Consider the following 115,343-nt stretch of genomic DNA (forward strand, 5'->3'; position numbering starts at 1 on the left):
GACCTTAAGGTGGTTATTGCGGCGGGGCTCACCTCTTCCCATCCCGAACAGAGTAGTTAAGCCCGCCTGCGCAGATGGTACTGCAGTTATGTGGGAGAGTATGTCGTCGCCTTTCTTTAAAAACCCTTCATCTATCGATGAAGGGTTTTTTGTTTTATATCAAATCCCCATTTTAATCTTCTATTTGTAATTAAAATATTGAGCCTGTTTTAATTATTATTAAAATTTATTTATTAATGAATAAATTAACTAATTAAAGTGATTTTTTAATTATAAATTTTAAAAATTACTAAATATAAACTAGATTTGATTAATTGTTTAAATTATTAATATAGTCTATATTTTATTTATGAAAAGAAGAGCTTTTTTAACTACCGCTACTTTAGCATCAGCAGGTTTATCTACATTTTTAATTTCTGGATGTGAAAATAAAAATAAAGATAATAACACGGATAATATATTTCAATCATACGAACCTTTTGAGTTAGATGAAGAAACAATAAGTAGTTTAACAGAAAAGTTGAGTTCTGGTACATATAGTTCTGAACAATTAGTTAAGTTGTATTTGCAACGTATTGAAGGTATTGACAATAAAGGAGCCAAATTAAATTCTGTAATTGAATTGAATCCTGATGCATTATCTATTGCAAAAACTATGGATTCAGAATTGAAATCTAATAAAAAAAGAGGTCCTTTACACGGTATTCCAGTTTTAATTAAAGATAATATTGATACAGCTGATAAAATGCAAACTACAGCGGGATCATTAGCTTTAGTAGGAAATATTGCTTCAAAAGATGCTTTTATTGTTACTAAGTTGCGAGAAGCTGGAGCTATAATACTAGGAAAAACTAACTTAAGTGAATGGGCTAATTTTCGTTCCACAAAGTCTTGTTCAGGGTGGAGTAGTAGAGGTGGTCAAACTAAAAATCCATATTTTTTAGATCATAATCCTTGTGGTTCAAGTGCAGGTTCAGGAGCAGCTGTATCTGCAAATTTGTGTGTAGTTTCAGTAGGAACTGAAACAGACGGTTCTATTGTTTGTCCTGCTTCTGTAAACGGTGTTGTAGGTATTAAACCAACTGTTGGTTTAGTGAGTAGAACGGGAATAATACCTATTTCTAAAACACAAGATACGGCAGGTCCTATGGCTAGAACGGTTCATGATGCCGCCATTTTATTAGGAGTATTAGCAGCTATAGATTCAAATGATACAGTTACCGAAGAGAGCAGAGGGAAAAGTTTTACCGATTACACTAAATTTTTAGATATAAATGCTTTAAATGGAAAGAGAATTGGGGTAGAGAAAAAAAAACAAGGAACTAACAAATATGTTAACGCTCTTTTTGAAGAGACTTTAGAACTTTTAAAAAAACAAGGTGCTTTAATAATTGAAATTGATTATTTAGATGAAATTAATTCTTTAAGCAATTCTGAATTTGAGGTTTTACAATTTGAATTTAAGGAGGGATTAAATGGTTATTTAGCTTCTGCAAATTCAAAAGTAAAAAATTTGAATGATGTCATTAAGTTTAATAATGATAATGAAGATAAAGCAATGCCATATTTTAAACAAGAATTATTAGAAAGTTCAAATGCGAAAACTGATTTGGATGATAAAAAATATTTAGAAGCTTTAGAAAAAAGTCATTATACTAGTAAAAATATTTTAAATGCTATTTTTAGAGAGAAAAAATTAGATGCTATTTGTGGTATAACCATGGGGCCAACTTGTAGCATAGATACTATTTACGGAGATCGCTGGGGAGAGTATTCATTAACTACACCAGCTGCAATTAGTGGTTTTCCTCATATTACCGTTCCTTGCGGTACTGTTTATAATTTACCAGTAGGTCTCTCTTTTTTTGGAACACCCTATACTGAAAATACATTAATAGCAATTGGTTACGCTTATGAACAAGCTTCTAAAAAAAGAGTAAAACCAGAATTTAAATCTTCTTTTATATAAGAGGATTTATTTTAGAATTTAAGCTTAGGCCTATTTGTTACTTTATAATTTTTGAATAATAAAGACAAATTTCCTTAATTGGGCATTCTATACATTTGGGTATTGGTCTACAAATTTCTCTTCCGAGGAAAGAAATAGCCATCCCAATTTTGCCCCAAATTTCTTGTGGAAGCACTTGCATTAATTGTTTCTCAGCTTTAATGCCATCTTTGGTTTCTGTTATTAATCCAATTCTGGGTGCAACTCGTATTACGTGTAAATCAGCTATGACACCTACTGCTGGCATTTTTGCTTCTCTCATAATAACATTGGCTGATTTTCTTCCAATCCCTTTTAGCGCGATCAAACCATCCATTGTTAGAGGAATATTGCTGTCTTTCTTAATTATTTTTGAAATTTCTATTAACCAACGCGCATTATTTCCAAAATTTTTAACTTTCGATATATACGAAATTATCGCTTCTACATTGGAAATAGCTAAACTTTCCATATTAGGGTAAACTTTAAATAATGGAGGAGCGATGGTGTTTATATTTGCATCAGAATCTTGAGCAGATAACACTACCATCACCACTAACTGATATAAATTTTGATACTCTAATGGATGCTTTTTGCCTTTATATTTTTTTAGAATAGGTTCTAGCTTTTCTGCCCAATCATTTGATTTTCCAAATAAATCCATAATTATTCTTCTTTAAAATCAACTGATAGAGAGTTTACACAATAACGTTGTCCGGTTTTTGTAGGTCCATCATCAAAAACATGACCTAAATGGCTTCCGCAATTTGCACATAGTATTTCGGTGCGTTTCATGCCATGAGTTACATCAGAAATGTATTCTACTTTTTCAGCAATTGATTCGTCATATGAAGGCCATCCACAATGCGCATCAAACTTAGTATTACTTTCAAATAAAGGTTCTCCACATGCTCCACAGCAGTAAGTTCCTTTTTCAAAGTTTAAATTATATTTTCCTGTATGTGGATATTCAGTTCCTTTTTTACGAAGAATTCTATAGCGTTCTTCTCCAAGTTCTGATTTCCATTCATCTTCTGATTTTTCAATTTGATATTTCATCTTTTTTGCGTTAAAGTTTTTTAATTATAATCTTCATGAATTAATAAACTGAATTGTTTTTTCAATTACAGCTGTATTTCCAAGAATTTTTCGGTGACCTAATCCTTCTGTAAGCATTAATTCTCCATTTTTTAAATTTTCATGAATATGAATTCCAGCTTTTACTGGTACTTCAGGGTCATTTTGATCATGGATTACTAAAACTGGAATGTCAGTTTTAGCAGCAGCTAAATATGCCGAATAACTATTCATTTCAATGCCATATTTATTTTCAAAATGCAATTGTATCAATTTACTTATTTTCGGATTTAACTCTAATTTAGCCACAAAATCATCCATTATATCTTCTACAATATCTCCACTACCAATTACAACTGCATGATTTACTTTCAATCCTTTTTTTATTGCGTTAAGAACTGACATTCCTCCTAAAGAGTGACCAATTGCGGCTTCAAAATGGCCTAATTGATTATCGATTTCTAAAATTGTTTCTATAAAATCAGTCATTATGGTCATTTTCCCAGGAGATTTTCCATGTGCTGGAGCATCAAAACTAACAGTAGAATAACCAACTTTTTGCAGTTCATCAGCAATTTTAAATAATTGAGTACCACGGCCTGACCATCCATGTACTAATAAAACTTTTTTTTGACTTTCTCCATATTGATACAAAACAACTTCTTTGTTAATTGATGGTATTAAAATTGTTTTTTGATGACTTTTAAGCTCCATTTCTAATTCTCTCTTTGGCACTTTATGTTTTATAGGAGAAGTAAAGAGTCTTGCTGCAAATAGTGTAATTAGTTTGGGTGATATAGAAGCGATTATTTTACTGGTTACTAAAATTATTTTGGGAATTTTTAAAGCTTGAGTATGAACGGAAGATTTCTTTGTCATAAGATTTATTTATGCGATTTTATATTTTTATAATTCTTAAAAAATATAAAAGTACTGTTTTTATCAGTTTTTCTAATCATTCTTAACATTTTACCAGAAAAATAAAATTTAATCTAAATGATTATTTACAAAATATATTTTGAGTTTTTATCCGAAATTATATTTTAAAGTACAAATAATATTATTAATTGAATTTGCAATTTAACAGATATAAGTTACTTAGATTCTTACTTTAGAATTTTATTTATTATTAATTTTACTCAAAATAAATACTCATTTTAACTATATGATTATAAAATACTAATCATTTAAAAAAATGATTACTAAAAATTTTTTTATCTAGATTGTTTTTATTAGTTCTATTAAAGTACTTTATAATGTTCTCTTTCACTCTTAAAATAACTATAATTTTGAAATTTTATTTTTTAATTATGTAAATAATTAAATTTATAATACTTGTATATTTGCTTTAATAATAAAAATTAGATTATGAAAAAAAATATATTTTTAGGGATACTGATGCTAGTCTTAGTGTATTCTTGCGCAACTAACCCTATTACAGGTAAAAAAGTTTTAAATTTAGTTTCCAATAGTGAGCTGTTTCCGTCTGCTTTTCAACAATATGGAACTTTTTTGAAAGAAAATAAAGTTATTAGTGGTACTGCTGACGCTAAAAAAGTGGAAGTTGTTGGAATGAAAATTAAAGCAGCAGCTGAAAAATATTTGAAATATTTAGGTCAAGGTGAATATTTAAAAGACTATCGTTGGGAATATAAATTAATTGATAGTAAGGAAGTAAATGCTTGGTGTATGCCAGGAGGAAAAATTGTGGTGTATTCAGGGATTTTGCCTGTGACTAAGAATGATGCTGGTTTAGCAACTGTAATGGGACATGAGGTTTCTCACGCATTGGCAAACCACGGAGCACAACGTATGAGTGCTTCACAATTACAAGAAATTGTTGGAGCTGGAGTTTCAGTTGCAACTTCTGGAAAAAGTCAACAAACACAACAAATTTGGAGTCAAGCTTATGGTATTGGTTCTCAAGTTGGAGTGATGTTACCCTTTAGTAGAAATCATGAAACAGAAGCAGACAAAATAGGTTTAACTTTAATGGCTATTGCAGGATACAACCCAGAGGAATCAATTACTTTTTGGTCTAGAATGGCAGCACAGTCTTCAGGTCAAGCTCCACCAGAATTTATGAGTACTCACCCATCAGATGCGACCAGAATTGCAAACTTACAAGCATTAATTCCAGAAGCAAAAGCAACTGCGGCTAAGGTTGGAATTATAAAATAATATTCTGTATAAAAATTTTAAAAGGCTATTCTCAAATGAGAGTAGCCTTTTTTATTTAAAGTAAATAATATTAGAAAGAATTTGTTAATACTTAAAAATTAGTTTTTTAAATAATATTGGATAAATTCGCAAAAAAAATAATGATATGGCAGATTTACCAAAAGGGAATAAGAAATTATTAAATGCTTGGGCTTTTTACGATTGGGCAAATTCAGTTTATACACTGACAATTGTTTCAGCAGTTTTTCCTATTTTTTATGAAGCTCTTTTTTCTGATAGAAGTCATTATATCACTGTATTGGGTTTTAGTTTAAAGAATTCTGCTTTAATTAGCTTTGTTACTGCCGTTGCATTTTTGCTTGTAGCTTTTCTATCTCCACTATTATCTGGTATTGCAGATTATGTGGGTAATAAAAAAGCTTTTATGAAATTCTTCTGTTATTTAGGAGCTTTATCCTGTATGGGATTATATTGGTTTGATTTAGATAATATTTATGTTGGACTAGTATTTTATTTTTTTGGTTTAATTGGCTATTGGGGAAGTTTAGTTTTTTATAATTCTTATTTGCCAGATATTGCTTTTGTTGAACAGCAGGATAAAATTAGCGCCAAAGGTTATTCTATGGGATATATTGGAAGTGTCATTTTATTAGTTATTAATTTAGCAATGATAATGAAACCAAAACTTTTTAATATAACAGGTACTGATGGTGAAGCTGCTATGAAGGCGATGCGCTATTCGTTTGTAATGGTGGGAGTGTGGTGGATTCTTTTTAGCCAATATTCTTACTATTTTTTGCCTAAAGGGAATAAAAATAAGAATCAAAAAGTGACTCATCATGTTATCTTTAATGGGTTTAAAGAATTAAAAAAAGTATGGTCTATTTTGAAAGCTAATCTTGTTTTAAAGCGTTATTTAGGAAGCTTTTTTGTGTCGAGTATGGCTGTACAAACGGCTATGTTAGTAGCTACTTATTTTGGAGCTCAAGAAATTGCTTGGTCCTCTAAAGAAGAAAGTACCATAGGATTAATAATATGTATTTTATTAATTCAATTAGTAGCTATTATTGGAGCTTTGGTTACTTCAAAAGCTTCAGAAAAATTTGGAAACATACCTACTTTGATATTTATAAATGGATTTTGGGTATTAATTTGTGTGGGAGCATTCTTTATAAGCCAACCGCTAGAATTTTATGTTATGGCAACAATTGTTGGTTTTGTTATGGGAGGAATACAATCGCTATCTCGTTCTACCTATTCGAAATTGTTACCTGAGACAGAAGATACCGCTTCCTTTTTTAGTTTTTATGATGTAGCTGAAAAGATTGGAATTGTAATAGGAATGTTGGTTTATGGTATAATTGATCAAACAACAGGAAGTCCAAGATTTGGAATAGCGTCTTTAGCTGTGTTTTTTGTAATTGCTGTAGTTTTACTAAATAGAGTACCAAAAAAAGGTGTTTTAAATTAATAAAACACCTTTTTTAAAATCTCCATTCTAATTTATATTTATACTTTTTTTATGCTTCCAGAACCACTTACTTTAGTGTCCTTGTTTTGTGGATCTCCTATATATTTGATATCACCTGATCCATTTACTCTAGCATGAATACTTTCTGAACAAGAAACTGAACTATCACCTGAACCAGAAACTGTAACTTTAGCATTCTTTGCTGATAGACTACTTGCTTTGATATCTCCAGATCCGTTTAAGTTGCTAGTTATATTTTCTGTCTTACCATTGAGTACAATGTCGCCTGATCCAGTAAGATTTAGGTCGACGTTTTGTGATTCAACGCTTAATTTTATATCACCTGAGCCGGTTAATATAATAACAAACGAGTCTGATTTTATAAGTTTTTTTGATGTAATATCACCAGAGCCAGTCAATGAAACTTGATTCATAGTTTCTATAGGAACTTTTATCTCAATTTTTTTTCCTTTACTTGTATTGATGTTCTTGTTTTTCTCTGTGGTAATTTTTAACTCTTGATTTACTACTTCAATTATAATGTGCGGTAGCAAATTTTCTTCTCCCTTTATTGTAATGTCTCCTTCTTTTCCAGAAACTAATTCGACATCAAAAAAACCTATTACAGAAATTTTATCGTAAGAGGAAGTGGTTCTCTTTTCAGAAATAACATTTCCATTTCCTTTAATTCCTTGATTTGACTTCCATTGAGCTTGAACCATTGTTGTTGCTAAAAGTGTACATGCAACTAGTAAATAAATTGATTTTTTCATGATTTTGTGATTATTGATTAATGATTATTTGTTAATGATACGTTCCCATAATCGGAGATTATAGTAATATTATTGATTCCTTTTTTCTTGTAAAATCCCATATATTTTTTTGAATTAGAAATTTCTTCTTTTGAATTAATTTCTAGTTCATTACTATGATTAAAATTTGCATATTTTAAATCGATAGTAAAATCAAAAGCAAAATTGCTATCATATCCTATATCTATTCCTGTATATCCAGAAATAATATTTATGCTATTTGCTTTATCATTTATAGTTTCAATTTTTAAAGAGCTGTATTTTGTGTTTAATTTTAATTGATTAAATACTTCTCCTATTCTAATTGTCAAATAATTTCCGGAGGCATCTAATGATTGCACATTTTTAATTTTAATTTTACCATATTTACTGTTGTATTTTACAACATCACTTTCAATTATTTCAATATCGGTATAGTCTGAAATCAAATCTATTTTTCCAACTTGATTAATTTTCAAATTAGAATATTTTGCATTTATCGTACCATATTTAAAAAAATCAATACTAGAATTAGAACAATAATCAATTTGTATTGCACTAGTACTGAATAATTTTCCTAAATTTATTTTGCCATATTTACAATTAATTTCTGATAAGGAGTATAGATCAGTAGTACTTATATTTCCGTATTTATTATTGAGTTTTACACTTGCGTTTTTAGGGATTTTCAATGTGTAGTTAATTTCAAAACTATTATTTCTACCTTTATTTTTCGCACTAGAATTTCCTAGTATAGTTTTGGCTGAAATCATACCTTTTAATGCATTTATATCAATATTTATATCATTTATGCGCTGGTTTACCCAATTTTCATTATCACCACTTACTTTAATACTAATGTCAAGTTCTATTATATTTTCGTTCCAAGTTGTAACAGAAATATTACCATAGGAATTATCGATATATAGTGTAGCACCTGAGTTTACATAATAAGCTTTGTTAATATTTTTTTGTTTTGAATAGTTAAAATCATTTTCTGTAGAAAATGCAACAAAAGGAAACATGATAAACAAGAGCAGTATTTTATATTGTTTTTTCATCATGAATTTGTTTAGATTGTTCATTTTCTTCAATATGTTGTAAAACTGTTTGCAAGAAGGAAATTCTTGTTTGAAGATTGCTAATCATGGCATAAATAATTTGCTTACTTTCTCCATTGGTTTTTAATTCTTGAAGTATTTTATCATAATCCTGATCTAAAACCTTCATTTGTTTTAATGCATCAGTAATGATTTTTTTATTTTCAGGAGATTTTTTTTTTTTTATTTTATCTAATTCTTTTTGTATGATTACACTAAAAATAGAATCGGTCTGTCTTGTTTCTTTTGATGCAAATTGAAACTCTTTAGATTTTACTTCGCTTGTGTAGAAAACAAATATTCCTAATAAAACGGCTATTGAAGCAGCAATTGTAAGTGGAAAAAAATATTTTTTTGATTGTTTTTTAGTGTTTAATTTATTTAAAAATCTCTCGCCATGATCTTTCTCTAGTTCTGCGATATCCCATTGATGCTCCAGTTTTTGAAATAAGTTGTCTATTTTTTTATTTTCCTTTTTCATATCTCACCTAATTTTTTTCTTAAACAATCTTTTGCTCTACTTAATGTAGTTCGACAATTGGCATAGCTAATATTTAATATTTCACTAATTTCTTCAGAATCATATCCTTCTATGTAAAACAGTGTCAAAATCATTCTGTAACTGTATTTTAATGAATTAATAGTTTCTAAAATCTGTTGTACTTTTAAATTATTGAAGGAATCATCATCTGAAATATCAATTTCATTTTCTTCTTTTTTATAAAGGGCAGTATCAAAATCTTCCGTTTTAAATTGATTATTTTTTTTATAAAAATCAATACTCGAGTTAACAATAATTCTTTTCAGCCATGCGCCAAAACTAACCTCTTGTTTAAAATCGCTTATTTTATTAAAAGCTTTTAAAAAACCTTCTTGCATTACATCTTCAGCAAAATGGGCATCTTTTACAATTCTATAGGAAACATTGTACATAGCCTTAGCATAGCGATTATAAACTTCGCATTGTGCTTTTTGGCTTTTTTGCTTACAAAGCAAAATCAGTTTTTCGATATTCTCTTGTTCTAAACTCAAACAGTTAGTTGTAATTTATTATAAAGACGCACTTTTTTATTGTTTGTTACAGTTTATAAAATTAAACTTTTAATTTTCTTTTATCAGATTTTCAAGGGATTAATATATTTACTTGATGCTAACATTAATAATTGTTTGTACTATTTTAAATAGTTGATAAGGACAATATTTTGGCATAGAGATTGTCTCTTTTAGCCATTAGCAAATAATGAGTGTTAAACTAAGATTTTATTATATTAGACTACTTTGAAATCTTATATTTGCTTAAAGATTGATTTTTTTTAATGACAAAAAGACTTAAAACAATATATGTCAAATCATAAAATACTTACTATTGACAATCTGTCACTTCAAGAATTTGATTCGGAAGCAGATTTAATTCCACTATTAACTCCAGAAGACGAGGAGGAAATGAATAACGAAGCTTTACCTGAATTGTTGGCTATTTTACCACTGCGTAATATGGTTTTATTTCCTGGAGTAGTTATTCCAATTACAGCAGGACGTGATAAATCAATTAAATTGATAAACGATGCAAATGCAGCAGGTAAAACGATTGGTGTTGTTGCTCAAATTAATGAGGAAGACGAAGACCCAACAAAAAATGATATTCATAGAATAGGAACAGTTGCTCGTATTTTGAGAGTTCTAAAAATGCCTGACGGAAATGTTACGGTGATACTTCAAGGGAAAAAACGATTTGAAATCGAATCTGTTGTTGAAGAATTACCCTATCTCACTGCCAAAATTAAGGAAGTTCCAGAAAAAAGACCTAAGAAAAATGATACTGAATTTATAGCAATACTCGACTCTGTCAAAGAATTAGCAATTCAGATTATTAAAGAAAGTCCTAACATTCCAAGCGAAGCAACTTTTGCAATCAAGAATATTGAGAGTCAATCTTTTTTGATCAATTTTGTTACTTCAAACATGAATTTGTCTGTTAAAGAAAAACAGGAGTTATTAGCAATAAATCATCTTAAGGATAGGGCGCTAGAAACTTTAAGACATATGAATATTGAGTTGCAAAAATTGGAACTTAAAAACGATATTCAATCTAAAGTGCGTTTTGATTTAGACCAACAACAACGCGAATATTTTCTTCACCAACAAATGAAAACCATCCAAGAAGAATTAGGTGGTGTATCTCAGGATGAGGAAATGGACGAAATGTTGCAGAAGTCATTGTCTAAGAAATGGGATGAGAAAACGAAAAAGCATTTTGAAAAGGAATTGTCAAAAATGCGTCGTATGAATCCGCAGGCACCAGATTTTGGGATTCAAAGAAATTATTTAGAATTATTTTTAGAGTTGCCATGGAATGAATTTTCTAAAGATAATTTTGATTTAAAAAGAGCTCAAAAAATTCTAGACAAAGATCATTTTGGTCTCGAAGATGTGAAGAAAAGAATGATTGAACATTTGGCCGTTTTAAAACTGCGAAATGATATGAAATCACCAATTATTTGCTTGACAGGACCTCCAGGTGTTGGTAAAACTTCAATTGGTCGTTCTATTGCTGAAGCCTTAGGAAGAGAATATGTTCGTATTTCTCTAGGTGGTTTGCGCGATGAGTCGGAGATTAGAGGTCATAGAAAGACTTATATTGGGGCAATGCCTGGAAGAATAATACAAAGTTTGAAAAAAGCGGGAACATCAAATCCGGTTTTTGTTTTAGATGAAATCGATAAATTATCAAATAGTCACAGTGGTGATCCATCATCGGCATTACTTGAAGTTTTAGACCCCGAGCAAAACAATTCTTTTTATGACAATTTCCTAGAAATGGGTTATGATTTATCTAAAGTAATGTTTATTGCCACTTCTAATAATATGGCAGCCATTCAGCCTGCTTTGCAAGACAGAATGGAAATCATTAGAATGTCTGGTTATACCATTGAAGAAAAAGTAGAAATTGCGCGTCAGCATTTGTTTCCAAGACAATTGAAAGAACACGGAATGACTTTAAAAGATTTAACTATTGGAAAAAAACAATTAGAAAAAATCGTTGAAGGTTATACTCGGGAATCGGGTGTTCGTGGTCTTGAAGCTAAAATTGCACAAGTGATCCGAAATGCTGCCAAATCTCTTGCAATGGAAGAAGAGTATAATAAAAAAGTTACTGATGAAGATATCTTAAAAGTATTAGGAGTTCCAAGATTAGGAAGGGATAAATACGAAAGTAATGATGTTGCTGGTGTTGTGACTGGATTGGCATGGACTTCAGTTGGTGGGGATATACTTTTTATAGAATCACTACTTTCGCCAGGAAAAGGTACGATGACAATTACAGGGAATTTAGGAAATGTAATGAAAGAATCGGCCACTATTGCTCTAGAATATATCAAAGCAAACACGAAACTTTTAGGACTAGATTCAGAAAAAATTGCTAAGTATAACATTCACCTGCATGTTCCAGAAGGAGCCACTCCAAAAGATGGACCAAGCGCCGGAATTGCGATGTTAACATCTCTTGTTTCTCTTTTTACTCAAAAAAGAGTAAAGAAAAACTTAGCTATGACGGGCGAAATTACTTTACGTGGAAAGGTTTTACCTGTTGGTGGTATTAAAGAAAAAATCTTAGCTGCTAAGAGAGCAAATATTAAAGAAATTATTTTGTGTCATGAAAATAAAAGTGATATTGATGAAATAAAAGCAGAATATCTTGAAGGATTAACTTTTCATTATGTAAAGGAAATGAGCGAAGTATTACAGTTTGCGCTAACCGATCAGAATGTAAAAAATGCTAAAGATTTATAGCTAAAGTAATCTTAATTAACAAACTCTAAATTCCAAACTTAATTTTAAGGATTGGAATTTAGAGTTTTTTTTTGATTTAGTTTAGATTTATAATTTTATCTTCGCAAATGCGTTTTCCTATCCTAAAATGCTCCTTTTAAAGCATGCTAAAAAAAACTTTATTATACGTTTTACTTTTTATTTGTACTGTTTCTTACAGTCAAATAGGAGGTAAGTATACTTATCAGTTTTTGAATTTAATTACCTCGCCAAGACAAGCTTCATTGGGAGGTAAAGTAATTACCATCTATGATGAAGATGTAAATCAAGCACAGTTTAATCCGGCAACTATAAATACAGAAATGCATAATCATTTGGCCTTAAATTACGGAAGCTATTTTAAGGAAGTTACTTATGGTACAGCGTCTTATGCCTATACTTACGATCAGCATTTACAAACTTTTCAGGCAGGTATAAATTATGTAAATTATGGTAGTTTTGATGGGTATGATGAAAATGGGCTGTATACAAATTCATTTACAGGAAGTGAAATAGCAGTTTCTTTTGGTTATGCTTATAATATTCCTTTTACAGCTATTCATCTTGGAGCGAGTGCTAAATTGATTTCCTCTAATTTAGAAACCTATCACTCTTTTGGTGGAGCACTAGATATTGGCGCTTTGTATGTTGATGAAGCAAATGACATAAATTGGGCTTTAGCTATCCGAAATATTGGAACACAATTTTCTACTTATAATGATGTCAATGAAAAACTACCACTGGAAATTATTGCAGGTGTATCTCAGGAATTAGAAAATGTGCCTATTCGATGGCATCTCACATTGGAAAATTTGCAACAATGGAAAATTGCTTTTGCAAATCCAGAAAGAGCAGAAGCCGCAATTGACGGAAAAGTAACACCTGAAAAAGTGTCATTTTTTAATAACGCATTACGTCATGTAATTATGGGGATTGAACTTTTTCCTAAAAAAACATTTAATTTGCGTCTTGGATATAATTTTAGAAGAGCTGAAGAATTGCGTATTTTAGAGCAGCGTAACTTTTCTGGAGTATCATTGGGATTTGGACTTAAATTGAATAAGCTTAAATTTAATTATTCCTATTCTAAGTATACAATAGCTGGAAATACAAGTCTTTTTGGATTGACCATTAATTTTCAATAAATATTCTCTTATAACATAAAACTTTAAAATTTAAATTTTGGATAAAAAAATCACTATCGCTATTGATGGATTTTCATCAACTGGAAAAAGTACTTTAGCAAAGCAACTGGCTAATTACTTAGGATATGTTTATGTAGATACAGGAGCGATGTATCGTGCTGTAGCTTTTTTTGCTATGCAAAATGAATTAATCAGTACTGAATTTTTCGATAAAGAATCCTTGATAAAAAGCTTACCATCTATTAAATTACAATTCAAATTTAACGCTGATTTAGGTTTTGCCGAAATGTATTTGAATGACGTAAATGTTGAAACTGAAATCAGAACGATAGAAGTTTCTCGTTTTGTGAGTAAAGTAGCCGAAGTTTCTGAGGTTCGTGCTAAACTAGTCGAACAGCAAAAAGAAATGGGAAAAGACAAAGCGATTGTTATGGATGGAAGAGATATTGGTACGGTAGTTTTTCCTGAGGCAGAGCTTAAAATATTCATGACATCGAGCGCAATAACCAGAGCAAAAAGACGTTACGATGAACTTGTTGCAAAAGGAGATGATGTTACATTTGAAGAAGTGCTAAAAAATGTAGAAGAGCGTGATTATATCGATACCAATCGTGAAGATTCTCCTTTGGTAATGGCTAATGATGCTGTAGAGATTGATAATTCCTATCTGAATCGTAAAGAGCAATTTGATGTTGTTTTAGAATTGGTAAATGATACCACTAAATCGATATAAATAGTTGTAAATTTCATTTTAAATAGTAGATTTACGCCCTGTTATTTTTTTAAAATAAAAAACAATTCATCACATGGGAATTAAAAATAGATTGATAATAATGAGTTTTCTTCAGTTTTTTGTTTGGGGAGCTTGGTTGATTACAATTGCAAATTATTGGTTTGGTACTAAGAATTGGGACGGAACACAATTTGGCCTTGTGTTTGGAACAATGGGAATTGCTTCTTTATTCATGCCAACCTTAACAGGAATAATGGCTGATAGATGGATCAATGCCGAGAAATTATACGGTATTCTTCATGTTTTATATGGGGTAGTTCTATTTTACATACCGCAAGTTTCAACTCCAGAGACTTTTATTTACATTATGCTTTTGGCTATGTGTTTTTATATGCCAACGATTGCTTTAAGTAATTCTATTTCTTATACTGCACTCAAGCTCAATAACAAAGATATTGTCAGTAATTTTCCTCCTATAAGAGTCTGGGGAACAATAGGATTTATAGCTGCGATGTGGATAACCAATTTAAGTGGTAATAAAGCTACTGAGTACCAGTTTTATATTGCTGGATTAGCCGCATTTATTTTAGGTATTTATTCCTTTACATTACCAAAATGTAAACCACAAAAATTATCTAAAGAAAATGCTTCGCTAATGGAAACATTAGGGTTAGAATCATTTAAGTTTTTTGCCGATTATAAAATGGCGTTGTTTTTTGTTTTCTCTATGTTTTTAGGAGGAGCCTTGCAATTGACGAATGCTTATGGTGATGTTTTCTTGGATGAATTTAAGCATTTTCCTAAATATGCAGATTCCTTTGTTGTTACTTATTCCACAATTATCATGTCTATCTCTCAGGTTTCTGAGACCTTATTTATATTGGCAATTCCTTTCTTTTTAAGACGATTCGGAATTAAACAAGTTATGTTAATCAGTATGTTGGCTTGGGTATTGCGTTTCGGATTATTTGCTTATGGAAACCCAACAACTGGTTTATGGATGATCGTTATGTCGTGTGTGGTTTATGGAATGGCGTTTGACTTTTTTAATATCTCCGGATCTTTATTTGTAGAAAGTAATACTGATGCAAAAAACCGTTCTTCGGCTCAAGGATTATTTATGATGATGACCAATGGAGTAGGAGCTATTTTTGGTAGTTTAACCTCTGGATGGGCTATTGATAAATTTTTCACAAAATCATTTACTAACACTACAGACTTAGCCAGTTTTCTTCAGACCGAAACTACTAATCCCAAAATGGTAGAGTTTATAAAAAGCCAAGGAAATGCAATTACTACTGATGGACTACTAAGCAAAGAAATTTTCATGAAAGATTGGCACACGATATGGTTGACTTTTGCTATTTATGCTTTGATTATCGCCATTGCGTTTGCCGTTTTGTTCAAACATAAACACGATCCAAAAGCGCTGGAAGGTTTTACACATTAAAAATTTAAAAAACCGATAACTACTTTAAGTTATCGGTTTTTTTATGTCTTAATGATGCGTATTACAAGAACCAACCAGCCTTTTGAAGCCTAGAAGCGTTCTATTATAATATCTAATTGAGGAATTTTTCAAAACATAGAATAATAAAACCTGATTTAGCCCCGATTGAAACGGCATCCTTTTTTCTTGTTTACAGCCTTTCGAGGGCTGGAAACTAGAAAAAAGATACAGTGAAAAGCGGGAATTTTAAGACCTGAAAAAGCCTCGATAATTCGCTTCTAATTCTTTTTATATTTAGTATTGATAGTCAATGAGTTAAATTTTGATTTCTTGTAAATTATGATTGATTAAATATTTTGCAGATAAATATAAAAGTGTTACTTTTGCAAACCTTTTGGTGAATAAGAGTTTCCTTTAGGGTTCAACTAATTATACAAACAACTTCTGCTGTTTTCTAACGCTTTAAGAAACTCGAGAGAATACAGAATACAAATTTTTAATCAGCATGTCTGAACAAGTAAAATCACAAGAAGAGTTTTTAGCAAATTTTAACTGGCACAATTTCGAAGAAGGTATTGATGCTGTTGATGAGAAAAACTTATTAGAATTCGAAGAACTAGTTTCAAAAACTTTTATCGCTACTGATCAAGAAGAAGTGGTAGATGGTACAGTTGTTAGAATTACAGATAGAGACGTTATCGTTGATATCAACGCAAAATCGGAAGGTGTTATTTCATTAAACGAATTCCGTTACAACCCAGCATTAAAAGTAGGTGATACTGTTGAAGTATTAATCGACATCCGTGAAGACAAAACTGGTCAATTAGTTTTATCTCATAGAAAAGCACGTACTATCAAATCTTGGGATAGAGTTATTTCGGCTAACGAAACAGGAGAAATCGTTAATGGTTTTGTAAAATGCAGAACTAAAGGTGGTATGATCGTTGACGTTTTCGGAATTGAAGCGTTTTTACCAGGATCTCAAATTGATGTTAAACCAATTAGAGATTATGATGTATACGTAAACAAAATGATGGAATTTAAAGTTGTGAAAATCAACCACGAATTCAAAAACGTTGTTGTTTCACATAAAGCGCTTATTGAAGCGGATATCGAAATTCAGAAAAAAGAAATCATAGGTCAATTACAAAAAGGTCAAGTATTAGAAGGTGTTGTTAAAAACATTACTTCTTACGGTGTCTTTATTGACTTAGGTGGAGTTGATGGATTGATTCACATTACTGACCTTTCTTGGTCAAGAATCAACCACCCATCTGAAGTTCTTGAATTAGATCAAAAATTAAACGTTGTAATCCTTGATTTCGATGATGAGAAAACAAGAATTCAATTAGGATTGAAACAATTAAACGCTCACCCTTGGGATGCTCTAGATGCTAAATTAGCAATTGGAGATAAAGTAAAAGGTAAAGTAGTTGTAATCGCTGATTACGGTGCATTTATCGAAGTTGCTGAAGGTGTTGAAGGTTTGATCCACGTTTCTGAAATGTCATGGTCTACTCATTTACGTTCTGCTCAAGATTTCGTAAAAGTTGGTGATGTTGTTGAGGCTGTTATCTTAACTTTAGATAGAGATGACCGTAAAATGTCATTAGGTATCAAACAATTGACTCAAGATCCTTGGACTGACATTACTTCTAAATACCCAGTAGGTTCTAAACATACAGGTATCGTTAGAAACTTTACAAACTTTGGTATTTTCGTAGAATTAGAAGAAGGAATTGATGGATTAATTTACATCTCTGACTTATCTTGGACTAAGAAAATCAAACACCCATCTGAATTTGTAAATGTTGGTGAAAAACTTGATGTAGTAGTATTAGAATTAGATGTTGACGGACGTAAATTATCTTTAGGTCACAAACAAACTACTGCTAATCCTTGGGATCAGTATGAAGATTCATTCGCTGTTGGAACTATCCACAACGGAGAGATCTCTGAAATTGTTGACAAAGGAGCTACTGTAGAATTCGGAGATGATATCGTTGCTTTCATTCCTACTCGTCACCTTGAAAAAGAAGATGGTAAGAAATTGAAAAAAGGTGATTCAGCTGATTTCAAAGTAATCGAATTCAACAAAGAATTCAAAAGAGTAGTTGCCTCTCACACTGCTATCTTCCGTGAAGAAGAAGAGAAAAATGTGAAAACAGCTACTGAAAATACTTCTTCTGCATCTTCATCTACAAATGCACCAGCTGCAACTTTAGGTGATAACAATGATGTATTAGCAGCATTGAAAGCTAAAATGGAAAAATCAGAGAAAAAATAATTTCTTGAAATTTTTTGAATATAGAAAGCCTCACAGCAATGTGAGGCTTTTTTTGTTTATTTAATTTTTTTTATTTTAACAAAAAATTAATATAAAAGTAATATTAAACGTATAATTAAATAAAAAAAGTATATTTTTGAGTAAATAATAACAAATTATGACTCGAAAATTACTTTTCTCTTCAAAATTTAATGGCTTTTTAACACTTTTGTTTCTATTACTGTTTTCCATAAATACAACTGCACAATGTGCTGGTGATTATGGAGTACTAAGTGATGTTTGTGATATAGCCAATCCCAGTAGTAAAACAATTAATCTTTTTGCTGGTTTGGGAGGTAGTCCTCTTACTGGTGGTATCTGGACTGATACTAATAAATCAGGAGGTCTGGATAAGAACACCGGAATCTTAAACGCACAACTAATAAAGAAAAGCGGTATTTATAATTACACCTATACAGTGAGTGGTGTACCAGGTTGTGCTGATAATACTGCTGTTGTAACCGTAACAATTGGTGGATATACAGGAGTAGCAGGACCTAACGTTTCTATTTGTACAACTAAATCTGCCTATAATTTATTTGAAGCTTTTAATGGAAATTTTTTAGAACCTCAAAGAGGCGGTACTTGGTTTGGAAATACTACTAATACTGGATTGAGCGGTAATTTATTGAATGCAATAAACTTGAGTGATGGAGTAACTTACGAATATACCTATTCTATAAGTGCCATTGGTTCATGTCCAGCTACACCAGATGTAAAAGTATATATTACCGTTTTTAGATCTCCGCAATCTGGTATTCCTAATGATTTATTGGTATGTTCTAATCAATTAAGTGCCTACACTAATTTAAATTTAAACGATAGATTACAAGGAGAAGATGCTGGAGGAATGTGGACAGAAAATACAACGAATGAAATTGATAATACTGATCCGAATGATTCTTTTATTGATGTACAAAATATTTACAATACTAGAGGACCTGGAACCTATCGATTTACTTATACCGCCTTCACAGATAATAATGTATGTCAAAATCAAACTTCAAATGTCGATATTACAATTGAGCGATTATTAGATTATACAGGAGCTGTTTTAACCGTCAACTCTTCAATTTGCGAAAGTGATATAGGTAGAACATTAGTTCAGGCACGTATTAGTGATGTTGTCAATATCCCAGATGGTCGCTATACAATAACCTATACGGTATCAGGAGCAGCAAATTCAATGACAACGACACAAGATTTTGTAAATAATGTTTTAATTTTTCCAATTGCTCCTAATAATTTTTCATCAGTTGGAGATTATACCATAACTGTTACTAATATTGTTAGTGCAAATACTCTAGGTATTTGTAACAATATTATTCCTAATTTTTCAGCAATTATTAAGATCACTCCGATTCCAAAAATAGATAACGCAACATTAACACTTGCTCCAATTTGTCAAGATAATGAAGCTATAGTTCAATTCTCTGGAACATCAAATCTTTCTGATGGATTGTATGATATTGTTTATAACCTAAGTGGAAGTAATATTTTAAACGGAGTACCTGCAACCATAGATGTTGTTGGAGGAATTTCTTCCTTTGTTATTCCTGCTGCATTTATAGGTAAAAGTGGGACAACAAAAATTACAATTTCTAAAATAATAAACACAACTACTGGTTGTATTAACACAGCTACTCTTAATGGTGATCTTATTATAAATCCTCGTTTAGATCTACCTAGTTTAAATATTACAGTTGAAAATGTTTGTATAAATCAAGAAACAGAAGTAAATGTAACTGGTTTAGGAAATTTAACTTCTGTTATCGTTAGTTATGATTTGTCAGGAAGCAATATTGCCGGAACTACGCTGGTGACTTTTCCTGTAGCTTTAGGAAAAGGTACATTTTCAATTCCTTCAAGTAAAATTTCTTTATCAGGTGATACTACTTTTACTATTCTAAGTGTAACTAATGCAATCACAGGTTGTATGATTAGTTTAAATAAAATAAAAATCTTTACTGTTTATGCTCTTCCAGATCCTACAACTACTGATTTGAAATTTTGTGAATCTGAAAATGCAACTGTTGCTCAATTAATACCTCAAGGTAACCAATATCAGTGGTTTGATTCTAATACAAGCACTACACCTTTACCTAATACTACCGTATTAAATACAGGGACTTATTTTGTAAAAGAAAAAAATCTAACAACTAGTTGTGAATCAGTTTTAAAACCAGCAAACGTACAAGTTTATATATCACCAGAAATTAACAATGCAGTATTAAGAATTGACGCTGTTTGTCCTTCTTCAGATGTAATTGTAAACTTTGAAGGTCCTTCAAACTTAGCAGATGGTGATTATAACATTCTTTACAGTTTGAATGGTACAAACACGGCTAGTGGAATTTCAGATTTGCTTCGCATTACAAATGGAGTAGGTTTCTTTAAAATTCCTTCTACTCTTATTGCTAATTCTGGCTCTACAACATTGGTAATTAATAGAATTACTAATGCTGTTACTAACTGTTTTACTGCACCCATATTAAGTCAATTTTTTGATGTAAAACCTTTACCAGATGCATTAAATTTGGTTGTAATTATTAAAGATGTATGTCTTGGACAAGGTGCTACTATAGAATTAGAAGGTTTGCAATCATTAAATAAAATTGATCTTAGTTATACTATTACAGGTAAAAATACTGTTAATCTTCAAACGATTTCTTTGGATGTTGTAAACGGAAAGGTAAATTTTACTATTTCACCAACCAATCTTACTACTGCTGGTGTAAGTAATTTTACTATTTCTGCAATCACTAATAGCATAAGTGGTTGTACACTTTTAATGAATAAAATAACCAATTTTACTGTTAATGATACTCCAGATATCTCTTCACTGAGATTTGTAGTAAAAGATGTTTGTCCAAATCAACCTATGATTGTAGAAGTTTCTGGATTAGGGCTTTTGACAAAAGTTTTGTTTGATTATACACTTTTGTCTCCTTCTAAATCTACTAATTTTCAAACGCAATCGTTAAATGTAGTTGGAGGAAATACTACTTTTGCTATATTAGGATCTGAACTAAGCACTACGGGTGCCTATACTTTAACTCTAAATGATATTACAAATGGAGTAACAAATTGTTCTAAAACAACAATTTCTTTGAGTCAAAACTTTAATGTACTGCCTATTCCTGCTACTCCAACAGCTTTAGATCAAGCGTTTTGTAAGGAAAACTTAAATACTGTTGCTAATTTGGTACCTAATGGATTACAGTATAAATGGTATAATTCTGCCACTAGTACCCAATCATTATTACCAACAACTCCTTTAGTAACGGGTACTTATTTTTTAAGAGAATTAAATGGTATTACAGGTTGTCAATCAAACGCTACCTCAATTAATGTACTAATAAATAGCGTGCCTATACCAATTTTAAATTCAGATGGTCAGTTGTTTTGTGGAGCTGACAAACCTACGATTCAAAATTTGACCGACAATACCAATTTCACTGGAACATTAACTTGGTATAATTCTTCCAATAAAGTTAATGCTTTAAGCAACACTGATTTGCTTGTAGAAGGAGTAACTTATTATGGTATAGATTATAACAATACTACAAAATGCGTTTCACTTCCTTTAGAAGTAACTGTTTCTCTAAGCTCTTGTAATATAACTCCTGATGGATTAATTATTCCTGATGGATTTTCTCCAAATGGAGATGGTATTAATGATACTTTTGAAATTAGAGATATCGAATATTTATTTCCTAATTTCTCCTTAGAAATTTATAATAGATATGGTAATGTGCTATTCAAAGGGAATAGTAGTAAACCTGCGTGGGATGGAAAAAACTCTAATTCAAGTTTTATAAATGGCGATGCACCAACAGGAGTCTATTTTTATATTATTAATTATAATAAAGACAACTTATCTCCTAGACAAGGTCAACTTTATTTAAATCGATAATCCTTTATTTTTAAAATCTATTCTAATGAAGAAAACAATATTTTTTGTATTTTTTTTCCTTACTATTTTTAAGGCAAACGCACAACAGGATCCTCATTTTACACAATATATGAATAATATGAGTGTGATAAATCCTGCCTATTCGACGGCTACTCCTCTAATTCTTAATTTAGGAAGTATGTACAGATACCAATGGTCAGGTATAAAGGGAGCACCAAAAACTTTTAGTTTATTTGCTCACACTCCTCTAAATGATAAGATAGAAGGTGGCTTTTCATTAATTTCAGATGATATAGGTGATGGCGCTAAGAAAGAAACCAATTTTTTTTCTGATTTTGCTTATTCAATTCGACTAAGTAAAAAGGAAAAACTTTCATTTGGTTTGAAAGCAGGATTCAGAACGATAAGTACCAATTTTAATGGTTTTGTTTTAAATAGTGGTGATGTATCTACTGACCTTGCATTTATGAATAATGTTAATGAAACACTACCAAATATCGGTGCTGGAGCTTTTTATTTTACTGATAATTATTATCTAGGAATATCAGCGCCTAATTTACTTTCCTCAAAAGATATAAAATCAACTAAAGCTATTAATTCTTTCGGTCCAGAAGAAATTCATACTTATTTTACTGGAGGTTATGTTTTTGATATTAATCAAGACTTTAAATTTAAACCAGCATTCATGGCAATATTTGTAAAAGGTGCGCCAGTATCAATTGATTTGACAGCAAACATATTGTATAATGAGAAGTTTGAGCTTGGTGCAGCATACCGATTTAATGACGCTGTAAGTGTGTTAATGAATGTTAATGTAACTCGTAATCTAAGAATTGGTTATTCTTATGATTACACGGTTTCTAATTTAAGTCAATTTAATTCTGGTTCTCATGAAATTGTACTATTGTATAATTTAGATTTTCTAGGAAAAGGCTACGACAAATCACCAAGATTTTTTTAAAATTATATACTTATGTGTTTATTAAACCAATAATAAAACACCAGTAACTTTCTTAACAAACAAGTCTCTTCATATGAAAACAATATATATACTTCTAATCCTATTTTCAATGCAATTTATGCAGGCGCAACAACAGGATCTGCAAAGGGCAAATCGTTTGTTCGAAAAAACATATTATAGCGATGCAATTCCTATTTATGAAAAATTGAGTTTAAAAAATAATAATGCTACACTAATCAAAAATTTAGGAGACTGTTATTATTATACAAATCAATACGATAAAGCATTCACACAATATTCTCTTTTAAGCAACAAAAAAGATTTAGACGAAGATTTTTATTTCCGATATGCGCAAACCTTAAAAGCAAAAGGAAAATACACAGAAGCAAACACTGTCCTAAGAAATTTCTATTTAGAATCTAACAATACAAAAGCGATAGAGAAATTAGATAAAGAAATCATAACATTAAAAAATGTTTTAGCAATTGGCGATCGGTTTGAAATTAAGAATATGACCTTTAATACAATTAATTCAGAATTTGGAGCTGTTATTTATGGAGATCATTTAGTATTTGCTGCTGTAAAAATGAATCCAAATTTATTTAATAAAACCTACAAGTGGAACAATGAATCTTATTTAAATTTAGTTAGTATTCCTCTAAAAAATAGTGTCGTTACAGATTCAATTGTTACAAATTTTTCGAATGATTTGAAATCTGGAATGCATGAGTCAAATGCTATTTTTACAAAAGATGGTAAAACAATGTATTTTACCAGAAACAATTCAAACAATGGCAGAAGAGCTAAAAATGAAGATAAAATTTCAACAATTCAAATTTTTAAAGCTGAATTAGTTAATAGCAAATGGACAAATATCGTTTCATTGCCATTTAATAACGCTAATTATTCAGTAGAACATCCTGCGTTAAGCACAGATGAAAAAACATTATATTTCGCTTCAGATATGCCGGGAACTTTGGGATCATTTGATATTTTTAGCGTTTCTATAAATGGATCAAATTATGGAAAACCAATCAATTTAGGAGATCAAATAAACACTTCAAAAAGAGAACAATTTCCTTTTATTTCCAAAGACAACAAATTATATTTCTCATCAAATGGACATGAGGGTTTTGGTGCATTGGATATTTTTGTTTCGAAATTGGAAGATGGAACTTATTCTAAACCAGAAAACGTCGGATTACCTGTAAATTCAGGTTTTGATGATTTTGCATTTTATATAGACTCTGATTCTAAACTAGGTTATTTCTCATCTGATAGAATAGGAGGCAAGGGTAAAGATGATATTTATTCGTTGAAAGAAATTAAAGATTTAATAATTGAAGATTGTAAACAATATATTGCTGGTACAATAACAGATGTTGATTCAAATTTAGTTTTAGAGAATGCTATCCTTATTTTGAAAAATGATTTAAATCAAGAGATTGATAAAATGGTTACTTCATTAGATGGTAAATTTAGTTTTAATGTTCCCTGTGATGCAAAGTATTCTTTATTTGTTAGCAAAGAAAATTATACTGACAATAGTAAGAAATTACAAATCAATTCCGAAAGAGATCAATTGAATGATGGTTCTATGCGAATTCGATCTTTGGAAATTATTAAAAAAGAGCAAGAATTAGCGGATGAACAGCAAAAAGCTAAAGATTTATTAGTAGCACAACAATTAAAAGAAGCTGAATTAATTGCTATTGAACAAAAAAGGAAATCTGATGCTATTGAAATTCAACAAAGAAAAAAAGAAGAAAGTATTGCTTTAACTCAAAAGAAAAAAGAGGATGCTATTGCACTTAAATCTAAAAAAATGGCAGATGTTTTGGCTGCACAACAACTAAAAACCGAAAAAATAATTGCAGATAAGAAAGCATCAGAGCTTGAAATTTCTAACAAAAAAGAAAAGACAGCTTCTATTATGGCGGCAGAAAATGATGTTATTAAAGATAAAAATAGATTGATTATTAAAACGGATCCTATTTATTTTGATTACAATATGTGGTACATTCGTAAAGAATCAAAAAGAATTTTGAATCGCATTGTAGAGTTGATGAATAAATATCCAGATATGGTTGTAGAAATTGGTTCTCATACAGATAATAGAGGAAATGCAAAATTTAATGCAGATCTCTCTCAAAAAAGAGCCGATGCAACTAAAAATTATATATTAGAGCAAGGAATTAAAAAAAATAGACTAATATCTAAAGGTTATGGAGAATCTGTTCCTATAATTAAGTGCATTCCAGAAAATTCATGTGACGAAGAACAACATGAATTGAATAGAAGAAGTGAGTTTGTAATTAAGGATTTATAGTTTTTTAAATAACAACTAAAATTTTGAGATAGTAAGCAATAGAGTTTTAAACTTTATTGCTTTTTTTTATTTTAAGTTAAAATGCTGATTATAAGTTTAATATGTTTTTTACAAAAACAAAATTAAAATAAAATTCTCTTTTTTAAAACCAAAACGAATTGATCTGCGTAAATGACTTTATATAACTTAAAAAAATAGATTTTATGAAAACTAGAAAAATTTTATCAATTGCATTTATCGCATTAGTATTTGGAGCTACCTCATTCGCACAAAAAACAGTTATGGTTGGTGGAGCAGCTATGTATCCAACTAAAAATATTGTTGAAAATGCAGTAAACTCAAAAGATCACACTACACTTGTTGCAGCAGTTAAAGCAGCAGGATTAGTTGAAACATTACAAAGTAAAGGACCATTCACCGTTTTTGCCCCAACAAATGCAGCGTTTAATAAATTACCAAAAGGTACTGTGGAGACATTATTGAAGCCAGAGAATCTTAAAATGCTACAAACAATTTTAACCTATCATGTTGTTGCAGGAAAAATGAATTCTTCTGATATAGCTAAAGCTATTAAAATGGGTAATGGAAAAGCTACTCTTAAAACAGTGAGTGGTGGTACACTAACTGCTTGGATGAAAGGAAAAAACTTGTACATAACAGATGAAAATGGAAAAAGTGCTAAAGTAACAATTGCAGATGTAGATCAATCAAATGGTGTAATTCACGTAGTTGATGCTGTTGTTTTGCCAAAAAGTTAATTTTTGATAATAGGTTTGTTTTTTGTTTAGGAAAAAGGTTCTGCATTTTGCAGAACCTTTTTTATATAAAAAAATCCCATTTATCGAAACAAATGGGATTTCAAAAAAAAAAAATTATCTTAAGCTTGCACCAAGTTCAGTTTCAAAAGCGGTTTGTAATTTGCTCATGATTTTATCAATTTGTACATCTGTCAAAGTCTTCGCATTATCTTGTATCGTAAATCTTAGTGCGTATGACTTTTTACCTTCTGGTAGATTTTCTCCTTCATAAACGTCAAATAAATTTATGTCTTTCAATAAAACTTTTTCAGTTTGTTTTGCTAATGAATAAATAGTTTGATAATTTATACTTTGATCAATTAGTAACGCTAAATCACGACGAACTTCAGGGTATTTCGGAATTTCAGTATACTTTATTTTTGTAGAAATTAATTTTAAAATTAACGCCCAGTTAAAATCTGCATAAAAAACTTCTTGTTTGATTCCAAAATGTTTTAGTATTGATTTTTTTACCACTCCTAATTCAACAATCGTATCGTTACCATAAGCAATTGCAATTCCTTCAGAAAAAACGTCTGAAGTTGGAGGAACATTTTGAGATTTAGTCAATCCTAATCTAGAGAGAATTAAGCTCACATACCCTTTGAATAAAAAGAAATCAGATGGTTTATTTGTCTGAGTCCAATTTTCTTGATTTCTATTTCCAGTTTGAAATAAACTTAAATGCTTTTTTTCTTCATAACCTGCAAGGTAGTTATGATAGGTTTTTCCGAATTCAAATAATTTTAAATCAGCATTTTTACGATTAATATTATAAGATACTGCTTCAAGACCAGAAAACAATAATGATTGTCTCATTGTAGCTAAATCGGCACTTAAAGGATTTAACATGGTCACATTATGAGAAGCTTTCAGTTCTTCTGAAAGTTCAACATAAGAGGCCGTTGTTAATGAATTAGCCATCATTTCATTAAAACCTTGTGAATTTAATTGAGTAGCTATTATATTTTGAATTTTATAATCTTCATTTCTTGGAGAATTCGCTACAGTTGCATTAACTTTTTCAGAAAAATTGATGTTGTTGTAGCCATAAACTCTTAAAATTTCTTCTATTACATCAATCTCTCTTTGAACATCAACTCGATAGGAAGGAATTGTTAATCCTAATCCTGCATCAGAAACACTATTAACTTTAATATCTAGAGAAACTAATATTTTTTTTATAGTATCGTTTGGTAAAACTTCACCAATAATTTTCGCTACTTTACTAAAGTTTAAAAAAACTGTAAAATCTTCAATTTTCTTTGGATAAACATTAATTACATCTGATGTTATTTCTCCACCAGCAACCTCTTGTATTAATAAAGCGGCTCTTTTTAAGGCATATTCAGTTATAGTTGGATCAATACCTCTCTCAAATCTAAAAGAAGCATCAGTATTCAATTGGTGTCTTTTAGCTGATTTTCTAACACTTACTGGATTAAAGTAAGCACTTTCTAAGAAAATAGAAGTAGTTGTCTCCGAAACTCCAGATTTTTTTCCACCAAAAACACCTGCAATACATAAAGGACCTTTCTCATCACAAATCATTAAATCTTCTTCGTGTAAAGTTCTTTCGATATCATCTAAAGTAATAAACTTAGTTCCTGTGGGAAGAGTTTGTACTATAATTTTTCCATTAATTTTTGAAGCATCAAAAGCATGTAATGGTTGGCCTAATTCGTGTAGAACATAGTTGGTAACATCAACAATATTATTTTTTGGATTCAAACCGATTGCTTTTAATCTATTTTGCAACCAAGCAGGTGATGGTTTCACCTCGATACCAGAAATAGTTACTCCACAATATCTTGGAGCAAGTTTTGGATCTTTTACATCAATATCAATTTTTAAAGTTCTTTTATCAACTCTAAAATTACTTACAGATGGCGTAATCAATTCTACATTGATTCCTTTTTGCAACATACCAGCTCTTAAATCACGTGCAGTTCCTAAATGACTCATGGCATCAGCGCGATTGGGTGTTAAACCAATTTCAAAAACTTCATCATTTTCAATTTTAAAAACAGTTGCTGCTGGAGTTCCTGGAATTAATTCATCATCAAGAACCATTATTCCATCATGACTTTCACCTAATCCTAGTTCATCTTCTGCGCAAATCATTCCGTGACTTTCCTGACCACGAATTTTTCCTTTTTTTATGGTAAAAGCAACACCTTCTTTATCATATAAAACCGTCCCGATAGTAGCAACGGGTACTTTTTGTCCAGCTGCAACATTGCTGGCACCGCATACAATTTGTACTGGAGTTCCAGTACCTAAATCTACTGTTGTTATTTTTAAACGGTCTGCATCTGGATGTTGAATACAAGTAAGAACATGTCCTATAACAATCCCTTCTAATCCCCCTTTAACCGATTGGTATTTTTCAACAATCTCTACTTCAAGACCTAAATCTGTTAGTAAAGCTGCTGTTTCTTCAGAATTAGAATCTACTTTAATAAATTGTTTTAACCAGTTGTACGATATTTTCATCTGTCAATTTTAATGAGATTGCAAATATAAGGATTGCAGACTGTAGAAAGAAACAAAATTTTTTGTTTTTTCTAACTCTTTTCAAACAATAGCTATAGATGCTATAATAGAATTGAAACAAAAATCGAGTTTTTAAAAAAGATATTAATGAGATATAAAATTCAATATCTGTTATTTATGGAAAAGTCAATTTATTATCAGAAGGGCATGAGATAAAAATTAATTAAAAAATTATCTAATAATGGGAAAACATTGCTGATGTAAGAGTTTTAAAAGCAGAAATAATTCCTGTAATTGTTTCTATTTCTTTTCAATTGCAATAATTTAAAAAATCGTAATCCAACAACGATACCCACTTAGGAGTACGTAGTGACGAGATTAGTTCTTCAATAAGCATCACTAGTTGACCTTTTATTGAATTACGATTTTCAGGATATATTTGCTTGGATAGAAATAGTGTACTAAAAATATAGATTTTATAAGGTGACAAAACTATAGTTACAATGCTATAGTTCCTGCTAATTCTTTTAATGCAATTTCAGATAATTTAGCCTGAAATTGAGCATTACTATAGCGCACTTTAGCATTTACATAATTTAATTGTGCTGTTCTAAATTCGAGAGTAGTAATGGTACCAATTCTGAATTTATCTAAAGTAATATTCAAGTTTTGGTTAGCGATAGCTTCATTTTTTTCTTCTAAATCAATCAGTTCTAAGTTGGTTAAATACGTTTGATACGATGTTGCTAATTGCGAATACAATTGCTGATTTTGTTGATCGAATTCTAATTTTGAGTTTTCAATTTGAATTTTAGCAATTTGTTCATTTCTGTTTTGTGCAAATCCGTCAAATAAATTTAGTGAAGCACTAAAACCATAATTTAAACCTCTGGCTGACGATTGAGTTGTAAAACCAAGACCAGACTGACTATCAGAAAAATTATATCCCGTATTTAGTTTTACAGTAGGGTAGCGGGTACCTTTAATTTGTTTTAATTGTAGCTCAGCAACCCTTTTATTGATAATTTGAGATTCTAATTGCGGATTTTGTTTTTCTGCCAACTCAGTAAGTTCAGGAAGCAGTAATTGCGAATCTACTGTTATTGAATCTACCACAATAAAATCTGTTTTAGCATCTCTTGCTAAAATTTGATTAAGTACAATCTTGGTATTAGCATATAATTCTTTTTGTCTTAAAAGAGCAACTTTGTCAGTGTTTAAATCTACTTGAGCGTTCAATACTTCTAATTTAGATGCTTTTCCAATTGAAAATCGGTTTTGAGCCAAATTCAATCGTTGGTTTGATATTACAATCGTGGTGTCTAAAGCGGCTAATTGCTGTTGCTGTTGTACTAAATCAAAATAGGTATTATTAACATCACTAATTTTTGTAATTATAGTAAGCTTTAGTTGGGCTTCTCCTAATTTTTGCAATTCTTTTAATTGATCCAACTTTGCGAACATTTTAAACCCGTCAAAAATGGTCCAGTCTAAACCAACTCCATAATTTAAATTGCTACTTTTAGCATTGTTCAGTTTCGTAACTGTTCCGTCAGAACGTGTTTGCGAAAGGTTTTGAATACCATTATTATCTACTATAGTAGCGGTTGCTTTAGGTAACATTCCTGCATTACCAGCAGTAGCATTTGCTTTATTGACTAAAGAATTATTGGATGCAATCTTGATTTCATAATTATTTTCTAATGCAATTTTAACTGCATTTTCAATAGTTAATACCTCTTGAGCATTGGTTTTGATTACACAAAAAAGTAACAAAATCAAACTTCGAAACAGTATTTTAGTATTTATCATAATTGTATTTTTAGAAAACGAATAAATTTTTCTGACTACTATCAAGTTAATTTACTCGCATTGGCTGTTTTATTACTAATGTTTAACTTCTTTTTCATATTCTTCAATACGATCAAATTCCGGATAATGTTTTCTAGCTTTAGACCACATTAAATACATGGCTGGAATAACAAATAATGTTAAAACCAAAGAGAAAATAGTACCTCCAACAATCACCACACCCATTCCCATTCTACTAGTAGAAGCAGCTCCAAATGACATAGCAATAGGTAATGCACCTAATGAAATGGCTAAACTGGTCATCAAAATAGGACGTAATCTGGCTTCTGAAGCTTCTAAAATGGCTTCTAGTTTTGGTTTACCTTGTTCCCGCAATTGATTGGCAAATTCTACAATTAGAATTCCATTTTTGGTTACCAAACCAATAAGCATTACCGTTCCAATTTGGCTAAAAATATTCCATGTTTGATTGAATAACCATAAGGAGAATAAAGCTCCAGCAACCGCCATTGGAACTGTAAGTATAATTATAAAAGGATCAATAAAACTTTCAAATTGAGCAGAAAGAATTAAGAAAATTAATAATAAAGCCAATCCAAATGCAAAAGCGGTATTCGAGCTACTTTCGACAAAATCTCTAGATTCACCGCCTAAATCAGTGGTAAATGTATCGTCTAGCACTTTAGCTTTAATTTCGTTCATCGCATCAATTCCGTCACTGATACTTTTTCCAGGAGCTAAACCAGCAGATACTGTAGCAGACAAATATCTATTATTGTGATACAACTGCGGTGGATTACTTTGTTCTTCTACGTTTACAACATTATCCATTTGTATCAGTTCTCCTTTATTATTTTTAACAAACATCGACGTTAAGTCCAAAGGTTTAGAACGATCTTTTTGATCAAATTGTCCAATTACTTGATATTGTTTTCCGTTTCTCATAAAGTAACCAAAACGCTGTCCACTTAAAGAAAGCTGTAATGTTTGAGCAATATCAATTACTGAAATTCCTAAACTCTCAGCTTTTTCACGGTCTATTGTTACGTTAATCTCAGGTTTGTTAAATTTAAGATTCACATCAGTAATAGAAAAGGTTTCGTTTTTTGCCGCTTCATCCATAAAAACAGGAATTTTTTCTCGCAGTTTTTCAAAATTGGGTGCCTGAATAATGTATTGAATCGGCAAACCACCTCGTCTATTTACAGCAATAGTAGGCTGCTCGATAATAGATGTTTTAGCTTCTGGATAACGCTTGGTCCACTTTGTCAATTTCTCAGCAATTTCTTTCTGTGATTCTGTTCTTTCTCCGGGTTCTACTAATGAAACTCGAATAAAACCACTATTGACAGAAGAAGAACCAAAACCAGGTGATGTGATAACCAAACTCACTTTTTTACCAGGAATTGAATCATCAACTAGTTTTGAAATCTCTTGCATGAAACGATCTGTATACTCATAAGAGGAACCTTCGGGAGTAGTCATTCGCATCACAAAACTACTTCGATCATCATAAGGTGCAGTCTCTTTTTGCAATAAATTAAAGAATAAATAGATCAACCCAAAACAAGCGAATAAAATAGGAAAACTAAGCCATTTTCTTTTCATGAAATTGGTTAGTGCATCCGCATATCCTTTATTTAATTTTTGAAAATAAGGTTCTGTTTTTAAATAAAAGTTAGATTTTTTTTGTTCACCACCTTTCATCAAATAGGCGTTAAGCATTGGAGTTAATGTCAAGGATACAAAAGCAGAAATTAGAACTGCCGCACCAATAACGACTCCAAATTCCCGAAACAGTCGACCGACAAATCCTTCTAAAAATATTACTGGCAAAAATACAGCCGCTAGAGTTATAGAGATAGAAATTACAGCAAAAAAGATTTCATTAGATCCTTTGATTGCTGCTTCAATAGGCGTCATTCCTTCCTCTACTTTCTTAAAAATATTCTCGGTAACTACAATTCCATCATCCACAACAAGCCCTGTTGCCAATACAATTGCAAGCAAAGTCAATACATTTATAGAAAATCCAAAAAGCCACATAATAAAGAAAGTAGCAATCAAGGATACCGGAATATCAATTAAAGGTCTAAAGGCAATTGCCCAATCCCTAAAAAATAAAAAGATAATTAAGATTACTAAAACAATAGAAATTCCTAGCGTTTCCGCTACTTCAATAACCGATTTCTTAACGAAAATGGTATTGTCGATTGCTATGTTTAACTTAATGTCTTTTGGTAAATCTTTTTTTAAGGCTTCAAAAACTTTATAAAATTCTTTAGAAATATCTAAGTAATTAGCACCCGGCAATGGAACAATTGCTACACCAACAAGCGGTGTTCCAGATTGTGTCATTTTGGTTTCTAAATTTTCCGGTCCTATGCTCGCAATTCCAATATCACTTAATCGAACTATTTTTTCTCCATCGGAACGTATAATAATATTATTAAATTCTTCGGCAGTAGAAAGATTTCCTACTGTTTTTACTGTTAGTTCAGTATTAGCGCCTGTAAGTTTACCTGATGGTAATTCTACATTTTGTTTGTTTAATGCATTTCTAACTTCAGCAACTGTACAACCATACGATGCTAATTTTATAGGATCAATCCACAAACGCATTGCGTATCTTTTTTGTCCCCAAATCTGAACGCCACTTACGCCAGGAATAGTTTCTAGTCGTTGCGAAATTACGTTTTCAGCATAATCGCTTAGTTCTAATGCACTTCTGGTATCACTTTGAACAGTCATCGAAATAATAGCATCACCATTAGCATCTGCTTTCGATACAACCGGAGGAGAATCTATATCTTGTGGAAGGTTTCTTACGGCTTGCGAAACTTTGTCACGAACATCATTTGCAGCATCTTCTAAATTTTTATCTAAGTTAAATTCTATTGTAATGTTACTACTTCCCTGAGCACTAGAAGAGGTTACATTACGAATACCATCAATAGAGTTTATTGCTTTTTCTAAAGGTTCTGTAATTTGTGATTCAATAATATCAGCATTTGCTCCAGCATAATTAGTTCTGATAGAGACTTGTGCCGGATCAATTGATGGAAATTCTCGAACTCCCAGGAATGTGTACCCTATTAATCCGAATAACACAATGGCCAAGTTCATCACTATGGTCATTACGGGTCTTCTTATACTTGTAGTTGATAAACTCATTTTGTTATAATATAAATTAGGAGTTATGAATTAGTAAAGCCGAATTATAAGTTTGATAAAGTACCAAATAACTATAATTCACAACGTATTATTTTACTTTTACAATAACGGGATCGTCATTCTTTAGAGCCATTACACCATTAGTAATAACGGTATCGCCTTCTTTTAATCCAGAAAGTACCAAAACAGAAGTTTCTGTTCTTGTAGCAGTTTCTATCATCAATTCTTTTGCTAAACCATTACTAGAAATAAAAATTTTCTTTCCGTTTTGTACTGGTACAATAGCTTCGGTAGGAACTACAATAGCATTTTTTATAATATCAAGCGGCAATTCTACGTCAGCAAAAGTTCCTGGTAACAATTTCCCGTCTTTATTTTCAGCGATGGCACGAACCTGTAATGTTCTTGTAGCAACTGCTATTTCTGGCTCGATTGCATATACTTTAGCCGTATAACGATCTTCAGAACCAGCCACTTTGAAGGTTAATGTAGTATTAGATTTGACTTGATTAGCATATTTTTCAGGAATTGAAAAAGTAATTTTTAATTTTCCTGTATTCACTAATTTTGTGACTAAGATTGCTGGAGTAATATAAGTTCCTGGAGAAATAGAGCGCAAACCAATTTTCCCAGAAAACGGAGCTCTTACGGATGTTTTTGCAATTTGCGCTTGAATCAATTGACTTTGTGCTTGTGCTGATTTTAAATCAGCTCTTGCTAAATCATATTCTTCTTGACTAATAGCTTCTTTTTGTAACAATAACTTGGCTCTTCTTTCATTTTCAGAAGCCAATCCTTCTTTAGTTGAAGTTTGTCTCAATTGCGCTCTTAATTCAATATCATTTACCTTAAAAAGTACTTGTCCTTTGGTAACATTGCTTCCTTCTTGAAAATAAATTCCTTCTACAATACCCGAAACTTCGCTACGAATTTCTACTTGTTCATTGGCTTCAATAGAACCAGAAAGAGATAAATTATTGTCAAAAGTTTGATATTTAACAACAATTCCGCTTACAGTTAGTGATTTTCCTTTTGCTTTTGGATCTTTAGAATCTCCTTTTTTTGCACTGTTAGAATTAATTCTATATCCTATAAATCCAATTAATCCAATGGCTAAAAGGGCGTAAACGAGGTGTTTTATTTTCATTTTTTAAAGTATAAATCAGTTTTTGGTATCAAAAATATTAGTCGGAAACAAATTTAGGTTTTAGAATTCAAAATAATCAATATGTTAAATATTATTTAACGTTTGTATATACAAATATTAATACTATCATAAAAATAATTGTTTTAGAATAGACTAAAGCTAATTATACAAGACTCTACAATAGATTAAAGGTTTAATCAAAGATTTAAAAAAAAAGAAAATTTTATTTTAACTAATATAATTCCAAATATTTTTCTTTTTGGTCATTTCGATGTAAACGGCTCGTAATGAGTGATGTTCTGGTTTTTCCATCGCTGGATCTTCTTTTAGTAATTTCATGGCGTAATTTCTGGCTAGAGCCAAAGTATCTCGATCCCGAACTAAATCAGCAATCTGTAAGTTAAGCACACCGCTTTGTTGGGTTCCCATTAAATTACCAGGACCACGAAGTTTTAAATCTACTTCGGCAATTTCAAAACCATCATTAGTACGTACCATAGTTTCCATTCGGGTTTTACTATCAGCACTCATTTTATGGCTTGTCATTAGTATGCAATAACTTTGTTCTGCACCTCGTCCTACGCGACCTCGAAGCTGGTGGAGTTGTGATAATCCAAAACGCTCGGCACTTTCAATAATCATTACACTCGCATTGGGAACATTTACACCCACTTCAATGACAGTTGTTGCAACCATTATATTTGTTTTCCCTTCAGAAAAGCGTTTCATTTCAGCATCTTTGTCCGCTGGTTTCATTTTTCCGTGCAAAATAGAAATAGAATATTGTGGTAACGGAAAATCTCTTGAAATACTTTCGTAACCATCCATTAAATCCTTATAATCCATTTTTTCCGATTCTTGAATCAAAGGATAAACAATATAGATTTGGCGACCTAAAGCAATTTCATCTCTAAGAAACTTCCAAACTTTTAAACGATTGCTGTCAAAACGATGTACTGTCTGGATGGGTTTTCTTCCCGGAGGCAATTCGTCTATCACAGAAATGTCTAAATCACCATATAAACTCATTGCTAAAGTTCTGGGAATAGGAGTGGCGGTCATGACTAAAACATGTGGTGGAATCGTGTTTTTCTTCCACAATTTAGAACGCTGTTCTACTCCAAAACGGTGTTGCTCGTCAATTACGGCAAGACCTAAGTTTTTAAACTTTACTTTATCTTCTATTAAAGCGTGAGTGCCAATAAGAATATCTAAAGTTCCGTTTTCTAATTCTTCATGAATTATTCGGCGTTGTGCAATTCTAGTCGAGCCCGTAAGAATTCGAATATTAATATTCACCGTTGATGCCAATTCAGATAAACCCATAAAATGCTGATTGGCCAAGATTTCTGTGGGAGCCATTAAGCACGCTTGAAAACCATTATCTAGCGCCAAAAGCATACTCATAAATGCCACAATAGTTTTACCAGATCCTACATCTCCTTGTAACAATCGGTTCATTTGAGCATTGCTGCCCATGTCATTTCTTATTTCCTTGACAACCCTTTTTTGCGCATTGGTAAGTTCAAAAGGTAAATGATTCTGATAAAAATCATTAAAATAGTCACCTACTTTGGTAAAAGGATGTCCTTTTATTTTGTGTTTTTGAATGAGGTTTTTTGTAATTAATTGCAATTGTATAAAAAACAATTCTTCAAAAACTAACCGGAATTTTGCTTTCGCTAAAGCTTCGGTACTTTTGGGGAAGTGAATATTGAATAAAGCTTCTTTTTTAGAAATCAGTTTTAATTCAGCAATCAAATATTCAGGCAATGTTTCGGTAAATAAATTTTGTGTTTCTACAAACAATTGTTGCATCATTTTATTGATGACTTTATTTGAAACACCTCGATTCGTTAAGGTTTCTGTAGATGGATACACGGGTTGCATAGCAGAACGAAGACTTTGTTTATGCTCTGTCATTAATTCAATTTCCGGATGTGCCATATTAAAGGTATTCCCAAAAGAAGTACATTTTCCAAAAATCACGCAAACTTCATTCACTTTTAAGCTTTCGCGAATCCATTTATGCCCTTGAAACCAAACGAGTTCCATTTGTCCCGTATCATCAACAAAGGTTGCAACAAGGCGTTTTTGGTTTTTACCAAATTCAACCGTTTTAATGTTTATTATTTTTCCAATAATCTGTACTTCGGCACCATTATTTTGAAGTTCATTTATTTTATAATAGCGCGTTCGATCTATATATCTATTGGGAAAAAAATTAACCAAATCCAAATACTTATGAATTCCCAACTCTTTACGCAGCAATTCGGCCCGATTAGGTCCAACACCTTTTAAGAATTCAATGGGAGTAAGTAGTAAATTTTGTTGCATTGTGCGAAGATAGTTTTTTGTTCGGAAACTTAAAAATGCACCAATCAATATGTATTGAGCAATTTGTTTCGCAAACAGATTGAAATTCAATTAAATTTTAAATCTAAAAAGCACTATTTTTTACAAGAAGCTGTTCTCGCTATTCGTTACAAGCTTTTCGGGCTCAAACCTTTTTTCTATGTTGCGGTAGGAGCTTCCTGCGGTCGCTCTACTACAACTAGAAAAAAATGGTTATCACCTCGTAAAGGCTTTCCACTGCTATCAAGGCTAAAAAAAATAGAGTAGTACAGAAAATTAAATATTTAAGTCTCTTGATGAAATATAATAACAGTTAAATTAATATTAATTTTACACAATTAAATTGTACACAACTTAATTATATTTACCTTTGTCACTTCAAATTGAATCCATGACAAATCAACTTAATATTAGCGAGCAAGTTTGTTTTCCAGTTTATTTGTTTGCAAAGGAAATAATCAATCAGTATCGACCTTTTTTAGAGGAACTAGAATTAACCTATCCGCAATACCTAGTAATGCTTGTTTTGTGGGAGCAGGAAACTCAAACAGTGAATCAGCTTGGCGAAAAGCTAAAACTAGACAGTGGTACACTTACTCCATTATTAAAACGAATGGAACATAAGGCATTTATAACCCGAATTAGAAGCACAGTAGATCAGAGAATTGTCAATATCACATTGACCAAAAAAGGTAAATTGCTTAAAGAAAAAGCAACTTGTATTCCCGAAAAGTTAATGCAAGCTATGAATGTAACAGTAGAGGAATTAGCAGTTTTAAAAAATATAATTACTAAAATATTAGATAAATAAGCATGAAAACAATGTACACCACAAAAGCTACCGCAACAGGAGGTAGAAACGGCCAAGTAAGGAGCGAAAATGGAGTTTTAGCTATTGATGTGAGACATCCAAAAGCTCTAGGCGGAGCTAATGAAGATTATGCAAATCCAGAAATGCTATTTGCAGCAGGCTATTCTGCTTGTTTTGATAGTGCTTTGAATTTGGTTATAAAAAAAGAAAATATCCAAACGGGCGAAACAACGGTAACAGCAAAAGTGAGTATCGGACAAAATGATGCTGGAGGATTCGGATTAGCAGCTGAACTACATGCTAATATTCCTGGAGTAACTATTGAGGTTGCACAATCTTTGATCGAAAAAGCACATCAAGTTTGTCCCTATTCAAATGCTACGAGAGGAAACATGCCAGTAGAATTGACGGTTTCAAACAATTAATATAATTATATAAAAAGATAGATAAAAAATGGCTTTATTAGAAGATTTAAATTGGAGACATGCTGTAAAAGCATACGATGCAACTAAAAAAGTAAGTAAAGAAAATATTGATAAAATTGTAGAAGCGGCCCGTTTGGCTCCCACTTCATCAGGTTTACAACCTTTTAAAGTACTTGTAGTTGAAAATCAAGAATTAAAAGAGAAATTAGTAAAAGGCGCTTTAAATCCAGAATGTATGAGAGATTGTTCTCATGTAGTGATTTTCGCTGCTTGGGACCGATATACCGAAGATCGCATTGATAATGTTTATGATTACACAACAGATCAGCGTGGTCTAGAAAGAGGTCGTTTTGGTAGTTATACTGATATGTTGAAAAAAATCTATCTAAATCAACCTGCTGAAGAAAATTTTGCTCACATTGCAAGACAAACTTATATTGCTTTGGGACTTGCTTTGGCTCAAGCTGCAGAATTAAAAGTCGACAGTACACCTGTAGAGGGATTTGATAACAATGTGATTGATGAAATATTAGAATTAGAAAAATTAGGATTAAAAAGTGTTTCTTTAATGTATGTAGGTTATGCCAATACACCATTGGATTGGATTGCTCCTATGAAAAAAGTAAGAACACCAAAAGAAGATTTTTTAATAGAGTTCAAATAATCTTTAAATATTAATATAACATTTTAATTTTGTTATATCCTACTTCAAAAAGCCTAGATCAAACACAGTTTTGGTTTAGGCTTTTTTTATTTTCTGTCCTAATAGTTATGAAGTATTGCAATTAGCCTAATTGATTTTCATAAAAATTATGATACATAAAAGAACTTCGGAATTGTTATGACATATAATTAAGAAAATTTTCGTTAAAATTTTTTTAGTTAGAATATTTAAAATAATTTTACTCAGTTATTATCTAAAGTAATGAATTATAGAAATACCGATAAAATTTCAATGATTCCAAAATATTAAATTTATAACATTACTCTTTTATGAAAGTTTCGAAAAAAATCTATTTAATTCTAGCTATTCTATTTCTAATCTCTTTTATTTTTTCCTTATTTAATACAGAAACAACTCATAAAATACTATTTTGGGAAACGAATATTTGGGCCTATCGTATTTTTAGATTGGTAATTGCCGTAGTATTTATGAAATCTTATTTGGATAGTAGAAAATAGGATCAACCAAATGAATAAGAATGCTTTACTACAATTAAAATAATTCAGAAATAGAAGATGAAAATTAAAAAAAAGACCATTTACTTTATTTGTGCAGCACTATTGTTTGTAAACAGTAATTCCTTTGCTCAAAAAACTAACGATTATATTTCATCAATTGACAGCTTAATTAAAACGACTAACATTCGAAAGTTTAATGGAGTAATTGTGATTGCAGAGAATGGCGTTGCAAAATATACAAAAGCCTATGGTTTTGCTAATTTCGAAAAAAAAACACCTTTGCAAGCTCAAGATTATTTTAAAATTATGTCTAATTCGAAACAAATTACAGCTGCATTGTTGTTGCGAGAAGTAGATAAAGGAAAAATTGATTTACGATCACCCATAAAAAAATACTTACCTTTTTTGACGGAATCTTGGGCAGATTCGGTTACGGTTCATCAATTATTAAATCATACCCATGGTATTTTGGCTTTAGATAAACCATTATTATTTAAACCAGGAACTAATTTTAAATATGGGAATATTTCTAATGTGCTTTTAGGTAAAATCATCGAATTTTCTAGCAAAAAGACATACAATCAAATGGCGGATTCCCTTTTTGCGTCATTAAAAATGAAACATACTTTTGCTTATGCAAAAGATAATAAAAGAGCAATTGTTAGCGGTTATACCAATAAGGAAGGTGTTTTTAAAGCTGTAAAAACTTTACAAATTACAACTGATTCAACACCAGCGGATGGTATAATTACTACTGCAAGCGATTTAGTCATTTGGAATTCTAATTTGCATAAAGGAAAAATTCTAAAGCCAGAAACGTATAATTTGATGGTATCTGAAACAGTTTTAGCTCAGCACGATTCCTTTGGAAAAGAAAAATGTGGCTATGGTTATGGGATCCGTATTAACAATAATGGCAAAACAAAATATATAGGTCACACAGGTTTAGGTGATGGTTTTGCTTCTTTAAATGTTTATTTTCCTAAAAGTAAAATTAGCGTGATTGTATTAGAGAATCAAATGAATGATAAAATTGAATTGGCATATTATTTCGGAAATGAAATAAAAAACATTATTTTAAAACAAGAGAATTCTAAATAAATATGAAAATAAAAATTAGTAAACTTATTATTTTTATGCTTTTAAGTACAATTGCAATTGGACAAACCATCAAAAATGAACTTAAAATAACACAAGTTACTCCTAATTTTTATGTTTATAGTAGTTATAAAATGTTTGGAACAAAGAAACAAGATGCAAATGCAATGTACGTAGTGACTTCCAAAGGTGTCGTTATTTTTGATTCTCCTTGGGATGATTTTTCATATCAATCGTTGTTGGACAGTATTGAATTGCGACATCATAAAAAAGTAATTCTGGCAATTGCAACACATTCTCATGAAGACAGAACTTCTGGATTTGATTTTTATAAACAAAACGGAATTAAAACTTACACAACCAAATTAACTGATAAGATTTCAATAAAGAAAAAGCAACCGAGAGCTCAATTTTTAATGAGTAAAGACACCATTTTTAATGTTGGTGATACAAGTTTCGAAACCTATTTTGCTGGTGCAGGACATACAAAGGACAACATTGTGATTTGGTTTAATAAAGAGAAAATTTTGTACGGTGGGTGCTTAGTCAAAAGTATTGACGCTCCCGATTTAGAATATGTAGGCGAAGCTAATATTAAAGAATGGCCCAAAACGATTCGCAAGGTACAGTCGAAATTTCAAAATCCGAACTACATTATCACTGGGCACCATGATTGGACAAGTTTAAGAGTTTTAGATCATACCTTAGATTTGTTAAAACTGTATAACAACAAAAGTAAATAAATTTCATAATTCCTATTTTTTAAAACAAGAGAATTCTAAATAAATATTAAAATAGCACTTAGAATTGCTTAGTAATTTGCCAAGAAACACAATATCTTTGCAGCAATAAAATTTATAAAATGAAAACTCATCTGGCTTTACTTCGTGGTATCAATGTTTCTGGTCACAGTATGATAAAAATGGAAGCATTAAAAACAACTTTAGAAGCTATTGGTTTTCAGAATGTAGCTACCTATATTCAGTCTGGAAATGTTTTTGTAGATACCGAAGAGGAAAATTCTGCCGCAGTTGGATTTAAAATAAAGCAAGAAATTTTCAAAATTTTCGGTCATGAAGTTCCAGTTGTTGTTATTGGTAAAGAAGATTTGGAAGCTTGTTTTAAAAATAATATTTTCTTGAAAGAGAAAGATTTAGATCCTAAAAAATTATATGTGGCTTTTATTTCGACTACTTTGTCTAGTACTAGTATAAATGATTTGAGAATTAGTCAATTTAAACCCGATGAAGCCAGTATTGATGGCAATAAAATTTTTATTAAATATGCTGTTGGAGCAGGTAAGACACGTTTTGATCAGAAATACATCGAGAAAAAGTTAAATGTAATCGCTACGATTCGAAATTGGAATACGGTTACACAGTTGCTTAAAATGTATGAGGAGAGATAAAACTTTTTTTTCTTTTATGATACTTTGTCACACTGGAAGCATATCAATTACGTTGCTCTAGAATGTTGGTACGCTACAAGCGTGAAAAAGTAGCAATGAAAAGTTTTAAAATTATTGACACCGCATAATTTAAACTTATTTTGGAATTAAATCACAATACCAAAATCCATAATCAAAAGCATCAGATTTATTGGTATCGCAAGCTGTATTTGAAGAATCTTGTTGTTTTGGTTTTTCATATTTGCGATATACAATTTCTCCAATCTCAAAATTAATTGGTTTAGAAAAAATAGGTCCATCAAAAGTAAAGGTATGAAACTCTCCATTTTCGCCACAGACATCTACATTTTCTGGTAAATCATTAATGAAATCCTGATCAATCACACGACCCACAAAACTTTTATCTAAATAACGTTCGTTCACACAAACAACAATAGTTTTAAAATTTAATGCAATAAATTCTTGAATTAAGGTGGTTGTAGGAATTTGCCAAAGCGGAAAAAGAGCCTCAAAACCTATTTTGGCTAACTGATCTTCTCTGTATTTGCGTAAATCTTCTAACAAAATATCTCCAAAAATGGAATGTGTGACCCCTTGGTTTTTTAACTTGGTTAATGTTTCAGTCATTACATTTTCATACACTTCCATTGTCGGCATTTCTGGAATTTGCATAATTTCTAGCGGTAATTCTAGACTTTCTGCTTGTTGTTTTAGCAGTTCAACACGCACACCATGCATAGAAATACGCTGAAACTCTTGGTTGACACTTGTGAGTAAACAAGTGATTTCAAATTCAGAATTTTGTAGTACTTTGTACAATGCTAAAGCAGAATCTTTTCCGCTACTCCAATTAAATACAGCTTTTGTTTTCAATATAAATGTATTGTGGTTTTTTGATTGGTAAACTTACGTTATTCCATTTATTATTTAATTAAATCATTGTAACTTTGATTTTTTAGTATAAAATTACCTTTATGAAATACTTTTTTCTTCTCTTCACTTCTTTTATTTTTTCGCAACAAACTCAATTTGTTGATTTTAAATCGGTTTTAGGAAAAATTCACATAAATCCAACAGAGAGAATTGTTTTAGGGGAAGTGCAATATGATTTTGTAGTATTAAAAACAATTGATACTATTAAAATTGATGCACAAAACATGACTTTTTCTAATTTAAAACTCAATGGAAAAGAAGTTAATTTTAGAAATACTCAAAAGGAATTACAAATTATTTTCCCATTTAAAAAAGGAAAAAATAGCTTAAATTTTACGTATTCGGCAATGCCAAAGCAAACGCTCTATTTTGTTGGATCGACAGATAAAGACAATCTGCAAATTTGGACACAAGGTCAAGGAAAGTATACCAGTCATTGGTTTCCTAGTTTTGATGATGTGAATGAAAAAGTGATTTTTAATTTGAATATTGTATTTAGAAATGATTATCAAGTGATTTCTAATGGAGAATTAGAAGCTAGGGAGAGATCAATGGAAAATACTATTTGGAAATATCGAATGGAAAAACCAATGAGTTCTTATTTGTTGATGCTGGCTATCGGAAAATATGAAAAACAAATACAATTTTCTAATTCTGGAATACCTTTAGAAATGTACTACGAACCTGCAGATAAATCTAAATTTGAACCTACTTATCGTCATTCTAAAACGATGTTTGATTTCCTTGAAAAAGAAATAGGAGTTAAGTATCCTTGGAAAATTTACAAGCAGACTCCGGTTCGAGATTTTTTATATGCAGGAATGGAAAATACATCAGCTACTTTGTTTTCGACGCGTTATGTAGTCGATTCGATAGGTTTTGAAGATCGAAGTTATACCAATGTAAATGCACATGAATTGGCGCATCAATGGTTTGGTGATTTGGTTACGGCAGAAAGTAGTAAGCAACATTGGCTACAAGAAGGTTTTGCGACTTATTATGCTTTATTAGCAGAGAAAGAAGTTTATGGCGATGATTATTTTTATTGCAAATTATACGAATCTGCTCAACAACTTAAATTTGCTTCTCGTACCGATACCATTCCAGTTTTGAATGCCAAAGCAAGTTCCTTAACTTTCTATGAAAAGGGCGCTTGGGCATTATTTGTTTTGAAAGAATCCATCGGTGAAAAAAACTTTAAAAAAGCTGTTAAAGCCTATTTGAAAAAGCACTCTTTTAAATCTGTAAATACGGAAGATTTTTTTGCTGAAATAAAAAAAGTATCGTCTTTTGATTTAAATAATTTTAGTAAAGTTTGGCTTGAATCAAGTACTTTTAATACGCTTGAAGCCAATGCTTTATTAGAAAAAAATAAGGCAGCTAAATTATTTTTACAAGTCGATCAGTTAAGAAGTAAATCTCTAGCAGAAAAAAATGATTTCTTTGTTCAAGTTATGCAATCGGACGTTTATTTTGCAGTAAAAGAAGCTATTTTAAACCAAATTAAAAATGAAAATTTTGATGCTAAAAAGCAATTGCTTCAGTTGGCTTTACAGTCTAATATTGTACAAATTCGTCAAGCAGTAGCGGTTAATTTAAATAAAATTCCAGAACATTTCAGACAAGAATATGAAAGTTTACTAACTGATAAATCCTATCAAACTCAGGAAATTGCATTATTCAGATTATGGAATAATTTTCCGGAACAGCGTTTTAAATATTTAGATCTATCAAAAGATTGGGTTGGATTTAATGATTACAATTTAAGAAATTTGTGGTTGTCTTTGGCACTAACAACTCCAAATTATCTTTCGAATAAAGAAGAATTAATTAAGGAATTAATAGGATATTCATCTCTGAACTTTGAGGCTACTACTCGACAAAATGCATTACAAAATCTGATCGCTTTCAATTTAGTAAATGATACCGTTTTGCAAAATTTAGTAAATGCAACCACACATCACATGTGGCAATTTTCTAAATTTGGACGTGATACTATTAGAAAATTATTAAAGAATAAAGAAATGAGGCTCTCTTTTGAAAGAATTCTACCCAATTTAAACGAAAGTGAAAAATTTCAGTTGAAAAGATTGTTAATTGAGTAGTAACAAATAGGATTGGTTATAAAATTTAATTTATGAGAGCATTAGTGATTTCAGGAGGCGGAAGTAAAGGTGCATTTGCAGGTGGAGTGGCGCAATATCTATTAGAAATAGAAAAAAATAAATATGATATTTTTATAGGAACGTCTACTGGAAGTTTACTAATTCCGCACTTAGCATTGGGAAATATTGATAAAATTCATCGGATTTATACCAATGTTGATATGAAGAAAATCTTTAATGTAAATCCATTTGTAATAAAAAGGAAAAAGGGCAAAGACATTGTTACCATCAATCATTTTAATGTCATTTGGCAATATCTTAAGGGGAAGCGAACCTTTGGTGAAAGCAAAAGGTTGTTGGGTTATATAAAGAAAAATTTCAGTGTTTCAGATTTTAACGAATTAAAGCTTTTGAAAACAGATGTTGTAATAACTGTTACTAATCTTTCTAAAAATGCTGCGGAATACAAATCAATTCAGGAATGTACTTATGAGGAGTTTTGTGAATGGGTTTGGATTTCTAGCAATTACATTCCTTTTATGAGTTTGGTTACTAAGAATAATGATGAATATGGAGATGGTGGTTTTTCAAGTTTAGTACCTATTCGAGAAGCTATTAATCGCGGTGCTACAGAAATTGATGTAGTAATTCTAGAAACTGAAATTAATTTAGAAAAAGCAATTGTTGGTAAAAATCCGTTTTCATTGATGATCGACTTATTTAGAATTGCTTTAGACCAAGTAGAAAAACATGATATAGCAATAGGAAAACTGATGGCAAACAATAATAATGTAAAACTTAATTTATATTATACTCCAATTAAACTAACCAACAATGCGCTTATTTTTAATAAAAAAGTTATGAAAGAGTGGTGGAATCAAGGGTATGAATACGCACAAAACAAGTCGCAATTAATGAGCGATAATAGATAATAATATTTACATCAATTAGGATTTAATATTTTATGTAAAGAGATAATTTTAATTAAATTAATCTATTATGTTTTCAATAAAAAAATATATTTCTTATGTTTTTATACTTTTAGTAAGCAGTTGTTCTACCAAGAAAAACGCTTTGCAAATTGCATTAGCATCTGAAAATCCAAAAATAAAAACTGTTATGAATAATCCAGAACCACATGAAATTCAGATTATTTATACCGAAATTTTGAGGGATAAAGAAGGTAAAGTTTCTTTTAAGGATTTTAGCTATAATTTAAATTCCAAAAATTATTTTTATCCGGCTAGTACTGTCAAATTTCCTATTGCCGTATTAGCTTTAGAAAAACTGAATACAATTCCAAATACTGATCTTAATACAACTTATACTATTGAAGGAAGTGCTGAAAAATTACAATTTTCTGAAGAGATATCGAAAGTTTTTGCCGTGAGTGATAATGTGGCAAGTACCAATCTCCTTGATTTTCTAGGTTTTGATTATGTAAATTTAAAAATGAAAGAAAAAGGATTATACCCATTTAGTCTTAGCCATCGGCTTTCTGGTACAGATCCTACTAATCCTGAGTTTCCTGCAATAACACTATATAAATCGGATAATACAGTAGTTAACATTCCTTCAAAACGGAATCAAATTCCTGATGCACTATCGCTACATAGCATTCAGAAAGGAAACGCATATCGAGATTCTAAAAATAAACTAATAAACGAACCTTTTGATTTTTCTAAAAAAAACTATTACCCATTAGAAACTTTACATAATACGTTAAAAAGGATTGTTTTTCCAGAAGTATTTAAAAAAGAGGAACGCTTTATAATATCTGAAAAAGACAGGCAATTTATTCTTTATTCCATGCAAAATTTGCCAAAAAATGCAGGATTTGATCCTAATGAATTCTTTGATGGATATTACAAATTTTTTATGTTTGGTGATACAAAAGAAAATATTCCTTCCTCAATAAAAATTTATAATAAAGTAGGCAATGCCTATGGAACTATGATTGATTGTGCTTATATTGTAGATTCAGAAAACAAGGTCGAATTTATGTTATCTGCCACAATTTTAGCCAATAAAAATGGTATTTATAATGATAATATTTATGAATATGATAGTATTAGTTTGCCTTTTTTAGCTGAGTTAGGCCGCCAATTGTATGCTATAAATAAACATTAATTTTTATAATTAAATGATTTTCTAATATTTACCAAAGCTGACTTACTTCATTTTTTAAGAATGATAGTGCTGTAGTACTTGGAGCATGTTTTTCCATTAGATCACCAATAACCATTTCTCTTAAAGTATCTGCATTTGTTACTTTTTCATTTTTTGTAGTCAACCGAATCATTTGTATTGTGGCATTTTTTGCTGTAATTACAATAGACCAACATTCTTCAGATACATAAATCTGTTGGGATAAATTATGCTCAAATTCTTGTTCAATTTGCGCTATAACAAAATTTTGATAATCTGTTTTATCTTCAGAAATTGGATTGATTCTGACCATTAATTGAGAAGGGTTTATGCGTTCCATAAGTAAAGTTAACCTTTCATAAGCTTGTAATCTTAGCGGTAAAATTGATGGTTGATTGTCTTTTTGTAACAGCCATCGTTTGGTGTTTTGTTGTTCTTTAAAATATGAATTTAATAAAAAATACGCTACAGCACCTGTTATTATTGATGGTAAAGAATAGGCGATTATTTCAATGATTTTTGTAGAATCCATGCTTTTATAATTTTAAGGAGCAAAAATATACTTTTTAGATTATAAATCAAGTTGATTTAATTAGCAATAAATGAATTCGAATAGTAATTTTACGTTTTGTATTAAAAAATAATAATATTTACTATCTAAATGGAAACTTACGTATTGGTTTTACTGTGTTTAGCCGCTTTTGCTGCTGGTTTTATAGATGCGATAGTTGGCGGAGGCGGACTCATACAAACTCCAATGGGATTAATTTTGTTGCCTAATCTTCCTGTATCTACTGTAATTGGAACTTTAAAAATTCCGGCTTTTAGCGGAACTTCAGTTGCTGCTTATCAATATTTGAAAAAGGTCGATATGAATTGGAAATTACTGAGTATTATGATGATTTTAGCATTTCCATCAGCATTTTTAGGATCTACTTTATTAACGTATGTGAGCAATGATTTCATGAAACCATTACTATTAATTGTGCTGTCATTTTTGGTGATTTATACTTATGCAAAAAAGAACTTTGGTCAACATGTAGAAAAGCATCACACGCCTAGAACACAAATCTTTAATGCAGTCGCAATTAGTTTTATAGTTGGTTTGTATGATGGTTTTATTGGCCCAGGAACGGGTAGTTTTCTTGTAGTTGCTTTTATCGCTATCATGGGATTTGACTTTTTACATGCTTCAGCAAATGCTAAAATGGTTAATTTATCGACCAATTTTGGTTCTATTTGTCTTTTTATCTTAAAAGGAAAAATTATTTGGTTTATTGCTTTACCCATGGCTGCAAGTAATGCAGTAGGAGGTTGGATTGGAGCAAAATTAGCTATAAACAAAGGCAACAGTTTTATCCGAATTTTCTTTTTAGTAGTTGTAATTGGTACTTTAATTCGTTTTGCCTACGATGTCTTTTTTAAATAATTAGTAAGAAATATTTCTTTTAAAGTAGTGAAATTTTGTAAGGAGTCATTGTTCCTTTTTGATACTTAAAACCTCAATCAAAATCGCTATTTTTGTACAACAAAATTAAAATTTCACATGCATAAATATATCGATCAACTTAACGAAGCACAACGTGAACCCGTTTTACAAAAAGACGGTCCTATGATAATTATTGCAGGAGCAGGTTCTGGAAAAACTCGAGTGTTGACAATTAGAATTGCTTATTTAATGCATCAAGGCATAGATGCTTTTAGTATTTTATCGCTAACATTTACCAATAAGGCGGCACGAGAAATGAAAAAGCGTATCTCTGATATTGTTGGTGCAAGCGAGGCTAAAAATTTGTGGATGGGTACATTTCACTCTGTTTTTGCTCGAATACTTCGTTCAGAAGCAGAACATTTAGGCTATCCTTCCAATTTTACTATCTATGACTCACAAGATTCTCTGCGTGCTATTTCTGGTATTATCAAAGAAATGCAGCTGGATAGAGATGTGTATAAACCCAAACAAGTTTTAAGCAGAATCTCTAATTTTAAAAATAGTTTGATTACTGTAAAGGCTTATTTTAACGATCCAGAATTGCAAGAAGCCGATGCGATGTCTAAAAAACCTCGTATGGGCGAAATTTATCAGAATTATGTAGACCGTTGTTTTAAATCGGGCGCTATGGATTTTGATGATTTATTAATGAAAACGAACGAATTACTAACTCGATTTCCAGAAGTTTTAGCCAAATATCAAAACCGTTTCCGCTATATATTAGTTGATGAGTACCAAGATACGAATCATTCTCAATACCTTATAGTTCGTGCTTTATCTGATAAATTTCAGAATATATGCGTGGTAGGAGATGATGCGCAAAGTATTTATGCTTTTCGTGGCGCCAATATTAATAACATATTGAATTTCCAAAAAGATTATGAAGGCGTACAAACCTATAGATTAGAACAAAATTATCGTTCTACAAAAAATATAGTAGAAGCAGCGAATACAATTATTGATAAAAATAAAGTCAAACTGGATAAAATTGTTTGGACAGCCAATGATTTTGGACCAAAAATAAAAGTTCATCGCAGTTTAACCGATAATGAAGAAGGACGTTTTGTAGCTAGCACCATTTGGGAACAAAAAATGCAAAATCAATTGCATAATGGTGCTTTTGCTATTTTATATCGTACCAATGCTCAATCGCGAGCTATGGAAGATGCCTTAAGGAAAAGAGATATTCCTTATCGAATTTACGGTGGACTTTCTTTTTATCAAAGAAAAGAAGTAAAAGATGTCTTGTGCTATTTAAGGCTAGTCATTAATCCGAAAGATGAGGAAGCTTTAATGCGTGTGATCAATTATCCAGCACGTGGAATTGGAAATACAACGATCGAAAAATTGACCATTGCCGCTAATCACTACAAACGATCTATGTTTGAAGTAATGCAAAATATCGAACGAATTGATTTAAAATTAAACTCAGGAACCAAGCAAAAATTATTGGATTTTGTAACCATGATTCAGAGTTTTCAGGCCATTAATGAAAATCAAGATGCTTTTTATCTAGCCGATCATGTAGCTAAGAAAACAGGTTTGGTTCAAGAATTAAAAAAGGATGCAACTCCTGAGGGAATGGCAAAGATTCAAAACATTGAAGAATTACTAAATGGAATAAAGGACTTTACAGAAGGTCAAATCGAAGTGGATGGTGCAAGAGGAGCCTTGTCAGAGTTTATGGAAGATGTGGCTTTAGCTACTGATTTAGATAAAGATACTAGCGATGAAGATCGTGTGGCATTAATGACTATTCACTTGGCTAAAGGTTTAGAATTTCCTCATGTTTTTGTTGTAGGCATGGAGGAAGATTTGTTTCCTAGTGCGATGAGTATGAGTACAAGAAGCGAATTAGAAGAAGAGCGTAGATTATTTTACGTGGCATTGACTCGTGCTGAACATCAAGCCTATTTAACCTATTCACAATCGCGTTACCGCTGGGGAAAACTAACGGATAGTGAGCCGTCTCGTTTTATCGAAGAAATTGACAGTCAATATTTAGAATACATGACGCCTCCTGAAAATAATTATCGATACAAGCCGATGATTGATAGTGATATTTTTGGAGACGTAGATAAGTCTAAATTGCGTTTAGCAAAACCAATCGGAGGGACACCACCAAAGGCACCTACAAGTATTGAGCAAAAATCAGAAATAAATGTACGCAAGTTAAAGCCTGTTTCAAGTAATGCTGCAGCTGGAAGTGCTAATTTATTTGACAATAAATTGGTTGCAGGTAATATTGTTATGCACGAGCGATTTGGCAAAGGCCAAGTTGTGAATTTGGAAGGAGTAGGAGCAGATAAAAAAGCAGAAATTAAATTTGAAGTGGGAGGTATCAAAAAATTGTTGTTGCGTTTTGCAAAGTTAGATATTATTGGATAAAAATCAGTTTTGTTATAACCTCTCAAGCTTCTTAAATAGAATAATTTGAATGGTAAATAAAACATTAAAGAAAAAATAAAATGGCAGAATTTATAAAAATATACGAAAACAAACCCAATGAAGCGGCTATAGCCAAAGTAGTTAAGGTTTTAAAAGATGGTGGTTTAATTATTTATCCAACCGATACAGTATATGGTTTAGGGTGTGATATTACAAATACTAAAGCATTAGAGCGCATTGCTAAAATCAAAGGAATTAAACTAGAGAAGGCAAATTTCTCTTTTATTTGTCACGATCTTAGTAATTTATCTGATTATGTAAGGCAAATTGATACTGCTACTTTTAAGATATTAAAAAGAGCTTTGCCAGGACCTTACACGTTTATTTTACCAGGGAATAATAATTTACCTAAAGAATTTAAAAAGAAGACTACTGTTGGTATCAGGGTTCCAAATAATTCAATAGCGCTAGAGATCGTTAAGTTGTTAGGAAATCCGATTGTTTCTACATCAATACGTGATGAGGATGATGTAATAGAATACACCACTGATCCTGAGCTTATATTTGAAAAATGGCAGAATCTTGTAGATCTTGTCATTGATGGTGGTTATGGAGATAATGTAGGATCTACCATAATTGATCTGTCAGGTGATGAGCCAATTGTAGTGAGAGAAGGTAAAGGAGATTTAGACGTTTTATAAATAGCATTATTTGGCAAATAAACTATTAAAATCAACTAAGATTTAGTATGTTTACCAATAAATATTTACTTAGTAAGTTAAAAATAGTAGTATCTTATTCTTAATTGTATTTAATTGGTTGTTAAAGAAAAATTAAGAATAGGTAAAAGCAGGTCATTTGACCTGCTTTTTTTGTTTCTCCCTGAGTATAGAGTCATATATTTTCTTAACCAAAAAGGATAAAATTCATAGATAAAAAAAAACGCCTCAAATATGAGGCGTTTTTTTATCTATATCCGAAGATTATTTTTGTTGTTTTTTCATTTCTTTTTCAATCATATCGTAAAATTGATCGATTTTAGGTAATACAACAATACGAGTTCTTCTGTTACGTGCTCTGTTTTCTGCAGTGTCATTAGATACTAAAGGAATGTAAGAACTTCTTCCAGCTGCAATTAATTGTTCTGGTTTAACACCTAATTGATTCGTTAATACACGAATAATAGAAGTAGAACGTTTTACACTTAAATCCCAGTTGTCTAATAAAATTCCTGATCCATTGTAAGGAACATTATCCGTATGTCCTTCAACCATACATTCAAAATCAGGTTTGTCATTTACTACTTTTGCAACTTTTGCTAAAACAGCTTTTGCTTTATCTGTTACATCATAACTTCCTGTTTTAAAAAGTAATTTGTCAGCAATTGAGATAAAAACAACTCCTTTTTCAACATTAATTTCGATATCTGGATCCGAAATACCTACTGAGCTTTTTAAACTTGTAACTAAGGCAAGAGTAACACTATCTTTTTTAGTTAATGCGTCTTGCATTCTACTAATTTTTAAATCTTTCTCTTTGATAGATTCTAAAGCTTTTTCAATATTTTCAGCACCTTTAGTAGTTAAGATAGTCATATCTTTAGAAGTACTAATTAAGGTTTGATTTTGTTCTTTCAATCCATCAACTCTAGCTGCAAGACCTGCTTTTTCTTCTAAGCAAGAATTTAATTTTACAGTAGCTGTATTAAGTAAGTCTTGAGTTTCTTTATTTCTAGCTTCTAAATCAGTATATTTCTTCTTGGAAACACACGAAGTTAAAAGAGCCATAACTGATAAGGCGATTACGATTTTTTTCATAAATTTAGTTTATAGTGTTAATTACAAAGTTACTTTTTTATATTCTATTTAATTCTAAATAAATCGTTAAATGAAATAACTTTCCTAATGTAATAAGAGTAAACGATACTTTTCACTTTATAGTATTGCTGTTGTTGAAAATTATTTCTTTTTTTATAATAGACAGCAAAAAAACCATAAAAAGACCAATGCGCTTTTAGTATTGCCCATAAATGTTTTGGTTTTCCTTTGCATAAAAATTGCAAGCCTGCAACTCCGTCTAACAGCATACGTACTAATAAAATGGTATATAATTTCTCTTTTGGAAGGTTTTTTGTCAGCATTAGTAAGGAATTCCTAAAGTTCAAAAAAGTCTTCATCGGGTTTCCTTGTTGTAATGTAGCACCTCCAACGTGATAAACGACAGATTCTGAATTGTATTTTATTTTATACCCTTCATTTATAGCACGCCAGCATAAATCTATTTCTTCTTGATGTGCAAAAAACTCACCATCAAAACCATTTAATTTTTTATAAACTTGACTTCTAATAAAAAAACAGGCTCCAGAAGCCCAGAAAATCTCACAATTGTCATCGTATTGTCCGTTGTCTTTTTCTAAAGTATCAAAAATTCTACCACGGCAAAAAGGATATCCATATTGATCAATAAAACCACCTGCTGCTCCTGCATATTCAAAATATTCTTTACTTTTATAATCAAGAATTTTAGGCTGAATTATAGCCGTATTCAATTCGGCTTCAAAAGTTTTAATAATGGGATCAAGCCAGTTTTTAGTTACTTCAATATCAGAGTTTACTAAAGCATAAACATCTGCATCAATACATTTTAATGCTTCATTATAACCACTGGCAAAGCCTAAGTTGCTTTCGTTTTTTACAATTTTAATCGAGGGATAAAAAGCTTTTACATAAGAATTAGAATCATCAGTAGAGGCATTGTCAACCACGTATATTGTTGCTTCAGGAGAATATTCAACTATGGATGGAAGAAATTTTTCCAGCAACAACATTCCATTCCAATTTAGTATAACAACTGCTATTTTCATTTCAAAATTTGATTATTGGATTTGATAAATTGGTAATTCAGTAAGAAACTGATATTTTTCATTTTCAAAATCCATTTGACAAAAGTAATGATTCAATCCGTTAGTCACCATCAAAAACTGAGCTTTCATTGTCATGTTATAGCGAGCAATTTGGTCAAAAGTAGCCTGAGCAATTTTAATTTCTGGCGCTTTACATTCAATTAAAATGAAAATAGAACCATCAGAATTAAAAACCACAACATCGTATCTTTTGCGTAAGCCATTGACCTTTAAAACCTTCTCGACATTGATGAGCGATTTTGGATATTTTTTCTCCTCCAATAAAAATTGGATTACATGCTGACGTACCCATTCTTCGGGAGTGAGTATGATAAATTTTTTCCTGATTTCATCAAAAATAGACACTTTATTTTCGCTATTTTTGAAACGAAATTTATAACTGGAAAAATTTAACTGCTGCATTAAGCAAAAGTATAAAATAAGATTTAAAGATTAAAGTTTAATCTTTGCCAAGGTTCAAAGCAGATGAAAATTGGAAATTGAAAGCAAAAAAAATGGATGAAGTACTAAAAATTGTAAATGATATAAAAAGTGGGAACATCAAGCCCATTTATTTCTTAATGGGAGAAGAGCCCTATTATATTGATAAATTATCTGATTATATCGAGGAAAAAGTACTTACTGAAGAAGAAAAAGGCTTTAATCAAACTGTTTTGTACGGACGAGATGTATCAATAGAAGATATTATTTCGACAGCCAAACGCTATCCAATGATGGCCGAGAGACAAGTAGTAATTGTCAAAGAAGCGCAGGATTTAATTAGAACTATTGACAAGCTAGAAGCTTATGCCGAAAATCCTATGGCATCAACAGTTTTAGTATTTTGCTACAAATATAAGACCTTAGATAAGAGAAAAAAATTAACTAAGGTTTTAGCCAAAACAGGTGTTGTTTTTGAAAGTAAAAAGCTCTATGAAAATCAAGTAGGAGATTGGATCAAACGTGTTTTGTCAAGCAAAAAATACGCCATTGAGCCTAAAGCAACTGCAATGTTAGTAGAGTTCTTAGGAACAGATTTAAGTAAAATAAATAATGAACTTCAAAAACTACAAATTATTTTGCCAGTCGGAAGTACTATTTCTCCAAAGGATATAGAAGAGAACATTGGCTTTAGTAAGGATTTTAATGTTTTTGAATTACGCAAAGCTTTAGGAGAAAAAAACCAACTAAAAGCGTATACCATAGCTGAAAATTTTGCTCAAAATCCAAAAGATAATCCATTGGTAGTCACAACCAGTTTAGTTTTTGGATTTTTTATTCAACTGCTAAAGTACCATGGATTAAAAGATCGAAATCCCAAGAATGTAGCGGCTGTAATTGGTGTTAATCCCTTTTTTTTAAAAGAATATGATGTGGCTTTAAAGAATTATCCAATGAAAAAAGTTAGCCAGATTGTAACTGCATTGAGAGATATCGACATAAAGAGTAAAGGAGTAGGTGCTAACGCATTGTCTCAATCTGATTTATTAAGAGAAATGCTTTATAAAATATTTAATTAAAGGGTAAAAATTACCGATATTTGCAAATCCGTTTCGAAGTATCGAAATTTGGATAAAATTAAAATACCACATTTATGGGAATGAATAAGAATACGATATTAGGTTGGGCAACCTTAATAATGATTTTAATGGGATTACTATTAATTGGTTTAGGAGCTTTTCGCTACAGGGAAGTTTCTGGATGGGGATTTGTGGCCGTAGGAGTTGGCTTTTTAGCTAATGCTTGGGTTTTTAGTTCTCTTAAAGGAAGACTTTAGTACAGATTTGTTTCCTTGTCTAAATTGAGGTAACTTTAAAAATAAACAAAAAAAACTTTAAATAAGAATTATGGCAGACGATAAAAAAGTGATATTCTCAATGTCAAAATTGAGTAAAACCTATCAAGGTGCAGATAAACCTGTACTAAAAAACATCTACTTGAGTTTCTTTTATGGAGCTAAGATTGGTATTTTAGGTTTAAATGGTTCTGGAAAATCTTCTTTACTAAAAATTATTGCTGGTGTTGACAAAAATTATCAAGGTGATGTTGTTTTTGCACCAGGATATACAGTAGGATATTTAGAGCAAGAGCCAATTTTAGATGATACTAAAACGGTTATAGAGATTGTACGTGAAGGAGTTGCTGAAACTATGGCAGTTCTGGATGAGTTCAACAAAATAAATGACAGTTTTGGTTTGCCAGAAGTGTATGAAGATGCTGATAAAATGGAGCAGTTGATGGATCGTCAGGCACTTTTGCAAGATAAAATTGATGCATTAGGAGCTTGGGAAATCGATACTAAATTAGAAATTGCTATGGATGCGTTACGTACTCCAGAAGGTGATACTCCAATTAAAAATTTATCAGGTGGTGAGCGCCGTCGTGTCGCTTTATGTCGTTTGTTATTGCAACAACCTGATGTATTGCTTTTAGATGAGCCTACGAATCACTTGGATGCAGAAAGTGTACTTTGGTTAGAGCAACACTTAGCACAATATGCGGGAACTGTAATCGCTGTAACGCACGATAGATACTTCTTGGATAATGTTGCTGGTTGGATTTTAGAGTTAGACAGAGGTGAAGGAATTCCGTGGAAAGGGAATTATAGCTCTTGGTTAGACCAAAAATCGAGCAGAATGGCGCTTGAAGAAAAAGTAGCTTCAAAACGTAGAAAAAATTTGGAACGCGAGTTGGATTGGGTACGCCAAGGAGCTAAAGGACGTCAAATCAAACAAAAAGCGCGTTTACAGAACTACGATAAATTACTAAACGAAGATCAAAAACAATTGGATGAAAATCTTGAGATTTACATTCCAAATGGTCCACGTTTAGGAACAAATGTAATTGAAGCTAAAAATGTTGCTAAAGGTTTTGGTGAAAAATTATTATATGATAATTTGAATTTTACTTTACCACAGGCTGGAATTGTTGGAATTATTGGACCAAATGGTGCTGGTAAATCGACTATTTTCAAAATGATTATGGGTGAAGAAAAACCAGATTCTGGTGAATTCTTGATTGGTGATACAGTGAAAATTGCTTATGTAGATCAAGCGCACTCTAACATTAATCCTGACAAATCAATTTGGGAGAATTTTGCAGATGGTCAGGAATTGATTATGATGGGAGGCAAACAAGTGAATTCTAGAGCATATTTATCTCGTTTTAATTTTGGTGGTGGAGAACAAAACAAGAAAGTCTCTATGTTATCTGGTGGAGAACGCAACCGTTTGCATCTTGCCATGACTTTAAAAGAGGAAGGAAACGTATTGTTACTAGATGAGCCTACGAATGACTTGGATATTAATACGCTTCGTGCATTAGAAGAAGGTTTAGAGAGTTTTGCTGGTTGTGCAGTAGTTATTTCTCACGACAGATGGTTCTTAGATAGAATATGTACTCATATTTTAGCTTTTGAAGGAAACTCTGAAGTGTATTGTTTTGAAGGTGGTTTCTCTGAATATGAAGAGAATAAGAAAAAACGTCTTGGTGGTGATTTAACTCCAAAACGATTGAAATATAGAAAATTGATTAGAAGCTAAAATTCAATCATTTTCGAACAGCAAAGAGGATGTCTTAATAGGCATCCTCTTTTTTTATGCTGTTATTTTTTTTTGTCAGAATTCATCATAATTAAAACTGCCGCAACCAGTCCTACTATAACTAAACCAAATACGACAATCATTATAAATGTTCCGTTATCCCAAGTAAAAAGTGAAGTGTCTTTCATGTGTAAGTGAATTTAAAGATTGGTCAAATATATACTACTTAAAATATAAAAGTAATGATATTTATCATAAATTCATTTATTACAAAAATTTTGACTTTAACGATGGAGTTGGAATCATACAAGCCTCTTTTTTTCCATACAATTTATAACGATTTTTTGCAACATAATCGTATAAAGAATCAGTAAGTGATGTGGGTAAAAAAGAAAATATTGGGATTATAGAAAATAGTCCACCCAATTCTTTTGCAATTTCAAAAACAGCTTGTGATTTATGGTAATAGGCATATCCTGGTTGGTATAATATAATGCTACTTAACTTTTCACTACTAATTCCGAGATAATTACTTATTTCTTTTCCCGTATCAGATTGCAGTGATACAAATCTAAATACATCCTTCTTATCGTGCTTAATAATAAACTGTACCGCTGAGTCACAAAGATTGCAAACGCCATCAAAGAGAATGATTTTTTTATTTTGAGGAAGGTTTTGCATTTGATTTATAATTTAAATTTTGCACCGCTTGTGTAACATCAGCACCGCCCCATTCTACAAGAGTAAAACCCTTGCGCTGCGTTTTTACAAGTTTTTGTTCTGGAATCTCAGTCTTATTTTCTACAGCATAAAATTCCATAAAAACCCTAATAGAAGTTTCTGGTTTTGGATTTACAGCATTGGTTGAAAAAACATCATAATCTGAATTGCTGTAAAAATGAACAAAATTAGTTTCATTTTTTTCTAAAATAGGCAACCAATACTGGACAAAATCGTTTGTTTCGTAAGTATTCAAACCTAAAATTTCCAATTTTTCTATTAAAAAATTTGTCAAATCTTTTTTTGAAACTGTAAATCCAGTTTTATACTTATAATGTTCCTCAGAAAAAGTTTGTTTACCATCCCAAAAGAGAGAAGAATAAAAACGATTTGTTTTTTTATCGAAAATTTTTCCATCTGGATAAGCCGTTAATTGCCAATTTGATTCATATTTTGGAAAAGTAGTTGATAAAATACCATTAAAATTAAATGAAAAGGTAATATCTGTTTTTGCAGTAGGATAAAGATAAACAACTGGTTTCTTAATCATTATTTCAGAATTAGTATTGACTTTCTTTAAAACTACATTCTGAATTGTTTGATTGTTAACAATAATTTGTTGAGATTCATAACCTGTTAAAGAAAAATTCAAAACGTCTTCATTTGATGATCTTATTGAGTAATTCCCATTACTATCTGAATAGTAAGCTTCCTTTTTGGTAAGATTTGAAATCACTACAGTTGCCAAGGGATTGACATCTTTATCAGAAATCAAACCAGAAATTATAATTTTATAATTATTTTTTTCAAATTTAATTGCGCTATTCTTTTTAATCAATTGTTCAAGTTTCTTATTATCAGAATTTTTAAGAGTTATTTCTACAATTCCATTTTCACCTTTTTGTCCATATTTTTGAATCTCGGATTGTTTTTTAAGCACTACAATACCTTCTATGTCTTCAGGTTTGATAGATGAAATCACAGCGTAATCCTCTATGGTAATTCCATTTACAATATATAGAGGATTTTTTTCTTTTTCTTTCAATTTAGAAAATAGAATCTTTGCATTATTTGTAACTTCCTCTAATTTGTTGTTTTGTGCATTTGTAATACCAATACAGAGTAATAATAGAATATTTATAATTTTCATAAAATAATTTGGTTTAAAATCTCAAAGCTAAATTAATATAAAATACGTAATAAAAATCTTATTTTAAATTGTTTCTGATTTAAAATAAATACATATCATCAATTTAAATTTCTTTCTAATTTAAATTACTTTTTAACCGCTTCAACTAATTCTAAATCATCTAAACTTACTTTAGACATAAACATTCCGTAATTTACGTTTGCTTTATTTTTCTCGATAGTTTCAATACTTCCAACTGCTTTACCATCTAGCATACGTACTCGATCACCAACTTTTAAAATGTGTATAATTTTCTCAATGACAGGTTTAAGTTTCTTTTCTTTTTTTTCTTTTCTAATTTCTTCTACATGAACAGTCACTTCCTCAATAACTTCCTTTTTCTTGGCAACAATAGCTTTGGCCTCTTTAGGAGTTGCTTTTTTCCTTTTGGAATTTTCTATTTCGATAATTTTTAAAAATTCAGCGATGAGATCTTTTTTATTTTTGTTATTAAAATACTTCTCCGCTATATCTTCTATTTTATTACCAATGTAAATTGTTTTTTGGTTGCTGTCATACAACTCCTGATAACTTTCCAGTTTTTGTTTGATTTTGACATTAATAGTTTCCATTTTCTTGCCTTCTTCACGTGCTTTTGTTTCTTCTTCCTTTAGCGTTTGCGAAGTTTTTTCCATTTTAGAACGCTCTTTTTGTAAAGTAGCAATGGTTTTGTCAAAACGCACTTTTCCTACTTCTATCTTCTTTTTGGCGCGATTTATTAAGCCAAAAGGAATTCCGTTTTTCAGAGCTACTTCAAATGTAAATGAGCTTCCCGCTTGTCCTAATGCAAGTTTGTACATCGGTTCTAATGACTTTTCATCAAAAAGCATGTTGGCATTTGTGGCAAAAGGCAATTCGTTTGCTAAAATTTTTAGATTAGAATAATGGGTCGTTATAATCCCAAAAGCTTCTCTGTGATAAAACTCTTCTAAGAAAATTTCGGCTAATGCGCCTCCTAATTCTGGGTCAGAACCCGTACCAAATTCATCAATTAGGAACATTGTTTTTCTATTGCACTTCTTTAAGAAGTAGTTCATGTTCTTTAATCGATAACTATAGGTACTTAAATGATTTTCAATAGATTGATTGTCTCCAATATCTGTTAATATTCTATCAAACAAGAATGTTTCACTGCGTTCGTGAACCGGAATTAGCATTCCCGATTGCAACATCAATTGCAGCAATCCAACCGTTTTTAGCGATATCGTTTTTCCACCAGCATTAGGTCCAGAAATAACTATGATTCTATTTTCCTGAGCCAATTCAATAGTTTGCGGATGGGTAATTTCGTTTTTTTGTTTGTTATTCAAATACAAAATAGGATGGAAGGCTTCTCTGAAATACAAACGTCTATTATCGGTGATGTTGGGCAGGATTCCATTAATGCGATTTGCATATTTAGCTTTCGCAGCAATTACATCAATGTCACTCAAAAAATCTTGATAGTCAATCAGCAACTGTAAAAAAGGTCGAATTTGGTTCGTTAATTGCTTTAGGATTCTAGTAATTTCTTCTTTTTCTTCGTATTCTAAGTTGCTCAGTTCTCTCGAATAATTTAGTGTTGCTTCGGGTTCGATATACGCAATACTTCCTGTTTTAGAACTTCCTAAAATTGATCCTTTTACTTTGCGGCGATACATAGACAAAACTGCTAAAACTCTGCGATTTTGAACAAAGCTTTCTTTAATATCATCTAAATATCCAAGGGCATTGTATTGGGTAAGTGCCGTACCAAAACTCTGATTTACTTTACCGCGAACCGTATTCATATTCCTGCGAATATTTAATAAATCGGGTGAAGCGTTGTCTTTTATTTCACCATATTTATCAACGATTTCATCGGTCATGGTAATAATATCCTTTGTAAATTCGACTTGTAAAGCCCGTAAATTTAAATTAGGATAATAGTCTTCAAATTTTTTAAAATAACTCAATAAAAAATTAACGGTAGAGGATATTGTTGCTATTTTTCTAAAACTTCCTACTTCAAGAAAACTATCTTCAATGGCAAGAAATCTTATTTCATGCGTAATTGCATCAAAACCATGATTTGGAATGGCATTGTTGTTTTGGAAAGAAGACACATATTCTGATGTTTGCATTAAGGCCTTCATCAAAGTTTCCTTGTCTTTAAAAGGAGTTATTTCAAGTGCTTTTTGTTTTCCTATATCGGTATTACAAATTGCCGAAATCGTTTCTAGAACGGTTGGGAATTGTAAATCTTGTAATGTCTTTTCGGTGATGGATATCATTTATCTATAAAATTCTTTTCGACACAAAAATAGTTAATAGTTAAGACTAATTAACAGTCATTCACAAAGAATTAAAGAATGTTTATTGTGGTTTTTTTAAGTGAAATATTATCTTCTCTTATTACTTCTCAGCCATTACTCTGTGTATCTTTGTAACATAACAATTATTTATGCAAACGAATCTTAATCCAGAATGGCAAACTATTTTGTCAAACGAAATACAGAAGCCTTACTTTGCTGACTTAATGGAAAGTGTGGCTGAAGAATACAAGACAAATATTTGTTTTCCGCCAAAAGAATTAATTTTTTCGGCTTTTGATTATTGTAGTTTTAAAGATTTAAAAGTGGTTATTATTGGTCAAGACCCCTATCATGGAAATGGCGAAGCAAATGGTTTGTGCTTTTCAGTAAATGATACTGTTCGTATTCCGCCTTCTCTGAGAAATATTAATCGGGAACTGAGTGATGATTTGGGAACGATTTTTTTGCCTACTTCAGGCAATTTAGAAGATTGGGCGAAGCAAGGAATTTTGCTTTTGAACGCTTCGTTGACGGTAAGAAAAGACACTCCAAATAGTCACAAACATTTAAAATGGAATCTTTTTACTGATGCTGTTATCGATCATATTTCTTCGAAAAAAGAAAATGTAGTGTTCTTACTTTGGGGCGCTTTTGCGCATAAAAAAGGACTTAAGATAGATAGAAACAAGCATTTAGTTTTAGAGTCTGGACATCCGTCGCCGATGAGCGCTAATCAAGGAAAGTGGTTTGGGAATAAACATTTTAGTAAAACGAATGCTTATTTAAAGCAAAATGGTAAAGAAACCATTAACTGGATTACGGAATAGTAATATTAGAAAGTAGACGTATCTATTTTATTCTAGATTGCGTGAGGGATTGAAGCTAGCTACCGAAGTAGCGCGTAAAGCCCGACAGTATAAAAAATAAGGGCTCCTCACAACAATGTAAGGAGCCCTTGTTTTTTATGGTGGCACGTCCAAATTAGAACTAAATCATTATATTTACTCTTTTTCTTTTTTGATTATATCATCTAAAACCGCTTTATTTTCATAATTGATGACCTTTAAAATAATTTCTTGGTTTTTGACTGTTTTACCTTCAATTACGTATAATTTTCCTTTTTTTACGATAACATTGCTTTCATCAAAAACGACATCGCCAAATTGCAAAGTATTTTTAATATCGGTAGTATCAATCCATTTTTCAGCTAGTATTTGAGATGCTTTTTCGGAATAATGAAAGGGCTTATTTCGTAGATCATTTAGAACTCTTGCGTTTGGAAAATAATTACAACGGGTATCTTTACCGCTAAAAACTAAAGAGACAAAAAACACTCCAATTACTAAACCTACTAAATAGTAAGCAAAACGATGTATAAATTTCATGAATTATATTTTTGGCAAAGGTAGCTGAAAGTTTCCTTAAAAAACAATTAAATTGATGTCGTTATTGGGCAAATCAAACCAGTCGCCAATGGCAGCATTTGTTAGAATTCCATGGTACATGTACACTCCATTTTTAAGTCCTTTATCAAAACGTATGGCAGTTTCAATTCCGCCATCATCAGCGATTTGTAATAGGTACGGCGATATAATATTACTGATGGAGAGCGAAGCCGTTTTTGAATATCGAGAAGGGATGTTGGGAACACAATAATGCAATACATTACTCTTGACAAAAGTCGGTTTTTCATGCGAGGTCACTTCTGAAGTCTCAAAACAGCCACCTGTATCGATGCTAACATCAACAATTACGGCACCATTTTTCATGTGTTCTACCATTGTTTCGGTTACAATTACAGGACATCTTTCTTTACCGCGCATCGCGCCAATGGCAACATCACAGCGTCTAAGTGCTTTTAATAAAGATTTCGGTTGTATGGTAGATGTAAAAATGCGTTGGTTTAAATTGTTTTGAAGACGTCGTAATTTGGTAATAGAATTATCAAAAACCTTTACTGTTGCACCCAAACCAATTGCTGTTTTTGCGGCAAATTCTCCTACGGTTCCTGCTCCTAAAATTACAACATCTGTAGGCGGAACTCCGGTAATATTGCCAAATAGCAATCCTTTTCCAAACTCATTTGTAATCATTAATTCAGCTGCAATAAGGATTGAGGCTGTTCCTGCTATTTCGCTTAAGGATTTAACGGCAGGATACGTGCCATCTTCATCTTTAATATATTCAAATGCTAATGCGGTAATTTTCTTTTTTGTTAAGGCTTCAAAATATTTTTTCTTCCGAGTCTTTAACTGAATAGCAGAGATTAAAATCGTTTGAGGATTCATCATGGCTATTTCTGCAGTTGTTGCTGGTTCGACTTTAAGAATCATTGGGCAACTAAAAACTTTTTTAGTGTCGTTCATGATTTCTGCCCCTGCATCAGAATATTCTTTATCAGTATAACTAGAGCTTAGTCCTGCACCAGATTCAATCATTACACGATGCCCGTGATAGGTAAGTGAATTTACAGCATCGGGTGTTAAACAAATGCGACGTTCTTGATGGCAGGTTTCTTTTGGAATACCAATAAAAAGTTCGCTTTTTTGTCTCGCCACTTCAAGTTTTTCTTCTTGAGGCAAAAGCTGCTGTTTGGTAAAAGGTGTGTTGGTAATTGGCATTAGCTCGTTATATTAGAGGTACAATTTACGTAAAAGTTTTATATAAGAATACAATAGTTTTGATGGAAGCGTGAATTTGTAAAACATCAAAAATTAAAAAATTATTTTCTGCATTTTGATATCCGCTCTTTCATAAATACCATGTTCTAATTCTATTTCTTCAAAACCATATTTTTTATACAAATGAATAGCGGGTATTAAGCGTCTATTTGAATATAAAATTAGTTTGGATATGTTATTTTCCTTGGCATAAGTCAAACAATATTCGATAAGTTTTTTTCCAATACCCAATCCATGAATTTTCTCTGTAATTGCCATTTTACTTAATTCGAAACAATCGTTGGTAACCTTTAATAAAGAAACAGTTCCTATAATTTGGTTCTTGTATTTGGCATAAAATATAAAGCCTCCTTTATCAATTATTTCAGCTTTTGGGTTTGATAACACAATTTCATCATTGGGTTCTACTTTAAAATATTTATTCAGCCATTCTAAATTAAGGGTTTTGATAGCGTCTTTTTCTTCTATAGTAAAAGGGATAATTTCTAAATTATTTTCAGAATTCATAATAGAATTTACTAATTTAAAGTTAGAGAGCGTTTTCCATCATCAAGTATAGAAATCGAGATCGTAGAGTGTGCTTCAGGAATTAAATTTGGAATCTTTTCTGCCCATTCGATAAAGCACCAATTTCCAGAATACAGATAATCATCAATTCCCATATCCAAAGCTTCTGTTTCTTGATTGAGTCTATAAAAATCAAAATGATAAACTAATTGATTATTTGTAGCTTCATATTCATTAACTAAAGAAAAGGTTGGACTACTAGTTGCAGATTTAACGCCTAGAACTTTACATAATTGTTTGATTAAAGTTGTTTTTCCAACGCCCATTTCTCCATGAAAAAGGATTACTTTATTGGGATTAGCACTAATTATTTTTTGAGCAACCTCTTCTAGTTGATCTATTACAAATTGAATTTCCATAGTTGTATTATTTCAATATTTCCTGTTGCAAAAATAAAATTAAATCTCCTAAAATCTTTATCAACCTAATGAAAATTCAATTTAGGAGATTTACTATTTCTATTTATTTTGGACTAAAAATCAAGCAAGGAATAATCATTTCCTCTAATGAAATTCCTCCATGTTGGTAGGTGTTTTTATAATAACTTACATAATGATTGTAATTATTAACATAAGCTAAAAACAAATCATTTTTTGCAAAAATATAGGAACTGCTCATATTTATGGCTGGCAAACCAATATTTTTTGGTTCTTTTACGGCATAAACATCTTTGTATTCATAAGTAAGACTTCGACCGGTTTTATAACGTAAGTTTAAACTGGTGTTTTTATCTCCTATTACTTTTGATGGATTTTTTACATTTATAGTACCGTGATCTGTGGTTAAAATTAATTTAAATCCTAATTTTTGAGCTTGTTGAATGATTTCTAACAAAGGCGAATTCTTAAACCAGCTTAACGTTAGAGAGCGATAAGCCTTATCATCAGAGGCTAATTCTTTGACTACATCCATTTCGGTTTTGGCATGAGAAAGCATATCGACAAAATTATAAACAACGGTAACAAGATCATTGTTTTTTAAAGCTTTAAAACCTTCTACAAGTTTTTTACCACCGGCAAGATTGGTTATTTTAAAATAATCTTCCTTGATATTTAATCCTAATCGTTTTAATTGTGCTGATAAAAATTCTGCTTCATATAAGTTTTTTCCACCTTCTTCCGGATCATTTTTCCAATATTGAGGAAACTGTTTCTCCATATCTATCGGCAATAGTCCAGAGAAAATAGCATTTCTAGCATATTGTGTAGCGGTTGGTAAAATAGAGTAGTAGGGAACTTCTTTTTCGAGTTTGTAATAATTAGCAACTACACTTTCAAAAGTCTTCCATTGATCGTATCTTAAATTATCAATTACGACAAATAAAATAGGTTTGTCTTTTTTCTTAAGTTCAGGAACAACCAATTCTTTGAATAAAGTATGCGATTGAATGGGTTTATCTGCTTTTGGAGCAAACCAATCTTCATAATTGCGTTCGATAAATTTACCAAATTGCGAATTGGCTTCTGCTTTTTGTGATTCTAGAATTTCAATCATGCCATGATCGTCTATATTCTCTAATTCCAACTCCCAAAAAATCAATTTTTTGTACATTTCAACCCAATCTTCATAGGAGTTGACTTGCGCCATTTCCATGGTGATTTTTCTAAATTCTTTCTGGTAATCTAAAGTTGTTTTTTGAGAAATCAATTTCGAGTGGTCTAAGTTTTTCTTTAAACTCAGCAAAATCTGATTTGGATTTACGGGTTTGATTAGATAATCAGCAATTTTAGAACCTATGGCTTCTTCCATAATATATTCTTCCTCACTTTTGGTAATCATTATCATTGGTATAGAAGATTTTTTCTCCTTCATCTCTGATAGGGTTTCTAAACCGCTCATTCCAGGCATATTTTCATCAAGAAAAACAACATCGAAGTTGTCTTCTTCAAAAATTGTAATCGCATCAAGACCGTTATTACAAGTAGTTACTTCGTAATTTTTCTTTTCTAGAAATAATATATGTGGTTTTAAAAGGTCGATTTCATCATCTACCCAAAGTATTTTTATTTTATCCATAAGTTGTCTAACAAGTGTTGTAATGTACTAAATCAAAGTGCCAAATTACATTTTTTTGTAGCTTCTATCTGCTAATATTATTATAATTTTTTAGGGATTTCTAATTGTTCACCATCATTTTGGAACCACTTTTAATTTTGTAAAATTTGATTTCATACACTTCGGTACTTGCAGTTTTATTATCTCAAATAACTAATCTTGCTTTTTTAAAAAAACTGCAACATAAAAAAAACCACTACTTTTTGAAAGTAGTGGTTTCTAATTTTTGAATTAATAATATTAAAAAGTAGTTTATTGCCAACCACCGCCAAGAGCTCTATACAGTTGAATTATGGCTTTATATTGTTGGTATTTATTGTCTATCAAACTCAATTCAGCATTCAGCGCATTGTCTTTTACAGTCAATACTTCTAAATAATTGGCTAAACCATAAGTTAACAATTCATCAGAAAAACCAGTGGCTTTGTTTAATGCCTCTACTTGCTTTTCTCTAACGGTCAATTTATAAGTCTCATTATTATATTGTGCTAACGCATCCGAAACTTCTTTTCCAGCTATTAACAACGATTGTTCAAATTGAATATAAGCTTTTTCCTGATTGGCTTTAGCAATTTCGAACTTAGTTTTAATTTGTCTCTGGTTAAAAATTGGTTGAGTCAAACCCGTAATTACATTCGCAAAAAGTGAATTTGCACTAAACCATTCTTTCAAATCTATACTTTGCAATCCACCTGAAGCAGTCACTTTTAACGTTGGATAAAAATTACTTTTAGCAATATTAGTTTGCTCAAAATTAGAAATCAAATTGTACTCTGCAGCGATAACATCCGGCCTATTTCTTAATAAAGTTGCTGGAACTCCTAGCGTAATAGTTGGTTGCATTAATTGATTTTCAAAAGTGCTTCTTTCAATTTTAGATCCACTTTCGCCTAAAAGAATGCTCATGCTATTTTCTAAAATAATAATACTGTTTTTTAAATCAGCGATAATAATTTCAGTGGCATATTTCTGCGCTTCTGTTTGTTTTACGCCAACTTCAGTCACATTACCAGCATCCTTTAATGCAACAATAGCTTCGATACTTTGGTTTCTATTAATCAAAGTTTTCTCTGCTAATTCGATTTGAGCATCAACAGAAAGCAATTGGTAATAAGTAGCGGCAATGTTAGCTATTAATTGCGTTTTTACAGCTTGTTTTACCGCAGTTGTTTGAAGAAAACTTGCATTTGCAGCACGTTTGTTACTTCTTATTTTACCCCAAATATCTGCTTCCCAAGAAAGATTTCCTGTTAATTGATATTGGTCCGTGCTTCGGTTCTGCAATAAAGCACCAAACTGACTGTTTTTGGAAAGTTCTTGATGTGTCCAATCAGCTCCTGCGGAAAGAGTAGGGAAGTACCCTGCTTTTCCTTGTTTCATAGTAGCTTCGGCAGCTACAATGTTTTGAATTGCGATTTTGACATCTAAGTTATTAACTAATCCTTTTTGTATATATCCTTGCAAAAGCGGATCCGTAAACACTTTATCCCAAGCCACATTGGCAAATGATAAAGTATCATTAGAAACGACTTCGTTACGGTATAAATTTTCTGTTTTTAATTCTGAACGCTTGTAGTCTTTGGCAACAAAACACGATTGCATTATTGTTGCTGTTAGAACAACAAGTCCTATTTTATGGAACTTATTTTTCATTTTCTTCGTTTAAAAGTATAGTATCAGATTCGGTAGTCACAACAGGTTTTCCTGAAATTTTTTCTTGTAAGCTTTGGAATATGATGAACAAAATAGGAACTACAAATACACCTAAAATGGTTCCAACTAACATTCCACCTACAGCTCCCATACCAATCGAACGGTTACCTACGGCACCAACTCCAGAAGCAAAAGCCAATGGCAATAATCCGAAGATAAAAGCTAGAGAAGTCATTAAAATAGGACGTAAACGTGCTTTTGCACCTTCGATGGCAGCTTGCGCTAAATCCATTCCGTGTCGGCGTCTTTGTATGGCAAATTCGACTATCAAAATGGCATTTTTCGCTAATAGTCCTATAAGCATTATCAGTGCAACTTGAAAATAAATGTTGTTTTCCAATCCTGCAAATTTCACAAAAGCAATCGCTCCAGCAATACCAACAGGTAATGAAAGTAGTACAGATAATGGAACTAAATAACTTTCGTACTGTGCACTTAATAAGAAATAAACAAATATCAAACTTAGTAAGAACACGCCAATTGCTTGATTTCCTGCTAGAATTTCTTCACGAGTCATCCCAGAAAATTCATAACTATACGTTTTAGGTAAATGCTGCGCCGCAACTTCTTGAATTGCTTTGATTGCATCACCAGAACTATAACCTGGTTTTGCTTTTCCGTTTACATTTACTGCTTTCAACATATTGAAACGGGCCACTGCTTCAGGACCATAAATTCTTTTTAGATTTATAAACTGACTGATCGCCACTTGTTGACCTGCAGCATTCTTTACATAAATGTTGTTTATCGAAGCTTCGTTAGCTCTATCAGACGGTTTAGCCTGAATCATCACGCGGTATTGCTTACCAAATTTATTAAAATCAGTAGTGTACAATCCTCCATAATAGCCTTGCATCGTGTTGAAAATATCAGAAACTGATACTCCAGCATCTTTCGCTCTTTCGACATTAATATCCATTTGGAATTGCGGAAACGATGCATTAAAATTGGTTTGAGCATATTGAATTTCAGGTCTTTTCATTAATTCGCCTAAAAACTCATTGCTCACTTTGCTTACTGTAGCCCAGTCATCATCGCCTTTATCTTGAATTTTTAATTCGAAACCATCGGCTGAACCAAAACCTTGAACACTTGGTGGTGTGAAAAATAAAGCTCTTGCATCTTTAAAATGGGCTGTTTTTCCAAATAATTCTTTTACAACAGCATCAACGGATTGATTGGCTTCTTTACGGTGTTTCCAATCTTTTAATTTAATGATTGTAAAAGCATAAGAACCCCCATTTACACTGTTCAGTAAACTGAAACCTACAACGCTCATTCTAGATTCAATAATATCCATTGAACCTAAAATGGTGTCTAATTCTTTAACTGCTTTTTCAGTTTTTTCTAATGTTGTTCCTGGAGGCAATGTTAAATCGGCCATGATTATTCCACGGTCTTCATTAGGAATAAATCCTGAAGGTGTCGTTTGGAATAAAAGGAATGTAATTCCTGAGAAAACAACTAAACCAATAACCGTAATCCATTTTTTTCTTGCCAAAAATCCTAATGATTTCACATATTTGTTATTCATTCTATCAAAACTAGAATTGAAAGCAATGAAAAAACGATCTTTAAAATTGGCATCGTGATGATCAGAATCTTTGTGAGGTTTTAAGAATAAAGCACATAATGCAGGACTTAAAGTCAAAGCATTAACTGCTGAAATCAAAATTGCAATTGCCAAAGTAATCGCAAACTGTTGGTAAAAAACACCTGATGGACCACTCAAGAAAGACACAGGAATAAATACTGCCGCCATTACCATTGTGATCGAAATAATAGCTCCTGTAATTTCGCTCATTGCTGAGATAGTCGCTTCTTTTCCTGATTTTGCTCCTTCATCCAGTTTAGCATGCACTGCCTCGACGACGACAATGGCATCATCGACGACAATTCCAATGGCTAGAATCATAGCAAATAAAGTCAACATATTGATCGAGAATCCAAATATTTGGAGGAAGAAAAAGGTACCAACAATTGCTACAGGAACTGCAATTGCAGGAATTAAAGTCGAACGAAAATCTTGCAAGAAGATATATACCACAATAAATACCAATATAAAAGCTTCGAGCAAAGTGGTTAATACTTTGTCAATTGAAGCATCAAGAAATGTTTTTGTGTTTAATGGAATCACGTAATCAACTCCTTTTGGGAAGTCTGGTTTTGTATCTTCTAAGATTTTCATTACTTCGGTAATAATATCTTGCGCATTAGAACCAGAGGTTTGGAAAACCCCTACAGCAACCCCTTGTTTACCCATTGCAATATTCTTAGTTCCATAATTGAAACCTCCTAATTCAACAGTGGCAACATCTTTTAAGTGCAAGAAATTTCCATTTCCTGTAGAACGAATAACAATATTTTCGTAATCTGCAATTTCAGAAAGTCTTCCTTTATATTTAATTACATATTCATAAACACCTTCGGCATTTTCACCAAATTTCCCTGGTGCAGCTTCAACATTTTGTTCTTGCAATGCGGCTTGAATTTCTTTTGGAGAAACATTATACGCAGCCATTTTTGCAGGATCAATCCAGATTCTCATCGAATAATCTTTGGATCCAAAAACGTTTACTTGACCAACACCTTTTACACGTTGTAATTTTGGAACTAAATTAATTTTAGCATAATTCTGAATATACGTTTCATCAAAATCTTTGTTTTTTGAATATAAAGCAAAGAACATCAAAGCACTCGTTTGACTTTTTAGCGTTGTAACTCCAGTTTGAACCACCGCTTGAGGAAGTTTACTAGTAGCACGCGATACTCTATTTTGAACGTTTACCGCCGCAATATCTGGATCTACACCTAATTCGAAATATACAGAGATTTTAGCAGAACCATCATTGGCAGCAGAGGAAGTCATATACGTCATTCCTTCTACACCGTTGATTTCTTCTTCTAGCGGAATTACAACACTATTTAATACGGTTTCTGCATTGGCACCGGTATAATTGGCACTAACCTGAACGGTTGGCGGTGCAATTTCAGGGTATTGTTCGACTGGTAATGCCATCAATCCTAAAACCCCTAAAATGGTTATTAAGATAGAGATTACAGTCGATAGGACAGGTCTTTCTATAAAAGTTTTTAACATTTTAAATATTATTTTTTAGCTGCAGCAGCATTTGTTTTTACTATTTCTTTATCCGTTGGAGCTACAGTTTCTGAATTCGTTTTATCAATTTGTTGTGGAATAATTTCTGTATCATTTTTCAATTTTGAGGCACCTTCAACAACTATTACGTCACCTTCAGAAAGTCCATCGGTAACAATAAAGTTCAAGTCTGACGTTCCGTTTGTTGTAATAATTTTTGATTGTACTTTATTTCCTTGACCTACAACAAAAATCATTTGTTTTCCTTGCACTTCAAAAACAGCATTTTGGGGTACTACAACAACGTCTTTCTGGATTATTGGCAAACGAATGATTCCACTATTTCCACTTCTTAAAAGACCTTCAGGATTTTTGAATTCAGCTCTAAATTGAGTGGTTCCCGTTGTTGGGTTTACTAAGCCGTTCATAGTGACAACTTTACCTTTTTGGTCGTATTCTGAATTGTCCACTAAAAGTAAAGAAACTTCTGGAACTGATTTTAGTTTTTCAGCAGTTGTAGCCCCTTTAAAAGTTTTATTGAAGAAAAGTAATTGCTTTTCATTCATTGAAAAGTAAGCACGTATCATTTTGGTATCAGACACTGTAGTTAATGGCATTTCACTCGTTGAATTCACCAAACTTCCTTCACGGAAAGGCAAACTACCAATTACTCCATTTACAGGAGAAACGATTGTTCCAAAACCAATATTTGAAGCAATACTACCATAAGCACTTTTGGCTTGAGCCAATTTTGCTTTAGCCGTTTCCAATTGAACATTACTGATAATTTTGCGATCTACTAGAGGTTTTAGTCTATCAACTTCAACCTGAGCGGCTTGTACCATTGCTTTGGCGGCAGAAGCATCTTGGTTTAACGTTTGTGTTTCTAGTTTGAAGAGTAGTTGTCCTTTTCGTACTACTTGTCCTTCATCAACATATATTTTTTGAATAAATCCAGTTACTTTAGGACGGATTTCTACGTTTTGTTGGCCTTCAAGATTAGCGGTATATTCTTGGTAAACAACAGCATCTTGCTTTGTAATTGTTTGAACTGGAAAAGGCGCAGCTGTTGGAGCTGGCATTTGCTGCTCTTCTTTTTTACCGCAAGAGGCTAAAATTAGTACTACAAATAGAGTTAATATTGAATTTTTTTTCATTTTTATTCTTGAGTTTGGGATTTATATTTAGTGATTATTCTTTTCTATTATTTTAAATTTTTCAATGGTCTTTATCAAAAGTTCTTCTACCTCACAAACGTGTGTTTTGTAAGCTTTGATGTCTTCCATATTGTATTGTTCTTCTGAACAGGAAATGGTTTGCTCACGATAATGAATGAGTCGATCTAAAATGGTCTTTTCAAAATCTACTAATTTGATGTAATTTGCTAATCTTTCACTGAAGGGTGAAGGCTTAAAATATTTTTTTCGATCACCTGAAACTGTGTAGTAGGTAATTTTTCCCATTTTTGATAGCAAATTCAAATTTGTAGAAACAGAACTTTTACTAGCTTTCATTTTTGCTACAATTTCCTCAAATGTTAAACCTGTTTTACATCCATCAATTATTAATAATCCTAGAATTCTAGAACCTAGAGGTGGTAAATTATATAATAATTCAAAATGATTTCCGAACATTTCGATCAGTTCTTCGCGTTCTTTTTGTATTGTTTCCATAATTTTTTTTTGCAAAAGTAGAGTTAGTTCGTATATTTGCGAACTAAACGAACTTAAATTTGTGTTAATTTTTTAACATTTTATTTTTGTTCTATAGATTGAGTTGAAATTAAAAATTATAAAACTGCTCTAATCAAGTGAGTATGGTTTAAAATACATTTGTAATTTTAAACTCAAAATGGGGTTCATTTGGATTTCTTATTTAAGATCTAAATTTCCGTATATTTGTTGACCTAAAAAATAACTTATAGTGAGTCAAATCAATAAGCTTAAAATATTTAATGATCCTATTTATGGTTTTATTACCATTCCCAATGCTTTAATTTACGATTTAATTCAGCATCCTTATTTTCAGCGTTTGCGTCGTATATCACAAATGGGATTGTCCTACTTAGTCTATCCAGGAGCTAATCATACTCGTTTTCATCACGCTTTAGGCTGTATGCATTTGATGCAAAAAGCGGTTGATGTACTTCGATTTAAAGGAGTTGTTATTTCAAATGAAGAGGAAAACGCTTTGTACATTGCTATTTTACTGCACGACATTGGTCACGGACCTTTTTCTCATGCTATGGAAAAAAGTATTGTAGAAGAGGTACATCATGAAGAAATATCATTGTTATTTATGAACCAATTAAACGTTGAGTTTAATGGTAAGCTAGATTTGGCTATTCAAGTATTTAAAGGAGAGTATGATCGTAAATTTATGCTTCAGTTGATTTCGAGTCAACTCGACATGGATCGAATGGATTATTTGAAACGCGATAGCTATTATTCGGGTGTTGCTGAAGGGAATGTGAATTCAGAACGATTAATTCAGATGATGAATGTTGTTGATGACTATTTAGTTATCGAAGAAAAGGGAATCTATTCGGTAGAGAAGTTTTTAATGTCACGACGTTTGATGTATTGGCAAGCGTATTTGCATAAAACGAGTTTAGTGGCCGAATTAATTTTGATGAGAATACTAAAGCGAGCCAAAGAATTAACATTAAAAGGAGTTCCATTACCCTGCAGCGAACCTCTATTATTTTTTATGCAAAATAAAGTTACAATAGAAACTTTTGATGCTGAAAAATTAGATTTATTTGCTCAATTAGACGATTTTGATATTATTGGAGCTTTAAAATCTTGGCAAAAAAATGATGATTTTATTTTATCCACCTTGAGTAAAATGATTGTTAATAGAGATTTATTAAAAATTAAATTAACAAGTGAAAAAGTAGCAATTGAAGATTTACAGCCATTGAAAGAGCGTTTTGCGTTACAGAATAATATTTCTGTCACAGATGCTAATTATTTTATCTTTAAAGGAAAAATAAAAAATCAAGCTTACAGTAAAGAAGCAGATCCTATACGTATTTTGAAAAAAGATAATACTGTTGAGGATGTAATTGAATCTTCCGATCAGCTGAATTTAAAATCATTATCTAAATCGGTGACCAAATATTACATCTGTTTTCCAAAACAACTGTTATAAAAACACCATTTAAAATCTATTTTTTATATTTTTGTCGCAATGAAATTTACAGCAGAACAAATAGCAGGGATTTTAGAAGGAGAAGTTATTGGGAATCCAATGGCCGAAGTTTTTAGATTGTCAAAAATCGAAGATGGAGCAGAGGGATCACTGACTTTTTTGTCAAATCCTAAATATCTTCATTATATATACTCTACAAAAGCCTCAGTAACAATTGTTAATGATAGCTTTGTTCCAGAGGCAAATTTAGATACAACATTGATAAAAGTACCAGATGCGTATGCTGCTTTTTCTAAATTATTAGAATTTTATAATGAAGTAAAGCAAAATAAAAACGGTATAGAACAACATTCCTTTCTTTCTTCGAGTGTAATACATGGAGAAAACCTATATTTGGGCAGTTTTAGTTATGTAGGAGAAAATGTTATTATAGGTACCAACGTAAAAATATATCCCAATTGTTTTATAGGCGATAATGTTGTTATAGGCGATAATGTAAAATTATTTGCTGGCGCAAAAATTTATTCTGAAACTAATATAGGTAACAATTGTACAATTCATTCCGGAGCTATTATAGGTTCGGATGGTTTTGGTTTTGCACCAAATCCTGATGGAACTTATACCACGATTCCTCAAATAGGAAATGTAATAATAGAAGATAATGTAGATATTGGTTCTTGTACGACGATTGATAGAGCGACAATGGGATCTACTATCATTAGAAAAGGAGTAAAATTGGATAATCAAATTCAAATTGCTCATAATGTAGAAATAGGGGAGAATACTGTAATTGCTGCACAAACTGGTGTTGCAGGTTCTACTAAAATTGGAAAGAACGGAATGATTGGTGGCCAAGTCGGAATTTCAGGACATTTACACATTGGTGATAATGTTAGAATTCAGGCCCAATCTGGTGTTGGAAGAAACATAAAAGACAACGAAATTTTGCAAGGAAGCCCTGCATTTGGATACAATGATTTTAGTAAATCGTATGTTCATTTTAAGAACTTACCTAAAATTGTTGCAGAAATAAAAGAATTAAAGAAACAAATATTAAACCAAAAAAATGGAAACAATGGTTAAACAGAAGACCATCAAAACAGAAATCTCATTAACAGGAGTTGGACTGCATACCGGTAAAGAAGTAAAAATGACTTTTAAACCTGCTCCCGTGAATAATGGTTTTACTTTTGTTCGAGTAGATCTGGAAGGACATCCTATTATTGAGGCAGATGCAAATTATGTTGTAAACACTGAAAGAGGGACAAATTTAGAAAAACGTGGAGTGAAAATTCAAACTCCAGAACATGTTTTGGCAGCTTTAGTTGGTTGCGATTTAGACAATGTTATTATCGAATTGAATGCTTCAGAACTTCCTATTATGGATGGTTCTTCAAAATATTTTGTAGAAGCTATAGAAACTGCTGGAGTAGAAGAGCAAAATTCAAAAAGAAATGTATACGTAGTAAAAGAAGTTATTTCTTTTACAGATGAAGAATCTGGAAGTGAGATTTTGGTTATGCCAAGTGATCATTATTGCGTAACAGCTATGGTAGATTTTGGGACTAAAATTTTAGGTACTCAAAATGCAAACATGAAAAGCATTGCCGATTTTAAAACAGAAATTTCTCAATCAAGAACCTTTAGTTTTCTACATGAATTAGAATCATTATTAGAAAAAGGGCTTATTAAAGGTGGGGATTTAAATAATGCCATTGTTTATGTTGACAAGGATATTTCTGCCTCAACTATGGAAAACTTGAAAGTTGCTTTTGGAAAAGAGGAATTGACAGTTAAGCCCAATGGAATTTTAGACAACCTTACTTTGCACTATCCAAACGAGGCAGCAAGACATAAATTACTAGATGTAGTTGGAGATTTAGCTCTAATTGGTACAAAAATTCAAGGTAAAGTTATTGCCAATAAGCCAGGACATTTTGTGAACACACAGTTTGCTAAAAAAATGGCTAAAATCATAAAAATCGAACAAAGAAATTATGTTCCTGTTTATGATTTAAATTTAGAACCATTGATGGACATTCATAAAATTATGGCTGTTCTTCCTCATAGACCTCCATTTTTGTTAATTGATAGAATTATAGAAATGTCTGAAAGTCATGTTGTAGGTATGAAAAATGTAACGATGAATGAAAATTTCTTTGTTGGTCATTTTCCAGAAGCTCCAGTTATGCCAGGTGTTTTAATTGTTGAAGCTATGGCTCAAACAGGAGGAATTCTAGTTTTAAGTACGGTTCCAGATCCTGAAAATTATTTAACATATTTCATGAAAATTGATAATGTTAAATTCAAACAAAAAGTATTACCTGGTGATACTTTGATATTTAAGTGCGATTTGATAACACCGATTCGAAGAGGAATTTGCCACATGCAAGCAAATGCTTATGCCAATGGTAAATTAGTTGCTGAAGCAGAATTAATGGCACAAATTGCTAAAAAACAATAGATTTGGAGAAAATTACTTTTAATTTTATTAAAAATGAAAGGTAGCTTTAACCTAGTAAAAAATTAAAAAATAGCTGATGAATCAACCACTAGCCTATGTTCATCCAGGCGCAAAAATAGCCAAAAATGTAGTTATTGAGCCGTTTACAACCATTCATAATAATGTAGTTATTGGAGATGGAACTTGGATCGGATCAAATGTTACTATAATGGAAGGAGCGAGAATTGGAAAAAATTGCAATATATTCCCAGGTGCGGTTATTTCAGCAGTTCCTCAGGATTTAAAATTTGGAGGCGAGGATTCCTTAGCAATTATTGGTGATAATTGCACTATTAGAGAATGTGTAACCATCAATAGAGGAACAATTGCATCGGGTCAAACTACAATAGGTGATAATTGTCTTATAATGGCAACAGCTCATATTGCTCATGACTGTCATATTGGTCACAATGTTATAATTGTAAACGGAGTACTTTTAGGAGGACATGTAACCGTAGGGAATCACGCTATTATTGGTGGATTATCTGCAGTGCATCAGTTTATTAGCATAGGTGATCATGCCATGATTTCTGGAGGATCACTTTTAAGAAAAGATGTGCCACCTTACACTAAAGCCGCAAAAGAACCTTTGTCTTACGTAGGTATTAATTCAGTAGGATTAAGAAGACGTGGTTTTTCTTCTGAGAAAATTAGAGAAATTCAAGGTATATACAGGATTTTATATCAAAAAAATTACAATACCACTCAAGCTTTAGGAATTATCGAAGCGGAGATGGAAGCAACACCAGAAAGAGATGAAATTATTGATTTCATTAGAAATTCATCTCGAGGTGTGATGAAAGGATATTCTGGAAATTACTAAAAAAACTCTTGACTATTAGCAATTTGGTAGTAGTCAGAAAAATAAATAAAATATAAATCGCTAATAGCTAAAAGTAAAATATAAATGGCATCTACATCAGATATTAAAAACGGATTGTGCATTAAATTCAATAATGACATCTATAAAATAGTTGAATTTCTTCATGTAAAACCAGGTAAAGGACCTGCTTTTGTTAGAACAAAACTAAGAAGTTTAACTAACGGAAGAGTATTAGATAATACTTTTTCTGCTGGACATAAAATTGATGAAGTACGAGTTGAAAATCATAAATTTCAGTTTTTATATCCAGAAGGTGATGAATTTCATTTCATGAATACTGAAACTTTTGAGCAAATTACATTAAATAAAAATATTTTAGATTCTCCAGGTTTATTAAAAGAAGGAGAAAATGTAATGATTAGCATTAATACAGAAACTGATTTACCACTTTCAGTAGATATGCCAGCCTCTGTTATACTTGAAGTTACGTATGCTGAGCCTGGAATTAAAGGAAATACAGCAACAAACGCTACTAAATCAGCAACTGTTGAAACAGGAGCGCTAGTAAATGTTCCTTTGTTTATCAATGAAGGGGATAAAATTAAAATAGACACTACTTCTGGTTCTTACATGGAACGCGTAAAAGAGTAAGTAATTTGATAATAGAAAATGTGAAAATTAGATAAATTTCACATTTTCTATTTTTTTTTAATTTTCTAATAAAAATTATGAAATTTCCAAAAGTTTACTCTTTAGAAGAAATAGCTATTATTATCGGTTGTGAATATGTTGGTGATACCAATTTCCCTGTAACTGGAATGAACGAAATTCATGTAGTTGGCAGCGGTGATATAGTATTTGTTGATCATCCAAAATATTATGATAAGGCTTTAAATTCGGCTGCTACAATTATTTTAATTAATAAAAATGTTGACTGTCCTGAAGGGAAAGCGTTATTAATTTCTGAAGATCCGTTCAGAGATTTTAATAAATTGACAAATTATTTCAAGCCTTTTCAGTTTTCAAATGTCTCATTAGCTACTTCTGCAACTGTAGGAGAAGGAACTATTATTCAGCCAAATACGTTTATAGGAAATCATGTAGTTATTGGTAAAAATTGTTTAATACATTCTAATGTTTCTATTTATGACCATACTGTAATTGGTGATAATGTTATAATTCATGCAGGAACAGTTTTAGGTGCAGATGCTTTTTATTATAAAAAAAGAGCCGAAGGATTTGATCAGTTGCTTTCTGGAGGAAGAGTTGTCATTCAAGATAATGTAGGCATTGGAGCTCTTTGCACCATTGATAAAGGAGTAACAGGAGATACAACTATTGGTGAAGGAACAAAAATTGACAATCAAGTGCATGTAGGACATGATACTGTGATAGGAAAAAAATGTTTAATAGCTTCTCAAACCGGAATTGCAGGCTGTGTTATTATTGAAGATGAAGTGACAATTTGGGGACAAGTAGGAACCACTAGCGGAATTACGATAGGAGCAAAGGCTGTTATCATGGGACAAACTGGAGTAACTAAATCAGTTGAAGGTGGAAAATCTTATTTTGGTACTCCAATAGAAGAGTCAAGAGAGAAATTGAAACAGTTGGCTAATATTAAAAAAATTCCAGAAATTTTAAAAAAAATAAAGTAATATGTCTTCAAAAGAAATTGTTGAGAAATTTTACAAATCGGATGCTTTAATTGATAGTGAAGTTATAAAAGATTTTTTACATCCCGATATTATAGTCGAGTGGAACAGTAGCAAAGGTTTTATTGAGCTAAATTATGAAGCATTATTAAATTTATCTAACGATTTAAGTAAAGCTTACGTTCGATCTAAGGTTCGCATCAATCAGATTATTGCCGAAAATGATTTGGTTTCAGTGCGTTATTCTCATTTTGTTAAAACAATAGAGAACCCTAGAGAAGAAATGTTACTGGCACATTTTATTGTGATTTGGCAAATTAAAGACAATAAATTATATCGAGGGTATCAAATGAGCCAATTATCCTAATTTAGTGGTAAAAAACTGAATATGGGATACCCGTTTAGTGCTTACAATTTTATACTTTTGCATAACCATTTTAAAAACTACATAAAATAATATATCATGAGTGTTTTAGTTAATAAAGATTCCAAAATAATTGTTCAAGGTTTTACAGGAAGTGAAGGGACTTTCCATGCTTCTCAAATGATTGAGTACGGAACTAATGTTGTTGGTGGTGTAACTCCAGGAAAAGGAGGAACATCTCATTTAGACAGACCTGTTTTTAATACTGTAAAAGATGCTGTTGAACAAGCAGGAGCTGACACAACTATCATTTTCGTTCCACCAGCTTTTGCAGCTGATGCGATTATGGAAGCTGCAGATGCAGGTATTAAAGTAATTATTGCAATTACAGAAGGAATTCCTGTTGCTGACATGATAAAAGCAAACAGTTACGTTAAAGAAAGAAATGCAAGATTAATAGGTCCAAACTGTCCAGGAATTATTACTCCAGGTGAAGCTAAAGTTGGTATTATGCCAGGTTTTGTTTTCAAAAAAGGAACTATTGGTATTGTTTCTAAATCAGGAACTTTAACTTACGAAGCGGCTGACCAAGTAGTAAAACAAGGTTTAGGAATCACAACTGCTATCGGAATTGGTGGAGATCCAATCATTGGAACTACAACAAAAGAAGCAGTAGAGTTATTGATGAATGACCCAGAAACAGAATGTATCGTAATGATTGGTGAAATCGGTGGACAATTAGAAGCGGATGCTGCTCATTGGATTAAAGCTGATGGAAACCGTAAACCAGTTGTAGGTTTCATCGCAGGAGTAACTGCTCCAGCAGGACGTACAATGGGACATGCAGGTGCAATTGTTGGTGGATCTGATGATACGGCTGAAGCTAAAAAACAAATTATGAGAGAATGTGGTATTCACGTAGTAGATTCTCCAGCTGAAATTGGTAAAAAAGTAAAAGAAGTTTTAGGATAATCTTTTATATTTATAAAAAAAATTAAAAGCCTCACATTTTGTGGGGCTTTTTTATTATTGAATGGAATTAAAGAATACCTTTGCACTTTATTAAAAATAGTGTTTAATAGATTTATTTTTGATAAATAAAAAATGTAAACGAATGGTCTAGATAACTTTTCAGATTTTTGTGAGTTTTATCTAGGAAGACCATTTCAAATAAAAATATAATATATGTACAAGGAGTTAGAAAAATTCAAAGTTACCAATCAGTTTTCATTTACAGCAGAAGATAGTTTAGCAGAAGTTTGCAATGCATCTGAAGGATCTGGTGTGTTTTTAGTTTATGCAGTTGGTGAAGTAAAAGAGTTAATTATGGTTGGTTCTACTGGAACTGTTCAAAATGACGGAACTTTGAAAATTAAAAATGGTGGTTTGAATGACAAAATAGTCGAAGGACACCAATTCGCTAAAACAGGAAGAAAATATTCTTGGCCAGCACAAATGAAGAAAGAAGATATTAGCACACTTGAAGTAGTTTGGTATGAGACTTTTAATAATGATTCTAAAGTAATTCCAACATTTGTAGAAGCACAAGTTTTACAAAATTTCTTAGATGAAAATGGAAGATTGCCAAAATGGAATGTAGCTTTTTAAGTTATTTCTATACTAATACAATTGAAAGACTTTACTTTGGTAAGGTCTTTTTTTTGTTTTAAATTCATAAATAGTATTTTTATTTGTTTATATAAAAAAATAAGTACTATTTTTGCCCCCGTTATCACGAATCTCTTAATAGAGATAGCAACCTGCAACAACGAGCAAGGTGCTAAAACGATAAGCCAAATCCTTTGGAAAAAATGTTGTTTTTTTATTCCTGTTTTGCTTTTTTGTTTTTCGTCATAACCCTTTAATTTAAAAAATGATTATGACTAAACAAGGTAAAAATAATGGTAATCCATTCGCATTAATTCCTTTATTTATTTTTATTGCTACTTTTTTAGGAGTTGGTATTTGGCTAGATGATTTTTATGCTTTCCCGTCTCCAATTGCTGTTTTAATTGGAATAGTTGCGGCTTTCCTACTTTTTAAATCTTCTACAGAAGATAAAGTGAATACGCTGATTGCTGGTTGTGGTGAAAGTAAAATAATGACGATGTGTCTTATATATTTACTTGCGGGTGCTTTTGCTGTAGTGAGTAAAGCTACTGGTGGAGTAGATGCTGTTGTAAATTTGGGAATAAACAATATTGATGTTGCTTATTTTCCTTTAGGTATTTTTTTGATTGCCGCATTTTTATCTACTGCGACTGGTACTTCTGTTGGGGCAATTGTTGCAATTGGTCCTATAGCAGTGAGTTTAGCGGATAAAAGTGGTGCTTCATTACCTTTGATTTCGGGTGCATTATTGGGTGGTTCTATGTTAGGAGACAATCTCTCTATGATTTCGGACACCACTATTGCGGCAACACAATCTTTAGGTTGTAAACTCAAAGACAAGTTTAAAATTAATTTATTTATTGCTTTTCCAGCTGCTATAATTACAATTGCAGTATTTTTCTATTTGGGTTTAAACTCAGAAATTGTTTCCGTTGCCATACCTAAAACTGATTTTAATTGGATTGCTATCATACCCTATATACTCGTTATTGTATTAGCAGTTTCTGGAATTAATGTGTTTTCTACGTTAATTATAGGAACATTGTTAGCGGGAATTATAGGTTATTTTGGTGGTAATTTTACGCTTATGGTTTTTACCCAAAAAATATATGAAGGTTTTACCAGTATGACAGAAATATTCTTACTTTCTATGCTTTCAGGTGGTTTAGCTGCGATGGTTGATAAAGCGGGCGGAATTGATTACGTTTTATATCAAGTTAAAAAGCGAATAAAGAGTAAGAAATCGGCGCAGACAGGAATTGGTGTTTTAGTTGGATTAACCAATTTAGCAATCGCTAATAACACCGTTTCTATTGTGATTACAGGAAGTATTGCAAAAGAAATTAATGATGAATACAATTTGAGTGCAAAGAAAACCGCGACTATACTTGATATTTTTTCTTGTGTTATTCAAGGAATATTACCTTATGGAGCTCAAGTACTTTTGATATTAAGCTTTGCAGATGGAAAGCTGAACTTTTTAGATTTGATTAGTAATGCTTGGTATCATTTGTTCTTATTTGTTTTTACATTAATCGCTATTTATGCTAATTTTTGGGATAAATGGGTGAATCGAATTATTAAAATTTAAAAGCTAGTATTTTTATTAATGTATATGGTTTTGTATTTTTTTTAAAAAAGTAAATATTCTATATTTGACAGATATAAGATAGCCCTGATAGAAGTGGAAATCCTTTTATTTTTTTGTTTAAAAAAATAAAAGATTGTAGCGGATAGCAGGAATAGCTTCAAATAAAAATTAAAATAAGTTTTGAATATGAAATTACTAGAAGGAAAAGTAGCTATAATTACAGGCGCAAGTCGTGGAATAGGTAAAGGAATTGCAGAAGTTTTTGCAAAACACGGAGCAAATATTGCTTTTACTTACAGTTCATCTGTAGAATCAGCTATGGCATTAGAAAATGAATTGAATGCACTTGGAATTAAAGCGAAAGGGTATCAATCTAACGCAGCTGATTTTAATGAAGCGCAAACGCTTGTTGATGCGGTTAATGCTGAGTTTGGAACAGTAGATATTTTGATTAACAACGCCGGAATTACCAAAGATAATTTGTTAATGCGTATGTCTGAACAAGATTTTGACCAAGTAATGGATGTAAACTTGAAATCAGTTTTCAACATGACAAAAGCAATTCAGAAAACTTTTCTTAAAAAACGTGCGGGATCTATCATTAATATGAGTTCTGTAGTTGGAGTAAAAGGAAATGCCGGACAAACAAATTATGCTGCTTCTAAGGCGGGAGTTATTGGTTTTTCTAAATCAGTAGCATTAGAATTAGGATCGCGCAACATTCGTTGTAATGTAATTGCACCAGGTTTTATTGAAACTGAAATGACTGCAAAATTAAACGAAGATGTAGTAAAAGGTTGGAGAGATGGAATTCCGTTAAAACGTGGCGGAACTACTGAAGATGTAGCTAATGCTTGTCTGTTCTTCGCTTCAGACATGAGCGGTTACGTAACGGGTCAAGTTATGAACGTTTGTGGAGGAATGCTTACTTAATAAAAAGTGATTCGTTTTTAGTTTTTTTTAATCAAAATTGAAAACGAATTTCTATATACTATAAAATATGACAACAACTGCAATACTATTATTACTGGTTTCTTTATTAATAGCTAGCGGTTTATCCTATTTTCAATATATCTACAAAGCCAAAAACAAATCTAAAGTGAATTTGTTTTTGGCTTTTTTACGTTTTTTAACTATTTTTTCTATTTTTTTATTGCTTATTAATCCAATAATAACCAAAAATAGATTAGAAATTGTAAAAACACCTTTACCTGTCGTGATTGATAATTCTAGTTCCATTTCATTTTTGAATGTGAATAAAGAAGTTGAACAATTATATAAAAAAATCATTTCGAATAAGGATATTCAAGAAAAATTTGAGGTTCAATCCTATCAGTTTTCAGAAGATTTTGAACCATCAGATAAATTTACTTTTAAAGGAACGCAGACTAACATTGATGTTGTTGCCAAAAACCTTAAAAGCATTTATAAAAACAACAATTATCCGACGATTTTAATCAGTGATGGAAATCAAACTTCAGGTAATGATTATGTGTATAGTTTTGGTACTGAAAATAAAGTGTACCCAATAATTGTAGGTGATACAACGACATTTTTAGATATTAAAATCAATCAATTAAATGTTAATAAATATGCCTTTCATAAAAATAAATTTCCTGTTGAAGCATTTTTAAGTTATTCAGGAACAAAAAACATTACTGCTGATTTTGTAATTTCACAAGGAAACTTAATACTCAGTAAGCAGCGAATTTCATTTACAACTTATAAAAAAACGGCTACTGTTAGTGTTCTTTTACCTGCTGACAAAATAGGAATTCAAGTTTTTAAAGCTACTATTACATCTTTAGAAAAAGAAAAAAATACGTATAATAACACCAAAAATTTTGCGGTTGAAGTTATTGACCAAAAAACGAATATCGCAATTGTTTCACCAATTAATCATCCAGATTTAGGAGCATTAAAAAGAGCGATCGAAACTAATGTACAACGTAAAGTAACTATACTTAAACCTAACGATATTAAATCATTACAAGATTATAATGTTTTAATTTTATACCAACCCAATACAGAATTTAAAGCCTTATTTGAGAATAACAAAGTAGCTGGAATAAATACCTTTATTATTACTGGAAATAGTACGGATTTTAATTTTCTGAATCAGCAACAAAACAATCTCAACTTTAAAATGAGTGGACAAAAAGAGGATTATTTATCGGTCTTTAACCCACAGTTTAATTTATTTGCAATTGATAATATTGGATTTGAAAATTTACCTCCTTTGCAAAATGCTTTTGGATCCGTTACCGTAAACGGATCATTATCTGTTCTTCTTTCGTCTAAAATTAGAACTATTGATACGAATAGTCCTTTATTAGCTTTTGCTGAAAACCAGAGCAAGAGAACCGCTTATCTTCTTGGCGAAAACAGCTGGAAATGGCGTTTACAATCCCACATCAACAATCAATCATTCGAAAAATATGATGTTTTTATTGATAAAATAATACAGTTTTTAGCAACAAGTACGGGCAAAAAATCATTAGTTGTTGAACATGAGCAATTTTATAATTTTGGCGAAGCTATTGAAATTACAGCTCAGTATTTTAATAAAAATTATGAGTTTGACGAAAAAGCTCGATTGACCATTGCGGTTACTAATACAAAAACCAAACAAACCAAAAGCTTTGATTTACTAAAAAGTAATAATTATTACAAAGTGAATCTTGACGGTCTTAAAGCGGGTAACTATAGTTTTAATGTAAAAGAATTGAATTCTAATAGTACTTATTCTAGTAATTTTGAAATTCTTGATTTTGATATCGAAAAGCAATTTGTAAATCCCGATATTGAAAAAATGTCGCAACTAGCGCTACAAACCCAAGCAAATGAATACTATCCAGATCAAGTAGATACTTTAATAAAAGTGCTTTTAGAGAATAAAGAATATAAAGCCATCCAAAAAAATAATAGTACAAAAACGCAATTGATTGACTGGGTTTGGCTGTTAATTTTCATATTGATTCTATTGATCACAGAATGGTTTACTCGTAAATATAATGGTTTACTTTGATAAAACTAAAGTAGTAGATTATGGATTTTAGACTAAAAGTTTTTTATATCGTTGCGAGTCGTTTGAGTTTTACAAAAGCGGCAACCGAATTATTTATAACTCAACCTGCAGTTTCTAAACACATACAGGAATTAGAAGAACAATATGAAATTAAACTTTTTGAAAGAAATGGTTCTAAAATTTCATTAACAAGTGCTGGCGAAGTATTGTTAAACCACACCAAGAATATTTTTGAAATTTATCGAGAAATAGATTTTGATATGAGTTCGCTTATTAATGAACGTAATGGATTATTGCGAATAGGAGCGAGTACTACAATTTCACAATATATTATATCGCCACTTTTAGCCCGTTTTCATCAGAAAATGGAAAATATCAAAGTCAATTTACGCAATGGAAATACGGAACAAATAGAAAGCGCTTTATTAAAAAAAGAAATTGAAATAGGCATTGTTGAAGGACAATCTAAAAATAAGTCTATAAAATATAGGCAGTTTTTAAAAGACGAATTAGTCTTAGTTTGCAAAAGTTCTCATTCTCTTGTAAAAAAAAACGAATTGATTCAAGAAGATCTTAAGAAAATGAATTTTCTAATTCGGGAGCAAGGTTCTGGAACACTTGAAGTTATTGAATATGCTTTGAAAACCATCGAACTCAAATTTTCTGATTTGAATGTTGAAATGCAATTGGGAAGTACTGAAAGTATAAAGTCCTATTTATTGAACTCTGATTGTGTTGCTTTTTTATCCATTCACGCTATTGAAAAAGAGTTAAAAAATAACGAACTGACTATTTTAGATGTAAAAAATCTAACTATAGAACGCTATTTTTATATCATTACTCTTCAAGGAAAAAATGATTCTCTTTCTGATTTATTTATAAAAATAATTTCCAGTTACTATAACCTGGAGTTATAGTAGATTGTTATTTGTGATTATTGAATGTTGTTTAAACTTCTGACCTTTGTAGCGTAATAATTAAAAAACTTCATTGTGAAAAATCATAATACAACACCTAAAAAAGATTCTGCTGCTTTTCTAAAAGTTAGCCCAATTTTTCAAAAAATAATTTTCGGACTATTAACTCTTTTATGTCTTTCCGGTTTTATTTCTCCACCCGTTGCCTTATTGATGGGATTAGTTGTTGCTAATCTTTCAGGACATCCTTTTTTAGAACTCAATCATAAAGCGACTAGCATTTTATTGCAAGTTTCAGTAGTTGGACTTGGTTTCGGAATGAACGTTAACAGTGCTTTATCGGCTGGTAAAGAAGGATTTATTTTTACAGTTGCATCAATATTTTGTACTTTAATTTTAGGTTTCTTTATCGGAAAATGGTTGAATATCGAAAAGAAAACCTCTCACCTAATTTCTTGTGGAACTGCTATTTGTGGTGGAAGTGCCATTGCTGCGATTGCTCCCGTAATTAAGTCGGATGAGAAACAAACTTCCGTTGCATTAGGAGTAATTTTTATACTGAATTCAATTGCTTTGTTTTTATTTCCAGCAATTGGACATTGGTTAGATCTTAGCCAACAAGAGTTTGGTTTGTGGTGTGCCATAGCCATTCACGACACGAGTTCAGTTGTAGGAGCGGCAAATAAATACGGAGCAGAAGCCTTGCAAATTGCAACTACGGTAAAATTAGCTAGAGCATTATGGATTATTCCTGTTGCTTTATTAACATCGGTTTTATTCAAAAATAAATCGAGTAAAATAAAAATCCCGTATTTTATTGGACTGTTTATTGTTGCAATGCTATTGAATACTTATGTACCGCAAACAGCTCTTGTAGCACCTTATTTAGTAAATATTGCTAAAATTGGATTAACAATAACTTTGTTTTTAATTGGAGCAGGTCTTAACTTTAGTGTTCTAAAATCGGTTGGTGTAAAACCATTAATTCAGGGTGTTTTGTTGTGGATTTTTATTGCAACTGCTGCTTTAGTTTCAATTATGTATTTCAGTTAATTTTATGTCGCAATGTTTTACGTTTAATAACATGAAACTGCATTCTGATATAATCATATAAAAGAGCTATCAAAAGGAATACAACAGCTATGAGAAGTGTTTTTAATTGCAATACATTATATAAAAAACCACCAGAAACGCATCCAATAAAAAAACAAATAATTATAGATAATCTAAGAAAAATACTTGTTTTTAGTTTTTTATTTTCTTCTGGCTTTTTATAAAAAAATAATTGAGATAATTCTATTCCAAGATCAGTAAAAAGTCCTGTAAGGTGAGTAGTTCTAACGGTAGATTGCGAAATTTTTGTAACCATAGCATTTTGAATTCCCATAGCAAATAGCATCAAAAAGGCTATCCATTTTCCTTCATTATTTGATAATTGAGATTGCGATCCAAAAAATGCGATACTTAATAAAATGATCATTTCGAGAGAAATTGGAATTACATGTGACAAATGAGAATTTTTCTTAGCGATTAATTCAGATAAAAAGTTAGAAGTAAAGGCTCCAAATAAAAAAAATAAAGTGAGTACCAAAAATGTAAATGCAGCATTATAATCCTGCTTCATTATTTCTTCTGCAAAGTAGGCAAAATGACCAGTAACATTGGTAGTTAAAGTGTGTATTGATAAAACCCCGGTAATATTTACAAGACCAGCGACAAAGGATAATAATACGGCTAAACGAAGATTATGAATAAAAGTTCTGTTTTTTCCTTGATGTCGAAACATATTTGTGGTTTTCCTTTAGTATTAACAGAATCTTAAATGGCAATTTTATAAAATAACAATTTAAAGAAATACATTTGTAATTCTAAAAACTAAATTTAATGAAAAATTTTAAAATTAAGCCTACGCTTATCACTTTATCTACTCTTGTAGTTGCTTTTTTAGTAATTTCATGGGGAGTTATCGGTCACGAACGAATTAATAGAGCCGCAGTTTTAGCGCTTCCTGCTCCATTGCAGACTTTTTTCTATAATCATATCGATTATATCACTCAAGAATCTACTGTTCCAGATTTGAGAAGAAATGTTTTAAATGATAAAATGGAACCTTCTCGTCATTATTTTGATATGGAAAATTTTGGTGATGTTGCTACTTTTCCAAAGACCATGGAAGAAGCTAAGAAGAAATATGATGATAAATTTTTAGACAAAAATGGTATATTACCTTGGCATATTCAAGATATGATGACCAAATTAACTAAGGCTTTCAAAGATAAAAGAAAGAACGAAATTTTGTTTATTGCTGCTGATTTGGGTCATTATATTGCAGATGCACACATGCCTTTGCACACTTCTGACAATCATGACGGACAAAATACAAATCAAAAAGGAATACACTCTTTGTGGGAAAGTCGTTTACCAGAATTATTTGTAAAAGATTATAAATTAAATGTTCCACAAGGAAAATATCTTGAAAACGTAGATGTTGCAATTTGGGAATTAATGGCTGATACACATAGTTTGGTTGAGCCTCTTTTAGCAGCCGATAAAAAACTAAGAACAGCTACTCCCGAAAATAAAATGTATGTTACGGATTCCGATGGAGCAGTTGTAAAAAACAAATACGGAGGTATGTTGTATTCTGATGAATATGCAGGGAGATTTCATCAAGAATTAAACGGAATGGTAGAAAATCAAATGAAAAAAGCAATTACAGTAACTGCTAGTTTTTGGTACACTGCTTGGGTAAATGCTGGAAAACCAGATTTGAGTAAACTAGACACAAAAGAGCTTACTAAACGCAATCATAAATTCTTGAAAAAAGATTTAAAAACTTTCGAACAAGGTAAACTTTTTGGTTTAGTCTACGATAAAGAATAAAATAAGCATATTACATAAAAAAAACGGCTGAGAATCAAATCTCAGCCGTTTTTTTTGCTCAAAAATTTTCTGGAACTGATCTTGTTTTTTGCTAAAAAACTCTAAAAGAAAGCATTATTCCGTGCCGTTTAATTGAGTACAAGTATATATTTATCTACTAATTTATTGGTGTGAATTTGTCCAATTTGTGTTTATGTTTTTAGAAATTCAAACCAATAATAATATAAAGTAATATCAGATTGAATATAATAAAAAACGGGTGACAATATTATCTCACCCGTTTTTTATGCTAATTGATTTTTTGATACTTCTTATTTTTTAAGATATCCGAAGCAGTTTGATAATAGGAAATGGTTTCATTTACTAAATCTGTTCTTTCTGTTTTCATTGGTACCTGATCATAGAAAATCTGGAACTCTGGCGCTACTTTTTGATTTGGTTTTAAAGTCAATTGAAACTGTTTGACTGTTTGTTTTGGCGAAATAATTGTCAGAACATTATCTTTAATTAATCCCAGATCTTGATAGGTAGCAATCAACGCTCTTGGCTTATAATCTGATTTTAAAACATCTTGTCCGTAAAACTTACTTTGATAATTAAAATTTAATAATCCTAAAACCGTTGGCATTACATCAATTTGTGACATTATATTATTGTAATATTGAGGCTCTACAAAGCCAGGACTATAAATCATCGCTGGAATTCTATATTTGTCAGCAGGAAGTTCTGTTTTACCTGCACTAGAGGCACAGTGATCCGCAACAATAACAAATACCGTATTGTTGAACCATGGTTGTTTCTTGGCCATTTCAAAGAATTTCTTCATCGCATAATCCGTATATTTTACACCTCCATCACGCGATTTTGCATCTCCAGGAATATCAATTTTCCCATTAGGATACGTAAACGGTCTGTGATTACTTACGGTCATGATATGATTAAAAAAGGGTTTTCCAGATTTTGCTTCTTTGTCCATAATTTTAATGGCTTTGTTGTACATGTCTTCGTCGCAAACTCCCCAAATATTGGCAAAGGTAATCTCGCTAGGTGAAAATGTTTTTTTATCTACAATATCGTATCCATTTCCTCCAAAAAAGTCTTCCATATTGTCAAAAAAGGCATCACCACCATACATATATTTCACATCATAGCCTTTTTCTTTAAAAATTGCTCCAGTGGAGAATTTATCTTTATTGTCTTTTCTTTTTACTACACTTTCGCCAGCAGTTGGAGGAAAACATAAAGTAACGGCTTCTAGACCACGAACAGTTCTATTTCCTACCGCATAAAGGTTAGAAAAAACTAAACTTTTTGTTGCCAAACTATCTAAGAAAGGAGTTATATTTTGCTCATTACCATACATTTTCATAAATTCAGCACTATAACTTTCAATAGTTATTAGCACAACATTTTTGCGATTTTCAGCTGCCTCGCCTTTTATTTGTCTTAATGTGGTCTCGCCGGAAATTGCTGGTAATTGTTGTTTTAATTCGGCATAAGCTTCACTATTTGGAACTGTTTTATAGAATTTAAAATAATCCAATTCGCTGTTCATGAAAGCCAAATAGAATTTGTAAATTCCGTTCGCTTGCAGTTCGTTTGCAAAAATATTCTGTGCATTTTCTCTACTCGCTAATGCCGGAATGGAAAACAAAGACAAGGCAAAAAGTACCATGTAAATTCCGGATATTTTTAATTTTTCAATAAAAGTTGGAATACTTTCGATATATACTTTTGATTTTTTTACAATAAAATAAGTAACTAAACCTGCAATGATAAACAATCCTGAAAATATTGGAATTACAGGATACGATTCCATAATATTACCAATAACTTCGTTGGTATAAATCAAATAGTTTACCGCTATAAAATTGTATTTGACACCAAATTCATTCCAAAAGAAATACTCGCTAATTGCATTTTGTAGAATTAAAACCACATAAAGGAAAATTACAAAAGAGAACAACCAAAAACGTATTTGCTTTCTGTATTTTGGTAAAAAAAGAAGTAATCCAAATAGGAAGGTTTTTAAACCTACAAAGATTAGTCCAATTTTTGGTAAAGCGCCACCATACTCATTTAGTACTGATTTTCCAGAAAGAATATAAAGGAATAATGCTATAAATAATCCGAAAATAATATATCCATACGGTTTATAATATTTACTATTGGATATAAAAATAAGATAGAGCCACAAAAAGCCGCTAATTAATACAAAAATGAAAAAATCGGATAAAAAACCAAATAGAAAAACTGAAACCGTATCAATAAACGTAAAGCTGGTTTGAGTTATAGGATGAAAAAAAAGAATTATTCTTGAAATAAAGCTAACTACAACATAAAAGAGTAGCAAATAATAGAACGGAGAAACTTTTTTAGATAAATTCATATAATTGTATTTTGGGCAAAAGTATAACTAATTTTTAAACATATTTTTTTAGGACTCAATTTATCTATTAATAAAAATTAATATTCGCTTAAGATAGAATTGGATTGACTTTAACTTAGAATAAAATGAATAATTTTATTCCATACTAAAAAACAAATGCGATGAAAAAAATAATAATTTTATTGTTGCTTTTCACAGGAACAATAGGATACTCTCAAAATTGTAATTCTAGTTTTGTTGAAGCTCAGAAAAAAGCAGTGACAGAAAATAAAAATATTTTGCTTGTTTTCTCTGGCTCTGATTGGTGTGCACCTTGCATAAAATTAGACAAAACCATTTGGAAATCAGAAGAATTTAATAAGGAAGCAACTGAAAACTGGATCTTGTACAAAGCTGATTTCCCAAAGAAAAAAGCTAATTTATTGTCATTAGAATTAACTGCTGAGAATAAAAAAATAGCAGAACGGTATAACAAAGAAGGAAATTTCCCGCTTGTTTTACTTTTAGATCCTTCCGGAAAAGTATTGGGAATAACGGGCTATAAAAATGTTACACCTCAAGAGTATATTCAAATCCTTCACTCTTTCGAAAATAAATGAAAAATATAGTTTTCTTCGGTTTATTCTTGATCTCCTTATCGGCTTTTTCTCAAATAGCCCATAAGCGAAAATTATGGATGTTAGGAAGCCCATTTGAGGTTACTGCTGTTGCAAAAGACACTCTTGCTGCTAACCTATATATTGATATGGCTGTGGCCGAAACAAAACGAATAGAAAATTTAATTTCAGATTGGATTCCTACAACGCAAATTTCAGAAGTAAACAGAAATGCTGGAATAAAACCAGTCAAAGTAAATTCTGAAGTTTTTGATTTGGTAGCAAGAGCTCTTAAAATTTCAGAAATTACCGATGGTGCTTTTGATATATCCTACGCATCAATGGATAAAATATGGAAGTTTGACGGAACCATGAAAACCATGCCAACTAAAGAAGCCATAAAAAAGTCTGTTGAAAAAATTGGATACAAAAATGTAATTCTAGATAAAAAAGAACAAACGATATTCCTGAAAATAGCTGGAATGAAATTAGGTTTAGGCGGAATAGGTCAGGGATATATCGCTGATAAAGTCAAAGACTTATTATTTTCTAAAGGATGTATTTCTGGAATTATAAATGTTTCTGGAGATATTAATGCTTGGGGAAAACAACCCGATGGTAAATTATGGACCATTGGAATTGTAAATCCTTTAAATAAAAATAAAATTTTTGCTACTTTTCCTTTAGAGGATAGTGCCGTAGAAACTTCTGGTAGTTATGAAAAGTATGTCATTTTTGATGGCATTCGGTATTCACACATTATAGATCCTAGAACAGGTTATCCTGCAAAAGGAGTGGTTAGTGTTTCTGTTTTTGCTAAGCAAACCGAAATTGCTGATGCTTTGGCTACAGGCATATTTGTAATGGGTGTAGATGTAGGTCTGGATTTAGTAAATCAAATTAAAGGGATAGAATGTATTATTGTTGATGATCAGGGCAAAATTCATGCTTCGAAAGGAATTGATGTTCAAAAATATAATTAAATAAAATTATTTAAAATGATAAAGAAAATAACCTTTGGAGTTTTTGCACTTTTTCTTTTACAAGCTTGCAGCACTGTAAAAGAGTACGAAAAAGAAAAAATAAATGATCCTGATATGAAACTCACTGCCCGAACAGCAGAACGATATGAAACTTCTTTTCAGGTTTATCGAGAAGGAGCGGCTGGTGCAAACGGAGGAAAATCAGGCGGTGGTTGCGGTTGCAACTAAATTTTAATTATTAATTCGGATTATTAATTTCAATTCTTTAGAATATGAAAATAAAAATAGTAGCTCTTTTTATCCTATTGTCGGGAACAGTTTTTTCGCAAGAGAAAACCACTTCGCCTACTTTTAAAAAGAGAGTTTTAGAAAGTACTGAAGTAGATTTTTTAGCTAGTTATTACAATCAAGACGGATCAAGATCAGCTGTATCTGGCGGATTAGGATCTGAAAAATTGACCGATGTTGCTTCTAATATAGTTATCGCAATGCCCTTAAATGATGATGATATTTTAACAATTGATTTGGGATTGTCTGCTTATACATCGGCTTCCTCAAGTAATATAAATCCTTATGATTCGGGAGCTAAACCTACACCTTGGCAAGCTTCATCGGGAGCTTCAAAAAGTGACCAATTAGTATCTGCGGTTGCCAGTTACAGCAATAGTAGTGATTCTCGAAATTTTATCTGGAATGCAGACGCATCATTTTCAAATGAATATGATTATACTTCAGTAGGTTTTGGAGGTGGAATTGCAAGACTTTTTAATGAAAAAAATACAGAATTAAGCTTAAAAGTTAATGCCTATTTAGACCAATGGAGACCAATCTATCCAAAAGAATTGGAAGAGTATTCAAAATACGGTTCTAACTTTACCAATCAAGGTTATCTGGGCGGAATAACTGTTTTAGACCAAAACGGACAAGCAACTAATGGTTATTCTCCATCAGCATTCAAAACGATAAGTGCTGTCAGTAGAAATTCGTTTTCTGCTTCTTTTGGATTTTCTCAAGTTGTGACCAAGAAATTACAATTTTCAGTTTTCTTTGATGTTTTACAACAACAGGGATTATTATCAACACCGTATCATCGTATGTACTTTGCGGATAAAGCCAATTTTTATATAGGACAAGCACAATCTATTAGTAATTATGAAAATGCAAGCAATACTGGAGTATATAAATTAGCTGATGACATCGAAAGATTACCAGATTCTCGTTTTAAACTTCCCATTGGTGCTCGATTGAATTATTACATCAATGAACGCTTTATTGTAAGAACCTATTACCGTTTTTATTCTGACAATTGGAACATTCAATCGCATACAGCTAGTATTGAACTTCCTGTAAAATTGTCTGATAAATTTACAATTTTCCCAATGTATCGTTATTACAAACAAACCGCATCAAAATATTATGCTCCGTACGAAACCCATTTATCTACCGAAACTTTTTATACATCAGATGCTGATTTAGCAGCTTTTTTTGCGAATCAATATGGTTTTGGGGTTAATTATACTGATATTTTTACTGCTGCAAAATTATGGCGATTTGGTCTAAAGAATATTGATTTTAGGTTTAACCATTATCAACGAAGTGATAAACTAAATGCTAATATTGCTACAGTTGCTTTCAAGTTTATAATGCAATAAAGCTTAGATTTACAAAAAAACTTACACTATGCACCTATTAATAGTAGAAGATGAAGCCGGTATTGTTCAATTCCTTAAACAAGGATTAGAAGAAGAAGGGTATCAAGTTACTAGCGTTTCAGATGGTTTAAAAGGTTTTGAAATTACTCAAAAAGTACATTTCGATTTAATTTTATTAGACTGGATGCTGCCAAAAATGACTGGTTTAGAATTGTGTAAAGCGATTCGATTAAAAAATGAAAAAACTCCAATTTTATTCTTGACAGCTAAAGATACCGTTCAGGAAACCATTGAAGGACTTAAAGCGGGTGCTAATGACTATATCAAGAAACCGTTTAGTTTTGATGAGTTGCTAGAACGAATCAAAATTCATTTTAGAAATCAAAAAGAAGATGAAATTCTAAAACTTGGAACGATAGAGATTGACAATGCTAAACATCGAGTGTCAGTTAATCAAAATGAAGTTGCCTTGACACAACGCGAATTTGAGTTACTCTCTTATTTGGTTAAAAATAAAGGTAAAGTATGTACCAGAGCGCAAATCATCGAGGATGTTTGGGATATTCATTTTGAATACGACACCGGCGTTATTGACGTTTTCATGAATGGAATACGCAAAAAATTAAATTTAAAAATAGAAGAAGACTACATCAAAACTGTTCGTGGCGTAGGCTATATTGCTAATGACTAAATAAAATGCAGCAACTTTCCTTTAAAAATAGAATCGCCTCTCATTACATAATTACTACAGCACTATTGATTTTTGTAGTGTTTTTTGTGATCTATTCGATTGTTAAATTAAGTGTTTACAATCATCTTAACACTGATATTTCAAAAGAAGTCAAGAATCATTTGAATGAAATTGAAGTCAAAAACAATACGTTTTATCTCATGCACATGCAGGAATGGGAGGAAAGGGAACACAATACGGTTGATGTAAACCCCGTTTTTATTCAGTTTTTGGATAAAAATGGAGCTATTATTGAAAAGTCTCCTAACTTAAAAAATGAGTTTCTGTTTTTTGATAAGAAAAGGAACGATAATGAGTTATTTGATACCAAAATATTAGGCAATAAAATTCGCCAAATTCAAGTTCCAATTTATGATGGCGCTAATATTGTGGGTTATGTAATGATCGCTATGTCATTAGAAGGAGCTTTGATGGTTTTGCAAAATTTAGCAGAAATCTTGAGTATTGCGTATCCTTTAATTTTGATTTTGCTTTTTTTTATCGCTCGTTTTATTGCGGGAAGAAGTATTAAGCCAATAAACTCTATTATTAAAACTTCTAATACTATTACAAAGGATAATTTAACTTCTCGAATTCCAATTCCTCAAAACAGAGATGAATTGTTTGTTTTATCCAATACGATTAATAGTCTGTTAGACCGAATTGAAACTGCTATTGAGCGAGAAAAGCAATTCACCTCGGATGCATCGCATGAATTAAGAACACCCTTAACGGTAATTAAAGGAACTTTAGAAGTCTTGATACGCAAGCCTAGAGAAGCCACCGAATACGAAGAAAAAATTAATTTTTGTGTAAATGAAGTAGACCGCCTAAACCACTTGGTAGATCAATTATTGCTCTTAGCTCGATTTGAAAACCAAAAACAAACTTTAAAACTAGAAAAAGTATATTTGAATGCGATTTTTTTAGATACTATTGCACGCTATTCTTCAACTATACAATCCAAAAAAATAGCGGTATCTACTGATTTTTCAAAAGATTATTACACAGAAACAGATAGTTATTTGTTCTCTATTGTCATAAACAATCTCATTTCAAATGCATTAAAATATTCCGATTGTAATGGTACTTTATCGGTCAAGATAATGAATAATAGATCCAAAATAGAATGTCATATTATTGATTCTGGCATTGGGATTCCCAAAGAAGATTTAGAACGTATTTTTAATCCTTTCTATCGTTCAAAATCAACTGATCACCCAGAAATAAAAGGAACTGGTTTAGGATTATCTATAGTAAAAAGATTATCGTCATTGTTATCTATAGAAATAGCAATTACCAGCGAAGAGAGTAGGGGAACAAAAGTAATTTTAAGTTTATTTGAAGCATAACTTAAGTAGTTCTTAAGGATAACCTTATCTTTTAATAGTACTTTTGAAGTATAAATAAGATAAAAAAATGCTCGAAAAAATAATTGCTTTCAGTTTAAAAAACAAACTCATTGTTTTGCTTTTCACCCTTGGCGTTTTTGGATACGGTATGTTATCTGTATTTCAAATTTCGATTGGTGCTGTTCCAGATGTTACTAATAATCAGGTTCAGGTAATTACCACTTCTGGAAATCTTTCTACTCAAGATATCGAACAGTATATTACGTATCCTGTTGAGATTGAAATGGCAAATTTACCCGGTGTAAAAGAAATTAGGTCCATATCTAAATTTGGCTTATCTGTTGTTACCATCGTTTTTGAAGAAAGTTTAGGAACCTATTTACCAAGACAACTCATCGCCGAAAAAATTAAAGCAGCCTCTGAGAAAATTCCGCAAGGTTTTGGAACACCAGAAATGGGGCCTATTACAACAGGTCTTGGCGAAATTTATCAATATACTTTAGAAGTTAAACCAGAATTCAAGAACAATTATACCGTTACTGATTTACGAACCATTCAGGATTGGATAGTAAAACGTCAGTTATCAGGTATAAAAGGAGTGGTTGAAATTAATACTTGGGGCGGTTATTTAAAACAATATGAAATTGCAATTAATCCTTCGAGTTTAAAAGCAATGCATATCACGACAACTGATGTCTTTACAGCACTTGAAAAAAATAACAGTATTGCCGGTGGTGCTTATATTGAAAAAGTTAATCAAAGTTATTTTATTCGCGGAGAAGGTAAAGTAAAATCTATAGAAGATATTGGTAATATTGTAGTTAAAAACAGCAATGGTTTACCTATTTATATTAAAAATGTAGCAGATGTTCGTTTTGGTCACGCCAACCGTTTTGGAGCTATTACCGGAAATGGAGAAGGCGAAAAAGTATTGGGTCAAGTGATGATGCTTAAAGGAGCGAATTCTAAACAAGTCATAGATGATGTAAAACATAGAGTGACAGAAATCGAGAAATCCTTGCCTGAAGGCGTTTATATTAATGGATTTTTAGAACGAAGCGAATTAGTAGGTAAAACAACTTTTACAGTTGCGGAAAACTTAATTTTAGGCTGTTTAATCGTAATTTTTGTAGTGATTTTATTGTTAGGAAATTGGCGTTCTGGATTAGTTGTAGCGTCAGTAATTCCGTTGTGTTTACTATTTGCTATTTCCTTTATGAATATTTTTGGTATTGATGCCAATTTAATGAGTCTTGGTGCTATAGATTTTGGAATTATAATTGACGGAGCAGTTATTATAGTAGAGTTTATTGCTTTTCAGATAGCCAGTAAATCAGCTCATTTAGTTGGTCTTGAAAAAGAAGAGCGTCAGTTAGAAATTGACCAAATCACGTATAAAAGCGCTTCAAAAATGATGAATTCGGCTATTTTTGGTCAGTTGATTATTTTGATAGTTTTTATCCCAATACTATCATTATCCGGAATCGAAGGTAAAATGTTTAGACCAATGGCGATGACTTTTAGTTTCGCTTTACTCGGCGCTATGATATTCTGTTTTACTTATGTTCCGGTGGTTTCTTCGTTATTTTTAAAACCAAAACCAGAGAATCCAAATTCTATATCGAGCAAATTAATTCGTAAACTGAACTCTTGGTATTTGCCAATAATTACTTGGTCAATTGGTAATACAAAAAAAGTATTGTACGGAGCTTTAGGATTGTTATTGCTAGCTGTCGGATTATTCGCAACAATGGGCGGGGAGTTTATCCCAACTTTAGATGAAGGAGATTTTGTTATTCAACCCGTTTTAAAAACAGGAACATCATTAACAAAAACGATTGCCATAACTACTAAAATTGAAAAAATAATTCTTAAAAATTTCCCAGAAGTGACCCAAGTAGTCAGCAGAATTGGAGCTGCCGAAGTTCCCACTGATCCTATGTCAATGGAGGAAAGTGATGTTATTGTGAAATTAAAACCGAAATCACAATGGACGTCAGCGAAAAGTAAAGATGAATTAGCCGATAAAATTAAATCAGCGATTGAAAAAGAAATTCCAAACATGGAAATTGAATTTACTCAGCCAATTGAAATGCGTTTTAATGAATTAATTTCTGGTACTCGATCTGATGTAGCGGTAAAAGTTTTTGGTGAAGATTTAAATGTTTTAGCCAAAAAAGCACATGAAATCAAAAAAGCGATTGCTAAAGTAGAAGGTGCTTCGGATATAATTATTGAAAAAACGGAAGGTTTGCCTCAAATGTCGGTAGTTTATGATCGCTCTAAAATTGCACGCTATGGACTTAATATTTCTGATTTAAACGAAATGATTGCTCTTGGCTTTGCCGGAAAAACAGTTGGAAATGTCTTTGAAGGCGAAAAACGTTTTGATATGGTTATTCGTTTGGATCAAGAAAATCGTCACGATATTGAGGATTTACGTAATTTATACGTTTCCACGCCAAATGGTGAACAAATTCCGTTACAAGAACTCGCTTCAATAGAATATACAGAAGGTCCTGCGAAGATTTCGAGAGACAATACCAACCGAAGAATTGTAGTAGGAATCAACGTTAGAAACCGCGATTTACAAAGTGTAGTGATGGACATTCAGAAAGTTGTTGATAATGACATTAAACTGCCTGCCGGTTATTATGTAAAATATGGTGGACAGTTTGAAAACTTACAAAGTGCTAAAGCCCGTTTAATGATTGCTGTTCCAATTGCCTTATTTTTGATATTTGTTCTATTATATTTTGCTTTTGGTTCTGTAAAAGAAGCCTTAATGGTCTATTCCGCTATTCCTTTATCGGCAGTTGGTGGTGTTCTATTTTTATGGATTCGCGACTTACCTTTCAGTATTTCAGCAGGAGTTGGGTTTATAGCACTTTTCGGAATTGCAGTTCTAAACGGAATTGTATTAATTGAACATTTTAAAGAACTCAAACACCAAGGTATGAAAGATATCGATGCATTAATTTTGAAAGGAACCACAGATCGATTGCGTCCTGTTTTATTAACAGCTGCTGCGGCTGCCTTAGGATTTTTACCCATGGCCATTTCGTCATCAGCCGGTGCAGAAGTTCAGCGTCCTCTAGCAACTGTGGTAATTGGTGGCTTATTTACAGCAACAATCTTAACAATGATTGTACTACCTATTTTGTACAAGGTTTTTGATAGTAAAGAATTTAAAAAACCTAAGTTTAAAAAACATCAAAGTGGGACATATATTATTTTATTTTTATTATTTTCTTCATTTGCTTTTTCCCAGAATTCAAATCCAGAATTAGAGGGTTTATTATCAAAAGCAATTCAGAATAACAAAGGAATAAAAGCGGCACAGTTACAAGTTGATAAAACACAAGCCAATATTAAAACGGCTTATACCTTTGATAAAACAAATGTATATTACAGTTATGATCAGAATAATTTAGCGATTAATGATCAGCCTTTAAAAGTTTTTGGAGTGCAACAACGCTTTTCTTTTCCAACCGTTTACGGCGCACAGAAAAAAGTGTATTCTTCTGAATATGAAAAAGAAAAAGCCAATTTCGAAATTCAGAAAAATAAACTTTCATTAGCCGTTTCAAAATCGTATCAGCATATTGTATATCTACAACATCAGGAAAAATTGTATCAGTATTTAGACAGTTTATATCAAAATTTTTCTAAAGCAAGTGATAGACGCTTTGAATTAGGAGAGACTAATTATCTGGAAAAAATTACTGCTCAAGCTAAATTTAGACAAATAAAAACTAAGCTTTCTCAAATCGATAAAGATAAAAAAGCACAGTATGACGTATTGCAATCTTTAGTACAAAATGATGAAATAACGGTAATAAATAATAGTGAAATAACAGTTTTAAATAATTTAAGCGATAGCACAAGTAAATCATTTTATACTACTTATTTAGAGAGTATTACAAAAAATTATAAAAATCAAATAGATTTACATAAGCAATCGTGGTTACCCGATATTAATTTAGACTTTTTTCAAGGTAAAAATAGCGGTATATCACAATCTTTATACGGTTTTCATGTTGGTATTGGTATTCCATTATTATTTTCGGGAAATGTGTCGAAAGCTAAAGTTGCACAATTAGAACTGCAAAGTTGGGAACAGCAAAAACAAAATGAGGATTCAAAAATAGAACAATACATGAATCAAAAAACAAATGAATTAGCCAAATATCAAGAAGCTATTAACTACTACAATTTGTACGGTAAAAAATTATCAGATGAGATTATAAAAGTAGCAAACAGTAGTTTTAAACATGGCGAAATCGATTTTTTTCAATACATACAAAGTTTAGAAAACGCGACAACCATTCAAGTTGATTATTTAGATACAATTTTACAATTCAACCAAACGCAATTAGATTTACAATACTTAAATTTTTAATACCATTACAATGAAAAAAATACTATATATAGCTACTTTAGCAGTTGTTTTATTCTCTTGCAAAGAATCCAAAACCGAAGAAGTAGCTCCTAAGGATGATGATTTAACGACTGTAACCAAGGCTCAATTTCAATCTTCAGCAATGGAAATTGGTACTCCAACAGAACAAGATTTTGATGTAATAGTGAAAACTGCTGGAAAAATTGACGTTCCGCCACAAAATCGTGCAAAAGTGACCACTTTTATGGGCGGATATGTAAAATCGACTACACTTTTAGTGGGTGATAAAGTTAAAAAAGGACAGGCTTTATTAGTCTTACAAAGCACAGAGTTTTTAGATATTCAAAAAGATTATATGGAAGTAGCAGAACAATTAACTTTCTTAAAATCAGAATATGATCGTCAAAAAACATTATTCGACGAAAAAATAACTTCTCAAAAAAACTATTTAAAAGCCGATAGTGATTATAAAAGAGCAAAAGCCATGCACCAAAGCTTACGTGCGAAATTAATGCTTTTGAACATCAATCCTAAAAGTGTAGAACAAGGTAATTTAACTTCGACAATTACTATTTTTTCTCCTATATCTGGTGATATTGTGATAATGAATGCTAACGTAGGAATGTATGTCGCACCATCAGATGTAATTCTGGAAATTGTTGATACAGATCACTTGCATTTAGAATTAGCCGTTTTTGAAAAAGACATTTTGAAAGTTAAGATTGGTCAAAAAATCACTTTTAAAGTTCCAGAAGCTTCCAAAGACCTTTTTAATGCAGAAGTGCATTTAGTTGGAAAATCAATCGAAGGTAATGATAGAACCATAAATATACATGCACATTTAGACGATGCTATTAAGCAAAAACTACTAACAGGAATGTTTGTTGAAGCTCAAATTATTGTGGACTCTAAAAAAGGATTAGCCATTCCTTCGGATGCATTAATAACCGAGAACAATAAAAATTTCGTACTTTTATTACAGAATCAAAAAGACGGTTATTCTTTCAAAAAAGTAAGCGTTACGATAGGGGAGAAATCGGAAAAATTTGTTGAAATAATACCAAATTCAGCAATCAATGCCGAATCAAAAATTTTGACAAAAGGTGTTTTTGATTTGACTAACTAATTTATAGTAAACAACATGGATTTAAATAAACTAAAAGGTCAATTACAGACAGAAGTGGATACTGCATTTTTATACGATAGCATTGCTGCTATTCAATCTGACGATAATCTGACTAGAGTTTTACAAAGTTTATCCCAAATCGAGAAAGGGCATACCCAAAATATGCTTGATAAAGTTTTGACCATTGATTCTAAGTATCAAATGCCAATGCCTTCTTCAAGAGCAAAACTACAATTGAAGCTAGGTAAAATTTTTGGCTATAGTTCGATAATTAGTAGTCTGTCTAGTGTTGAAAAGCAATTTGCAGTAAATGCAGTAAAAAATAAAATTGAAAATGGTGAAAAGCCAACGGGTTTTGAACACAATCACCTCAAAATCATAGAAGCTGTAAATAATAATGCTGCACTAAATGTTTCAGGAGGTTTTTTATCAAAATTTGAAAGTCGTCATAAATCAGTTGGAGGAAATGCACTTCGAGCAGCAGTTTTAGGTTCCAATGATGGCTTAGTTTCTAATATGAGTTTGGTAATGGGAGTTGCTGGTGCTGCAGTTTCTAATAATACCATTTTGTTAACGGGTATTGCTGGACTTTTGGCAGGAGCGATTTCGATGGCTTTGGGTGAATGGCTTTCTGTGCAAAGCTCAAGAGAATTAAACCAAAGACAAATTGACTTAGAAACTGAAGAACTATTAGCATCTCCAGAAGAAGAAAAAAAGGAATTGGTTTTACTGTACCAAGCCAAAGGAATGAATATTCTTGAAGCACAAAAATTAGCAGATAAAGCTTTTGAAAGTCATGAAACAGCTATTGATGCTATTATAACAGAAGAGTTAGGTATTGATAAAGAAGAATTAGGCGGTTCAGCATGGGAAGCTGCCATTGCTTCTTTTGTACTTTTTTCTATTGGCGCTATTATTCCTTTATATCCATTTATGATTTTAGAAGGCAAGAATGCTATTTTATTGAGTATTGGTAGTAGTGTTATTGGACTTTTTGGAATTGGAGCAGCCATCACATTACTAACCGGAAAAAGCGTTATGTTCTCCGGATTACGACAAGTAGGTTTTGGCTTAGCTGCTGCAGCAATAACCTATGGAATCGGTTCTTTGATAGGTGTTTCGTTGGCAGGATAAAAACTTTTATACAATAGAGTTTTCTAAAATAAAAATTAATTATAAACCTTAAATTACAATAATATGAATGATGCACATTGGCACTTAGTAGTAAATCATTTTCCAATCATTGGGACGATTTTAGCACTTGGAATTTTAATAGCTGGGCTATTTTTAAAAAATAATTCTGTAAAAAATACAGCTTATGTCTTATTTATTGTAGCTGCTATTTTTGCCGCATTTAGTATGGCGACAGGCGAAGGAGCCGAAGAAATGGTCGAAGATATGCCAACCATTGGAAAGCGTATTATTCACGAACATGAGGAAATAGCAGAAAAGTTAGCGATAGTATTGTATTTATTGGGAGGAATTTCAGTTTTAGGAATTATTTTAAATTTAAAAAATCATGCAAAAGCAAAGTTTATTTCTATCGTAGCCGTAATAGTGGGTATTGGAGCTGTTTATGTAGCACAATTAGTGGGCACTTCTGGTGGAGAAATTCGTCATACTGAAATCAGAGCTACAAATGAAAATAATGCTTTAGTTCCTGAAAAATCAACACCTTTAAAGGATGAATAAAATAAATGAAATTATTTTATCAATTTTATTTGCTTTATAAATTTATTATCTTTTATATTTGCAAATCAATTCTAATTAAAGAATAAAAAAATGTTTACCAATCAATTGCATCATCATCATTTTCATTATTGCTCTCAAGCGATGTGTTAATGGTATGCATGTAAATCATCATATTTCAGAACCCGTTTGAGTACATCAAACGGGTTTTTTATTACTCTCTACTGTACTCAAACTATTAATTTAAAAATAATTAAAAAATGAGTACTTTAAAAATTGCAATTCAAAAATCAGGACGTTTAAACGAAGACAGCATTCAAATCCTTAAAGATGCTGGTATATCTATCGATAACGGAATAGACCAACTTAAGGCCGAAGCTTCTAACTTTCCTTTAGAAGTTTTATATTTAAGAAATTCAGATATTCCACAATACCTTATCGACGGCGTAGTAGATATAGCAATTGTTGGCGACAATTTATTAGTGGAAAAAGGCGGAGAAATAGAAGTAATTCAAAAATTAGGATTCTCAAAATGCAAAGTGTCAGTAGCAGTTCCTAAAACTTTTGATTATAATTCCGTTCAGGACTTAAACGGAATGCGTATTGCAACCTCATATCCTAAAACAGTTCTTGATTTTTTCAATTCGAAAGGCGTAACAGTAGATATTCACCAAATATCAGGTTCAGTAGAAATAGCACCAAATATCGGTCTTGCTGATGCAATCGTTGATATTGTTTCTAGCGGAAGTACTTTATTTAAAAACAACCTCAAAGAGGTAGAAGTTATCTTTAAAAGTGAAGCAGTATTAGCGGTTTCTCCAAAAGTAACCCCAGAATCTCAAAAAATTATCGATACTTTAAAATTTAGAATAGAAGCTGTTTTAAGAGCTAGAAAATCAAAATACATTTTGATGAACGTTCCTAATGATAAAATCGAAGCGATTGGTAAAATACTGCCTGTTTTAAGAAGTTTAACTGTTTTACCGTTAGCACAAGAAGGTTGGAGTAGTGTGCACTCTGTAATTGATAAAGATACTTTTTGGGATGTTATTGATCAATTAAAAGAAGCTGGAGCCGAAGGGATTTTAGTTTGTCCAATTGAGAAAATGGTTCTTTAGCATTATAAAATAGAAATTATGAGTTTCAATAACTCAGTTAATATATACTTTAGCAAACTTTGCGAAAACCTATGCAAACTTTGCGGTTAAACCACAAAAAGATGAACAAAATATACAATCCAGAACCAGCATCTTGGTCTACTATTTTAGAAAGACCAACAAAAACGATAGATGATATTGAAGCTACTGTCAAAGAAATTTTTAGGGAAGTTCAGAAAAAAGGGGATACTGCCGTTGCAAAATACACTTCTCTTTTTGATGGTGTTGCAGTGGCAAATATTGAAGTCTCTAAAGTAGAGATTGAGGAAGCAATCGCAACTATTTCCCCTGAATTAAAAGACGCAATTCAACTAGCAAAATCAAATATTGAAAAATTTCATGCTGCTCAAAAAACAAATATCGTAAGTGTAGAAACGGTAGAAGGAGTTAACTGTTGGCAAGAAAAACGACCTATTCAAAAAATAGGTTTGTATATTCCTGGCGGAACAGCACCCTTATTTTCAACGGTATTAATGCTTGCTGTTCCTGCTAAAATTGCCGGTTGTAATGAAGTAGTTTTATGTTCGCCACCAGATAAAAACGGAAAAATAAATCCTGCTATTTTGTATGCTGCTTCTTTATGCGGGGTAACTAAAATTCTAAAAGTGGGAGGAATACAAGCAATTGCAGGACTAACTTTTGGTACGGAAATCATTCCTAAAGTGTATAAAATCTTTGGCCCTGGAAATCAATTTGTAACGGTAGCCAAACAATTAGCAACACAATTTGGCGTAGCAATCGATATGCCGGCAGGTCCATCAGAATTATTAGTTGTTGCTGATGATACTGCTGTTCCTGCTTTTGTTGCCTCCGATTTATTATCCCAAGCAGAACACGGAACTGATAGTCAGGTGATTTTAGTTTCTACATCAAAAAAACTAATTGATGCGGTTGAAAAGGAAATCCAATTACAACTCGAGATACTTCCAAGAAAAAATATTGCCGAAAAAGCCATTGCAAATTCTAAATTGATATTTGTAGAAAATGATACAATTGCATTAGAATTAATTAATGAATATGGTCCGGAGCACTTTATCATCTGTTCTGAATTTGATGATTTTTATAGCAATGGTGTCCAGAATGCTGGTTCGGTATTTATTGGCAATTATACTCCAGAAAGTGCAGGAGATTATGCTTCTGGAACAAATCATACTTTACCAACAAATGGTTATGCTAAGAATTATAGCGGTGTAAATTTAGATAGTTTTACCAAAGCGATGACTTTCCAGAAAATATCAAAACAAGGAATTTTGAATATTGGAAAAGCAATAGAAATAATGGCAGAAGCCGAAGGATTGCAAGCGCATAAAAACGCAGTTACTTTACGATTAAAAGCGATTGAAAATGAAAAATAATTTTGACATAAATACTATTGTAAGAGCAAATGTAAAGGTATTAAAACCCTATTCTTCTGCTCGCGATGAATTTGAAGATTTTAACACTGCTGATATGACTTTCTTGGATGCCAATGAAAATCCATTTGAAAATGGAGTAAATCGATATCCTGATCCACAACAAAAGAGTGTGAAAGCAATTTTAGCAAAACAGAAAAATGTAAAATTGAACCAAATTTTATTGGGAAATGGAAGTGACGAAGTATTGGACTTGTTATTCCGAGCTTTCTGCGAACCTAATAAGGATAATGTAATCACATTACCGCCAACTTACGGCATGTATGGAGTTTTAGCCAACATTAATGCGGTAGAAAATAAGGAAGTGTTACTTTCAGAGGATTTTCAGCCTCAAATTGAAAAAATAATGGCTGCGGTTAACGAAAATACTAAAATTATCTTTTTGTGTTCGCCTAATAATCCAACAGGAAACTCTTTTTCTGATGAAAGTATTGCCTATCTTTTACAAAATTTTAAAGGATTAATCGTAATTGATGAAGCCTATATTGATTTTTCTCAAAAAGAAAGTTGGATCAATGAGTTGGATGAATATCCCAATTTAATAATTACGCAAACGCTATCAAAAGCGTATGGTTTAGCAGGAATCCGATTGGGTATTTGTTATGGTTCAACTGAAGTTATTTCAGTTTTGAACAAAATAAAACCGCCTTACAATGTTAATGAATTAAGCCAAAAAAGAGCTTTAGAAAGATTGGATTATTCTGAAAAAATAAAAAATGAAATTACTTCTATTGTAGAGCAAAGAGAAAATTTACTTAAAGTATTACTTAATATAAATTTTGTCGATAAAATCTATCCAACAGAGGCTAATTTTATTTTAATAAAAGTGGATGATGCCAATAAAAGATACAATGATTTAATTAATAAAGGGATCGTAATCCGGAACCGAACTACACAGCCTTTATGCGACAATTGTTTGCGTCTAACTGTTGGAACTGAAGTAGAAAACAACAAATTGATAGAGGCTTTAAAAGAAATTTAAATAGAGATTTGATGGATTCCTAGAATTATTAGGAATTCTTGGTTTTGAAATAATTTAAAATTCAAATTATTTTAAACTTTAGAATCTGACTTAAAAAATAAAATAATGAAAAAAATACTTTTTATAGATCGTGATGGAACAATGGTTTTAGAACCAAATGATTATCAGTTAGACAGTTTTGAAAAACTAGAGTTTTATCCGTATGCTTTTCAATATTTAGGTAAAATTGCCAAAGAATTGGATTTCGAATTGGTGATGGTTACCAATCAAGATGGTTTGGGAACTGATTCTCATCCTGAAGCCAACTTTTGGCCAGTTCATAATTTAGTAATGAAAGCTTTTGAAAATGAAGGAGTTGTTTTTAGTGAAGTGTTGATCGATAAAACATTTCCTCACGAAAATATTCCAACACGCAAACCAGGCATTGGAATGTTGACAAAATACATCAATAATCCAGATTATGATTTAGTTAATTCGTTCGTAATTGGTGATCGAATTACGGATGTGGAATTAGCAAAAAACTTAGGTTCAAAAGCCATTTTTATTAATACTGATGAAGCATTAGGAAGTGCTGAAATCGCTTCGAAAAGAGAAGAATTAGATTCGGTTATCGCTTTGCAAACTACGCAATGGAAAGCTATTTATGAATTTTTAAAATTAGAGGAACGTTCTGCTTTTATTGAAAGAAAAACCAATGAAACAGATATTTTTATCAAATTGAACTTAGACGGAACAGGAAAAAGCAAAATCGAAACTGGAATAGCTTTTTTTGATCATATGCTAGATCAAATTGCGCGACATGGTCAAATGGACTTAGAAATTCTTGTAAAAGGCGATTTAGAGGTCGATGAGCACCACACGATCGAAGACACTGCAATTGCGCTGGGAGAAGTTTTTGCAAAAGCTTTAGGAAATAAATTAGGCATTGAGCGTTACGGTTTTTGTTTGCCAATGGACGATTGTTTAGCGCAAGTAGCCATTGATTTTGGAGGTAGAAATTGGCTAGTTTGGGAAACAGAATTCAAACGAGAAATGGTGGGTAAAATGCCAACAGAAATGTTTTTACACTTTTTTAAATCCTTCTCAGATGGTGCTAAAGCAAACATCAACATCAAAGCGGAAGGAATTAATGAGCATCATAAAATAGAAGCCATTTTTAAAGCTTTCGCTAAAGCGATAAAAGTAGCTGTAAAACGCGATACCGAAAAAATGATTTTGCCAAGTACAAAAGGCATGTTGTAAATACTAGTCCTGCAAGGTTTTTTTTAACCTTGTAGGTATTCATGAATAGATGTATAAGTTCTTGAAAAACTTTTTAGTATTCATAAATAGTCCTGCAAGGTTTTTTTAAACCTTGTAGGTATTCATAACTAAACCTACAAGGTTTTAAAAACCTTGTAGGAATAAAAGAAGAAGAATGAAAATAGTTATCATAAATTACGGAGCAGGAAATATACAAAGCATTATGTTTGCTATCGAAAGATTAGGATATAAAGCTGTTTTGAGCAGTAATTCAGAAGAAATAAAAGCGGCAGATAAAGTAATTTTCCCGGGTGTTGGTGAAGCAAGTTCAGCCATGAAAAAGCTAATTGAAAGCGGATTGGATACTTTGATTCCAACCTTAAAACAACCTGTTTTAGGAATTTGTTTGGGTATGCAATTAATGTGCAAATCATCCGAAGAAGGAAATACAAAAGGTTTAAGCATTTTTGATGTTGAAGTAGTCAAATTCTCTAATAAAGTAAAAGTGCCACAGATGGGTTGGAACCAAATTTATAATTTGAAATCCCCATTATTTGACGGAATCAGCGAAAAGGAATACATGTACTTAGTTCATAGTTTTTATGCACCGCTTTGCAATGAAGCCATAGCGACTACTAATTATGAATTAGAATACGCTTCCGCTTTACAAAAAAATAATTTTTACGGAACACAATTTCACCCTGAGAAAAGCGGTGCAATAGGAGAACAAATTTTAGCTAATTTTTTGAAGTTGTAACTTTAAGAATTTAGACTTTCAAACTTTAAGACTAATTATAAATGAGAATAATACCCGCAATAGACATAATAGATGGTAAATGTGTTCGACTGTCCAAAGGAGATTACAATACTAAGATAATATACAATGAAAATCCACTTGAAGTAGCCAAAGAATTTGAGTCGCACGGCATAGAATATTTGCATTTAGTAGATCTTGATGGAGCTAAATCAAGCCAAATTGTAAACTATAAAATCTTAGAGCAAATTGCCACAAAAACAAAACTAAAAATTGATTTTGGTGGTGGATTAAAATCGGATTCCGACTTGAAAATCGCTTTTGAAAGTGGCGCAAACCAAATTACTGGTGGAAGTATCGCCGTGAAAAACAGAGCAATTTTCGAAAAATGGATTGCAGAATACGGAGCTGATAAAATCATTTTAGGAGCCGATGCAAATAACGAGAAAGTAGCTGTTTCTGGCTGGTTAGAAGATTCTAACGAAGATTTGATTCCGTTTATACAAGAGTATCAAAACAAAGGAATTCAGTATGTGATTTGCACTGACATTGCCAAAGACGGAATGCTTGAAGGTCCTAGTTTTGATTTATACGCTAAAATTTTGGATCAATGTAAGTTCAAATCAAAGCTATCAGATCAATCTCAGTTGAGTTTGTCACCTCGAGCGCAGTCGAGAGGCGAGATTAAATTAATCGCTTCTGGTGGAATTTCTACTTTTGACGAATTACCTAAGCTAGCTGAATTAGGTTGTGAAGGAACCATAATCGGTAAAGCCATATATGAAGGTCGAATTTCTATGAAACAATTGGAGCAATACATACTAAGTAGATAAGCAAATTAGAAATGCAATAATGAATTTATTATTGCACTTACTAATTTTCTAATTAACACATAAACAAATATGTTAACAAAAAGAATAATTCCTTGTCTAGATATTAAAAATGGACGAACGGTAAAAGGAGTAAATTTTGTAGATTTACGAGATGCAGGTGATCCTGTAGAATTAGCTAAAATTTATTCTGATGAAGGAGCAGATGAATTGGTTTTTTTAGATATTTCGGCAACGGAAGAAAGAAGAAAAACTTTAGTTGATTTGGTTCGGAAAGTCGCTTCCACAATCAATATCCCTTTTACTGTGGGTGGTGGAATTTCCTCTGTTGAAGATGTTGAAATTTTGCTTCAAAACGGAGCAGATAAAGTTTCTATCAATTCATCTGCGGTAAAAAACCCTCAATTGATTAACGATTTAGCACAAAAATTTGGGAGTCAATGTGTTGTTGTTGCTATTGATGCTAAACAAATTGATGGAGAATGGGTTGTGCATTTAGTTGGTGGAAAAGTACCTACAGAACGAAGTTTATTTGATTGGGCTAAAGAGGTCGAACAAAGAGGAGCGGGAGAAATTCTATTTACTTCAATGGATAATGATGGCACCAAGAATGGATTTGCTAATGAAGCTTTGGCCAAATTATCTAAATTAGTCAATATTCCTATAATTGCTTCTGGCGGTGCAGGAAATATACAACACTTCGTAGATGCTTTTCAAGAAGGAAAGGCAGATGCCGCTTTGGCAGCAAGCGTATTTCATTTCAAAGAAATTGAAATAAAAACGTTAAAAAAAGAACTTAAAAATAACAATATCGAGGTTAGAATATAGTCTTAAACAATAAGATTTTCTGCTTTACAACTTTATACATAAAAAATGAATATAGATTTTTCAAAAAATACAGATGGTTTAATTCCAGCAATCATTCAAGATAGTGAAACTAAAACCGTTTTGATGCTGGGTTATATGAACGCTGAAGCCTATCAAAAAACAGTCGACACTAAAAAAGTAACTTTTTATAGTCGTAGCAAGCAAAGACTATGGACAAAAGGAGAGGAAAGTGGAAACTTTTTGAATCTTATTGATATCAAAAATGACTGTGATAATGATACGCTGTTAATTCAAGTAAAACCAGAAGGACCAACTTGTCACAAAGGAACTGATACCTGTTGGGATCAAAAAAATGAAATCGCTTATGGATTTATTTCTGATCTTGAAAGTACCATTAATACGCGTAGACAAAATGCAGACTCTGAAAAAAGCTATGTAGCTTCGTTGTTTAAACTTGGAATCAATAAAATAGCTCAAAAAGTAGGAGAGGAAGCGATTGAAGTAGTTATTGAAGCCAAAGACGAAAACGATGATTTATTCCTTAGTGAAAGTGCCGATTTGCTTTTTCATTATCTTATTTTATTACAAGCCAAAGGATTTCAATTAAATGACGTGGTTGATGTTTTAAAAAGTCGTCAAAAGTAAAAAATTAGATTTTAAAGTACTTAATGTTGAATCAACTTCTTAAAAATCTTTTTTAAATATGATCAAGTCGGTTTCTTAATTCGATAAGTTTTTTAACGCTTTTAGAAAATTAATTGTAGGAGTTATTGTTCTTAAATTATAAAGTTTATTTTTGTTGAAAACCATTAAAACATGAAAAAATACTTAAACATTCTTTTTTTTACATTACTCGTTTTTAATGTAAGTAAGGCACAAGGTCTTTTACAGAAGAAAGAAATTACATTTACAAGACAAGATTCATTAAGAGGAAGTATAACAAAAGAAAGAGTATGGTGGGATGTTTTAAACTACCATTTAGACATAAAAGTAAATCCTGTAGATAGCACAATTACAGGGTCTAATACTATTGGATATAAAGTTTTACAGGAATACAATGTGATGCAAATAGATTTGCAAAATCCAATGGAAATTTACAAAGTAATTCAGGATGGAAAAGAATTAAAATGCAAAAGAGAAGGCAATGCTTTCTTTATAAATCTTTTGGCTAATCAAACAGTAGGAGCCAAAAAAGAACTGATCGTTTTTTATGGTGGTAAACCTAGAATAGCAGTCAATGCGCCTTGGGATGGAGGAATATCATGGAAAAAAGACAGAAATGGCAAGTGGTTTATTAGCTCTTCTTGTCAGGGATTAGGTGCTAGTGTTTGGTGGCCGAACAAGGATCATATGTATGATGAAGTTGAAAATATGTTAATTAGTATAAATGCTCCAAAAAACTTGATGGCTGTCTCAAATGGTCGTTTGCAGAGTGTAAAAGAGTTAAAAGACGGAACCAAAACATTTAATTGGTATGTATCTAATCCGATTAATAATTATGGTGTAAACATAAATATTGGTGATTATGTTTCATTTTCAGAAAAATTTAAAGGCGAAAAAGGAGATTTAGATTGCACTTATTATGTATTAAAAGATAATTTGGCCAAAGCAAAAAAACAATTTCAAGATGCACCAAGAATGTTAAAAGCATTCGAACATTGGTTTGGACCTTATCCTTTTTATGAAGATAGTTATAAATTAGTAGAAGCTCCTTATTTAGGAATGGAACATCAAAGTTCTGTTACCTACGGAAACGGATTTGAAAATGGTTATTTAGGCAGAGATTTAAGTGGTACTGGTTGGGGACTTAAATTCGATTTTATAATTATTCATGAATCAGGACACGAATGGTTTGCTAATAATATTACCTACAAAGATATTGCTGACATGTGGATTCATGAAAGTTTTACCAATTACTCAGAAAGTTTATTTGTTGAATATTATTATGGAAAAGAAGCGGGTTATGAATATGTAAAAGGATTAAGAAAAAGTATTCAAAATGATAAACCAATAATAGGACACTATGATGTAAATAATGAAGGTTCTGGTGATATGTATTATAAAGGAGCCAATATGCTTCATACGTTGCGCCAAAACGTGAATGATGACCAAAAATGGAGAACTATTTTAAGAGGTTTAAACAAAACATTTTATCATCAAACAGTAACTACTAAGCAAATTGAAGATTATTTAAGTACTGCAACTGGAATGAACTTAAATTCCTTTTTCAATCAATATTTAAGAGATACTAGAATTCCAACATTAGAGTATTTTTTCAAAGACAATAAAGTAAGCTTTAGATGGGCCAATTGCGTTACAGGATTTGATATGCCTATAAGAATAACATTAAACGGTGTAGAACAAGTCATAAAGCCTAAAACACAGTGGCAAAATACAAACACTAAAACGGATAAAACGGTATTAGAAATAAATTCTAACTATTATGTAGCTAGTTTCAATATTACGGATTAGTGCCTGAAAATTGAACTAAACGGATTGAAATTTTTAAAAAAAAACTAATTTTTAGAATAAAGAAAACTTATGACTTGTAAAAATTGTAATACAGAAGTAAATTTAAAATTTTGTCCAGAATGCGGACAACCAGCAAATCTAAAAAGAATTGACGGTCATTATATTTTACATGAAATTGAACATGTTTTGCATTTTGAAAGAGGTATCTTGTACACTATTAGTGAGCTTCTAACAAAACCTGGACAAAACATTAGAAACTATCTTACAGAGAACAGAAGTAGACTTATAAAACCAATCATTTTTATAATTTTAACCTCTCTAATTTATACATTAGTAAGTCATTTTTTCCATATAGAAGAGGAGTATGTACAGCATAATGCTTTAGGAAATTCCTCTATTGGCACGATTTTAAATTGGATGCAGAATAAT

Annotated in this window: 95 protein-coding genes, 1 rRNA gene and 1 riboswitch (1 of these 97 running past the window's edge); of the genes, 64 read left to right on the forward strand and 32 right to left on the reverse strand. The window is 31.5% G+C overall.

Annotation, left to right across the window (positions count from 1 at the left end; genetic code table 11):
• The first annotated feature begins 5 nt into the window (after nt 1-5).
• Nucleotides 6-115 (forward strand): 5S ribosomal RNA (rrf, locus tag MW871_RS11760).
• A 234-nt stretch (nt 116-349) separates the two neighbouring features.
• Complete coding sequence (locus MW871_RS11765) at nt 350-1,969, forward strand: amidase (RefSeq protein WP_248428714.1); 1,620 nt, start codon at nt 350-352, stop codon at nt 1,967-1,969.
• Nucleotides 1,970-2,006: 37 nt separating this feature from the next.
• On the opposite strand, the gene MW871_RS11770 is transcribed toward MW871_RS11765, so the two are convergent.
• The 3 genes from MW871_RS11770 to MW871_RS11780 are packed head-to-tail and all read right to left on the reverse strand — an operon-like array spanning nt 2,007 to nt 3,943.
• Nucleotides 2,007-2,651, reverse strand: a complete 645-nt coding sequence (locus MW871_RS11770; protein ID WP_248428715.1) for an endonuclease III domain-containing protein — start codon at nt 2,649-2,651, stop codon at nt 2,007-2,009.
• A 2-nt stretch (nt 2,652-2,653) separates the two neighbouring features.
• Nucleotides 2,654-3,046, reverse strand: a complete 393-nt coding sequence (gene msrB, locus MW871_RS11775) for a peptide-methionine (R)-S-oxide reductase MsrB (RefSeq protein ID WP_248428717.1) — start codon at nt 3,044-3,046, stop codon at nt 2,654-2,656.
• Between the two features lie 33 nt (nt 3,047-3,079).
• Nucleotides 3,080-3,943: an alpha/beta hydrolase gene (locus MW871_RS11780; RefSeq protein ID WP_188051071.1), complete on the reverse strand. Its 864-nt coding sequence runs from the start codon at nt 3,941-3,943 to the stop codon at nt 3,080-3,082.
• 489 nt (nt 3,944-4,432) lie between these two features.
• Between MW871_RS11780 and MW871_RS11785 the strand changes: the two genes are divergently transcribed.
• Both MW871_RS11785 and MW871_RS11790 read left to right on the forward strand, forming a co-directional pair.
• Entirely contained in the window at nt 4,433-5,245 is an 813-nt protein-coding gene (locus MW871_RS11785; RefSeq protein WP_188051070.1) for a M48 family metallopeptidase, read from the forward strand.
• Nucleotides 5,246-5,390: 145 nt separating this feature from the next.
• A complete protein-coding gene (locus MW871_RS11790; RefSeq protein WP_248428718.1) occupies nt 5,391-6,716 on the forward strand; it encodes an MFS transporter in 1,326 nt (441 codons plus the stop codon).
• Nucleotides 6,717-6,754: 38 nt separating this feature from the next.
• Here MW871_RS11790 and MW871_RS11795 read toward each other — a convergent pair whose 3' ends face one another.
• The 4 genes from MW871_RS11795 to MW871_RS11810 are packed head-to-tail and all read right to left on the reverse strand — an operon-like array spanning nt 6,755 to nt 9,639.
• A complete protein-coding gene (locus MW871_RS11795; RefSeq protein ID WP_248428720.1) occupies nt 6,755-7,489 on the reverse strand; it encodes a head GIN domain-containing protein in 735 nt (244 codons plus the stop codon).
• A 17-nt stretch (nt 7,490-7,506) separates the two neighbouring features.
• Nucleotides 7,507-8,592: a hypothetical protein gene (locus MW871_RS11800; RefSeq protein ID WP_248428722.1), complete on the reverse strand. Its 1,086-nt coding sequence runs from the start codon at nt 8,590-8,592 to the stop codon at nt 7,507-7,509.
• The gene (locus MW871_RS11805; protein ID WP_248428723.1) at nt 8,552-9,088 is read right to left on the reverse strand and encodes an anti-sigma factor; all 537 of its coding nucleotides are present in this window, start codon (nt 9,086-9,088) and stop codon (nt 8,552-8,554) included. The genes MW871_RS11800 and MW871_RS11805 overlap by 41 nt, the downstream gene beginning before the upstream one ends.
• Nucleotides 9,085-9,639 (reverse strand): RNA polymerase sigma factor, encoded by a 555-nt coding sequence (locus tag MW871_RS11810; RefSeq protein WP_248428725.1) that lies wholly within the window; start codon nt 9,637-9,639, stop codon nt 9,085-9,087. Before MW871_RS11810 ends, MW871_RS11805 begins: the two co-directional genes overlap by 4 nt.
• A 309-nt stretch (nt 9,640-9,948) precedes the next feature.
• On the opposite strand from MW871_RS11810, the gene lon reads away from it, so the two are divergent.
• The 9 genes from lon to MW871_RS11855 all read left to right on the forward strand — a co-directional run bounded on the left by lon (nt 9,949) and on the right by MW871_RS11855 (nt 26,035).
• On the forward strand, nt 9,949-12,399 hold the full coding sequence (gene lon / locus MW871_RS11815; RefSeq protein ID WP_210646604.1) for an endopeptidase La: 2,451 nt from the start codon (nt 9,949-9,951) through the stop codon (nt 12,397-12,399).
• A 143-nt stretch (nt 12,400-12,542) separates the two neighbouring features.
• Nucleotides 12,543-13,562, forward strand: a complete 1,020-nt coding sequence (porQ, locus tag MW871_RS11820) for a type IX secretion system protein PorQ (RefSeq protein WP_248428727.1) — start codon at nt 12,543-12,545, stop codon at nt 13,560-13,562.
• Between the two features lie 37 nt (nt 13,563-13,599).
• The gene (gene cmk / locus MW871_RS11825; protein ID WP_248428730.1) at nt 13,600-14,295 is read left to right on the forward strand and encodes a (d)CMP kinase; all 696 of its coding nucleotides are present in this window, start codon (nt 13,600-13,602) and stop codon (nt 14,293-14,295) included.
• 73 nt (nt 14,296-14,368) lie between these two features.
• Nucleotides 14,369-15,745 carry a nucleoside permease gene (locus MW871_RS11830; RefSeq protein WP_248428731.1) on the forward strand — a complete coding sequence of 459 codons (1,377 nt, stop codon included), beginning with the start codon at nt 14,369-14,371 and terminating at the stop codon, nt 15,743-15,745.
• Nucleotides 15,746-16,250: 505 nt separating this feature from the next.
• Complete coding sequence (gene rpsA / locus MW871_RS11835; protein WP_188051060.1) at nt 16,251-18,032, forward strand: 30S ribosomal protein S1; 1,782 nt, start codon at nt 16,251-16,253, stop codon at nt 18,030-18,032.
• A gap of 157 nt (nt 18,033-18,189) precedes the next feature.
• Nucleotides 18,190-21,987, forward strand: a complete 3,798-nt coding sequence (locus MW871_RS11840; protein WP_248428733.1) for a T9SS type B sorting domain-containing protein — start codon at nt 18,190-18,192, stop codon at nt 21,985-21,987.
• A 25-nt stretch (nt 21,988-22,012) separates the two neighbouring features.
• Nucleotides 22,013-22,948 carry a PorP/SprF family type IX secretion system membrane protein gene (locus tag MW871_RS11845; protein ID WP_248428734.1) on the forward strand — a complete coding sequence of 312 codons (936 nt, stop codon included), beginning with the start codon at nt 22,013-22,015 and terminating at the stop codon, nt 22,946-22,948.
• A 73-nt stretch (nt 22,949-23,021) separates the two neighbouring features.
• Complete coding sequence (locus MW871_RS11850) at nt 23,022-25,277, forward strand: OmpA family protein (protein WP_248428736.1); 2,256 nt, start codon at nt 23,022-23,024, stop codon at nt 25,275-25,277.
• 203 nt (nt 25,278-25,480) lie between these two features.
• Nucleotides 25,481-26,035 (forward strand): fasciclin domain-containing protein, encoded by a 555-nt coding sequence (locus MW871_RS11855; RefSeq protein WP_210646599.1) that lies wholly within the window; start codon nt 25,481-25,483, stop codon nt 26,033-26,035.
• A 114-nt stretch (nt 26,036-26,149) separates the two neighbouring features.
• On the opposite strand, the gene pheT is transcribed toward MW871_RS11855, so the two are convergent.
• The 5 genes from pheT to recG all read right to left on the reverse strand — a co-directional run bounded on the left by pheT (nt 26,150) and on the right by recG (nt 37,040).
• Nucleotides 26,150-28,570, reverse strand: a complete 2,421-nt coding sequence (gene pheT, locus MW871_RS11860; RefSeq protein ID WP_248428737.1) for a phenylalanine--tRNA ligase subunit beta — start codon at nt 28,568-28,570, stop codon at nt 26,150-26,152.
• Nucleotides 28,571-29,068: 498 nt separating this feature from the next.
• Nucleotides 29,069-30,379, reverse strand: a complete 1,311-nt coding sequence (locus tag MW871_RS11865) for a TolC family protein (protein ID WP_248428916.1) — start codon at nt 30,377-30,379, stop codon at nt 29,069-29,071.
• A gap of 78 nt (nt 30,380-30,457) precedes the next feature.
• Nucleotides 30,458-33,556, reverse strand: a complete 3,099-nt coding sequence (locus MW871_RS11870; protein ID WP_248428738.1) for an efflux RND transporter permease subunit — start codon at nt 33,554-33,556, stop codon at nt 30,458-30,460.
• An 88-nt stretch (nt 33,557-33,644) separates the two neighbouring features.
• A complete protein-coding gene (locus tag MW871_RS11875) occupies nt 33,645-34,703 on the reverse strand; it encodes an efflux RND transporter periplasmic adaptor subunit (RefSeq protein ID WP_188051053.1) in 1,059 nt (352 codons plus the stop codon).
• A 228-nt stretch (nt 34,704-34,931) separates the two neighbouring features.
• On the reverse strand, nt 34,932-37,040 hold the full coding sequence (recG, locus tag MW871_RS11880; protein WP_248428740.1) for an ATP-dependent DNA helicase RecG: 2,109 nt from the start codon (nt 37,038-37,040) through the stop codon (nt 34,932-34,934).
• Nucleotides 37,041-37,449: 409 nt separating this feature from the next.
• Here recG and MW871_RS11885 point away from each other — a divergent pair, with 409 nt between their 5' ends.
• From MW871_RS11885 to MW871_RS11910, 6 genes are all read left to right on the forward strand, one after another.
• Complete coding sequence (locus MW871_RS11885) at nt 37,450-37,869, forward strand: MarR family winged helix-turn-helix transcriptional regulator (protein WP_248428741.1); 420 nt, start codon at nt 37,450-37,452, stop codon at nt 37,867-37,869.
• Between the two features lie 2 nt (nt 37,870-37,871).
• Entirely contained in the window at nt 37,872-38,294 is a 423-nt protein-coding gene (locus tag MW871_RS11890; RefSeq protein ID WP_210646594.1) for an organic hydroperoxide resistance protein, read from the forward strand.
• A gap of 28 nt (nt 38,295-38,322) precedes the next feature.
• Complete coding sequence (locus MW871_RS11895) at nt 38,323-38,958, forward strand: nitroreductase family protein (protein ID WP_248428743.1); 636 nt, start codon at nt 38,323-38,325, stop codon at nt 38,956-38,958.
• Nucleotides 38,959-39,533: 575 nt separating this feature from the next.
• Nucleotides 39,534-40,577, forward strand: a complete 1,044-nt coding sequence (locus MW871_RS11900) for a serine hydrolase domain-containing protein (RefSeq protein WP_248428745.1) — start codon at nt 39,534-39,536, stop codon at nt 40,575-40,577.
• A 2-nt stretch (nt 40,578-40,579) separates the two neighbouring features.
• Nucleotides 40,580-41,317, forward strand: coding sequence for a BlaB/IND/MUS family subclass B1 metallo-beta-lactamase (bla, locus tag MW871_RS11905; RefSeq protein ID WP_248428746.1), 738 nt, complete (start codon nt 40,580-40,582; stop codon nt 41,315-41,317).
• A gap of 119 nt (nt 41,318-41,436) precedes the next feature.
• Nucleotides 41,437-41,982: a DUF1697 domain-containing protein gene (locus MW871_RS11910; RefSeq protein WP_248428747.1), complete on the forward strand. Its 546-nt coding sequence runs from the start codon at nt 41,437-41,439 to the stop codon at nt 41,980-41,982.
• A 135-nt stretch (nt 41,983-42,117) separates the two neighbouring features.
• Here MW871_RS11910 and MW871_RS11915 read toward each other — a convergent pair whose 3' ends face one another.
• Nucleotides 42,118-42,855 carry a Dph6-related ATP pyrophosphatase gene (locus MW871_RS11915; RefSeq protein ID WP_248428750.1) on the reverse strand — a complete coding sequence of 246 codons (738 nt, stop codon included), beginning with the start codon at nt 42,853-42,855 and terminating at the stop codon, nt 42,118-42,120.
• Between the two features lie 101 nt (nt 42,856-42,956).
• Between MW871_RS11915 and MW871_RS11920 the strand changes: the two genes are divergently transcribed.
• The 3 genes from MW871_RS11920 (at nt 42,957) to MW871_RS11930 (ending at nt 47,150) form a co-directional block, all read left to right on the forward strand.
• Nucleotides 42,957-45,020, forward strand: coding sequence for a M1 family metallopeptidase (locus tag MW871_RS11920; RefSeq protein ID WP_248428751.1), 2,064 nt, complete (start codon nt 42,957-42,959; stop codon nt 45,018-45,020).
• A 32-nt stretch (nt 45,021-45,052) separates the two neighbouring features.
• Nucleotides 45,053-45,952, forward strand: coding sequence for a patatin-like phospholipase family protein (locus MW871_RS11925; RefSeq protein WP_188051043.1), 900 nt, complete (start codon nt 45,053-45,055; stop codon nt 45,950-45,952).
• A gap of 67 nt (nt 45,953-46,019) precedes the next feature.
• A complete protein-coding gene (locus MW871_RS11930; protein ID WP_248428753.1) occupies nt 46,020-47,150 on the forward strand; it encodes a serine hydrolase in 1,131 nt (376 codons plus the stop codon).
• Nucleotides 47,151-47,178: 28 nt separating this feature from the next.
• On the opposite strand, the gene MW871_RS11935 is transcribed toward MW871_RS11930, so the two are convergent.
• Nucleotides 47,179-47,700 (reverse strand): DUF7935 family protein, encoded by a 522-nt coding sequence (locus MW871_RS11935; RefSeq protein WP_210646585.1) that lies wholly within the window; start codon nt 47,698-47,700, stop codon nt 47,179-47,181.
• 129 nt (nt 47,701-47,829) lie between these two features.
• Here MW871_RS11935 and MW871_RS11940 point away from each other — a divergent pair, with 129 nt between their 5' ends.
• The 3 genes from MW871_RS11940 (at nt 47,830) to MW871_RS11950 (ending at nt 51,749) form a co-directional block, all read left to right on the forward strand.
• Complete coding sequence (locus tag MW871_RS11940) at nt 47,830-48,597, forward strand: sulfite exporter TauE/SafE family protein (protein ID WP_248428755.1); 768 nt, start codon at nt 47,830-47,832, stop codon at nt 48,595-48,597.
• Nucleotides 48,598-48,714: 117 nt separating this feature from the next.
• Nucleotides 48,715-51,048 carry an ATP-dependent helicase gene (locus MW871_RS11945; protein ID WP_248428757.1) on the forward strand — a complete coding sequence of 778 codons (2,334 nt, stop codon included), beginning with the start codon at nt 48,715-48,717 and terminating at the stop codon, nt 51,046-51,048.
• 80 nt (nt 51,049-51,128) lie between these two features.
• On the forward strand, nt 51,129-51,749 hold the full coding sequence (locus tag MW871_RS11950; protein WP_188051039.1) for an L-threonylcarbamoyladenylate synthase: 621 nt from the start codon (nt 51,129-51,131) through the stop codon (nt 51,747-51,749).
• A 282-nt stretch (nt 51,750-52,031) separates the two neighbouring features.
• Here the strand turns inward: MW871_RS11950 and MW871_RS11955 are convergent, their stop codons facing one another.
• The 3 genes from MW871_RS11955 to MW871_RS11965 are packed head-to-tail and all read right to left on the reverse strand — an operon-like array spanning nt 52,032 to nt 54,373.
• Nucleotides 52,032-52,865: an OmpA/MotB family protein gene (locus tag MW871_RS11955; RefSeq protein ID WP_188051038.1), complete on the reverse strand. Its 834-nt coding sequence runs from the start codon at nt 52,863-52,865 to the stop codon at nt 52,032-52,034.
• A gap of 44 nt (nt 52,866-52,909) precedes the next feature.
• Nucleotides 52,910-53,911, reverse strand: a complete 1,002-nt coding sequence (locus MW871_RS11960) for a glycosyltransferase family 2 protein (protein WP_248428758.1) — start codon at nt 53,909-53,911, stop codon at nt 52,910-52,912.
• A gap of 12 nt (nt 53,912-53,923) precedes the next feature.
• A complete protein-coding gene (locus MW871_RS11965; RefSeq protein WP_188051036.1) occupies nt 53,924-54,373 on the reverse strand; it encodes a type I restriction enzyme HsdR N-terminal domain-containing protein in 450 nt (149 codons plus the stop codon).
• Between the two features lie 92 nt (nt 54,374-54,465).
• Here MW871_RS11965 and holA point away from each other — a divergent pair, with 92 nt between their 5' ends.
• From holA to ettA, 3 genes are all read left to right on the forward strand, one after another.
• Entirely contained in the window at nt 54,466-55,470 is a 1,005-nt protein-coding gene (gene holA, locus MW871_RS11970) for a DNA polymerase III subunit delta (RefSeq protein WP_210646582.1), read from the forward strand.
• 74 nt (nt 55,471-55,544) lie between these two features.
• Nucleotides 55,545-55,727, forward strand: a complete 183-nt coding sequence (locus MW871_RS11975) for a CAL67264 family membrane protein (protein ID WP_188051034.1) — start codon at nt 55,545-55,547, stop codon at nt 55,725-55,727.
• A gap of 70 nt (nt 55,728-55,797) precedes the next feature.
• Complete coding sequence (ettA, locus tag MW871_RS11980; RefSeq protein WP_248428759.1) at nt 55,798-57,492, forward strand: energy-dependent translational throttle protein EttA; 1,695 nt, start codon at nt 55,798-55,800, stop codon at nt 57,490-57,492.
• A 62-nt stretch (nt 57,493-57,554) separates the two neighbouring features.
• Here the strand turns inward: ettA and MW871_RS16340 are convergent, their stop codons facing one another.
• From MW871_RS16340 to MW871_RS11995, 4 genes are all read right to left on the reverse strand, one after another.
• Nucleotides 57,555-57,680, reverse strand: a complete 126-nt coding sequence (locus MW871_RS16340; RefSeq protein WP_255462892.1) for a hypothetical protein — start codon at nt 57,678-57,680, stop codon at nt 57,555-57,557.
• Nucleotides 57,681-57,759: 79 nt separating this feature from the next.
• Nucleotides 57,760-58,173: a thiol-disulfide oxidoreductase DCC family protein gene (locus MW871_RS11985; RefSeq protein ID WP_248428760.1), complete on the reverse strand. Its 414-nt coding sequence runs from the start codon at nt 58,171-58,173 to the stop codon at nt 57,760-57,762.
• Nucleotides 58,151-59,362 (reverse strand): carboxypeptidase-like regulatory domain-containing protein, encoded by a 1,212-nt coding sequence (locus MW871_RS11990; RefSeq protein ID WP_248428761.1) that lies wholly within the window; start codon nt 59,360-59,362, stop codon nt 58,151-58,153. Before MW871_RS11990 ends, MW871_RS11985 begins: the two co-directional genes overlap by 23 nt.
• Nucleotides 59,363-59,487: 125 nt before the next feature.
• Nucleotides 59,488-61,653: an endonuclease MutS2 gene (locus tag MW871_RS11995; protein WP_248428762.1), complete on the reverse strand. Its 2,166-nt coding sequence runs from the start codon at nt 61,651-61,653 to the stop codon at nt 59,488-59,490.
• Between the two features lie 170 nt (nt 61,654-61,823).
• Between MW871_RS11995 and MW871_RS12000 the strand changes: the two genes are divergently transcribed.
• Entirely contained in the window at nt 61,824-62,501 is a 678-nt protein-coding gene (locus tag MW871_RS12000) for a uracil-DNA glycosylase (RefSeq protein ID WP_248428763.1), read from the forward strand.
• Nucleotides 62,502-62,675: 174 nt separating this feature from the next.
• On the opposite strand, the gene MW871_RS12005 is transcribed toward MW871_RS12000, so the two are convergent.
• The 9 genes from MW871_RS12005 to MW871_RS12045 all read right to left on the reverse strand — a co-directional run bounded on the left by MW871_RS12005 (nt 62,676) and on the right by MW871_RS12045 (nt 73,463).
• Entirely contained in the window at nt 62,676-63,059 is a 384-nt protein-coding gene (locus tag MW871_RS12005; protein WP_188051028.1) for a DUF4258 domain-containing protein, read from the reverse strand.
• A gap of 36 nt (nt 63,060-63,095) precedes the next feature.
• Nucleotides 63,096-64,295 (reverse strand): alanine dehydrogenase, encoded by a 1,200-nt coding sequence (locus tag MW871_RS12010; protein ID WP_248428764.1) that lies wholly within the window; start codon nt 64,293-64,295, stop codon nt 63,096-63,098.
• Between the two features lie 93 nt (nt 64,296-64,388).
• A complete protein-coding gene (locus tag MW871_RS12015; RefSeq protein WP_248428765.1) occupies nt 64,389-64,862 on the reverse strand; it encodes a GNAT family N-acetyltransferase in 474 nt (157 codons plus the stop codon).
• 11 nt (nt 64,863-64,873) lie between these two features.
• Nucleotides 64,874-65,281, reverse strand: coding sequence for a tRNA (adenosine(37)-N6)-threonylcarbamoyltransferase complex ATPase subunit type 1 TsaE (gene tsaE, locus MW871_RS12020; protein WP_248428766.1), 408 nt, complete (start codon nt 65,279-65,281; stop codon nt 64,874-64,876).
• Nucleotides 65,282-65,384: 103 nt separating this feature from the next.
• On the reverse strand, nt 65,385-66,938 hold the full coding sequence (porX, locus tag MW871_RS12025; protein WP_188051024.1) for a T9SS response regulator signal transducer PorX: 1,554 nt from the start codon (nt 66,936-66,938) through the stop codon (nt 65,385-65,387).
• Nucleotides 66,939-67,229: 291 nt separating this feature from the next.
• Nucleotides 67,230-68,630 (reverse strand): efflux transporter outer membrane subunit, encoded by a 1,401-nt coding sequence (locus MW871_RS12030; RefSeq protein ID WP_248428767.1) that lies wholly within the window; start codon nt 68,628-68,630, stop codon nt 67,230-67,232.
• On the reverse strand, nt 68,620-71,790 hold the full coding sequence (locus MW871_RS12035; RefSeq protein ID WP_248428768.1) for an efflux RND transporter permease subunit: 3,171 nt from the start codon (nt 71,788-71,790) through the stop codon (nt 68,620-68,622). The genes MW871_RS12030 and MW871_RS12035 overlap by 11 nt, the downstream gene beginning before the upstream one ends.
• A gap of 8 nt (nt 71,791-71,798) precedes the next feature.
• A complete protein-coding gene (locus MW871_RS12040) occupies nt 71,799-72,947 on the reverse strand; it encodes an efflux RND transporter periplasmic adaptor subunit (RefSeq protein ID WP_248428769.1) in 1,149 nt (382 codons plus the stop codon).
• A gap of 27 nt (nt 72,948-72,974) precedes the next feature.
• Nucleotides 72,975-73,463, reverse strand: a complete 489-nt coding sequence (locus tag MW871_RS12045; protein ID WP_188051020.1) for a GbsR/MarR family transcriptional regulator — start codon at nt 73,461-73,463, stop codon at nt 72,975-72,977.
• Between the two features lie 250 nt (nt 73,464-73,713).
• Here MW871_RS12045 and MW871_RS12050 point away from each other — a divergent pair, with 250 nt between their 5' ends.
• The 14 genes from MW871_RS12050 (at nt 73,714) to MW871_RS12115 (ending at nt 88,488) form a co-directional block, all read left to right on the forward strand.
• Nucleotides 73,714-74,943 (forward strand): HD domain-containing protein, encoded by a 1,230-nt coding sequence (locus MW871_RS12050; protein ID WP_248428770.1) that lies wholly within the window; start codon nt 73,714-73,716, stop codon nt 74,941-74,943.
• 39 nt (nt 74,944-74,982) lie between these two features.
• A complete protein-coding gene (gene lpxD, locus MW871_RS12055; protein ID WP_188051018.1) occupies nt 74,983-76,026 on the forward strand; it encodes a UDP-3-O-(3-hydroxymyristoyl)glucosamine N-acyltransferase in 1,044 nt (347 codons plus the stop codon).
• A complete protein-coding gene (locus tag MW871_RS12060; RefSeq protein WP_188051080.1) occupies nt 76,019-77,407 on the forward strand; it encodes a bifunctional UDP-3-O-[3-hydroxymyristoyl] N-acetylglucosamine deacetylase/3-hydroxyacyl-ACP dehydratase in 1,389 nt (462 codons plus the stop codon). Before lpxD ends, MW871_RS12060 begins: the two co-directional genes overlap by 8 nt.
• A 76-nt stretch (nt 77,408-77,483) precedes the next feature.
• Nucleotides 77,484-78,269 (forward strand): acyl-ACP--UDP-N-acetylglucosamine O-acyltransferase, encoded by a 786-nt coding sequence (gene lpxA / locus MW871_RS12065; protein ID WP_188051017.1) that lies wholly within the window; start codon nt 77,484-77,486, stop codon nt 78,267-78,269.
• A gap of 84 nt (nt 78,270-78,353) precedes the next feature.
• Nucleotides 78,354-78,920, forward strand: a complete 567-nt coding sequence (gene efp / locus MW871_RS12070) for an elongation factor P (RefSeq protein ID WP_188051016.1) — start codon at nt 78,354-78,356, stop codon at nt 78,918-78,920.
• Between the two features lie 77 nt (nt 78,921-78,997).
• The gene (locus MW871_RS12075) at nt 78,998-79,927 is read left to right on the forward strand and encodes a UDP-3-O-(3-hydroxymyristoyl)glucosamine N-acyltransferase (protein ID WP_248428771.1); all 930 of its coding nucleotides are present in this window, start codon (nt 78,998-79,000) and stop codon (nt 79,925-79,927) included.
• A gap of 1 nt (nt 79,928) precedes the next feature.
• Nucleotides 79,929-80,291 carry a nuclear transport factor 2-like protein gene (locus tag MW871_RS12080; RefSeq protein WP_188051014.1) on the forward strand — a complete coding sequence of 121 codons (363 nt, stop codon included), beginning with the start codon at nt 79,929-79,931 and terminating at the stop codon, nt 80,289-80,291.
• A gap of 96 nt (nt 80,292-80,387) precedes the next feature.
• Nucleotides 80,388-81,260, forward strand: a complete 873-nt coding sequence (gene sucD / locus MW871_RS12085) for a succinate--CoA ligase subunit alpha (RefSeq protein WP_188051013.1) — start codon at nt 80,388-80,390, stop codon at nt 81,258-81,260.
• A 213-nt stretch (nt 81,261-81,473) separates the two neighbouring features.
• Nucleotides 81,474-81,896, forward strand: coding sequence for a hypothetical protein (locus MW871_RS12090; protein ID WP_248428772.1), 423 nt, complete (start codon nt 81,474-81,476; stop codon nt 81,894-81,896).
• 116 nt (nt 81,897-82,012) lie between these two features.
• A riboswitch (SAM-I-IV-variant riboswitch) is annotated at nt 82,013-82,110 on the forward strand.
• A gap of 57 nt (nt 82,111-82,167) precedes the next feature.
• Complete coding sequence (locus MW871_RS12095) at nt 82,168-83,490, forward strand: Na+/H+ antiporter NhaC family protein (protein ID WP_248428773.1); 1,323 nt, start codon at nt 82,168-82,170, stop codon at nt 83,488-83,490.
• A gap of 186 nt (nt 83,491-83,676) precedes the next feature.
• Complete coding sequence (gene fabG / locus MW871_RS12100) at nt 83,677-84,423, forward strand: 3-oxoacyl-[acyl-carrier-protein] reductase (RefSeq protein ID WP_188051010.1); 747 nt, start codon at nt 83,677-83,679, stop codon at nt 84,421-84,423.
• A 67-nt stretch (nt 84,424-84,490) separates the two neighbouring features.
• The gene (locus MW871_RS12105; protein WP_248428775.1) at nt 84,491-86,518 is read left to right on the forward strand and encodes a hypothetical protein; all 2,028 of its coding nucleotides are present in this window, start codon (nt 84,491-84,493) and stop codon (nt 86,516-86,518) included.
• Nucleotides 86,519-86,538: 20 nt separating this feature from the next.
• Complete coding sequence (locus tag MW871_RS12110; RefSeq protein ID WP_248428776.1) at nt 86,539-87,435, forward strand: LysR substrate-binding domain-containing protein; 897 nt, start codon at nt 86,539-86,541, stop codon at nt 87,433-87,435.
• Nucleotides 87,436-87,510: 75 nt separating this feature from the next.
• Nucleotides 87,511-88,488 (forward strand): YeiH family protein, encoded by a 978-nt coding sequence (locus tag MW871_RS12115; protein WP_427854653.1) that lies wholly within the window; start codon nt 87,511-87,513, stop codon nt 88,486-88,488.
• Here MW871_RS12115 and MW871_RS12120 read toward each other — a convergent pair.
• Complete coding sequence (locus MW871_RS12120; protein ID WP_188051007.1) at nt 88,481-89,221, reverse strand: YoaK family protein; 741 nt, start codon at nt 89,219-89,221, stop codon at nt 88,481-88,483. The genes MW871_RS12115 and MW871_RS12120 overlap by 8 nt on opposite strands.
• Nucleotides 89,222-89,319: 98 nt before the next feature.
• On the opposite strand from MW871_RS12120, the gene MW871_RS12125 reads away from it, so the two are divergent.
• Nucleotides 89,320-90,318 (forward strand): zinc dependent phospholipase C family protein, encoded by a 999-nt coding sequence (locus MW871_RS12125; RefSeq protein WP_188051006.1) that lies wholly within the window; start codon nt 89,320-89,322, stop codon nt 90,316-90,318.
• Between the two features lie 289 nt (nt 90,319-90,607).
• Here MW871_RS12125 and MW871_RS12130 read toward each other — a convergent pair whose 3' ends face one another.
• Nucleotides 90,608-92,707, reverse strand: coding sequence for an LTA synthase family protein (locus MW871_RS12130; RefSeq protein ID WP_248428778.1), 2,100 nt, complete (start codon nt 92,705-92,707; stop codon nt 90,608-90,610).
• 161 nt (nt 92,708-92,868) lie between these two features.
• Between MW871_RS12130 and MW871_RS12135 the strand changes: the two genes are divergently transcribed.
• The 20 genes from MW871_RS12135 to MW871_RS12230 form a co-directional block, all read left to right on the forward strand.
• Entirely contained in the window at nt 92,869-93,306 is a 438-nt protein-coding gene (locus MW871_RS12135; protein ID WP_248428779.1) for a thioredoxin family protein, read from the forward strand.
• Nucleotides 93,303-94,286, forward strand: coding sequence for an FAD:protein FMN transferase (locus MW871_RS12140; protein WP_248428781.1), 984 nt, complete (start codon nt 93,303-93,305; stop codon nt 94,284-94,286). The genes MW871_RS12135 and MW871_RS12140 overlap by 4 nt, the downstream gene beginning before the upstream one ends.
• Nucleotides 94,287-94,301: 15 nt before the next feature.
• Nucleotides 94,302-94,514, forward strand: a complete 213-nt coding sequence (locus MW871_RS12145) for a DUF4266 domain-containing protein (protein ID WP_188051002.1) — start codon at nt 94,302-94,304, stop codon at nt 94,512-94,514.
• Between the two features lie 44 nt (nt 94,515-94,558).
• Nucleotides 94,559-95,938 (forward strand): DUF3570 domain-containing protein, encoded by a 1,380-nt coding sequence (locus MW871_RS12150; protein WP_248428782.1) that lies wholly within the window; start codon nt 94,559-94,561, stop codon nt 95,936-95,938.
• Between the two features lie 28 nt (nt 95,939-95,966).
• Nucleotides 95,967-96,629 (forward strand): response regulator transcription factor, encoded by a 663-nt coding sequence (locus MW871_RS12155; protein ID WP_188051000.1) that lies wholly within the window; start codon nt 95,967-95,969, stop codon nt 96,627-96,629.
• Between the two features lie 5 nt (nt 96,630-96,634).
• The gene (locus tag MW871_RS12160) at nt 96,635-98,020 is read left to right on the forward strand and encodes a sensor histidine kinase (RefSeq protein WP_248428783.1); all 1,386 of its coding nucleotides are present in this window, start codon (nt 96,635-96,637) and stop codon (nt 98,018-98,020) included.
• A gap of 67 nt (nt 98,021-98,087) precedes the next feature.
• Nucleotides 98,088-102,422 (forward strand): CusA/CzcA family heavy metal efflux RND transporter, encoded by a 4,335-nt coding sequence (locus MW871_RS12165; RefSeq protein ID WP_248428788.1) that lies wholly within the window; start codon nt 98,088-98,090, stop codon nt 102,420-102,422.
• A gap of 10 nt (nt 102,423-102,432) precedes the next feature.
• Nucleotides 102,433-103,548: an efflux RND transporter periplasmic adaptor subunit gene (locus MW871_RS12170; protein WP_248428790.1), complete on the forward strand. Its 1,116-nt coding sequence runs from the start codon at nt 102,433-102,435 to the stop codon at nt 103,546-103,548.
• A 15-nt stretch (nt 103,549-103,563) separates the two neighbouring features.
• Complete coding sequence (locus MW871_RS12175) at nt 103,564-104,682, forward strand: VIT1/CCC1 transporter family protein (RefSeq protein ID WP_248428791.1); 1,119 nt, start codon at nt 103,564-103,566, stop codon at nt 104,680-104,682.
• A gap of 63 nt (nt 104,683-104,745) precedes the next feature.
• Nucleotides 104,746-105,240 (forward strand): DUF2231 domain-containing protein, encoded by a 495-nt coding sequence (locus tag MW871_RS12180; protein ID WP_188050995.1) that lies wholly within the window; start codon nt 104,746-104,748, stop codon nt 105,238-105,240.
• Between the two features lie 257 nt (nt 105,241-105,497).
• On the forward strand, nt 105,498-106,355 hold the full coding sequence (hisG, locus tag MW871_RS12185) for an ATP phosphoribosyltransferase (protein WP_188050994.1): 858 nt from the start codon (nt 105,498-105,500) through the stop codon (nt 106,353-106,355).
• Between the two features lie 101 nt (nt 106,356-106,456).
• Nucleotides 106,457-107,749, forward strand: coding sequence for a histidinol dehydrogenase (hisD, locus tag MW871_RS12190; protein WP_248428793.1), 1,293 nt, complete (start codon nt 106,457-106,459; stop codon nt 107,747-107,749).
• A complete protein-coding gene (gene hisC / locus MW871_RS12195; RefSeq protein ID WP_188050992.1) occupies nt 107,739-108,788 on the forward strand; it encodes a histidinol-phosphate transaminase in 1,050 nt (349 codons plus the stop codon). Before hisD ends, hisC begins: the two co-directional genes overlap by 11 nt.
• 105 nt (nt 108,789-108,893) lie before the next feature.
• Nucleotides 108,894-110,030 (forward strand): bifunctional histidinol-phosphatase/imidazoleglycerol-phosphate dehydratase HisB, encoded by a 1,137-nt coding sequence (gene hisB, locus MW871_RS12200; RefSeq protein ID WP_210646550.1) that lies wholly within the window; start codon nt 108,894-108,896, stop codon nt 110,028-110,030.
• 175 nt (nt 110,031-110,205) lie between these two features.
• Entirely contained in the window at nt 110,206-110,787 is a 582-nt protein-coding gene (gene hisH, locus MW871_RS12205; protein ID WP_248428794.1) for an imidazole glycerol phosphate synthase subunit HisH, read from the forward strand.
• A gap of 41 nt (nt 110,788-110,828) precedes the next feature.
• The gene (locus MW871_RS12210; protein WP_248428795.1) at nt 110,829-111,617 is read left to right on the forward strand and encodes a 1-(5-phosphoribosyl)-5-[(5-phosphoribosylamino)methylideneamino]imidazole-4-carboxamide isomerase; all 789 of its coding nucleotides are present in this window, start codon (nt 110,829-110,831) and stop codon (nt 111,615-111,617) included.
• A gap of 69 nt (nt 111,618-111,686) precedes the next feature.
• On the forward strand, nt 111,687-112,442 hold the full coding sequence (hisF, locus tag MW871_RS12215; RefSeq protein WP_248428799.1) for an imidazole glycerol phosphate synthase subunit HisF: 756 nt from the start codon (nt 111,687-111,689) through the stop codon (nt 112,440-112,442).
• Nucleotides 112,443-112,487: 45 nt separating this feature from the next.
• Complete coding sequence (hisIE, locus tag MW871_RS12220; RefSeq protein ID WP_248428805.1) at nt 112,488-113,087, forward strand: bifunctional phosphoribosyl-AMP cyclohydrolase/phosphoribosyl-ATP diphosphatase HisIE; 600 nt, start codon at nt 112,488-112,490, stop codon at nt 113,085-113,087.
• 171 nt (nt 113,088-113,258) lie between these two features.
• A complete protein-coding gene (locus MW871_RS12225; protein ID WP_248428807.1) occupies nt 113,259-114,914 on the forward strand; it encodes a M1 family metallopeptidase in 1,656 nt (551 codons plus the stop codon).
• 69 nt (nt 114,915-114,983) lie between these two features.
• Nucleotides 114,984-115,343: the 5' portion of a DUF3667 domain-containing protein gene (locus MW871_RS12230; protein ID WP_248428809.1), read on the forward strand. The gene runs 354 nt beyond the window's last position; the window shows 360 of its 714 coding nt (coding positions 1-360); its start codon is at nt 114,984-114,986; its stop codon lies off the right edge, out of view.

The organism is Flavobacterium pygoscelis (assembly GCF_023162025.1).
GTDB classification, from domain to species: domain Bacteria; phylum Bacteroidota; class Bacteroidia; order Flavobacteriales; family Flavobacteriaceae; genus Flavobacterium; species Flavobacterium pygoscelis.

Excerpts from the sequence above, each read along its gene's own strand:
- MW871_RS11765 (WP_248428714.1), top strand. The coding sequence starts at position 350 with ATGAAAAGAAGAGCTTTTTTAACTACCGCTACTTTAGCATCAGCAGGT.
- MW871_RS11770 (WP_248428715.1), bottom strand. The coding sequence starts at position 2,651 with ATGGATTTATTTGGAAAATCAAATGATTGGGCAGAAAAGCTAGAACCT.
- msrB (WP_248428717.1), bottom strand. The coding sequence starts at position 3,046 with ATGAAATATCAAATTGAAAAATCAGAAGATGAATGGAAATCAGAACTT.
- MW871_RS11780 (WP_188051071.1), bottom strand. The coding sequence starts at position 3,943 with ATGACAAAGAAATCTTCCGTTCATACTCAAGCTTTAAAAATTCCCAAA.
- MW871_RS11785 (WP_188051070.1), top strand. The coding sequence starts at position 4,433 with ATGAAAAAAAATATATTTTTAGGGATACTGATGCTAGTCTTAGTGTAT.
- MW871_RS11790 (WP_248428718.1), top strand. The coding sequence starts at position 5,391 with ATGGCAGATTTACCAAAAGGGAATAAGAAATTATTAAATGCTTGGGCT.
- MW871_RS11795 (WP_248428720.1), bottom strand. The coding sequence starts at position 7,489 with ATGAAAAAATCAATTTATTTACTAGTTGCATGTACACTTTTAGCAACA.
- MW871_RS11800 (WP_248428722.1), bottom strand. The coding sequence starts at position 8,592 with ATGAACAATCTAAACAAATTCATGATGAAAAAACAATATAAAATACTG.
- MW871_RS11805 (WP_248428723.1), bottom strand. The coding sequence starts at position 9,088 with ATGAAAAAGGAAAATAAAAAAATAGACAACTTATTTCAAAAACTGGAG.
- lon (WP_210646604.1), top strand. The coding sequence starts at position 9,949 with ATGTCAAATCATAAAATACTTACTATTGACAATCTGTCACTTCAAGAA.
- porQ (WP_248428727.1), top strand. The coding sequence starts at position 12,543 with ATGCTAAAAAAAACTTTATTATACGTTTTACTTTTTATTTGTACTGTT.
- MW871_RS11830 (WP_248428731.1), top strand. The coding sequence starts at position 14,369 with ATGGGAATTAAAAATAGATTGATAATAATGAGTTTTCTTCAGTTTTTT.
- rpsA (WP_188051060.1), top strand. The coding sequence starts at position 16,251 with ATGTCTGAACAAGTAAAATCACAAGAAGAGTTTTTAGCAAATTTTAAC.
- MW871_RS11840 (WP_248428733.1), top strand. The coding sequence starts at position 18,190 with ATGACTCGAAAATTACTTTTCTCTTCAAAATTTAATGGCTTTTTAACA.
- MW871_RS11845 (WP_248428734.1), top strand. The coding sequence starts at position 22,013 with ATGAAGAAAACAATATTTTTTGTATTTTTTTTCCTTACTATTTTTAAG.
- MW871_RS11850 (WP_248428736.1), top strand. The coding sequence starts at position 23,022 with ATGAAAACAATATATATACTTCTAATCCTATTTTCAATGCAATTTATG.
- MW871_RS11855 (WP_210646599.1), top strand. The coding sequence starts at position 25,481 with ATGAAAACTAGAAAAATTTTATCAATTGCATTTATCGCATTAGTATTT.
- pheT (WP_248428737.1), bottom strand. The coding sequence starts at position 28,570 with ATGAAAATATCGTACAACTGGTTAAAACAATTTATTAAAGTAGATTCT.
- MW871_RS11870 (WP_248428738.1), bottom strand. The coding sequence starts at position 33,556 with ATGAGTTTATCAACTACAAGTATAAGAAGACCCGTAATGACCATAGTG.
- MW871_RS11875 (WP_188051053.1), bottom strand. The coding sequence starts at position 34,703 with ATGAAAATAAAACACCTCGTTTACGCCCTTTTAGCCATTGGATTAATT.
- recG (WP_248428740.1), bottom strand. The coding sequence starts at position 37,040 with ATGCAACAAAATTTACTACTTACTCCCATTGAATTCTTAAAAGGTGTT.
- MW871_RS11885 (WP_248428741.1), top strand. The coding sequence starts at position 37,450 with ATGACAAATCAACTTAATATTAGCGAGCAAGTTTGTTTTCCAGTTTAT.
- MW871_RS11890 (WP_210646594.1), top strand. The coding sequence starts at position 37,872 with ATGAAAACAATGTACACCACAAAAGCTACCGCAACAGGAGGTAGAAAC.
- MW871_RS11895 (WP_248428743.1), top strand. The coding sequence starts at position 38,323 with ATGGCTTTATTAGAAGATTTAAATTGGAGACATGCTGTAAAAGCATAC.
- MW871_RS11900 (WP_248428745.1), top strand. The coding sequence starts at position 39,534 with ATGAAAATTAAAAAAAAGACCATTTACTTTATTTGTGCAGCACTATTG.
- bla (WP_248428746.1), top strand. The coding sequence starts at position 40,580 with ATGAAAATAAAAATTAGTAAACTTATTATTTTTATGCTTTTAAGTACA.
- MW871_RS11910 (WP_248428747.1), top strand. The coding sequence starts at position 41,437 with ATGAAAACTCATCTGGCTTTACTTCGTGGTATCAATGTTTCTGGTCAC.
- MW871_RS11920 (WP_248428751.1), top strand. The coding sequence starts at position 42,957 with ATGAAATACTTTTTTCTTCTCTTCACTTCTTTTATTTTTTCGCAACAA.
- MW871_RS11925 (WP_188051043.1), top strand. The coding sequence starts at position 45,053 with ATGAGAGCATTAGTGATTTCAGGAGGCGGAAGTAAAGGTGCATTTGCA.
- MW871_RS11930 (WP_248428753.1), top strand. The coding sequence starts at position 46,020 with ATGTTTTCAATAAAAAAATATATTTCTTATGTTTTTATACTTTTAGTA.
- MW871_RS11935 (WP_210646585.1), bottom strand. The coding sequence starts at position 47,700 with ATGGATTCTACAAAAATCATTGAAATAATCGCCTATTCTTTACCATCA.
- MW871_RS11940 (WP_248428755.1), top strand. The coding sequence starts at position 47,830 with ATGGAAACTTACGTATTGGTTTTACTGTGTTTAGCCGCTTTTGCTGCT.
- MW871_RS11945 (WP_248428757.1), top strand. The coding sequence starts at position 48,715 with ATGCATAAATATATCGATCAACTTAACGAAGCACAACGTGAACCCGTT.
- MW871_RS11950 (WP_188051039.1), top strand. The coding sequence starts at position 51,129 with ATGGCAGAATTTATAAAAATATACGAAAACAAACCCAATGAAGCGGCT.
- MW871_RS11955 (WP_188051038.1), bottom strand. The coding sequence starts at position 52,865 with ATGAAAAAAATCGTAATCGCCTTATCAGTTATGGCTCTTTTAACTTCG.
- MW871_RS11960 (WP_248428758.1), bottom strand. The coding sequence starts at position 53,911 with ATGAAAATAGCAGTTGTTATACTAAATTGGAATGGAATGTTGTTGCTG.
- MW871_RS11965 (WP_188051036.1), bottom strand. The coding sequence starts at position 54,373 with ATGCAGCAGTTAAATTTTTCCAGTTATAAATTTCGTTTCAAAAATAGC.
- holA (WP_210646582.1), top strand. The coding sequence starts at position 54,466 with ATGGATGAAGTACTAAAAATTGTAAATGATATAAAAAGTGGGAACATC.
- MW871_RS11975 (WP_188051034.1), top strand. The coding sequence starts at position 55,545 with ATGGGAATGAATAAGAATACGATATTAGGTTGGGCAACCTTAATAATG.
- ettA (WP_248428759.1), top strand. The coding sequence starts at position 55,798 with ATGGCAGACGATAAAAAAGTGATATTCTCAATGTCAAAATTGAGTAAA.
- MW871_RS16340 (WP_255462892.1), bottom strand. The coding sequence starts at position 57,680 with ATGAAAGACACTTCACTTTTTACTTGGGATAACGGAACATTTATAATG.
- MW871_RS11985 (WP_248428760.1), bottom strand. The coding sequence starts at position 58,173 with ATGCAAAACCTTCCTCAAAATAAAAAAATCATTCTCTTTGATGGCGTT.
- MW871_RS11990 (WP_248428761.1), bottom strand. The coding sequence starts at position 59,362 with ATGAAAATTATAAATATTCTATTATTACTCTGTATTGGTATTACAAAT.
- MW871_RS11995 (WP_248428762.1), bottom strand. The coding sequence starts at position 61,653 with ATGATATCCATCACCGAAAAGACATTACAAGATTTACAATTCCCAACC.
- MW871_RS12000 (WP_248428763.1), top strand. The coding sequence starts at position 61,824 with ATGCAAACGAATCTTAATCCAGAATGGCAAACTATTTTGTCAAACGAA.
- MW871_RS12005 (WP_188051028.1), bottom strand. The coding sequence starts at position 63,059 with ATGAAATTTATACATCGTTTTGCTTACTATTTAGTAGGTTTAGTAATT.
- MW871_RS12010 (WP_248428764.1), bottom strand. The coding sequence starts at position 64,295 with ATGCCAATTACCAACACACCTTTTACCAAACAGCAGCTTTTGCCTCAA.
- MW871_RS12015 (WP_248428765.1), bottom strand. The coding sequence starts at position 64,862 with ATGAATTCTGAAAATAATTTAGAAATTATCCCTTTTACTATAGAAGAA.
- tsaE (WP_248428766.1), bottom strand. The coding sequence starts at position 65,281 with ATGGAAATTCAATTTGTAATAGATCAACTAGAAGAGGTTGCTCAAAAA.
- porX (WP_188051024.1), bottom strand. The coding sequence starts at position 66,938 with ATGGATAAAATAAAAATACTTTGGGTAGATGATGAAATCGACCTTTTA.
- MW871_RS12030 (WP_248428767.1), bottom strand. The coding sequence starts at position 68,630 with ATGAAAAATAAGTTCCATAAAATAGGACTTGTTGTTCTAACAGCAACA.
- MW871_RS12035 (WP_248428768.1), bottom strand. The coding sequence starts at position 71,790 with ATGTTAAAAACTTTTATAGAAAGACCTGTCCTATCGACTGTAATCTCT.
- MW871_RS12040 (WP_248428769.1), bottom strand. The coding sequence starts at position 72,947 with ATGAAAAAAAATTCAATATTAACTCTATTTGTAGTACTAATTTTAGCC.
- MW871_RS12045 (WP_188051020.1), bottom strand. The coding sequence starts at position 73,463 with ATGGAAACAATACAAAAAGAACGCGAAGAACTGATCGAAATGTTCGGA.
- lpxD (WP_188051018.1), top strand. The coding sequence starts at position 74,983 with ATGAAATTTACAGCAGAACAAATAGCAGGGATTTTAGAAGGAGAAGTT.
- MW871_RS12060 (WP_188051080.1), top strand. The coding sequence starts at position 76,019 with ATGGTTAAACAGAAGACCATCAAAACAGAAATCTCATTAACAGGAGTT.
- lpxA (WP_188051017.1), top strand. The coding sequence starts at position 77,484 with ATGAATCAACCACTAGCCTATGTTCATCCAGGCGCAAAAATAGCCAAA.
- efp (WP_188051016.1), top strand. The coding sequence starts at position 78,354 with ATGGCATCTACATCAGATATTAAAAACGGATTGTGCATTAAATTCAAT.
- MW871_RS12075 (WP_248428771.1), top strand. The coding sequence starts at position 78,998 with ATGAAATTTCCAAAAGTTTACTCTTTAGAAGAAATAGCTATTATTATC.
- MW871_RS12080 (WP_188051014.1), top strand. The coding sequence starts at position 79,929 with ATGTCTTCAAAAGAAATTGTTGAGAAATTTTACAAATCGGATGCTTTA.
- sucD (WP_188051013.1), top strand. The coding sequence starts at position 80,388 with ATGAGTGTTTTAGTTAATAAAGATTCCAAAATAATTGTTCAAGGTTTT.
- MW871_RS12090 (WP_248428772.1), top strand. The coding sequence starts at position 81,474 with ATGTACAAGGAGTTAGAAAAATTCAAAGTTACCAATCAGTTTTCATTT.
- MW871_RS12095 (WP_248428773.1), top strand. The coding sequence starts at position 82,168 with ATGACTAAACAAGGTAAAAATAATGGTAATCCATTCGCATTAATTCCT.
- fabG (WP_188051010.1), top strand. The coding sequence starts at position 83,677 with ATGAAATTACTAGAAGGAAAAGTAGCTATAATTACAGGCGCAAGTCGT.
- MW871_RS12105 (WP_248428775.1), top strand. The coding sequence starts at position 84,491 with ATGACAACAACTGCAATACTATTATTACTGGTTTCTTTATTAATAGCT.
- MW871_RS12110 (WP_248428776.1), top strand. The coding sequence starts at position 86,539 with ATGGATTTTAGACTAAAAGTTTTTTATATCGTTGCGAGTCGTTTGAGT.
- MW871_RS12120 (WP_188051007.1), bottom strand. The coding sequence starts at position 89,221 with ATGTTTCGACATCAAGGAAAAAACAGAACTTTTATTCATAATCTTCGT.
- MW871_RS12125 (WP_188051006.1), top strand. The coding sequence starts at position 89,320 with ATGAAAAATTTTAAAATTAAGCCTACGCTTATCACTTTATCTACTCTT.
- MW871_RS12130 (WP_248428778.1), bottom strand. The coding sequence starts at position 92,707 with ATGAATTTATCTAAAAAAGTTTCTCCGTTCTATTATTTGCTACTCTTT.
- MW871_RS12135 (WP_248428779.1), top strand. The coding sequence starts at position 92,869 with ATGAAAAAAATAATAATTTTATTGTTGCTTTTCACAGGAACAATAGGA.
- MW871_RS12140 (WP_248428781.1), top strand. The coding sequence starts at position 93,303 with ATGAAAAATATAGTTTTCTTCGGTTTATTCTTGATCTCCTTATCGGCT.
- MW871_RS12145 (WP_188051002.1), top strand. The coding sequence starts at position 94,302 with ATGATAAAGAAAATAACCTTTGGAGTTTTTGCACTTTTTCTTTTACAA.
- MW871_RS12150 (WP_248428782.1), top strand. The coding sequence starts at position 94,559 with ATGAAAATAAAAATAGTAGCTCTTTTTATCCTATTGTCGGGAACAGTT.
- MW871_RS12155 (WP_188051000.1), top strand. The coding sequence starts at position 95,967 with ATGCACCTATTAATAGTAGAAGATGAAGCCGGTATTGTTCAATTCCTT.
- MW871_RS12160 (WP_248428783.1), top strand. The coding sequence starts at position 96,635 with ATGCAGCAACTTTCCTTTAAAAATAGAATCGCCTCTCATTACATAATT.
- MW871_RS12165 (WP_248428788.1), top strand. The coding sequence starts at position 98,088 with ATGCTCGAAAAAATAATTGCTTTCAGTTTAAAAAACAAACTCATTGTT.
- MW871_RS12170 (WP_248428790.1), top strand. The coding sequence starts at position 102,433 with ATGAAAAAAATACTATATATAGCTACTTTAGCAGTTGTTTTATTCTCT.
- MW871_RS12175 (WP_248428791.1), top strand. The coding sequence starts at position 103,564 with ATGGATTTAAATAAACTAAAAGGTCAATTACAGACAGAAGTGGATACT.
- MW871_RS12180 (WP_188050995.1), top strand. The coding sequence starts at position 104,746 with ATGAATGATGCACATTGGCACTTAGTAGTAAATCATTTTCCAATCATT.
- hisG (WP_188050994.1), top strand. The coding sequence starts at position 105,498 with ATGAGTACTTTAAAAATTGCAATTCAAAAATCAGGACGTTTAAACGAA.
- hisD (WP_248428793.1), top strand. The coding sequence starts at position 106,457 with ATGAACAAAATATACAATCCAGAACCAGCATCTTGGTCTACTATTTTA.
- hisC (WP_188050992.1), top strand. The coding sequence starts at position 107,739 with ATGAAAAATAATTTTGACATAAATACTATTGTAAGAGCAAATGTAAAG.
- hisB (WP_210646550.1), top strand. The coding sequence starts at position 108,894 with ATGAAAAAAATACTTTTTATAGATCGTGATGGAACAATGGTTTTAGAA.
- hisH (WP_248428794.1), top strand. The coding sequence starts at position 110,206 with ATGAAAATAGTTATCATAAATTACGGAGCAGGAAATATACAAAGCATT.
- MW871_RS12210 (WP_248428795.1), top strand. The coding sequence starts at position 110,829 with ATGAGAATAATACCCGCAATAGACATAATAGATGGTAAATGTGTTCGA.
- hisF (WP_248428799.1), top strand. The coding sequence starts at position 111,687 with ATGTTAACAAAAAGAATAATTCCTTGTCTAGATATTAAAAATGGACGA.
- hisIE (WP_248428805.1), top strand. The coding sequence starts at position 112,488 with ATGAATATAGATTTTTCAAAAAATACAGATGGTTTAATTCCAGCAATC.
- MW871_RS12225 (WP_248428807.1), top strand. The coding sequence starts at position 113,259 with ATGAAAAAATACTTAAACATTCTTTTTTTTACATTACTCGTTTTTAAT.